Annotated in this window: 48 protein-coding genes (2 of these 48 only partly in view); 15 read left to right on the forward strand and 33 right to left on the reverse strand. The window is 56.0% G+C overall.

Features of this window, described 5'->3' with window-relative positions; genetic code table 11:
* The 5 genes from NFR25_RS00810 to NFR25_RS00830 form a co-directional block, all read right to left on the reverse strand.
* Positions 1-180 carry the 5' portion of an ABC transporter substrate binding protein gene (locus NFR25_RS00810; RefSeq protein WP_251197351.1) on the reverse strand. 3,273 nt of this gene lie to the left of the window's left edge, so only the first 180 of its 3,453 coding nucleotides appear in the window; the start codon lies at positions 178-180; its stop codon lies off the left edge, out of view.
* Positions 181-233: 53 nt separating this feature from the next.
* Positions 234-13,829, reverse strand: coding sequence for an InlB B-repeat-containing protein (locus NFR25_RS00815; protein ID WP_251197352.1), 13,596 nt, complete (start codon positions 13,827-13,829; stop codon positions 234-236).
* Positions 13,830-16,219: 2,390 nt separating this feature from the next.
* Positions 16,220-20,329, reverse strand: coding sequence for a DUF7507 domain-containing protein (locus tag NFR25_RS00820; protein WP_251197353.1), 4,110 nt, complete (start codon positions 20,327-20,329; stop codon positions 16,220-16,222).
* A gap of 220 nt (positions 20,330-20,549) precedes the next feature.
* Entirely contained in the window at positions 20,550-65,642 is a 45,093-nt protein-coding gene (locus NFR25_RS00825; protein WP_251197354.1) for a BspA family leucine-rich repeat surface protein, read from the reverse strand.
* Positions 65,643-67,743: 2,101 nt separating this feature from the next.
* On the reverse strand, positions 67,744-68,997 hold the full coding sequence (locus NFR25_RS00830; protein WP_251197355.1) for a Fic family protein: 1,254 nt from the start codon (positions 68,995-68,997) through the stop codon (positions 67,744-67,746).
* A 650-nt stretch (positions 68,998-69,647) separates the two neighbouring features.
* On the opposite strand from NFR25_RS00830, the gene NFR25_RS00835 reads away from it, so the two are divergent.
* On the forward strand, positions 69,648-70,424 hold the full coding sequence (locus tag NFR25_RS00835) for a transposase (protein ID WP_251197356.1): 777 nt from the start codon (positions 69,648-69,650) through the stop codon (positions 70,422-70,424).
* Between the two features lie 103 nt (positions 70,425-70,527).
* Here the strand turns inward: NFR25_RS00835 and NFR25_RS00840 are convergent, their stop codons facing one another.
* Together NFR25_RS00840 and NFR25_RS00845 are read right to left on the reverse strand one after the other, a co-directional pair.
* The gene (locus NFR25_RS00840) at positions 70,528-72,447 is read right to left on the reverse strand and encodes a fructose-1,6-bisphosphatase (protein WP_251197357.1); all 1,920 of its coding nucleotides are present in this window, start codon (positions 72,445-72,447) and stop codon (positions 70,528-70,530) included.
* A 20-nt stretch (positions 72,448-72,467) separates the two neighbouring features.
* On the reverse strand, positions 72,468-73,583 hold the full coding sequence (locus NFR25_RS00845; RefSeq protein WP_251197358.1) for a sugar ABC transporter substrate-binding protein: 1,116 nt from the start codon (positions 73,581-73,583) through the stop codon (positions 72,468-72,470).
* Between the two features lie 409 nt (positions 73,584-73,992).
* Between NFR25_RS00845 and NFR25_RS00850 the strand changes: the two genes are divergently transcribed.
* Together NFR25_RS00850 and NFR25_RS00855 are read left to right on the forward strand one after the other, a co-directional pair.
* Positions 73,993-76,980, forward strand: coding sequence for a response regulator (locus tag NFR25_RS00850; protein WP_251197359.1), 2,988 nt, complete (start codon positions 73,993-73,995; stop codon positions 76,978-76,980).
* A gap of 107 nt (positions 76,981-77,087) precedes the next feature.
* Positions 77,088-77,627, forward strand: coding sequence for a rubrerythrin family protein (locus NFR25_RS00855; protein ID WP_251197360.1), 540 nt, complete (start codon positions 77,088-77,090; stop codon positions 77,625-77,627).
* 91 nt (positions 77,628-77,718) lie between these two features.
* On the opposite strand, the gene NFR25_RS00860 is transcribed toward NFR25_RS00855, so the two are convergent.
* The 12 genes from NFR25_RS00860 to NFR25_RS00915 form a co-directional block, all read right to left on the reverse strand.
* Positions 77,719-78,300: a C40 family peptidase gene (locus NFR25_RS00860; protein WP_251197361.1), complete on the reverse strand. Its 582-nt coding sequence runs from the start codon at positions 78,298-78,300 to the stop codon at positions 77,719-77,721.
* 672 nt (positions 78,301-78,972) lie between these two features.
* The gene (gene mscL, locus NFR25_RS00865) at positions 78,973-79,446 is read right to left on the reverse strand and encodes a large conductance mechanosensitive channel protein MscL (protein WP_251197362.1); all 474 of its coding nucleotides are present in this window, start codon (positions 79,444-79,446) and stop codon (positions 78,973-78,975) included.
* Between the two features lie 114 nt (positions 79,447-79,560).
* Positions 79,561-80,451, reverse strand: a complete 891-nt coding sequence (locus tag NFR25_RS00870) for a phosphatase PAP2 family protein (RefSeq protein ID WP_251197363.1) — start codon at positions 80,449-80,451, stop codon at positions 79,561-79,563.
* 11 nt (positions 80,452-80,462) lie between these two features.
* Entirely contained in the window at positions 80,463-80,840 is a 378-nt protein-coding gene (locus NFR25_RS00875; protein WP_251197364.1) for a VOC family protein, read from the reverse strand.
* A gap of 18 nt (positions 80,841-80,858) precedes the next feature.
* On the reverse strand, positions 80,859-81,224 hold the full coding sequence (locus NFR25_RS00880; RefSeq protein WP_251197365.1) for a histidine triad nucleotide-binding protein: 366 nt from the start codon (positions 81,222-81,224) through the stop codon (positions 80,859-80,861).
* Between the two features lie 242 nt (positions 81,225-81,466).
* Positions 81,467-83,269 (reverse strand): ABC transporter ATP-binding protein, encoded by a 1,803-nt coding sequence (locus NFR25_RS00885; protein ID WP_251197366.1) that lies wholly within the window; start codon positions 83,267-83,269, stop codon positions 81,467-81,469.
* Between the two features lie 99 nt (positions 83,270-83,368).
* A complete protein-coding gene (locus tag NFR25_RS00890) occupies positions 83,369-83,572 on the reverse strand; it encodes a hypothetical protein (protein ID WP_251197367.1) in 204 nt (67 codons plus the stop codon).
* Between the two features lie 182 nt (positions 83,573-83,754).
* Positions 83,755-85,230, reverse strand: a complete 1,476-nt coding sequence (locus NFR25_RS00895) for a serine/threonine-protein kinase (RefSeq protein WP_251197368.1) — start codon at positions 85,228-85,230, stop codon at positions 83,755-83,757.
* Positions 85,231-85,239: 9 nt separating this feature from the next.
* Entirely contained in the window at positions 85,240-85,659 is a 420-nt protein-coding gene (locus tag NFR25_RS00900) for an XRE family transcriptional regulator (RefSeq protein ID WP_251197369.1), read from the reverse strand.
* Between the two features lie 194 nt (positions 85,660-85,853).
* Positions 85,854-86,522 (reverse strand): FxLYD domain-containing protein, encoded by a 669-nt coding sequence (locus NFR25_RS00905; protein ID WP_251197370.1) that lies wholly within the window; start codon positions 86,520-86,522, stop codon positions 85,854-85,856.
* A 276-nt stretch (positions 86,523-86,798) separates the two neighbouring features.
* Positions 86,799-87,794: a C-terminal binding protein gene (locus NFR25_RS00910; protein WP_251197371.1), complete on the reverse strand. Its 996-nt coding sequence runs from the start codon at positions 87,792-87,794 to the stop codon at positions 86,799-86,801.
* 394 nt (positions 87,795-88,188) lie between these two features.
* On the reverse strand, positions 88,189-88,530 hold the full coding sequence (locus tag NFR25_RS00915; protein ID WP_251197372.1) for a guanylate cyclase: 342 nt from the start codon (positions 88,528-88,530) through the stop codon (positions 88,189-88,191).
* Between the two features lie 90 nt (positions 88,531-88,620).
* Between NFR25_RS00915 and NFR25_RS00920 the strand changes: the two genes are divergently transcribed.
* Both NFR25_RS00920 and NFR25_RS00925 read left to right on the forward strand, forming a co-directional pair.
* Positions 88,621-88,998 (forward strand): Hpt domain-containing protein, encoded by a 378-nt coding sequence (locus NFR25_RS00920; RefSeq protein WP_251197373.1) that lies wholly within the window; start codon positions 88,621-88,623, stop codon positions 88,996-88,998.
* A gap of 186 nt (positions 88,999-89,184) precedes the next feature.
* Positions 89,185-90,006: a nitrilase-related carbon-nitrogen hydrolase gene (locus NFR25_RS00925; RefSeq protein WP_251197374.1), complete on the forward strand. Its 822-nt coding sequence runs from the start codon at positions 89,185-89,187 to the stop codon at positions 90,004-90,006.
* 255 nt (positions 90,007-90,261) lie between these two features.
* Here NFR25_RS00925 and NFR25_RS00930 read toward each other — a convergent pair whose 3' ends face one another.
* The 5 genes from NFR25_RS00930 to NFR25_RS00950 form a co-directional block, all read right to left on the reverse strand.
* On the reverse strand, positions 90,262-90,798 hold the full coding sequence (locus NFR25_RS00930; RefSeq protein WP_251197375.1) for an HdeD family acid-resistance protein: 537 nt from the start codon (positions 90,796-90,798) through the stop codon (positions 90,262-90,264).
* A gap of 156 nt (positions 90,799-90,954) precedes the next feature.
* Positions 90,955-91,818, reverse strand: coding sequence for a glycoside hydrolase family 25 protein (locus tag NFR25_RS00935; RefSeq protein WP_251197376.1), 864 nt, complete (start codon positions 91,816-91,818; stop codon positions 90,955-90,957).
* 99 nt (positions 91,819-91,917) lie between these two features.
* Positions 91,918-93,597 (reverse strand): energy-dependent translational throttle protein EttA, encoded by a 1,680-nt coding sequence (gene ettA, locus NFR25_RS00940; RefSeq protein WP_251197377.1) that lies wholly within the window; start codon positions 93,595-93,597, stop codon positions 91,918-91,920.
* 229 nt (positions 93,598-93,826) lie between these two features.
* Positions 93,827-95,713, reverse strand: a complete 1,887-nt coding sequence (locus tag NFR25_RS00945) for an elongator complex protein 3 (RefSeq protein ID WP_251197378.1) — start codon at positions 95,711-95,713, stop codon at positions 93,827-93,829.
* On the reverse strand, positions 95,713-99,486 hold the full coding sequence (locus tag NFR25_RS00950) for a phosphoribosylformylglycinamidine synthase (protein ID WP_251197379.1): 3,774 nt from the start codon (positions 99,484-99,486) through the stop codon (positions 95,713-95,715). Before NFR25_RS00950 ends, NFR25_RS00945 begins: the two co-directional genes overlap by 1 nt.
* Positions 99,487-99,865: 379 nt before the next feature.
* Here NFR25_RS00950 and thrH point away from each other — a divergent pair, with 379 nt between their 5' ends.
* Positions 99,866-100,549 (forward strand): bifunctional phosphoserine phosphatase/homoserine phosphotransferase ThrH, encoded by a 684-nt coding sequence (gene thrH / locus NFR25_RS00955; protein ID WP_251197380.1) that lies wholly within the window; start codon positions 99,866-99,868, stop codon positions 100,547-100,549.
* Positions 100,550-100,688: 139 nt separating this feature from the next.
* On the opposite strand, the gene NFR25_RS00960 is transcribed toward thrH, so the two are convergent.
* On the reverse strand, positions 100,689-101,981 hold the full coding sequence (locus NFR25_RS00960; RefSeq protein ID WP_251197381.1) for a CaiB/BaiF CoA transferase family protein: 1,293 nt from the start codon (positions 101,979-101,981) through the stop codon (positions 100,689-100,691).
* Positions 101,982-102,349: 368 nt separating this feature from the next.
* Between NFR25_RS00960 and NFR25_RS00965 the strand changes: the two genes are divergently transcribed.
* Together NFR25_RS00965 and NFR25_RS00970 are read left to right on the forward strand one after the other, a co-directional pair.
* Positions 102,350-102,988 carry a DUF4230 domain-containing protein gene (locus tag NFR25_RS00965; protein ID WP_251197382.1) on the forward strand — a complete coding sequence of 213 codons (639 nt, stop codon included), beginning with the start codon at positions 102,350-102,352 and terminating at the stop codon, positions 102,986-102,988.
* A gap of 39 nt (positions 102,989-103,027) precedes the next feature.
* A complete protein-coding gene (locus tag NFR25_RS00970) occupies positions 103,028-103,216 on the forward strand; it encodes a hypothetical protein (RefSeq protein ID WP_251197383.1) in 189 nt (62 codons plus the stop codon).
* Between the two features lie 39 nt (positions 103,217-103,255).
* On the opposite strand, the gene NFR25_RS00975 is transcribed toward NFR25_RS00970, so the two are convergent.
* Positions 103,256-104,203 (reverse strand): class I SAM-dependent methyltransferase, encoded by a 948-nt coding sequence (locus NFR25_RS00975; RefSeq protein ID WP_251197384.1) that lies wholly within the window; start codon positions 104,201-104,203, stop codon positions 103,256-103,258.
* A gap of 166 nt (positions 104,204-104,369) precedes the next feature.
* Here NFR25_RS00975 and NFR25_RS00980 point away from each other — a divergent pair, with 166 nt between their 5' ends.
* The 3 genes from NFR25_RS00980 to NFR25_RS00990 all read left to right on the forward strand — a co-directional run bounded on the left by NFR25_RS00980 (position 104,370) and on the right by NFR25_RS00990 (position 106,171).
* Positions 104,370-104,642 carry a zinc-ribbon domain-containing protein gene (locus NFR25_RS00980; RefSeq protein WP_251197385.1) on the forward strand — a complete coding sequence of 91 codons (273 nt, stop codon included), beginning with the start codon at positions 104,370-104,372 and terminating at the stop codon, positions 104,640-104,642.
* Positions 104,639-105,484 carry a hypothetical protein gene (locus NFR25_RS00985; protein WP_251197386.1) on the forward strand — a complete coding sequence of 282 codons (846 nt, stop codon included), beginning with the start codon at positions 104,639-104,641 and terminating at the stop codon, positions 105,482-105,484. The genes NFR25_RS00980 and NFR25_RS00985 overlap by 4 nt, the downstream gene beginning before the upstream one ends.
* A 261-nt stretch (positions 105,485-105,745) precedes the next feature.
* Positions 105,746-106,171, forward strand: a complete 426-nt coding sequence (locus tag NFR25_RS00990) for a hypothetical protein (protein WP_251197387.1) — start codon at positions 105,746-105,748, stop codon at positions 106,169-106,171.
* A gap of 39 nt (positions 106,172-106,210) precedes the next feature.
* Here NFR25_RS00990 and queF read toward each other — a convergent pair whose 3' ends face one another.
* From queF to NFR25_RS01010, 4 genes are all read right to left on the reverse strand, one after another.
* Positions 106,211-106,702, reverse strand: coding sequence for a preQ(1) synthase (gene queF / locus NFR25_RS00995; RefSeq protein ID WP_251197388.1), 492 nt, complete (start codon positions 106,700-106,702; stop codon positions 106,211-106,213).
* Positions 106,703-106,805: 103 nt separating this feature from the next.
* Positions 106,806-107,579, reverse strand: a complete 774-nt coding sequence (queC, locus tag NFR25_RS01000; RefSeq protein WP_251197389.1) for a 7-cyano-7-deazaguanine synthase QueC — start codon at positions 107,577-107,579, stop codon at positions 106,806-106,808.
* Entirely contained in the window at positions 107,579-108,247 is a 669-nt protein-coding gene (gene queE / locus NFR25_RS01005) for a putative 7-carboxy-7-deazaguanine synthase QueE (protein ID WP_251197390.1), read from the reverse strand. The genes queC and queE overlap by 1 nt, the downstream gene beginning before the upstream one ends.
* A 27-nt stretch (positions 108,248-108,274) precedes the next feature.
* The gene (locus NFR25_RS01010; RefSeq protein ID WP_251197391.1) at positions 108,275-108,694 is read right to left on the reverse strand and encodes a 6-pyruvoyl trahydropterin synthase family protein; all 420 of its coding nucleotides are present in this window, start codon (positions 108,692-108,694) and stop codon (positions 108,275-108,277) included.
* 368 nt (positions 108,695-109,062) lie between these two features.
* Between NFR25_RS01010 and amrA the strand changes: the two genes are divergently transcribed.
* From amrA to NFR25_RS01025, 3 genes are read left to right on the forward strand one after another with little or no spacing between them, the layout of a single operon-like run.
* Positions 109,063-110,577, forward strand: a complete 1,515-nt coding sequence (amrA, locus tag NFR25_RS01015) for an AmmeMemoRadiSam system protein A (RefSeq protein WP_251197392.1) — start codon at positions 109,063-109,065, stop codon at positions 110,575-110,577.
* A gap of 14 nt (positions 110,578-110,591) precedes the next feature.
* Entirely contained in the window at positions 110,592-111,491 is a 900-nt protein-coding gene (amrS, locus tag NFR25_RS01020) for an AmmeMemoRadiSam system radical SAM enzyme (RefSeq protein WP_251197393.1), read from the forward strand.
* A 30-nt stretch (positions 111,492-111,521) separates the two neighbouring features.
* A complete protein-coding gene (locus tag NFR25_RS01025; protein WP_251197394.1) occupies positions 111,522-112,367 on the forward strand; it encodes a gamma-glutamyl-gamma-aminobutyrate hydrolase family protein in 846 nt (281 codons plus the stop codon).
* A gap of 31 nt (positions 112,368-112,398) precedes the next feature.
* On the opposite strand, the gene NFR25_RS01030 is transcribed toward NFR25_RS01025, so the two are convergent.
* From NFR25_RS01030 to NFR25_RS01040, 3 genes are all read right to left on the reverse strand, one after another.
* Positions 112,399-113,547 carry a YeiH family protein gene (locus tag NFR25_RS01030; protein ID WP_251197395.1) on the reverse strand — a complete coding sequence of 383 codons (1,149 nt, stop codon included), beginning with the start codon at positions 113,545-113,547 and terminating at the stop codon, positions 112,399-112,401.
* A gap of 7 nt (positions 113,548-113,554) precedes the next feature.
* Entirely contained in the window at positions 113,555-114,544 is a 990-nt protein-coding gene (locus NFR25_RS01035) for a diaminopimelate dehydrogenase (protein WP_251197396.1), read from the reverse strand.
* A 119-nt stretch (positions 114,545-114,663) separates the two neighbouring features.
* Positions 114,664-114,897, reverse strand: coding sequence for a hypothetical protein (locus tag NFR25_RS01040; protein ID WP_251197397.1), 234 nt, complete (start codon positions 114,895-114,897; stop codon positions 114,664-114,666).
* 70 nt (positions 114,898-114,967) lie between these two features.
* On the opposite strand from NFR25_RS01040, the gene NFR25_RS01045 reads away from it, so the two are divergent.
* Positions 114,968-115,343: the 5' end (the start) of an insulinase family protein gene (locus tag NFR25_RS01045; RefSeq protein WP_251197398.1), read on the forward strand. It continues 2,567 nt past the right edge of the window; only the first 376 of its 2,943 coding nucleotides appear in the window; the start codon lies at positions 114,968-114,970; its stop codon lies off the right edge, out of view.

Consider the following 115,343-nt stretch of genomic DNA (forward strand, 5'->3'; position numbering starts at 1 on the left):
GTCGGCCTGGACCATTTGGGAAGCGACCTGCTGGTTTCGCGTGTTCTGTTCGTTGATGCCGTTGAGCATGAACATAGCGGAAACGATCAGCGCGCAGGCAGCAATGAACAGCGCCACGCGAGTGACGTAGTACTTGCGGCCTTGCAGCCAGCTGCTATTTGGAGGTAGAGAAACCCCCATGCTCGTTCCTTTCTATGTTGGCGGGACAGTTTGGGACCTGTCCCCGGTGTTCGCTAGCGCATGAACTTCCAGCGACGCTTGCGGTTCATGGCGTTCGAGGTCTTCGCGTTGGCAACAGCCGTTGCAGCGGCACCTGCGGCACCAGCAGCGACAGCCACAGCCGCCACAGCGGCCACGGTAGTGCCCACGGCTTCTGCAGCCTGGGCGGGCGCCATTTCGCCCTCTGAGAGGCCTGTGAGGGCCTCAGCGCTCACGGTAGTGATGCCTTCCGTGGTGGCGGGCAGCACTTCGAGCGCAGGCGGAAGCACGACAGCTTCAGCCAGATTCGAAAGCAGCTCGATAGCAGGGTTTTCCTGCAGAGCCGCGAGAGCGTCTTCAACAGAGGGGAGCGCGTCGGGGATAGCCTCGATCACGGGGGCGGCTGCCGCAGCAAACGGAGCGAAAGCCGTGGGCGTGAACGAGGCAGGACGCGCGGAAGTGGTCGAACTTGCCGCGGCGGGCCTGGTGGAGGTGCTAGAAGCAGAGCCGAGCGACGTGGGCGCGCTCGAAGAATTCGCGAAGATGGCCGCGATGGCCGGGTCCTTCATCTGAGCGTGAGCCTTGTCGCGGAATGCGTCCACAGCTGCCTGCGTCATGCTGGCTTCGGAAACTTCACCGTCTGCGGCGGGCGCTGACGTGGGAACCCAACGCGCGTAGAGCGTGGTCTCGGCGCCAGAGGTGTCCTTCAGCGCATCGATCAAGAACATGGTGTGGAGCTTGTCGTCCACGAGCGCGTCGGTGTTATGGATGGCCACGCCTTGCCCGTCGGGGCTGGTGTTCCAGCAGAGGAACTTGTAGCCGTCCTTCTTCAGCGTGTCGCCGCTGGTGGCGGCGGTGCCTTCGCCGAAGGTCGCGGAAGTTGAGGTGAAGGCGGAGGCGTCTTCGGCCTGCGCGCCCTGAAGGTCATATTTGAAGGTGTAGGTGTTCGCCTTGAAGATGGCGGTGAAGACCAGCGCGCTGGCATCTTCGCCAGCCTCAAGAGCGTAATCGCGGATCTGGTTGGCGGTGAGCGTTGCGTTGTTGCTGAAGATCTTGGCCGTGTCGGGGTCGGTGCCGATGCTCACGAGCCACGCCTTGAAGCAGTAGCCGCGATCGGCCTTGGCGGTGACGCCTTGGAGGTCGTTCAGCGGGTCTGAGGTGCGCGTGATGGTGCCACCGTCAGTGGAGAGGTAGCGAATGCTGGGGGTGTCGGCAGGCGCGGGGTCAACGGGGTCCGTGGGTTTGACGGGGTCTGGGTCGACGGGATCCGTAGGATCAGTAGGGTCTGGGTCGATGGGGTCGGTGGTGTCGGTCGTGTCGCCCTTGTCGCCACCGCCTTCGCCTTCGCCGTTGCCGTTGTTGCCATCGGTGTCGCCGTCGCCGTCACCATTGTTATCGTTGCCAGCACCTTCGTCTTCGCCTTCGCCGTTGCCGTTGTTGGTGCCGTCGTTGCCGTCAGAGTCACCATCGGCGTCGCCATTATCGGAGCCTTCGGAGGTGTTGTCGTCACCCTCATCGGGGGTGCTAGCGTCGGTTTGGTCAGTTTCGGGGTCTTCGCTGTCTTCGGCAAGAGCAGGTTCGTTGTTTTCCGCTTCTTCAGTGTTGAAAACTTCTGAATCGGCTTCTACCTGGGGTGCCGCGGTGGTTTCCAGGGTTTCCGCGGTAGGCGCGGAATCAAGCGCGGTACTTGCATCCTGATCGAGCGCGGCATCATTGATGGCGCCGTTCGCGTCATCGGTCACAGCGCCGTTACTCGCAACATCGAGCCCAGCGTTCAATTCGGAATCTTCAGCAACAGCGTCGTTCGTCACGCTGGCTTGTCCCCAAAGTGTCCGGGACAGTTCTGAACCTGTCCCCAAAGTGTCCGGGACAGATTTGAACCCGTCCCCCAAAAGGGTGTCGCCGAAGTGGGAGATGGAGCCAGAGGATTTTGCCTGGTTAGAGGAAGAGGTGGAGAGGAAGTCTTCGTTTGCCAAGGTGGCAGGGATGATGGCTTCGTCTTCACGACCGCGAACTGCGCTCACCTGCAGGCCATCGTCAACGAAAGCATCGTTAGATGCGGGCGCGGTGTTCTTTTCAGATCCAGCGCTACGCACGACCAAGGGCACTTCGCACACATATGTGAACGAGCCCTCCCCTGCTGCTAGCGCGTCATCCTGCGCAGCGGCGGTACCCGACTGGCTTGCCGGAGCAACGCCCGTTACCAGTGTGAGCGCTTCAGCGTCTTCCCGCGCTGGGTCGGAAATTCCCGCGCTTGCGCTGGTCAGTGGTGCATTTTGCGCAGACGCGGAAGCCGCGGCCACTCGATTGAGCGAGCCACTCTTAGCGGCAGCCTTCTTGGCAGCGCTGGAGCTTGCCGTGGTGGCAGCCGAAGAGCCCAATCGCGAAGTAGTGGGTGCTGCGTAGGTGGTGGCGCTCGAGGTTCCGCGCGCAGTGTATGCAGCCGAAGTACTCGGAGCAGCGCCAGAAACACCCGAAACGCTCGAAGACGCATTCGAATAAGTATTCGATGCCGACGGAACGCGGGTCACGGCCACGCCAGCGGAATTCGTCTTGATCGAAGAAGGCGAAACCGAATAGCTGCTGCCCGTTGCATTGCGATTGGCGGCAGCAAGCTTGTTCAGATGAGCCTGACGCTCGGCTTCGTCGGCGCTTGAGGCGGACGAGGCTGACGATGAGCTTGCAGCGCTCGATCGGGCGCCATTAGATGCAGAAGACCCCGTCTTGGATGTGGCGGGGTCGTTTGAGTGCTGCGTTTGGGTATTCGATTGCGTGGCGGTGTTGGCATCCGAGGATCCAGGATCACCCGTGGAGGCCACAGCGATGCCAGGCATGAACGCAACAACGACGGCCAGTACTAGGGCCGTCGCAGTAGAGGCGATGAAGGTGAAGGAAGCCTGTCCCCGAAGTGTCCGGGACAGATTTGAACCTGTCCCCGAAGTGTCCGGGACAGATTTGAACCCGTCCCCAGGCATAAAAAAAGAACCCGGGGATCGAACAATGTCAGTCCCGGCACTGCGACTGACATTGTTCTCCATGGTGTTCCTCATCTTGCGAATGATGTTGTGAGCAATTGCAGCCCACTCAGCCTTGCGGCCGTTGGTGTTGAGCTCAGCTTCGCCTTCGCGAGCCTCGAACCAGTTGCGGTCGGTCTCGGTTGCAGCTTCGCGATCGTTACGCTTACGAGCGGCGATCACGATCACGAAGAGGGCGATCAGAGCGATCAGTGCGAGGACGAAGACGTTAGTGTCGTCAGCGGTCTTCGGGAGGGTGGAACCGCCCTCAACCACGTCCTCTGCGGGGATCTCAGCCTCGGGAGCCAGCGGCTCTTCGTAATCGTAGAGCGCTTCGATCTCGGTAGGACCAAGGATGACCAGTTCGCTCAGGTCGTTGATCACGCCGGTGATGGTCTCACCAGTGTCGGAGTCGATCATGGTGTAGGACCAACCCTTGAAGGTTGCACCGTTCTTAGGAGCCTGAGCAACGGTGGAGATGAACTGACCAGGGATGCCCTTGCCCCACTCGGTGTTGGTGGAACCACCGATGACGTCAGCGATCTTGTCGTCGCGATCCTTAACGGTAACCGGGTAGGAGTTGATCTGCCACTGAGCGAAGAGCTTCATGCCGCCTTCAGGGAAGGTGATGTTCTGACCCAGCTTGTAAGAGGTGCCAGAGCCATCCGCTGCGGTGTTCCAGCCAACCAGGGTGTGGTGACCGCGGTTGATGCCAGAGCCGTTGGAGATCGTACCCGTAGTGGAGTGCGGTGCGCGGGTAGCGGGGATGCTGCCGTTGCCGCCGTTAGGATCGTACTCGATCACTGCATCAGCGTTCTTGGTGAACACTGCGCGGTAGACTGCGGAGTAGAGACGACCGTCCTCGTCGGGCTCAACAACGAACATGTGCTCGTTGAGGTCGCCCAGGGTCTTCCAGTCATTGGTGGTGTTCACCAGACGGGAAACGCCGTTCTCGGAAACCAGCTCCCAGCCCTTGAAGGTGTAACCAGGCTTGCCAGTTGCGATGGAGTGGAGGCGGTTACCAGCGGAGGAGCCTTCGCCTACGTGCTGGCCAGTAACAGCGCTGACGTAGTCAACCACACGGTCGATGGTGCCACCCTCGGTGACGGTGTATTCGATCTTGACGATGATCTCCTTCCACATTGCATACAGCGTGATGCTGGACTGCTCGTGGTTAGGATCGATCGCATTGGACATGTCAAAGTACTTGGTTGCGTCGGTGATGGTGAGACCAGAACCGTCGCGCTTGGTGTTCCAACCCACGAACTCGTAGCCGTGAGGTGCGCCGTCGAAGCCGTTAGCGTCCTTCAGGTTGAAGCCGCTCTGGGTCCACTTGACGCCCGTCATGTCTTCGATGATCTGAGGGGTCTGCCAATCCGGAACCGGCTTGATAACGCCAGGGTTGGTGTTCTTATCGTTGTTGAGGTCAAACTTAACCTCGAGGTTGTCAAGTTCGCTCCACATTGCGTAGACGGTCATACCAGTGGTACGGAGGGTCTCGTCATTGTAGTTGGAGCCGAAGATCGCCTTAACGAGCTCTTCGTAGGTCATGGTTGCGGTGAGCCAGGTGCCCGTGCCGTCAGCCTTGGTGTTCCAACGGTTCGGGGTCTTGCCCAGGGTGTAACCGAACTTGGTAGGCAGCGGATTGCCTGCAGCGGTGACACGGTCAGCCATGGAGAGACCTTCGACCTTCAGAACGGTCTTGTTGTCTGCATACTTACCAGTGTTCGCATCGAAGTTGATGATGTAATCGTTTGCGAGCTGGTAGATGACAGTTACGATATTGCGGCCGTCCGGTGCAGTCTCAAGAACGATAGAAGGCAGGGTTGCCGGGTTCTTGTAACCAGCAGGACGATACTTGTTCACGATATCCAGCGGTGCAGTGTAAACATCGCCGACCAGGCCAGCATTCGGGACGAGCAGTTCGTCGAACTTGGTCTGAACACCGTTGTCGGTAACGAACTCGATGAGAACGTCGACATACTGTGCCCAAACAGCGGTTGCCAGAACATCTGCGTAAGGCATCTGGAATGCAGCGCCTGCGCCGATGGTGGTGCTCTTAGCCTCACCAGTGTTTGCGTCGGTCCAGGTGATGACCCAGCCGGTCAGCTTCTGACCAGTGAGCTGTGCACCCGGGATGGTGACATTGGATTCAGCGATCGCAGTGTCGGGACCGGGGTTCAGGGTCCAGTTACCGCCACCGAGTTCGTACTCGATGTTGAACGGAATGCGGTCGTAGTAGACCTTCAGGACGGTGGAACCGTCGCCCGCGACGATCGCGGAGAGGATCTGAGCGAAGTGGTTATCGTTCAGGCCATAGCCCAGCCACTTACCTGCGGTGGTGTCGATCAGGTGGGTGGATGCCGGGTTGGTCGGATCCATAACGTCGGCCAGAGCCTCAGACATGATGTCATGGTACTTACCAGACTCGAGCTTGGCGTAAGAGCCGTCTGCCTGCTGGAAGTAGAAGTCGATGGTGTACTGAGCAGCAGCCGGGATGAAGTTCGCGTAGTAGATCGCGGGGATCCAACCGTCTGCAGGACGCATCGGCTTCAGAGCCACACCGATGACATTGCCATCAGCGTCGAAGTCGTAGTCAAGCCAGCTGTTCGGCACCTTGGTGGTGTGAGCAGCGTCCATGTACCAGCCGTCGAATGCGTAACCAGGCTTCGGAGTTGCGATGGAACCATCAAGGCGAACCTTGGTGCCGTCGACGATGTTCTCAACCGTGGAGGAGAGAGTACCGCGGCCAGCAGCGCCATCAGCGAACTCGAACTTGACGGAGATGGAAGCGAAGTTCCAAACCGGTACGAAGGTCACGCCGTGTGCAGGCATCTTGAAGGTGCCAGTGTAACGGCCGGAAAGTTCATTAGAGGTGATCACGCCGTCGCCATTCGCGTCGTTCCAGATCGCCCAACCTGCGAATTCATAGCCCTCGCGCTGAACATCAGCAGAGGTGAGCAGGGTGACGGTCTCGTCGGTGCGAGGCTTAGGATCAGCGTGGTATTCGTTACCAGCGCCTGCCAGACCCGGGCGACCAGTTGCGGTCCACTCGGAAGCGGGCTGAGTAATGTCGAGCTTGTAGATCAGGTCCTGAGGCAGTGCCTCCCAGATCGCGTTGAAGATCACATTATTGGTAACGTTGAAGTCCATGGTTGCTGCGGTGCCAGCAAGACCAGCTGCGCTGTAGTCAGAAACTGCCAGCCAGTAGAAGTCGTTGCCGCCCAGGTTCCAGGACCAACCAACGAAGCGGTAGCCATCAGCAGCCGGAGCGTTGGTGGTGCGGTCGGTGCCACCGATCATCAGCGGGAAGGTTGCCACGCTGGGCTGGCCGGAGATGTCGTCGCCAGCGGTGATCTGAGTGGTGAAGCCGTTGCCGCCATGAGCGCCCGGGTTGTATGCCACGAAGAAGGTCTGAGCCCAGATCGCGGTGAAGACGGTGTCTGCGTCGATCACGATGGAATCAGGATTCATGGTAGTGCGCTCAACGCCAGCAGCGTCGGTGTACTTCCAACCAGCGAACGCCCATTCGTTGTCCGCGGTGACCTTAACATTATTAGAGTTACCGGTTGCAGAAGCGTCCATGAGGGTCTTGCCGTGGTCGACGGAGAACGGAAGGGTCTTGCCGTCGGTTGCGGTGACGGTGCCATGAGCGCCAGTACCAGCGATGAAGTTAACGGTGTGTGCCAGACGGGTCCAGGTGCCGATGATGTTCACGGCTGCGTCAGGCATGGTGAACGGAGCACCATTTGCCATCGTAGTGGTGGTAGTGGTGGTCGCGTCAGAATCCTTGTAGGAAACGGTCCAAGCGAATGCCCAACCAGCAGGAGCGGTGATGCTGGGGAGAACCAGATCAGTGCCGAACTTCTGGGTGGTGTGTGCCTGGTTGATGCCAGTTGCAGGGTAGTTGACGGTCGGCACGGTTGCCGGTGCGTCGCCCTGAGCAGCGGTCACCCAAACGTCATAAGCATTGCGCTGGTAGAAGAGCTTCAGAACTTCGCCGTCCACGAGGGATGCGATGGTCTCCTTGGAGCCGGTCAGACCAGCCTTGTAGGTGAAGCCCTTGATGTTCTTGATCATGTCGTTCGAAACGTTGATGGTGGAGAATTCTTCACCAGTGCGAACGTCGTTGAGTGCTGCATTCTGTACGAACACGCCGTCCAGACCCTCGAAGTGATGCTCGATGGTGTAGGAGATCGCACCCAGCGGGGTGAAGCGTGCTTCGTAGGTGGCGGAGGAGAACATGCCGTTTTCCTTAGCCGGGGTCATGGTCGCATCGGTGGTGAGCAGGACGCCGTCCTTGTACCAACCAGCGAACTTATAACCAGCAGAAGCGGTTGCGGTAAGAGTCTGTGCGGTGCCGGTGAGGGCATCGATGTCTTCGTACTTCTGGCTGCCGGAAGCAACGGTGAAGCTGCCGGAAGCGTTCTTTGCAGTACCACCAGTCTGAGCAGCATAGGTGATGCGGACCTTGTCGGTCTCCCACAGTGCGCGCAGAACGATGGGCTGCGTGTTGTCGTCGGTCTTGGCGATGTCGGAAACCTTAGCGCCAGCCGGGACGGTCACCCAAGTGCCAGAGGTGTTCTGGTACTGCCACTTCGGTGCCTTGTGGCCTTCCCACACCAGACCAGTGGTGTCGTTAGGCAGGATGTCGGTGGAGTTCCAACCAGCAGTCTTGTCTGCAGGCTTGGTGATGGTGGACGGAGCGTTGTTACCCTGCGGGTCGCGGCCCAGGTCGTAGGTGATGGTGTACATCTTCTCGACCCAGTAGACTTCGAAGGTAACGGTGCCACCAGCGGTAACCTGAGAAGCGGTTGCCGTGGTCTTGGATGCGTCGATGACCTTGAGCTCATAACCCTTCAGGGCAGGCAGGCGGCCAGCACCATTCTGGGTCTCGAACTCGGTGATGTAGTTATGAGTATTGAAGTTGGTGATGTCGATGGCAACGCCAGGGGTGGTGTAACCATTGATGGAGTTCAGCTTATTGGCGGTGCTCATCACCACGTTGCCATTAGCGTCAACATTGACCTTGTTGAAGTTGATGACGTACTTGGTGTTGTCCTCCAGGTCTGCAGTGAGGATGAAGACAGAGCCGTCTGCAGGAGTGGGGGTACCGTCGAATGCGGAAACTGCCAGCTTACCAGCAGCCTGCAGCCAAGTCTGCTGCGTGCCACCAGCTGGGGTGTACTTCCAGCCCAGCAGACGCTTGGAGCCATCTGCAGGAGCATAGGAGTAGTAGTCGAGCATGGTCTCCCAGGTGACGTTCGGAACGGTCTTGACGTCGCGGCCGTCTGCCTGGAACTTAACGGTGAAGGTCTTCTGATCCCAAACACCGTAGATGGTCAGTTCAGAGTGAGTGTTGTCGGAAGTGCCATAAACTGCACGATAGATGTCGGAAACCTTGGTTGCGTTGGTAACCGTGGTGCCAGAAGCGGTGGTGGAAGTGCTCCACTTGGTGAAGGTGTAACCAGCTGCGGACAGGGTCTCGTTCGCACCCAGGAGGTTCAGATCCTCCCAAGTAACGACCTTGTCAGCGATGGTCTGAGTGGAGCCATTAGGCCACTTCGGCTGGAAGTGCAGGGTGATCTGGCGTGCAGTCCACTTTGCGTAGAGCGGCAGGGTTGCGGTGTCGCCGTCAACCGTGATGCCCGCCAGGGTAAGTGCGTCTGCGAAGGTAAGGGTTGCGGTGACCTTCTTGGATTCATCCCAAGCGCCAGTGGTCTGACCATTGGTGACATACCAACCGTCGAAGTTGTAACCCTGCTTCTTCATATTGTTCTTTGCGTCATTGTTCATGACGTTGTTCAGGACAGCGGTCCAGGAAACCGACTGAGAAGCCGGGCTGGGGGTGCCGCCATTGGGTTCATAGGTAACGGTGAAGCCGGAGCGCTCTTCGTACTGAGCAACGAAGGTTGCGTTGCCGGTGACCTTCAGGGATGCCAGGTTGGATGCACTATAAACAGTGTTGGTGCCTTCGAGCTTCCAACCGGTGAAGCCATAACCAGTGTTCGCCTTGGTGGTGGGAACGTTGGTGCCATAGTTAGTGTTGTACTTGAGGGAGACGGTCTTGTCGTCAGTACCATTGGCAGGAGAGGTCCAGGTGCCATGGTCGCCAACCTTGAAGGTGATGGTGTAAGTCTCTGCCTCGAATGCTGCATAGTAGGTTGCTGCAGCGAAGACGCCGTCGGTGCCCTTCTGCGGCTTCAGGGTGCCATCGGAGGAAACCCAAGAAGCGGGAACAGCCTGAGTATGAGCAGCGTCGGTGAACCAGCCCAGGAACTTGTGGCCAGTGGCAGCGGTGGGCTTGGAGCCCTGCGGGGTGCCGGAGACCATTGCGAAGTTGTTGCCCTCATTGGTGCGGGACAGGGTGCCCATAGCAGAGGAGGAGCCAGTTGCATAGGTATAAGTAATAGTAACGGTGTTCTCCTTGAAGACCGGGTACAGCGTTACGCCGTAGCCGCTCTCGCCCAGGGTGTAGAGCGTGGTGTTGCGCTCGCCTGCGGTCATGGTGAACGTGGTGGTGTACAGCTTGGAAGTTGCGCTGTTGTAGTTATAGTCGGTGGTCCAGCCCAGCAGGGTGTAACCGGTTGCGTTCGCGGAAGCGGTGTAAGCCGGAGCCTTGGGGACGTTAACGTTTTCGCCCGTCTTTGCTGCAACGTCGGTTGCGGGGATGCCCTGAACGCCTGCGATGTTGGAGTGGGTAACATCGTAGTGCAGGTGCTGAGCGGTCTCTGCCCAAATTGCAGTGAAGGTGAGGGACTGGTTGATGGTGGTAGGCATTGCATCGCCACCCGTGCGGTGGAACTGACGGGTCTCGTTAGAGGTGCCAGTGTAGTAGCCTTCAACACGGAAGGTCTGGCCGAGGAGCTCATCATGCCATTCCCAGCCTACGAACTTGTAACCGGGGGTTGCCTTGGGATTGCCAGCATTACGGTCGTTCGCAGGATCGAAGGCGCCGCCATAGATTGGCAGGGTCCAACCGAGCTGCAGACCACTGTAACGGGTACCGTAACGGCTGATGGTATTAGAGCCAAGCTGAGTACCATCAACAGAGGTGAATGCACCAGATGCAGCGCCTGCAGTGTAGTTTACAGTTACTACGCGGCCGAACTGAGCCACGAAAACGGTGTTCGAAGTAATGTGCCATGGAGTTGCAACGTCAACGCCAGTACCCAGAATTGCCTCAGGAGACATGACCGCGCCTTCTTGACCAGTGCCTTCGCTACCTGCAGTGGTGCAGTTCTCATAGATCTTCCAACCCATGAAATAATACTGGCTGGAATCCTTCGGGTTTGCGGTCGGGATTGCCGGCAGAGAATCGCCAAACTCGAGGCTGTAAGTAGAGGTGCCGATCAAAGCAGCACCGTTAGTGGTGTTCGTCTTAAAGGTAACGTTGTACTTGACCTTGGACCATGTGCCTTCAATAACCAGATCGCTGTCAGGCATGGTGAAGGAACCAGAGCGAACCTGAGCTGCGGTCACGCCAGTACCAGAGACCAAAGTCCAGCCGCCCCAGGTATAACCAGTAGGAGCAGTAGGAGTGGTAAGCGTTACAGTCTCGCCATAACGCTTGGTCTGAGTTGCAGGAGTATAGGTCATACCTGCAGGAACATCGCCAGTGTAAGCCACGTCAACATTGTGGACATTGCGGTCAAAGTAGAGCTTCAGCACGTTATTCGCAGCGGTTGCACCCATAACCAGGGAGTTAACACTGCCAGCAGCAGATGCGTTATAGGTTGCACCCGTGATGGAGGAACGTGCGAAGGTGATGGTCTTGGTGTTGTCGTTGGTGTTCGCTGCAGTGCCAGCAGAAACGGTGTAACCGAACGGTGCGGTACCGCTGCCTGCGGGGGTGGTCACCTTGGTGTAACCAGAACCATTAACGTTCTGCAGGTAATACTCAACGGTGTAAGCGATCCACTTAGGAGAAGTGGTCAGGTAATAGTCTGCATTGGTGTAGAGGTTGTTGGTCTTCGGAACAGTGAGCACACCAGCTGCAGAAACATTGGCGTCTGCAACTGCGGTGCCTGCCGCAGAACCGATGGTCCACTTAGAACCATGAGACTTATTGAATTCATAGTTGGTATTGGTGAAGTTAGGCTTCATGTTGGCAGAGATGTTCTTGCCAGTCTTGGAAGAACCTGCAGCGTCAGCATAGATGTCGCCCGTTGCAGCGCCCACATAGAGCACGGTGCCATTTGCATATGCGGTGTTGTCATTCCAGATGGGTTCAGCATACGCATCCTTGAAGAAGCGGATCTGAACGATGTTCTCTTTCCACTGAGCATAAGCAACCAGAGTGCCGCCAGAGGAAACGCCGGTAAGGTTCCAGGTGCTGGAGACCACGGAGCCCGTGGTAACAGCAGTGCCAGAACCATTTGCTGCGGTGTTCCAACCGGTGAAGGTGTAGCCTGCACGAACCGGGTTGGTTGCGGGAGTGGTAAGAGAAGTAGAAGGCGTCACGTTGCCAGTAGTGGTGTTCGCGGTAGAGCCACCGTTGGAATTCCACTGTACGGTATAGGTGAAGTCGCCCCAGTTTGCGGTAAGGGTTGCGGTACCAGCCAGGGTACCTGCCTCAGAAGAGCCAGTCCAGGTGATCTTGAAGTTCGCCACAGCCACAGAAGCGCCTGCTGCAGCAACGGTTGCGGAAGCATTAGAGGAATTGGTGTAACCCCAGCTGCTGAAGTTGTAACCAGTGCGGGTGTAGACCGTGGTACCAGCAGGAACAGACAGGTTAGAACCATAGTTCGCGGTGGTGGTCCAGGGGCTGGTGCCCTTTACATTAGTAACACCAGTGGTTGCGCCAGGCTGGAAGGAGAAGGTAACAACTGCTGCTTCCCACTTAGCGTAAAGAATCTTGGATTCGGTAAGGCCAGTGTAGACCTGCTGGTTTGCCTGGTAAACAGTGCCCGTACCAGCATTGGATTCGGTCCAGCCCTTGAAGTTATAACCCGTACGGGAAGGATTGGTGTAGTTCGGAATGGAGAAGTTGCTGCCCTGGAGCATGCTTTCGGAAGTGTAGTCGCTGGTGCTGCCATTGTAAGTTGCGCCAGTGCCATTGAGCTTCAGAGTAACGGTAACGCGGTCCTTCTCGGTCCACTTTGCATAGAGCTTGATCTGGGTAGTTGCTGCGTTAGAGCCAGCTGCAACCCACAGATCCTTGAATGCGGTTGCAGAAGCCATCACCACAGTACCCGTACCATTGCCATTGGCATCCTTGGACAGGAACCAACCACCGAAGTTGTAACCAGTCTTGGTGGGGGTGGCAGGAACGGTGATGGAGTCGGTCCACTTCTTGCCAGACTGCGTGTTGTGCGCAGTGCCATCGGAAGTGCCCGTTGCAGCAGCGTAGAACACTACACTGTAGTTACTGTTCTCAGTCCACTGAGCATAGAAGGTGGTGGCTGCAGAAAGAACGCCTGCAGAAGCACCTGCGGCAATGTTGTTGCCAGTGTTGTTTGCCTTCCAACCTGCGAAGGTGTAACCCTGCAGAGTAGGAGTGTTGTTCGGAAGGGTGTATGCCTGGCCAGCGGTTGCAGAACCATTAGCAGGCATGTTGGAAACAGTAGAAGCAGCGAGTGCGCCAGAGGGCTTGTTCGCATTGAAGCTTACGGAAGGATTCCACAGTGCATAAAGGGTAATGTTAGAAGTACCCACTGCCAGGAGACCCTGGGTGCCAGCGATACTACCATTATTAGAGTAGATGGTGCCAGCAGCAGAGTTTTGGGTGGTGGTCCAACCAGCAAAGGTGTAACCAGAGCGGGTAGGGACGCCACTTACGATGGAGTGGTTCGTGTTGGGAGCCACATTATAAGTAAGAGGTGAAGGACCACCAGAACCGCTGTTCAGATCATAAGTAACAACAGGGTATGCGGTCCAAAGAGCATACAGCGTAACGTCTGCCGTAATGTTATTGATGGTTGCACCCGGATCATAAGCCTTAGTGCCAGTTGCGCTGGTTGCCCAACCTGCAAAGGAATAGTTGGTGCGGGTAGGAGTAACGTTCGGAATAGTGAAATTCGAACCGTAGTTCACATTATTAATAAGCGGGTTCGGCATGGATCCTGCCGTTCCCGTAAAATTCTGAGCAAAAGTAACAGTGCGCTGCTGAACAGCCCAGACAGCATAGAGGGTGTACTTACCGTCATTTTCAATAGTAAGCGCATCTTTCAGTGCGCCAGCAGAGCCAATGAGCTGCGTAGTCGCGCCATTGGTGAGAGCCCAGCCCTTGAAGTCATAACCAGGACGGGTAAAGTTTGCCTCTGGCTTATTACCAGCTGCAAGACCAGTGCTGGTTGCAAGAGCGTTGCGATCAGTATAAGTGAAGGTCTGAGCCGTACCAGAACCACCACCATTATTGAAGGTAACCTGGTAAGAGAGCTCTTCGACAATCTCCGTCTCACGGATATTAATAGCCATGAAAACACGTGCGTCGAAATCAGCGGTACTTCCGCGGAAATGATAGATCGTGTCAAGAATGTCGCCAAAAGTCGAGCCTGCAGGGAAAGAGCTGGTTGCCTTCAGCTTAGGCGATGCATTTTCTTCTGCAATCCACTCATAACCATCAGTCAGATAGTAAGGCGTTGTTGCCTCGCTCGGATCCTTTGGAACGGTCATGTAGTTAATCGTTCCGCCAGCACCAGTAACCTTAGTATTGTTGGATTTAATATATGCGACACTCTTAGTTTGAATTTTTACAATTGGATAAGCCTCAATAGAAGTATAAGTTCCATTGGTGTACTGTGCGAGATTAGAAAGAGCAACGAAGTCTTTCTGCGAAAGAATGGCTTGTTGTTCAACACCGTTCCTGACTTGAGTTGCAACAAACAGCCACTGCGTAAGAGTATAACCATAACGGAAATTATAAGTTGCACCAGTTGCAGGGGTATCAATACCAAGAGCAATAGCACCAGCGGCATCCGTTGTAAGGGTAGCGCTGCCACCTGTAGACTCAAACCTCAAGAATTGATTGCTACCATTAAAGATTGGATCATTGGAAGCACCGAGATCTAATGCAGTACTTGGAACATTAGCGATAGCTGTGGGTTTTGTAGACCAACCTATATCGAAATGAATCGTAATTGGAGCCCCAGCTGCAGTCGTAATATCTGACGAAGTTGCAGTAGAACTGGATGAATTGCTAGTCAAGAACGGTCCGTACACCTCCTCGGTTTTATCCGAGGTGGTGCCAGCATTCTGATCTGCACTCTCCTCATCACAAGGAGTAGCAATCACGTCGTCAGCCTTGCTATCGCTACCAGTTGGAACCGCACTCTGATTGTTATCAGTAGCGTTCTCGTCGGTAGAACCAGAAATAGCACCGTTGCTATCAAGGGTGCTATCATCGTCAGTATTTGAATCGACGGTATCCTCACCCTTATTCAGGGTGCTATCAACGTCGTATTTGGTATCCTCTGCGCTAGCATCGGAATCGGAATCGCTGTCTTTATCGTTTATAGAGGACTTATTATCACCCGCTGTATAGCTGCTATCAGCCGCCCCAGAAACGACGTCGACCCCGGTATTCGGGGTCGAAGTATACGCATCTTGTTGTTTGTACGCAGGGGGCGTAGTGGGTGTGTCCGGCGCTTTGTTCACCGACTTGCTGCTATCAGGCTTTGATAGCAGGATTTCCTGCGTTGGGGAAGCGGGACCGCTTACCTCTGCTTCTTCTGAAGCGTACGCAAGAGAAGGCATTGCGAACAATAACGCTACCGCCACGATTAAGGCGGCAATAAGGGATGCCACAGGTCCGCGGCGCTTAGCTGCGGGCACAGCAGTAGATGTGCTAGCGCTAGCCAGCTCCATCTGCTCTCTGTTCATGCAGTCTTGCATTCACGTTCCTGTTCTTGCATCACGCCCCGGTCTGAGATCCTTCCCTCAGAGCCGAGACTCCTTTGGACTCTTCGCCTAGGCGTAGACAGCCCACCCCTAGATCGAAGTGTTTGACATTCTACGCCGCGTTTCCGCGCCTGTCCAGCTCATTGCGAATAAACGCGGCCTTGGCGCGGCAAAAAGCGCGGGTGTTTCCCCAGGTGACGGATGACCGTTCTTGAGGTCCCGCGCCAGCGTTGATCGCAAAACACTCCTCCGCGCACCTTGGCGCGGGGTGGCGCGGCAGAGCTTCCGCGCCAGGCGCGGCCCGATGGTTTTAGGCATATTGACCTGGAAAAAGACCTGCGCGGCTCTCAGGCGGCTTCTGAGGGCTTCTGACCCACCCTTCTGATGGGATTGGATCGGGGCAGCGCGGTATATGACGAATCCGCCGAATTTTTGACAACTTGGGGGCAAAAATGGACGTTTCTTCACATTTCCTCCACAACTAAAGCCCCATTTTGGGTCGATCTTGACGGTTTCACAACAGTGCTACCAAGGCCGATCTGGGCGGTTTTGAGGGCCTTCCTGAGGGCTGATTTAGGGCCTGTTTCGGAGATGAAAATGGGCCAAAAACTGACCTGTTTTGGCACCAAATAAGCTCCTTCTCGTCTACTTCTGACCTGGGGTTATAGCATGTATAGCATGCTGCTAGAGTGCTATAACTTGCTAGAATTGATGGGATTTGGGCAAATCTAGGGTATTCTGGGGCAAACTTTGGCCGAAAACAGGCGTGTTACTACGTGTTCTCCCCTACCCTCGCAAAGAAATTTACAAGATTAATCTTGTGCAACGACATAATACGTGGTAAAAGGGCATCTCCTGTGCATGGGTCGGATATTGATCGATTCGGCGGCCTCTGGAGGGTCTGATATACGAAAAAAAGGACCATTTAGGTCCCTTTTTGATGCTCGAGTGTCTGTAAGGCTCTGTAATCGATTCTAAGATGCCCTTATTTACGCAATGATTAAGTTACTCATCCTGGTTTATTATCGCGCCTTATACGGCATTACAGAGGGTCAATTTTGAGATAAAGCCTTAAAAGATGGAAGAAAGATCAATTGGAGTTAATGGGGACAGGATAAATCCTGTCCCCATTAAGTTGGACCAAATCCTGCCTCGTTAATGAGTGACTATATCTGTAGGAGCACCCAAAGGGCGTAGAAGGTTACCGAGAGCACAGCCGAGCCTGCAACATAAGCCATTATGTGCTTGGCCTTGTATTGCTCAATGGCAAGCGTAGTGCCCTTCAATTCGTCGTAACGATCCACCATACGCTTTCGCATGAGCAGCAGCGCAACAGCAGCCGCAGCGAAAAGGCTTGCAATGATCAGCAGCAGGTAGCCAATAGGACCAGAAGAACTGTGCTGAAGGTTGTTCGTAGTAGAGAAGGGAGACGAAGCTAAGGGGTTCACGTCATCCAGAATGGTGGTCTCTTCGGCAACAGGAGCTTCATCTGCAGTGTCTACCGCACTGTCAGGCACGGTATAAGACGGTGCAGGAACCGCCAGAGCAGGGTTCAGAAGCGATGCCAGGCCTTCAAGGACATTTCCAGGAGCTTGCGTGCCTTCTTCAGGTTCCTGAGGCTGATCCGCCACTACATTACCAGGCTGATCAGGCATTTCAGGGGTATTAGGAGTATCTGAAGGTGCAGGATTCACAGGAGCTGCAGGTGCTTCAGCGATATTCACGATGGTTTGAAGCGGATCAGAGGTGATACCGGCACGGGTAACAGTGACCACGACTGGAACATCGCCATTGGTCACTTCGGTGAATTCAGCGCCGATGTTTGCATCCACGCCCACCACACGGGTCTGAACTTCGTTGCCATACTTATAGGTGATGATGTCGCCATCAACCACGCCACGTGGGGCAACATAGTGCTTAGCACCTGTGTAAGTAGCGTTCAGAGGATCAATACCGGCAGCATAGAATGCTTCGAAGTCGGGAGTGAAGACGATATTCACCACGTTTGAAGCAGGATCTGCGGAGATCTCCAAAGAAACAGCCTGGCCAAAGGGCGAATAACCTTCGGGAAGCTGGCTGTTCAGCTCACTGGGAGCAATCTGAAGCATAGTGCCATAAGGACGGGTGCCTTCGGTAGTAGCGATAAGGTTCTCTTCATCAATAGAGCCCTTGTAGTAGTTCACTGTGTAAGCAAAGCGTCCAGGCTGATAGACCACGTTCAGCACGTTAGCAGCTTCGTCGTAGCCGATAGTGGTAGTGCCCGAGAGCACGCCAGGGGCAACATAGCCTTCAGGCAGATACGCGCCATCGGTATAAGGGGTGGCGCTGAGGTAGGTTGCCGTACCAGCATCGGTTCCCAGAAGGTTCTCTTCGCTCACGGAGCCCTTGTAGTAGTTCACCGTGTAACCAAAGGTTCCCTTGGTGTAGACCACGTTCAGTACACTCTCTTCAGGAGTAAGGCCGATGGTAGAAGCACCAGTGACCTGGCCAAACACATAGCCAGCAGGCTGATATGCGCCTTCAGTATACGGAATAGCGTCGCCCAGCGTGCCATAACCCGTAACAGAGTTCAGCAGCGTACCGCCTACTTCATCAGCGTAGTAATTGACCGTGTAGGTGAGCTGAGTCTTAGTGGTGTAGACCACGTTCAGGATGTTCTGAGTTTCGTCAGTGCCCACGAAAGTGGCACCAGAGACATTCACATCAGATGCGTTGTATCCAGCAGGAACGAATGCGCCTTCAACATAAGCAATGGGGCTGCCATACGCTGCCCTACCCTGCGTGGTACCCAGGTAGTTCGCGCCATCGATGGAATCGACATAGTAATTGACGATATAGCCATATTCAGCACGGTTGGTGTAAACCACGTTCAGCACGTTAGCTGCAGGGTCGACCGTAATGGTGCGTGCACCCAAGATCTGAGCTTCTGCAGCATAGCCATTAGGAAGATATTTGCCCAGTTCATAAGGGATTTCCTGGTCAAGTGCTCCCGTGGAGGAATCCGAACCCAGGAAGTTCGCGGGATCAACGGAATCGCGGTAGTAGTTCACCGTATAAGCAATATCAGAGCGCTTGGTGTAGACCACGTTCAGTACATTACGGCTGGGATCAGCGGTGATGTTGGAGATATACAGGCTCTGATCGATAGGCTGATAGCCTTCGGGAAGGAACAGATTCGCATCGATGTTATAGACTGCGTAGCCAAAGCGACCGCTGCCCGTGAAGGAATCGATGAAGTTCTCTTCAGAGACACTGTCCTTATAGTAATTCACAGTGTAGTTGAAATAACCGCGTTCGTAGATGACCTTCATGGTGTTCTGCGAAGGGTCTGCGGTCACTACCATGGTGCGTGCATCTTCATTAGTGAAGCGCACATAGCCTTCGCCAGGGAATGCCCTGTTCAGAAGACCTTCGTCAATAGTGATGGTAGAGCCATAGGTTGCCGTGAAGGTGTAGGTACCCGAAGCGTTGGATGCATACAGGTCATTATCACGCCAGTAGCTGATGCTGCATTCGATCTGTGCACGCTTGAACACGATATCCATGCGGTTCTGTTCAGGATTCGCCTGGATATCCATGGTGATGCCTTCGGTAAGAGCTTCATAGCCCACCTGCGGCAGATAGGAGTTCAGGAATACCGTATCGAAGGAGACCACGCTGCCGTAGGAGGCGGTTTCAGCATAGCTTGCGATGAAGTCCCTACCCTCTTCAGTTTCAGCGTAGAAGGAAAGCTGATAGGAGAGCTGCTGGGGTTCATAGACCACCAACAGGGTGTTCTCTGTAGGATTAGCAGAGATGGTGAGGTACTGTTCAGCCTCAAGAGCCTGATAGCCCTCTTCTGGCAGATACTGGTTCAGGAATTCAGCATCGAACACATACGTGTCGCCTGCGTCGCCAATACCCACTTCAGTGCCGAGCAGATTTTCTGCAGCAACAGAGCCCTTGTAGAAGCGCACCATATATTCAAGATCGGTGAGCTTGACCTGATAGTGCACTTCGAACACGTTTTCGTTCGGATCTTCAGAAAGGACCAGGCCATACAGTGCTTCAGCTGGTGCATAGCCTTCCTCTGGAAGGAATTCGTTGGTGATCTCAGAAGAGATGTTCACCACAGGGCCGTAGATGAAGTGCTCTTCATGCACACCCAGCAGATTGCCTTCAGCATCGAAATAGTTGATCTTGTAGCCGTAGGTGGGCTTTGCGACCTTATAAGGGGAGTCTGAGAAGATCTCTCCCATACCACCTGCGATAACTTCGATAGTGCCTGTTACGGCGCCGTATTCATCGCCTGCAGGATCGTCCGCTTCAGTAACAGTATAGCGAGCCGTATAGGTGGTGGATTCACCTGGCTGCAGTTCACGAGGAGTTTCCCAGTCGCCTTCGATGGTCATGGAGCTGACGGGGTTCGCATGAACATCGGTAAGGGGTTCATAGCCATTGTTGATAACTTCGAACGTGAAGACCACTTCGTAGCCTGGCAGTGCGAAGTCCACATCAGGACGATAGGTGCCTGTTTCATCGAACAACACTGCCTGGATGTTCACATCCACATTCACATCAGCTGCACTGCTATTGGGAGGCGTGATGAGCACGCTACCCGTGCCATAGGCTTCCAGAGAGCCGCAGGAAGCAGTGACGAGATGCGTTACATACGGTTCATCGCCATAAGCGATGTAGGGATCAACTTCGATGGTAGCGGGGATGACCATGGTCTGGCCCGCTTCAAGGCTAAAGCCTTGTGGAAGATCGAGCTGATAGCTGATGCCTTCGATGATGATAGAAGAAGAGAGCGTGATGTTGTCGAAGGTTTCATCAGTGGAATTGACCAGCTTGATGGTGTAGGTGATAACACCTTCAGTATAGTAAGCTGCATTGGCCTCCAGCGTGAAGGGAGCTTCTTCGGTGTCCCCTTCCTGGGTGCCTTCTTCAAGTTCATCTTCACCTTCGGTGCCTTCAGAACCGCTGCCCTCCCCTGCTTCAGGATCGGTGGCATCAGTTTCGCTAGTGACTACTGCATCTTCTTCACTAGAAGCAGCTGCGACGTCTTCAGCAACCGCATTGCCATCCACGGCAGTAGACAGCTGGGATTCCAGACTGTCTACTGCGGTGGAGCTGTTTCCGGCACTAACAGCTTCTTCGGATGGCTGAACGGAGGTTTCATCTGCCATAGTGGCTGCATAAGCAGGGGTACCAAAGAGCGTGAATGCCAAGGTGAACGAAACCAGGCAAGCCAGGGCTCTTTTCATGAGTTCTGATCTGTTCGCAAGTGCTTTCATTTGAGCATTTACTCCTCTTTGTTCCTACCACGCGATGTCAATTATACCGTATATGCTATGACTTCGCTATGACTTTACTGAAACTTTTTTCGTTCAGCCTTAAACTTGTCCATTACCTGGGGAAATATATCTCCTCAAACTTACCAGGATGAACGATCCGATACAGTTAGCATGCTGGATAGCATCTGCTAGCTCTATTAGATCGTGTCGCCTCCTTTGTCTAACTGCGAGGTACAAATAAGGCATACAGTTCCCTACCCATGACCGTAGCATCCCACTCAAAATCAGCGTAAGTCATTCCGTCAACAATCTGTTCACCTTCGCCATCTGGCTCTGTGAACCAACCAACAAATTCATAACCATCTACATCGTCTGGAACAAGCAGCGACAGCTCACCCTGAAATTCAACAATTTGGGTCTCTACAGAATCAGGCAGAACATAGGTGATTTCATACTCTAGCGGAATATAGTACGCATACAGTTCCCTACTCATAACCGAGTCGTCGTACTCAAACTCTGCGTAAGCCATTCCGTCAAAGATCTGTTCACCTTCACCATCTGGCTCTGTGAACCAACCAATAAACTCATAACCTTCCCTCTCATCGGGAACATACAACGACAGTTCATCGTAATAACCCACAACCTGAACATCCTCAAAGTCTGGAAGAATATACGTAATCTCATACGGACGATAGAACCACTCAAGATAAATATTCAGAGTATCTTCTAGCGGAGTCTGGAGCAGATTCATCAGGATATCGCCAACAGTCATATATGGGTCAATATAGTCGCCCCAGTCGTCCATCTCGCCATACAAGTCATAACCCAACCAAACAACGTCAAGATAAGGACTATCGGTCCAAGCGATTTGCTGTACCATCTCAATGTACTCAAACTCTTCATAGCCATTCGGATAGTACGTAACTTCGATATATCGCAACTCAAGATGAGCGTAGAACAGAAGTGGGCTAACTCCATCCCATCCGCAATCATCGGCAATGTACTGAATTGTAGGCTCAAAGCCATTATCATCAACCCACTGCTGATTGTATTCGTTCCAGAAATCTTGATCGTACCAACCGTATGCATACATAGAAATGTAATCATTCGTTGGGTCATCGTCCTTGTTCTGATCATATCTGTAGTCGAACAAGTCCGTAAGCTGAACCGTTTCCGTACGAATCAGCACATAATCATATGGTGAATCTGGAGTATAGGACCAGTACTGAATCTCAACACCAGCCGTATCCCAAACAGCGTAAAGGATGTTCGGATTCATAGGCTTCCAGTAAGGATTGCCGTCATCGTCGGTCATCTCGACCAGAACAGGTGGAAGCATCTCGTACTTGTCTCCAGGCTGATATGCAACGTCACCCGAGTCAGGATCAACGGCCCAACCCTTTAGCACGTAGCCATCCTTGGTAGGTACGAAATCGCTGACGTTGGTAACGCAATCAATAAGACCCATCGTGGGCGGCATCATATCAAGGTCTGGATCCATCAGGTCGTACCAGAGCTCGATCTCATCAGCCTTCCAGACAGCGTAGAGGATGGTCTCCTCAGGAGGCATTGCCCAGCCAGTAGGAGCGTCGATCTCGCCGTCGCCGTCGTAGTCCTTGTACCACAGGTCATCATCAGGGCTAGTAGCGCCCAGCTTGGTGGACCAACCCAGGAAGGTATAGCCCGGACGGACCATCATGTCGAAGGAAGGCATGACGATGATCTCGGAGATGTTGTGGTTGGTGCGGTCTTCGTAACCAGCAGGCGGGTTGCCATCTTCAGTGTTCCAAGCGCCCTTAGCGGGAGCGGTGGTGTTCTCTTCGTCGATGGTGCCATCGGAATTCAGGTAGACATAATAGAGAGAACCAACGGATTCGCCGTATTCAGGATCGTTGATGTCTGCATAACCAGCCGGGATGAAGGTGAGCGGCTGGACGGACATTGCCCACATCGCATAGAGGGTAACGTCTTCGTCCCACATGTTGAAGGTGCGGGAAACATCGTCTGCTTGGATGTAGAGCTGAGAGTCGATGAGCGCCTGGACGTATGCGAAGTTGTCAAGACCGTTCAGGGTCATGGCGCCTTGGATAACGTCGAAGGTGGACATGAATTCAACGCGACCATCTGCGAAGGTAACGAAGATATAGCCGCCGTCGTCCCAAGCGTAGCCCTTCAGGCTGTAGGGGCGGTTCTGAGCATCCACCGGAGCGTATACCAGGCCGTCATAGCGAACGTCGATAGGCAGATCCAGCGTGGTGCCGGTCTTGTAGCCATGAACGCCCGTGTGCTGGCCCGGGAATGCCGGGAATGCGTAGAACGGAGCGTTAGGCTCGACTGCGTCGTCGGTCCAGTAGCCCACACCCAGGTCGATGATGAGCTTGAATTCATCTGCATCGTAGTAGAGCCACAGCTGCAGGAGCTGTTCGCCGTCAGGAACGATGTAGACGCCGTTATTGTCGGTATCGGTACCCACAGACCAGGTGGACCAGTCGCCATGACCAAGGATCACGCCGGTCTCGGTGGAGGTGGTGGTAACAGGCAGGCCGTCCTTATTGTAGGTGACATTGGTGCCTTCCTTGATGTAGTTGTAGCCCTTGATGGGTTCGTTATCGATGTTCCAGTAGTACTGCTTGTTCGCATCGTATTCAACTGCGGAAGCAACTTCGTCGGTAACACCGTAGTGGATGATGGTGTCATAGACCACGCGCTCACCGTTACCGTTGATGATGTAGCGGACAACCTGATACGGGGTGTCTTCGTTGGCCTGCCATACCGCATAGAGCGTTACGTCATGGGTAGGCATGAAGAAGGTCTGACCCAGCGGGGTGAAGTGGACCACGCCGTCGGTAGTGCCGCCATCGGCTGCCGCAGCCAGTGCTGCAGCGATGGATGCGTTGCCCTTCAGGTTGGTAGCAGCGTCGGTGTAGTACCAACCCACCAGGGTGTAGCCAGGACGCTTCAGTTCATCAGCGGTAGGCAGCTGCAGGTTCTGCTCGCTGCGTACACCACCGTTGCCGTCAGCGTCTACCACGTAGCCCTTGTAAGGATCAGGCATGGAGCCATCGGGGGTCTGCCACTCGCCATAGTCGCCACCGACGATGATGAGGTTCAGAGGCTCGGATTCCATGATGACGGAAACAACGGAGGAGCCGTCGCCTGCGATGGTTGCGTAGACATTACCCTTGACCTGATCGGTGAAGGAGCTTGCCATGGTACCCATAGCTGCAGCGGACATGAGCGTGTTCCACGTAAGCGTGGGGTCGCTGGTGTCGAAGCCGTGGCGGTTGCCGTTGAACAGCGTGAAGCCAGTTTCGTTAGCGAAGTAGCCGCGCCAATCGATAGCCTCGAGCTGAGCCTTGTAGGAAGCGTTGGCAACCTCGGTTGCGTTATGGGGGTTAGCGATCTTGTAGGTCTCGCCGGTGATACCCTTAGCGGTAACCTCGAGCCAAACTTCCAGTTCGCCGTTGCCGTCTACCTTGTAGTAGCGAACGGTGTATTCGGTATCGCCGTTTGCGCGCCACACAGCGTAGAGGCGAACGTCGCTTGCCGGCATGGTGTAGATGTGGTTAGCGTCGTTCAGGGTGAACTTGATGCCGCCCGTTGCTGGATCGATGCCTGAGTCGAGCATTGCGATAGCAGCAGCCAGCTGGGAAGCCTTACCTTCAGAGGTACCAACGTTGACCGGATCGTCGTAGCCGTCAACGTCGACGTTCCACTTGTAGTACCAACCGACCAGTTCATAGCCTTCGCGCTGGAGGACCATGGAGCCCGGCAGCTGGTATTCTTCGTCGGTCATCAGGCGGATGGTGCCACGCCATGCAGCTTCATCACGATCGGTGTAGGTGCCCGGATCAAGACGCAGCGTGTAGATGCGCGGTGCCCAGACTGCGTAGAGGGTGGTATCGGTGATGCCCATGGTGAAGATGTCCTGCTCGGCGTAGATCAGACCTGCACGGTCAAGAGCGTCGAACAGGTTGTCTGCGTCGCGACCCTTAGCATTCATGGTGGAGATCATCTTGCCATCGACTTCGTATTCGCTCATGAGGGTCCAACCCATGAGGTCGTAGCCCTTACGGGTGACGTCGAAGTAGTCATAGCCGATGCGGAACTGCTCTTCAGCATGGACTGGGTAGACCTTCTTCTGGCTGCCCTGAACGCTGGAGTCGATGGTGTCCCACGTACCGTAGCCAGCTTCGAAGGTAAGGGTGAGCGGACGTGCGGTGTAGTAGAGCTTCAGCACCAGGGTGGTTGCGCCATCAGGCGTGCCATAGCGGACGTTCTGAGCGGTAACGGTGTTGCCGTTCTTGTCCTTATAGGTGATGGTGTCGCCATCGGCGATGATGTCGTAGCCGATGAACTGATCGTCTTCGATGAACTTCTGGCCGCGGTTGGTGTAGTCGACCTTGGTGTCGTCGTCGCCAACGTGGTCGATAGCGACGACCGGCTCGTCGGTAACAGCGTACAAGGTGTCGACCACAACGTCCTTCACCTTGCCGTTACCGTCAACGCGGTAGTGCTCGACCTGATAGAGAACGTTGCTCTGAGCGTACCAGACGGCGTACAGGGTCACATCTGCGCCCGGCATGATGAAGCCGTAGCCCAGGTTGGTGAAGTGCTTAGAGAGGCCGTCAGTAAGGTCTACGCCTGCCAGAGCGGAGTTCAGATACGCATCAGCGGTGGTGTCCCAACCAGGATAGTTGACAACCGGATCGGTGCCGTCCTTAGCGATATCGCGGCTTTCGTTGCCCTTCACGTTGTCAACGCGCTTGTCGGTGGTCCAACCGAGGAAGTCGTAGCCAGGACGTACGATGTCCTGGAACAGGCTTGCCGTGTTCTGTTCCGCGAAGTAGTAGATAGTGCGGATGTTGTCGGTGTCCTTCTCGGGATCGGCACTCCACTGACCCTGTGCGGTGTGGAAGTCGATCTTGTACATGAGCGGATTGCCATCGTCGTCGAGCTTATACGGTGCGTAGTACAGGTCGAGCACGAGGGAATCGTCAGCAGCCACGATGCCTTCATAGGTAGAGGTGGTGCCTGCGCCCGGAACAGCGACCACGGTGCCATCAGGCAGTGTGATGGTGTCTGGGAACACACGCTCGTAGGTGTAACCGGTCAGCGGAGCGTCATAGCCGAAGTAGAAGTGCTCGTTCGTATCGGTAGGCGTAGTGCCCGTGGTGCGAACGATGTAGTTCTTGTCGGCGGTGATGGTGGAGTCGGTATAGCCGGTGTAGGTGTCGGTGGATACCAGTACCACGTTGCCCTCGCCCGTTACCTTATAACGGTTCACGGTGTATTGCGCATTAGCGTCAGCAGACCAGATAGCCCACAGCTGCAGGTCGGTAGCAGGCATGATCAACGACGTGCCGTCTTCGGTGTAGAGCGGACGGCTGTAGATGCCGTTTGCTGCCGGGTTCGCGATGGATTCTGCCAGGTAGGTGTCTGCGGTAGCAGCGACCAGACGCAGCGGATCGTTGCGATATTCGTCAGCCTTGATCTTGGATGCTTCAGCGATGGTGCCTGCAACATCGGAATTGGTTGCCCAACCGACCAGTTCATAGCCGTTGCGGAACGGATCAGCAGCGGTGTTGTCGTGGCGACCATTGGTGCCGATGAGATCTGCCGGCAGCTGGACGGTGGTCTGGCCCGTGCGATAGGTAGCAGAGATGGAGCGACCATCGCTGGACATGGTCCAACCAGCAGGTGCCGTGAAGGTACCCTTGGTGGTATCTGGGTCGAGGTTCAGGGTGAGCGTGTGCTCGTCTGCCTCGTAGTACAGATTCAGGGTAAGGCGGTTGCTGTAGCCCGATGCCTTCAGCAGACCGTGGTCCGTGGTGTACCACAGTGCGTGGTTAGCAGCATAGTAGCCAGCCTGAGGTGCGCCTTCGTCGAGGTAGGTATAGCCCTCGATAGGAATGTCGTACGCATACCAGTCGTCGTTGCCATACATGCCCGGCGTGATGCCATTGTTGTTAGCGTCAGCCCAGATCATGGAGTCTGCATAGCCCTTATAGGTGTTGGTGGACACCAGGATGCGGTTACCATTGCCGTCGATCTTGTACAGGTTGACGGTGTACTTGATCTTGATCAGGTCGTCCGGATCGATATCAGGATCGATCGGATCAGGGGTAGGATCAGGATCGGGGTCTGGATCGGGATCAGGGAACGGCGGAACCGGATCCGGATAAGGGTTCGGATCAGGATCGGGGTATGGATCGGGATCAGGACCAGGACCTGGCCATGGATCGGGATCAGGCGGGATCGGAGGATCGATGGGGTTCTCATAGTAGCCCGCGTAGTAGAACACGTATACCACGGTGGAACCGTCAGCCAGCACTACCTCGCGCTCGTAACCAGTGGAGTCAGCGGAAGTGGTGTAGGTAACGCCATCGATCTCGACAGAGATGAGCGAGCCATCCTGCTTGAACGGATCGTAGATGATGTGGGTGTAGCCGCGCCAGAAGTACCAATCCTCAAGGGTGGTGACCATGTTGGTGTTCACCTTGCCGAAGCGGTTGGTGTAGGTCTCGGAATCGTGCGGAGTGGTGAAGTCCTTCTCTGCCACGGTCCAGGTAAGGCCTGCGTCCTTAGCGTCCTTGTATACGTCGGTCTTAGCGATGGTGCCAACGCCTTCGTGGTTCACCTTGATGTGTACCACGGTAACGTCTGCAGGCTTCGCCTTCCAGACAGCCTCGAAGACCTTGTCATTGCCCCACGTGAACACGAGTTCATCGAAGGTGCCGTCTTCGTTGATGTCATACACGGTGCCCGTGTCGGTGTCCAGCCAGCCGATCAGTTCGTAACCGACCTTCTTCACCATGCTTTCGGGCAGCGGGGTGAACTTGTGGTTGTAATACACCGTGCGATCGACGTTCTCTGCTGTGGTGCCATCTGCTTCGGTGATGGTGCCACCGAGGCTCTTATAGGTGATGGTGTAAGCGTCTACGGTGTAGTACAGCTTGAGCACCAGTGCGCCGTCGTCGGTCCAGTCGCCCACATGGCCCGTGATACGGCCAGTTGCGATGGTGGCATAGAGCTGAGCCAGGCTGGAGTTCTCAGGCAGCAGCTTGGAGAATGCCGGATCGTAGGTGAAGCCGATGAGGGTCTTCACCAGTTCTTCGTAGCGCCAGCCGTCTTCAGGTGCGGTGCCAACGCCGGTGTAAGGAGCATCGACGCGGATGTACTGACCAGCGGTACCCAGGATGTCCTGACGATCGATCAGGTTCGGGTTCTGGAGGTTGCCAGCGTCGTTCACATCAACGGTGTAGTGCTCGACGTAGAAGTGAGTGCCGTTCTCGATAGCACGCAGGTAGATGTAGAGCACGGTCTGGTCGATGCCAGCTGCGGTAGCGTCGTCGCCAGTAGCGTTCAGGTAACCGAATGCGTCACCCAGCGGGTTGAGCGGATTCGGGTCGATCTCATAGCCAGCAGCGATGAGGATAGCCTGGAGCCATGCATAGATGTTGTCGTGATCATCTGCGTGAGCCTCGAACGGATGTGCAGGATCGGAGTAATCCAGCCAGTTGCCCGTAACGCCAGTGCGCAGATAAGTTGCCAGTTCTTCAGTGGTGCCGTCGCCCTGGAGCGCGTTGACGATGACCTTGTATTCAGAGTTGTTAGCCATCCACACTGCATAGAGGGTGGTCTCTTCGTTCGGCATGGTGAAGGCGTACGGATCGCCTGCCAGGTAGATCTGACCAGCGTGGTCGAGGATCCACTGGTTGGAGACCATACCGTTGAGGTCGGAGCCATCGAGGGTGGTGGTCCAGCCATAGAGGGTGTAACCCGGGCGGATACCCACGGAGGAGTTCGGCAGCGTTACCTTCTCACCGGTCTTGTAGATGTCGGTGGAGGGGTTGGAGCCACGCCAGGTTGCGCCGTTGTTATAGGTGCCATCGTCGGGGTTGATGGAGCCCAGTTCGAAGTTCAGCTGCTGACGGTCTGCCAGGTAGTAAAGATGCAGTTCCATGGAGCCGTCTGCCAGGATGGTGCCAGAGAGCTTCTGGAGCTCATATTCACCGAAGGTGAAGCCCTTGATGAGGAATGCCCAGCTGTTGCCCTCTGCGTCGAGCCAGGAGCCCAGTTCGTAGGTGCGGCCCGTAGCTTCGTCGATGTAGGCGCCGGTCTTGCCCGTGCCGGTGGTGTAGAACTGCTTGCCATCATAGAAGATGTCCACCACGTCGCCGTCGCCCTCTACCAGGTGGTGGTAGATCTTGAACGGCGTGTCGTTGTTCGGGACGAAGACGAGGACGATGTTCGGCAGGCCAAGCGGCATACCAGCAACTTCTTCGATAACGCCAGTGGTGACGATCTTCTGGGAGTAGTCAACGCCGTTGACGGTAGCGTCTGCCGGGGTGTCGCCCTTAGCAGGATCGTACAGGTGGTAACCAGCGATGCCCGGAACTTCCCAAACGTTCTTCACGATGGTCTTGGTATCGGGGATCAGGTTGCCGAAGCCGTCGTCGACCATCTTGATGCCCAGGGTGCCGTCAGCCTTCAGTTCGTAGACCGGGCTAGTAGCGGTAGGTGCTTCAGGATCGACGAAGGAAACGGTGTCGCCTGCATAGCCCTTGAATTCAAGGGTGGTGAGCTTGTCTGCCTGGGTACCGCCGGTGATCTGCCAACGATCGACGGTGAAGGTGATCTCCTTAGCGCGCCACACTGCATAGAGGGTGGTTGCGCCCTGAGGCATCTTGAAGGTGCCACCAGCAGGGATGAACAGCGGGTTGATGCCGTACTTGTCGATGCCAGGGTTAGCTGCCAGCCAATCGGTCCAAGCGATGGATTCGGAGCCGACCAGGTTGGTGAACATCGCGTAGTCATCGCCAGCGTACCAACCGACCAGTTCGTAACCCAGGCGGTTAGCAGCGTCTGCGCTCGGTACCTTCAGGGTCTTGCCAACCTTGTAGACACCAGAGATGTTAGCTGCACCAGAGGTCCAGTTACGGTTCGCCATGTCAGTGGAGGTTGCGTTGTCGCCCAGCAGGAAGGTGAGCGGCAGAGCCTCAGCAACGTAGTACAGGGTGAACTCGGTCTTGCCAGTACCAGAGATGTGAGCAGCAAGGCTGGTCTGCAGGTTGGTGCCCGGAACAGTGCCGTCAGAGTTCGGATGGAACTTGTAGCCCTGGAAGTCGTATTCATAGGTGGTGCCGTCAGCGCCCGTGTAGATGAGGTACAGGGTGCCGTCGCGCATCTCGCCATAGATGTAGTTCACCTTGTCCTGATATGCCAGACCGATGTCGGAAGGCTGGATCTCGGTGTCAGTTTCGCCCTGACGCATTTCGGTGAGCACCTCGAAGGTGTTGCCGTCGCCATCGACGAATACGTGGTGAACCTTGTATTCAGTGTCGTTGTTCGCATCGTAGTACACGCGGAACACGGTAGGATGCAGCGGGTCGCCCGAGATGACCGCAGAGAGCAGCGAATTAGCGTGCAGCAGGTCGAGCGTGTAGCCGCGGAAGTCGTATTCACGAGAGCCGTCCATGAACGTGGTGTCGGTGGGCAGCACGTATTCAGGCTTCAGGTTGCCATCGTTGTCGAGCAGGCTGAAGGTGTCGCCCGTTGCGAACTTGAAGGCATCGTTCTTGTTGGTGTAGTCCAGCGTTGCCACACCGTTGACCACCTTGTAGTACGCAACCTGGTAAGCAGATTCGTCTGCTACCCAAACTGCATACATGTAAACGGTGTCGCCCGCGTTAGCATCCGGAGCAGAGATGAGGGTGCCGGTCGGATAGAAGTGCGGATCGCCAGAAGCCAGGATCTGGTTGTAGCGATCGATGGACATCGCACCGAAGATGTCGATCTGGTTCGCATCGTTGGTGGTGTACCAACCCTTCAGGGTGTAGCCAGGACGCTTGGAAGCGCCGGAACCTGGCAGGTAGACCTTGGAGCCAGAGACCACGTTGACCGAGCCGGTCTGGACGAACGCATTACCAGCGCCGGAATAGCTCTTCACCCAAGAAGCGTCACTGAAGGTGTCGCCATTGATGACCAGGGTGAGGCTGTAGGTGTCAGGCGTGAAGAACAGGCGGATGACGCTGGAGCCATCACCGTTGATCAGCTTGTAAGGATCAGAGGTGAAGGAGATGTCGTTGATCATGAAGGTGCCGGGGCTGTAGTGGTAGCCAGTGACCACTGCGGAGTTGACCCATGCATCGTCGGTAAGCTGCGTGGGCACGACCGTGTTACCGTCGGCATCGACGTAGGTGTAGGTGTTCCACACGCCACCGGTCTTTTCGGCGTCAGCCTTAGCGTAAGCGCCAGCCAGACCAGTGTGCTTGATGGTGATGACGTTGCCATCGGCGTCGGTAGCCTTGGAAGCGATACCTTCACCGGAGACCTTCCAGATCTCGACTTCGTATTCCACATAGAGGGAAACGTAATACAGCTTGAAGGTGGTGGAGCCGTCGCCATTGAGGGATGCGATGGTGACCACTTCTTGGTAGTTGTCGCCGTTCCAAACGGTGTTGAAGCCAGCGAAGAAGCCGTAACCCTTCAGTGCAGGATAGGTTTCGTAGAGCGCATCGAGGATGGCCTTGGAGTAGATGTCAGAAGCGTTAAGAGCCGATTCGGACTTGCCAGTGTGGGTGGTGACGTAGACCGGATAGGTCTCGACCTTCAGTACGTTGGTGAGGGTGCGGGTGCCATCGCCATTGTCGACGTATTCGGAGACCACACGATAGTGTTCCACGGTGTAGGTGGTGTCTGCCGGCATCCAGATAGCCCACAGGGTCTGGTTAAGAGCAGAACCAACTTCGTAGTTCCTGGGATAGAAGCTGTTGGTGAGCGCTTCGGAGAACGTGGAAGCATCGCGGTTCGCATCCAGGTTCCACGCATCGAGCGCATCCTTGTCGGTGGTCCAGCCGAGCAGCTGGTAACCAGGACGTGCTACATGCGTGCCCTGAGGAACATCGATGACCTGACCGGTCATGTACTTCTTCGAAGGCGAAGAAGAGAAGGTGTCAGTGCCGGATGTCCACACGCCGCCCTCGACCTCGAACTTAACGTCGCGAGGGGCCGGCGTGTAGAACAAACGGAGAACCAGCATCTCGTTCGGGTCGCCCATGATAGTGCCGGAATAGGATGAGGCGAACGAGGTGTTCTGGAGGATGGTGATGGTCTTGTAGATGGGGTTACCAAGAGCGTCATAGCCCTCGATGTAGGTGTAGTCGTAGGATGCACCGGTGTAGCGCCAGCTGGATGCTGGTGCTGCGGTGTAACCATCGATGTCCTTCCACATCCAGGACAGCGACGTGTAAGCAGTATGAGATTCAACAGGTGCGCCTGCAACGGTGGTGTCGAAGAGACCCGGTGCTGCATTGGTGCCTGCAGTATTAGCGTTTGCCTGATAGCCAGCGGTACCGTTCAGGACGATGGAAGCAGCCACGCCTTCGGTGTTGCTAGAGCCCGGAGCAGGTTCATCGAACTTCATGGGCTTGCCCGTCACCGGATCCCAGTACCAGTATTCAACGCGGTACTGAGAGCCACCCTGGACTGCCTCGTAGTAGAGGATCAGGGTCATGCGGCCGTCAGCGGTGACGAAGCCGGTGAGCTTGGAGTCGCCATAGACCGACGTGTAGCTTGCATTCAGTTCATAGCCCGGACGATTCGGGATGGGCTTGAAGTTCGGACCCTGGCCCGTTGCGGAGGTGAAGCCAACCTCGGTGCCGGTAGGAGCAGAGAGGAGCGTGTTGTCGTCTGCGTCGATGTAGCCCTGAGCGCGTTCGAAGGCCTTATCGCGGATGACCTTACCAGCTTCAACGCGGTAAACCTGTACGCGATATTCCTTATCCAGGGGTCGCCAAACTGCCCAGAGGGTGACCACGCCGTACCCCTGAGCGTCGACGGTGGTGCCAGCCGGCGGCACGATCCACTGGGAACCAGGTGCCAGCAGGCGGCTGTAATCGCCAGATGCCAGGGCTGCTTCGAGGATGTCCTCGGAGGTTGCCCAGCCAGCCAGCGTATAACCTTCGCGCTCGACATTAGTGCCGACCGGGAGGGTGATCTTGTCGTAAGTGTAGACGCGGTTCATGGAGCCGCCGAAGATACCGTCGTCGCGGTTCAGGTTAGCCAGCGTCCAAGAGCCGTCCTTCAGGTCGTAGACGACGTCCTGCTTCTTAGCGTCGTAGTACAGGTGCAGCACGCTGGAAGAGTCACCTTCAACGTAGAGGCCTGCGTTGATAGGATCGCTACGCAGTGCGGAGTAAGCGAAGCCAGGCAGGTTGTCATAGACGATGAAGTAGTTGATGCCGTTGTAGACCACGTGATCGACGCCGTTGGTGAAGGCGATGCCCATAGCCTGGAGTTCAGCAGCGGTCTTAGCCTGGAGCTGCTGGCCTGCGGTGCCCTTCACGTAGATGAGGTAGTTGCGCAGGTCCTCAGGAGCAACCACGTTGCCATTCTCGCCATCGAGCACGTTGCCGTTAGCGTCGCGATAGAGACGGTTGCCGTTCTTGTCCACTTCGTAGTTGGTCTGGTGGTCGGAGAGGGTCTCATAGCGACGGACCACATATTCGACACCATCAGGGATGGCAGTGTAGAACAGGTAGATGGTGGAGCCGCTGGTCTTATTGAGGAGCACGGAGTTCACGGAGCCGAGCACTGGCAGGCTGAGGTCGAAGCCACGGAGGACTTCGTTGCCCGTACGGGTGAAGGACTGGGAGAACTGATAGCCAGCAGGAGCGGTGATGGCATAGCCTTCGCCCAGTGCTTCTTCGTGGTAGTCAGCGCCCACGCCCCAGCTGCGAACCGGGTTGGTAGGATCGTTGAAGTTGATGGTGTCGCCATAGACGCCCGTGAGCACACCGTTCTCGTCAGCATTCGGGAAGGTGACCGGGATGCGCTGCAGGGTGCCGTCGCCGTTCTGGACCCAAACTTCCACGGTGTAGGTAGCGGGCAGTGCGCGCCACACAGCGTGCAACGTGTAATACCACGTGTCACCGATCTTGGTGAGATACGGGCTTACCTCGCCGTAGTTCGGGTCGGTGTTGAGTTCAGGCATGGTGAACACAGAGCCCGGAGCGTAGAAGCCGGTCGGGGTGAGTTCGCCATTGGAGAGGCGATCTGCCGTGACGATGGAATTGGTGCCTTCGGTGTTGGTGCCTTCATTGGTGATGTACCAACCGATGAATTCGTAGCCTTCGCGCTCAACATCAGGCTTGGTAGGCAGAGTGGTCTGAGAACCGGTCTGCATAGGACGGGTGGTCTGGCCAGTGAACTGATCGGACCAAGAACCAGAGCCCAGGTCGAAGTTGAGGACGCGCGGGTCGCCCACGTAATACAGGCGCAGCACGGTGGAACCGTCGCCTGCTACGTAGAGTTCGTACCAGTTGGAGTTGACGGTAACGAGGACGCCGTCTTCGTTATAGATCTGGCAGGTTTCTGCGAATGTGTAACCGGGGTGCCCATGCATTGCAGGAATGAAGAGTGCCGGATCTGCAAAGACATAGGTACCCGCGGTCACACCGGAGATGGTAGTGGGATCTTCTTCAGCGAGCGTTGCGTGATGGGTGCCATCAACGTAGTAGTGCTCGACCTTGTAGCTTGCTGCGCCTTCAATAGCCTCGAAGTAGATGCGCAGGACGAGCTTGCCATCGGCGGTGACGATGCCGGTGAGCAGTTCGTTCTCGTGGCTGTAGTACTGGTAGCCCTGAGGTGCCAGGACGCCCACGTAGCCAGCAGGAACGGTAGCACCTTCGGAGCCGACCACCATGAGCGTACGCCAGGAGTCGGTAGGAGCACCATTCTTGTTGTATTCGCCGCCGTAATACACGGTGTCATAGAGAGACGTGATGGCGGTGGTGGGATCGTTAGGATCGCCAACGTTGGTGACATAGCGCTCGACGGTGAACAGCGTGTTCTCGTCAGCTTCGTAATACAGGCGGAGCACAAGGGAGCCGTCTGCCTTCACGACGCCAGATTCAACAGCCAGTTCGTAGTCAGGCAGGTAGTAGTAACCCAGCCACTGAGTGAAGTATTCTGCGATGCCGTCGGCAAGCTTGGTACCAGCGATGGTGACGCCAGCAACGTAGTATTCGCCGCGCTCGGAATCGAAGAGCACCTTCACGTTGGAGTTAGCCGGTGCGTAGAGCTTCAGGGTCTCGGTGGGCTTCTTGTTCAGGAAGTCCAGCGTGCCGTCTTCGTTGATGTAGACGACCTTGCCTTCGATGACCTTATAACGCTCGACCGTGAAGACCACTGCGTCGATGACGAAGTGCGCGGTGAACGTGTGACCATCGTAGGACATGTAGGAGTCGTCGATGTGCTGCGGGAAGAAGGTGGAGCCCATGAGGTTCACGCCCTGCGGAGCCTCGGTCCAATACTGGGAACCTTCGATCACGGTGCCATCGTATGCCACCCACAGTCCGTCATCGCGGGTCCAGTGCGTGAAGCGGTAGCCCGGATTCGGGGTGGTGTAGACAGGCTTGGGATGACCGGTGACCGGAGCAAAGGAGTCATGAGACAGCGAAACAGAGCCAGCGTCCGACGGGTCATAAGAGTAGTAGATGTTGATGTCGCCCAGTTCGCGGAAGATCGCGTAGAAGGTGACCACATCGCCATGACCCAGACCAGCGGCCGGCAGTTCCTTGCCCAGCTGCGGAACGAAGTTCAGGTCGGTGGATACCGGCGGGATGTTGCCCTGGACATCGGAGAGGTGTGCGAACCAACCGAGGAACTGGTAGCCATCGGGTGCGGTGACCGTGGAGCCCTTGGGGTTACCAGCCGGGCCAGAAGCGATGAGCTCCAGCGTGGGGTTGGTAGAACCATGGTCGCCAGCGCCATAGGGGTCATAGCCCACGTGAGGCAGGTTCACAACGTCATAGACGATGGTCGCAGAGTCGTGGTCTGCACGCAGGTAGTAGAGCTTCAGGGTGAGCTTCTTAGCGTCGAAGCCGATAACGCCCACAGCAGTAGGAGCAGAGATCACCGGATCGTAGTACCACGTCATGGTGCCGTCGGAGAGGTAAGAATCGGGCGCCAGAATGTCTTCAAGATAGAAGCCATCATCAGTCGACGGGATGATCTTGCCGGATTCATCGATCTGATAGAGATGGTACTTGATCTTCTTGACGCCGTCTTCTTCAACCTCTTCGGGCAGGACCTGGACACGTGCGTTGTACGGACCGGTCTTGGACTCCGTAAGCTTCTTGGTGAAGCTCAGGTGATCTTCGTTCTCGAAGTAGTGCTCAACGGTGAAGGTTGCGGGCAGCGGACGGATGAGGCAGATGTAGGTGCGCTCGTTGTCCTTGGAGAAGATCCAGGAGCCCGGGCCGGAGCGGCCGTCGTCACCGTGGACGTAGTCGTAACGAGGAGGATAGAAGTTGATCTGACCCTGGGTGCCCGGCAGGATGGTGTCGGGATCGAGGGAGTCGACCCAACCGATGACCTCATAGCCCGGCAGCAGGCGAACCTGGGTGCCCAGCGCGGTACCAGTGGAAGGAGCGATGAGCTCCATGTCACGGGAGAGCCATGCATGGTCGGGGTCGTCGACTTCGTAGTAGATGTCTACGTCTTCGTCTTCAGAGAAGATAGCGTAGTAGGTTGCGGTCTCCCAGATACCGGAAGAGCCTGCAGGAGCCACGAAGGTAGCGGTATCGCAGACCACGTTGCCATGGACGTCTACCCAGTGCAGGAAGTGGTAGCCCTGGTTAGCGATAGCGGTGATGCCATACGGGGTGCCAGAGAAGGTGAGGTACTGGTCCTGAGCGAGCCAGCCGCGGCCTTCACCGGTAACAGCGGAAACGCGGAATGCCAGGGTGTCGTAGTTCTTCTGGTACATCTCGCCATTGGGCTTAACAGCCGGGTTGATGACCATTTCCACCTTACCAGTGGTGCGGTTGAACCATTCGTCCTTGAAGCCAGAGACCTTGATGATCTGGTGGCCCTGGAGGTCGTAGTACCAACCCTGGAGACCGTGCCAGTAGCACCAGCCAGCGCCTTCCTTACCGTTAGAACCGCAACCAGGATCGTGGGTGGTCTTGTTGCCAACCTCAGAGACGATGTAGCCAGCGCCCGTGGTGTTGGTGGATTCGGACTTGAAGGTGAGGATGACGGTGCGCTCTTCCCAAACTGCGACCAGGGTGCCGCCGAAGCGCGGAACCGGGAATGCGTCGGAAGTGGTTTCAGTGACCTTGTAGACCTTGCCGTTGTAGCTCCAACCGACCAGGTTGTAGCCACCCTTGGTAACGGTGCCGGTCTTAGGCAGCGTGATGTGCTGATAAGGGATGAGGTTCGGGCGATCTTCCAGTTCAGTGGTGCCCGGAGTGGGGATACCGCCGTTGGGGTCGAACTTCACGGTAACGGGCATGTAGAGCCAGTTTGCGGTAAGAACGAGGTTGCCCCTGGACATGAGGCCATTCATGACCTCTTCAACGGTCTGATAGAAGGAGCCGTCGTTGCCGATCCAGCCGTCGAACATGTAGTTCGCGTTGTTGGACAGCGGCATGGTGCGGACCAGTGCGCCCTTGCCATCGCCGTAGTCGAGCGGCGTTACGAAGTTAGCGTCGATAGGACCGTTGAGTGCGGTGAAGATGTACTTGTTGGTGATGGGGCGACCGCCACGCAGGCCGTCAGCAGTGATGGTGTCTTCTGCCCATGCGCCATACTCACCAGGCTGATAGGTGATGGAGTAGGTCTTCTCCCACATTGCGGTGATCTTGGTGTTGCCGTAGACCGTGATGGAGGGGATGTCGGTCTCTTCGGACAGAACGCCGGTGATGACAGCACCGTTGCGCAGGGAGATCTCGTACTTCCAGCCTGCGAAGACATAACCAGTATGAGCGCGCTGTACGATCTTCTCGTTGCTGGGATGACCCAGGTAGGGCTGCTTCTGCAGGAGGCGGTCGTCGCCTTCGAGGAGCAGTTCGTTGGTGGTGCGATCGTACAGGCCGCCACCAACATTGTCGCCAGTGGTGAGGAATTCAACGTCGTAGATGTGGATCCTCCACACAGCGTAGAGGTCGGCATCGTTGCGCATAGGCAGGAGCGCTTCGTTGGCGGGGAACAGAGCCATGTTGCGATAGAATTCAGCGCCCTGTGCCTTGATGTCGGCCTCGATAGCGAGAGTGTCGTAGTCGGCGTCGTAGACCTTGCCCAGCGCCTTGGTGGACCAGCCAACGAAGTCGTAACCAACGGACTTGTACTGGTTCGGAGCCAGGTTCACCTGAGTGTTGTAAGCCATCAGCTGGGTGGGCATGGTGCCTTCGTCCAGCGTGATGCCATTCAGGCGGTTGAGCTCAGCGTTGGTACGGTTCGGGGTATTCGGATGGAAGTTGATGACGAATTCGCCTTCGCTCCAGACCGCGACCAGGTAAAGGTCGCCCGTTGCGGTAAGACCATTCAGATCAGCGGTGAGGATGATGCCCGACAGGTCCGCGGAGCGGATGATCTCGCCCTGCTCGTTGCGGAAGTACATGGGCAGGCCGTCAGAAGTGGTGCGATAGACCACGTGACCCTGGAGGTCGCGGCGCGGCATGCCAGTGGAGTCGAGTTCAGCCAGTGCCCAGCCCATGAATGCGTAGGTCTGGGTCTTGGTGGAGGTGGTAGTGGTGATGGAGCGCGGCAGGCCGTTCTCTTCGCCATTGTAGGTGGGGATGCCTTCGCCACGAACAGCGTGGGTGAAGCGAGTCTCCCCTTCTGAACCGTTGGAGTGGCCAGCGTCGTGACCATTGTCGGTGTAGAAGTCGCCGTAGATGCCCTCGAAGTACCAGACATCGAATGCGTCTGCCCAGTATGCGGTGAAGGTGGTGGAACCTTCGAGCTTGTAGGTGAGCAGCTCTTCAGGAGTGAGCGTGATGGTCTTGGTGGTGATGGAGCCATCGTCAGCGGTGATGGTGACGCGAGCGGTCCAGTGATGCAGCGCCTTCTTGTAACCCGGGGTGACGATGACGTCTTCAACGCGAGCAACATCGCCGGTGTAGCAGATCTGGTTGGTAGCGCCAGTAACAGAGCCCTGCGTAGGATCGGAGGAGTTGAACACTACGTTGACCTTGCGCGGCGACCACACAGCGGTGAAGGTGACAACAGCGCCTTCGCTATTGGAGAGGTTCTCGTACCAACCAGCCAGGTATTCACCGTCGAGGCTGGTAACGTCGGAGCCAGCAACGCTAGAGGTGCCAGAGACGATCCACTTCAGGAAGTCGTAACCAGAGCGGAAGAAGCGACCATTCGCATCGAAGAGCTCGTCGAAGGAGACTTCCATCTCGAAGTAAGGACGACCAGTGTCGGTGAACATCAGGTGGACGCTGGAAGCATACTGACCAAGAACGTCATAGTTAGGTGCAGAAGCGTAATCGAACTTGGTGAAGGTGTCGTCTGCCCATTCAGTGGGGAATGCTTCGAAGCGAACGGTGTACTTGATGGCTTCCCAAACGGGGACCATGTTCACTTCGTGGTTCGGCATGATGAAGTTCTCACCGAAGCCGACCTTCACCCAGTTGCCCAGAGCGTTCTGGTACTGCCAGCCCACGAAGTTGTAGCCATTACGGTGTGCACCGTGGGTAGCAGCGTAGTCCAGAGCGGTGACGCTGGAGTTGGTGGGATATTGCTTGTCGTTGTCTTCGTAGGCGATCCAGCCCAGGAAGCGATCGTCGAAGACGTCGTTCTGGCCATCGAGGCTGTAGTGGACCTTATAGCCAACATTCAGCCAGACTGCCCACAGGGTGACCTGCAGGTTGTCGCCGTCAGGCAGGTTGACGACGGTTTCCATGTCTTCGTAGAGCTTGATGTTGTTCGCTGCCAGGTAAGCATCGAGTTCAGCCTGGGTCATGAAAGAAGACAGCTGGGTCTTGGTCCAGCCCATGAACTTGAAGCCAGCACGCTGGAGACGATCAGCATTCGGGGTAAGGGTAACGACCTCGTCGAATGCGACGCGCTGATCAGGCAGCTTGCCAGAGTCTGCGCCATTGGAGTCGAAGACGATGGTGTACTGCTTGTACTGGAAGCGTGCGAAGTAGCTGGTACCGTCGAGCCATGCTTCGTCGGAGTTCTTCGTGGGGATGAAGGTTGCTTCGGTGCCCACGAGGTTACCCAGGGAGTCATACCAACCCATGAAGATGTAGCCCGGAGCAGGGATAGCGGTGGAACCCTTAGGTTCACCATCTGCAGCAGGGAGCATGTAGTCGCGCGGGTTGGATACGGTGCCGCCCTGGCCATCTACGAAGTAATGCAGCGTTGCATAACCAGGCACGAACCATGCATAGAGGATGATGTCGGTGATGCCTTCGTTGAGCAGGAAGTCGCAGATGCGGGTGTTGTCGTAGATGCGCTGACCATTGGGGGTGTCGCCCGGTACGGTGCCGGAGTTGTCGGCGGTATACCAGTTATTGAAGGCATAGCCAGGCCATACCGGATCGTTAGCCGGGATCAGATGGTCGTCATACCAGTGGAAGATCTGAACACCGATGTAGGTGCCGCCACCAGTTGCATAGTGGACGCGATATTCACGGATGGTCCAGACCGCATAGAGGGTGAGGTCGTGTTCAGGCATCTCGAAGTCAGTGAAGATGTTGCCACCGTCATCGTAGCTCGGGTAGGACACAATGTGGTTCTTCGCATCTTCAGCGGACTTAGCCCAGCCTTCGAAGACATAGCCCACGCGGTTGGTGATAGCAGATTCAGTAGGAACGGTGAAGGTCTCGCCTGCGCCTACGATGAAGCTGATGTTGGTGCCATCGATCGGATCGTAGCCGAAGTCATAGCCGTCGACCCAAGAGCCCACGCCCATGAGGTCATAGGTAAGGGTGAAGGGACGATACCACTGAGCGGTGAAGATGATGGACCACTCATGATCGTCGATGAAGCCCATGGCCAGATCAGGATCTGCTAGCCAATCCTTGGCAGAGATGATGTACTTGTCGGAGACGATCTCGCCATCGAGGTCGAGCGCGGTACGCAGCCAACCAACGAAGGTCCAGCCGTCTTCACCTGCGGGAACGCCGCTGATCAGGTCGCCGTGGTACGGATACTGATCGCCCGTTGCACCTGCAGGCAGGTCGGTGTACATGGTCTCCTTACCAGCAGTGACAACATAAGGCTTGAAGGTGCCGTGGTTGCCCGGCAGGTAAGATACGACGCGCGGGCCACCCCACTGAGCAGTGAAGATAGTAGCGCCGAGGATCTTCAGGGTTGCAGGATCGTCGATCTCGCCAGTGATGGTCTCGCCGTCGACCTCCATGGAGTAGTGCCAACCGATGAGAGTGTAGTTCTTGCGATCAACGGTCATGCCAGTGGTGTGAGCATATTCGCCCGTCTTGACTTCCTGGGGGTTCGGGATGCCAGAGATGGTGCCACCGTTGCCGTCGAAGTAGACGCGATGCGGCAGTGCGGTCCACACAGCGGTGAGCGTGATGACCTGGCCATCAACAGCGGTGAGGTTCAGTACGCCCTCTTCGTCATCGAAGGTGTAGGTAGTGCCATCGATGGTGGTGATCCAGTGATAGAAGACATAGCCTTCACGGGTGTACTTGTTCTTCGGCAGGTAATAGGTGGTGCCGTAGTTTGCACGAACGTCGACCATCTCTTCAACATGCTCGACATCTGCAGCACCCGGCTGGAAGCGGATGATGTAGCTGTTGGGTACCCAATGAGCATAGAGGGTGACGTCGCCGCCTGGCATGTAGTAGATGGAGCCTGGCATGATGACGTCGTTGCCGTTAGGCTGCGTGACCCAGCCGTCCATGGTGTAACCAGTGCGGACGAAGGTCATGGTGTCAGGCAGGCGCACGGAGGAGCCAGCGATCATTGGGTAGACCACGTTGCCGGACTTGTCGTAGGACACAGGCGGCTTAGCGATGCCTTCCCAAGCGTTGGGCTGGCCGCCGTTCTTGTTCAGGGTAAGGGTGAATTCCTTGCCCTTCCATACTGCATAGAGGTAAACGACCGCACCATCAACAGAGGTGAGGTTGTAGATCTGAGCACCATCGACGTAGCGGGTGCCAGCGTCGGGGGAAGTTGCCCAACCCATGAAGTCGAAGCCGACGCGAGCCATCTGGCCGTTGTTGAGCGGCAGGTAGCGGGTCTCGCCGTAGTCAACGTCGATAGCCTCCATACGGCCGATGCCGCCGTTGACCACGAACTGGACGCGATAGCTATTGGGTGCGAAGACCGCATAGAACTTGGAGTGGTTCGGATCGCCCCAGTATTCGCCTGAAGTGTTGAAATCGCGCTTGGTAGGTGCGAAGTCGACATCTTCGGAGAGCAGCTTGCCGTCGTAGGAATACCAGCCCACGAAGTGGAAGCCGGTGCCTGCGACTGCCGAAGAACCACGTGCGGACCACGGGGATACCACGTTGATGAGCTCTTCCTTGGTGGTGACCGAGCCGCCCTTGGTCTCGATCAGTTCGCCGCGTTCATTGAACACAGCCGGGATGTACTTGATGGTGGTAGCGTTCTCCAGCCACTTCGCATACAGGGTGATGCCATTTTCCCAAGCAGCGATGTCGGGAGCGATGGTGCCGTCTGCGTACTGGTACTTAGCCAGGTCGGAGTAGAGCGAATGGCTAGAGGTCTTATCGATGGAGGGGTCCCACTTGCTTCCATAAGGATCGACAACGTACCAACCGTCGAAGGTGTAGCCGAACTTCTTAGGCTCGACAACGCCAGTGAACAGGTTGCGGTCGGTCCAACCCAGGCCACGCTTGTCGTTTACTGCGGTGCCGCCAGTGGAGTTGAAGTGGATGGTGTAGGTGAGCTTCTCCCAGACCGCGTAGATGTGCAGACCATAGGATGCCAGCACGCTGTCGCCCGGCTGCCAGATGACAGAACCAGAGGGGCTGGAGGTGTAGCCGATGAACTTGAAGCCATCACGATGCATGATGTTGGTAGGTTCAGGCAGCACGACCGCCTTGCCGGTGAGCTGGGTAGCCATAGCGAATGCGTTGCCCGGGGTCATGGTGAACGGAGCAGCGGAATCGGGGTCGACAAAAGTAGCCTGGTCGTTCAAATACCATTCGCCACCATTCGGGCCGAGGTAAACGGTTACCTCGGAAGGTGCCCACATTGCGGTGAAGGTGTAGCTGCGGTCAACGATGATGGTAGGCATGGTCTCTGCAGTGTAGGTGTTACCGAATTCGTCGGTGTAGTTGAAGCTGTAGTGGATGCCAGAGCCATCTGCGTTGGTCCAGCTCCAACCCAGGAACTGGAAGCCCGGAACGCCCTTGGGGTTATTGATGTTGTTCGGGTTCGACAGGTTGGTGTCGAAGAACTTCGGATCGAGGGTGGTGCCTGCTGCCTGACCGCCGAACTGCGGAACATAGGTGGTCTTACCCTGCAGCGAAGGCTCAAGGTCGACGAAGTAGGTCTTGTTGTCTTCCTGCGGGAAGGTACCATATGCGCCTGGTTCGTAGACGACGATGTAGACGCGGCCCGGAGCGAAGTGTGCGCTGAAGTGCATGATGCCAGTAACGGCGACCTTCTTGACGTCCTGAGTGACGCCTTCTTCGATGGTGCCATCTTCATGCTGGATGGTGTAGCGCCAGTAAGCCAGGTAGTAGTCGCGATCGATCTGCTCCTGGGTCTGGGAGAAGGTGGGCTCCTGGCTCGGTGCCACGAAGAAGTCCTGCTTCACCTTGATGCCCATGTCCTTGTCGTAGCCAGCAGGCATGTGGATGGTAGCCATAGCCTGGGAAGCTTCGTCAAGTTCGAAGAAGACCTGGTAGGAATCGACCTTTTCCCAACGTGCGTAGAAGACGATGTTGTCGCCATCCTTGCCCAGGTTGGAAACGATCTCTTCGTCGGTGTAGAGGATCGGAGCATTGGGGTTCAGGCTGGTGGACCAACCGATGAACTTGTAGCCATTGCGCACGAACTTATTCTTGTTCAGCTTAGAAGGAACGTCGTAGGTGAGCGTCTGAACATCCATGGTGCCCGAAGCATTGTCCGCACCACGATAGAAGGTGATGGTGTACTTGGAGGGCTCCCACTTGTCGAACAGGTAGATGGTGTCGCCTTCGACAGAGGTGAGGTCGATGTTCATGATGCCGTTGTCATCGAAGACATACTGGCCATCGGCGGTCTGCCAACCTACGAAGACATAGCCTTCACGATGGAGCAGCACTTCGCCGCGCTCGTTGGTGATAGAGCCGAGCATGAGGTCGACACCAAAGGTCTTGACCTGATCTGCAGGCAGGGTGCCCGTTGCTACGTTCTTGCCACCGGAGACGGTGTAGTCGTAAACGATGTTGTACTTGATGGGCTCGAACACAGCCGTGAAGGACTGCTCGTAGGGCCAGAAGCCGCTCTCCGGCATGGTCAGACGCAGGATGGCTTCAGTGGTGAGGATGTCGTTGGAGCCGGTGAGCGTCCAGCCGAGGAACTTGTAGCCAGTGTCTGCCATAGCGCGGACCGGATCGATAGCCGAAGAGATGGTGGTGTAGCCCTTGGTGATCTTGACGGTAGCAGCACCTTCCTGACCAGGGAATGCGACCTTGCCGCCAAAGCCACCGATCCAGGTGACGGTGATGGCACGGGGTTCCCACTGAGCAGTGAGGGTGATGGTAGCGCCGTGAGCTGCCAGGAAGTCAGCGATGTTGTCGCCAGGCTTCAGGAAGCGCGAACCATTGGGGTTGTCTTCGCTTTCGGGTTCGTTGGTGAGCCAGCCAGTGAACAGGTAGCCATCACGCCAGAAGGTGGTCTCGTCGCCCACGGTAGGAACGATGAAGCCAACGCCATAGACTGCATGATCGTCGGGCATGTTGCCAGCGCCCATTGCGCCCTCGCCCGGTTCATAGTGGATGGTGTATTCGTTAGGAGCGAAGTTCGCGGTGAAGACCGTGGGGAGCCACTTACCATTCATGAAGGAGATGGAGCGGATCTGATCTGCGGTCAGCACGAAGTTGGTGAACACATCGCCGGTACGGTCGTTGGTCCAGCCTTCGAAGTGATAACCCTTCTTGCCCGTTGCCACAACGTTCTTGACGGCAGTGCCATCGGAGAGCGGCAGTTCCTGGGAAGCCATGGAGACCGCACCCTGTTCGCAGTTGGGCTTGAACTCGATGATGATGTCGCCTTCAGCCCATTCCACGTAGAGGTAGATGACGTTTGCAACATCAGCGGAGATCGCAATATCACGAACGCGGATAGAGCCAGCATTCTGCGGAGTGATGAGGGTGGAACCATCCGCGAACGTGATGCGATTGCCGTCCTTGTCGAGTGCATACCAACCTGCGACCTTGTAACCAGTGCGCTGGACCTTGTCGCCGTCTTCAGGCAGCAGGTCTGCGTCGATCCAAGAAAGGTCGGTCTTCATGTTGGGGGTGTATACCGAGCCAGGAGCTACGTATTCGATGGTGTAGCCCTTGGTAGGTGCCCACAGTGCATAGAAGGTATCAACGTAGGTGTTGGGGTCGTTCAGGAGCGTTTCGTCGCCGTAAGGCATGAACAGGCGGACGGTCTGATCCTTCTCATCGAAGTAGATGGAGTAGGTGTTGCCGCCAACGGTGCCGTCTTCCTGGATGTGGCGCATGTAGAAGCTCCAACCGATGAGGTCGTAGCCAGGGCGCTTGAATTCCTGGAAGGAAGCGTTGTTGATGATGTAGCCGTTAGCAGGATCGTAGATGCCCAGGCCGTCGAGAGTACCGTTGAACAGCTGGAAGGTGTCGCCGATCTTCATGCCGGAAACTTCCAGGTAACCCGTGGTGACCGAAGCGTCGGCGCCCACGGTGGATTCAGCGGTGGTGCCCGTGCCGTTGCCATCGGTGTCGATGACGAACTTCACTGCAGCGTTCTCGTCGCGATACCACTGAGCATAGAAGGTGATCATGACCGCGTCATCGTCGCCAGTGTTCGGAGCGGTGTACTTATAGCCCCAGGTGGTCTCCATGCCCTGCAGCGGCTTGCCGTTCTTGTTCGTGGGCGGGTTAGCCACGGTATTCCAGTAGCGCAGATTGTAGCCATCGAGCTTGTAAGCGTCGTACTTGGTGCCATCGGGGAAGAGCACGTAGCGGGTGCCGTCTGCTTCTTCGACGAATTCGATGGACTCGCCACCCTCGAGGAAGATGGAGGGGATGTAGCCTTCAGCGTCGTTAGCGTTCGGATCGAAGTTCACGAAGGTGCCGTAGCGGAACTTCCAGGTAACGATACCGTGGTCGTTGCCACCATTGGTGTAGCGATAGAGGGTCTCGAGAGAACGATAGGTAGAGGTCTCAGGAGCGGTGTTCAGAACGAACATGCCCTCGGTAACGCGGTTCGTGCCGGAGTCGAACTTGGGGTTGTCTTCGTCTTCAGTAACGTTCTCTGCAACCCATGCGCCGTTGTTGTGACCCGGGATCTGAGCGATGAAGGTGGGGTTGGTGGTGAGCGACGTGCCGTTGTCCACGATGAGGGTCTCGAGGTGACGCAGGGTGGACAGAGCGTTATCGGTCTTGACCTTCGAAGGATCGAGGGACCAACCGCGGATGTTGATCTCGCGCAGAGTGTCGGTGTTCTGGAAGATGCCAGCAACGCTGCGGCAGTCGTCCATGTAGATGCCAGAGCCGTCGAAGGTCTCCAGGTTCGCGAAGAAGTCCTGCTTCACTTCGTACTGGGTGTAGTTCGCGGTGCCTTCGGAGGGAACCCAAACATACTCTTCAGTGGTGTAGTAGGTAAGACCAGGATTCTCGTCCATGTAGTTGCGGACATGCTCTTCATCGGTGAAGGTCAGGCCGTCAGAGGTGATGTAGGTGTAGACCAGGGTCTTAGTGTAGTTCTCTACCTTGTAAGCCACCGAGCCGTTGTTCTGCAGGCCTGCGCCCGTAACGGTCGCGGGACGTGCGGTGAGCAGCTGCAGTCCAGAGATGTGCAGTTCAGAGTTCGCATAGGAGTATGCGTTATTGCCCGGCAGACGCAGCCATACGTCGTAGTCGCCGGTGGTGGAAGGCGTGAAGGAATACCACTGACCAAGGCCGCCATCGTCTGGATCGCCCAGGACGTTCGGAGCGAGGTTGGCCGTGAGCACGGTGGTGCCCTTCTTATCGGCCGTACCATTCAGCTCGATGGTGAGCGGAACATTGGTGAGCGAGGTCTTGCCATCAGCATAGTTGCCCTGGTTGTTCTCGGTCGCATCCCACCAGTAGTTGAAGTAGAAGTAGTAGGTGGTGCGTGCAGTGAGGTGCAGCTTCGTGGAGTTCACGAACGAGCCGTTGCCATCTTCATCCTTGAAGGTGAGCACTCCCCCATTGACCTCGACTTCATCAAGGTTTTCGGGGATCCAGGTGCCGTCACCGGTACCCAGGGAGTCGAACTGCTTAGCCGAAGAGCTGAACCACTGGTTCAGGGTCATGGCGCGCCAGTTGCCGATGGTGGCGACATGCTTCACCACGCCAGCAGGAACGACCTTCTCCCACGGCAGCAGCGTGGTTGCACGGTCGATGTCAACGGTAAGATCCTCAGGCGGATAACCCTTGTCAGCACCGATGACGAGCGAGTTCGGCTTGACAACGTAGCCGTCGTCACGGGTGTGGCCTTCCTCGGTGTAGTACCACCACAGGTGGTCGTTGCCACCGAAGCGGCCGCCGAGGAATTCAGGATCGAAGATATAGGTGTACTTGCCCTTGGTGGTGAGGTGATGCTTCACCAGGTCGGTACGGGAACCGAACCAATCGCCCGTGATGCGGGTAAGCTCGTCCTTCGGATAGGGGCCTGGTCGGCCATATTCCAACCACGCACCCTTGCCATCGAGCACCGCTGCGTCATTAGGACCGAAGGCACCGATGTTGTTGTCGGTGTTCTGGTACACAGCACTGCCCGTGACCGCCGTTACCTTACCACCCGTGATATAGGCCTTGAAGCCCGCCTTATGCAGCGATGCATCAGAGGTGAAGGTGATGACGATGGTCTTAGCGTTGAAGGTGTAGGTCTTGCCAGCGAAAGCGGTGCCGCCGAGCTTACCGGTGGTGGAACCAGCAGCGGTGGGGTTAGCGGTGGTGACGCCGCTCCAGATCTGGATGTAGTCGATAGAAGCGCTCTCAGTTGCGGAACGCGGATCGAAGTAGACGGAGATAGGATCTGCGCCTTCAGCAGTGATGGTCCAGGTCTGAGAGGTGTTAGCAGCATAGCCCTGGGTCTGGCCCCACTTGGAGGTCTGGATATTGGAGCTGTAACCGAAGGAGGTGGTAGGACCGAGGTCGATACGGGTGAGCTTCGGAGTGGTGTCCATCATGTAGGTGAAGTTGCCACCAGCACGCATATCCCAGTTGTGGATGTCGAGGGACTCGAGGTTACCGCGCTTGTAGACCATGTAGGAGAAGTCGGTACATTCAGAAGCATCGATACCCGTGCCGTCAACATGCTCGAGCTGGGAATCCTGGAGGATGAGGAATGCGTTCTTCCACCAGAACTGCAGCCACTTGGTGGACAGGGAGTCCAGCTTGAAGTTCATGTAGTAATGAGCCGTGGTGTGGCAGGTGAACGAGAAATGAACGGTCTGCCAGGAGGTCTGCCAAACGGAGAGGTTCTGGTAGTAGTCGTAGTAGTTCAGAGAACGACCGAAACCGAAGGAGAACGCACCATAGTTCTGAGGGCTATAGCCGTTGAGGATTCGGTAGTCGAACATGAATTCGTAGGTCTTGCCCTGATCGAAGTAGAAGCCCGGCTTGTAGATAGAGGAATTATAGCCCTTGTCGTAGTCGCAGAGCTCCATGTAGCCTTCTGCTTCATGGGGACGATAGCCCGTGTCGAAGGATTCGTAGGTACCGAAGCCCGAGACCGAAGCCATGGCTGGGGTGATGATGTTGTTGACGAACCAGTAGGTCATGTTGGTGGGCTTCAGACCACCGAAGGTGCGGACCTGCTTGTAGTCGATATGGCACCAGGGGGTGCGGATGCCCAGGTCACCAACAACCTTGTTGGTCGCCGCAGGACGAGCACCCAGATAGAGGTAGTTGCCATAGAGCGTAGTGGTCTCAGAGAGCTGGAAATCAGCTTCTGGGACGAGCCAGGTGGCTTCGGGGTTATCGGGGAATGCTGCGCCTTCGCCCTTGACGAAGACCCAATCGACCACACCGTAAGCACGACCGGTTGCCATGGTAGCGCTGACGTTAGCCAGGTAACGAGACTGAATGTCGGTGAAGAGGTGTGCGGTGGTATCGAACCACAGGGTGTCGTCAGAGGTGTATTCGTTGTCGTAGGTGAATTCACCCATTGCCCACAGACCGTCGGTGCGGCTCAGGCCAGAACCGACCAAGTAGATCTGGTTGCCGACGATCATGTGCTCGATGTTGGTAACACCAGTGAGCATGTTGGTCATCTCAGGCCAGCCAGTCTTAACAGCCGTGGAGTTCTTGGTAGCCCAGCGAGCAGCGGTGACCATGTTCCAGGTGGAGATGTTCATCTTCTTCAGGCTGACGTCGCCATTGAAGGTGTTGGTGAAGAAGTAGGTCTGGGACACGTCAAGACCGCGGCCATCGAATTCTTCAACAGCCGTGAAGCCCTCGAACCAGGACGTGAAGTCGCGGATCTTCAGGCCGTTGGTGCCCGTGCAGAGCACGCCATCGTCGCCACGGACGTCGAAGTTGGTGATGATCTTCTTCACTTCGGTGATGGGCATGGACTTCGCACCTGCAGCGGTACGCCACGGCAGGGAGGTGCCGTATTCGGTGACCACATGATTCGCGGATGCAGAGTAGTTGTAGAGACCCATGGACATGACCTGGGTTTCCTGGTCGTAGCGCCACCAAGCGTTGTCGTTGGAAGCGAATTCGCCGCCGTAGTACCAACGATAGGTGTGGATGCCCGTGGTGTCGCACATGGCTGCACCGTAGTGGGTATTAGCCAGCGTGGGGGTGTTGCCATAGCGGTGAGCACGGCTGGTGCCGTCCTTGTACCAGTAGCCTGCCATGTCGGGGCCGATAGCCTCGATCTCGGTGATGCCCGTGCCCTGGAGCACGATGTTCTGGCCGAGGTGCAGGGTGGAGATGTGGTTCATGCCTGCCAGCATATTGGTGATATCGGCATTAGCCGGGGTGGAGCCCAGCACTACGTTGCCGCGCATGGACCAGTTGGACATATCCAGTTCACGAACTTCGGTGCAGCCCTGGAACATGGAGACGAACGCCGTTACCTTCTTGGTGTTCCAGTTGCCGGTGCCGGTGACGTAGCGCAGGCCCGTTGCATTGTAGAACGCCTGGGTGAAGGTGGTGGCGTTAGAGGTATCAAGATAGGTGCCATCGAAGTTGGTGAAGCATGCCGGAGCGTTGGCGAACCACTGATAGAGGGTGGTAGGTGCAACGTTGCCGTTCGCACCATCGGTAGCAAAGCCGGTGGTAGAGAGCCACAGAGGAGTAGTGCCGAGCTTCCACGGAAGGTTAGCGCCCGCAACAGCAGTCGAATGAGAGCCGGAATTCGAGATGAGGCCAATGCGGATGAGACCCTTAGGATCTGCCGTGGAAGCGTCGGCGACGGAGTTAACATCGTCCTTAGCGTAAGTCCACCAAATGTTGTTGTTGTCAGAGAAGGTACCACCGATGTGGGTGTTGTCCCAGGTGTAGGTGGTAGTCTCCAGCGGTGCATAGGATGCATCGTAGCGCTTCATGAGGTCTTCGGAGTTACCGACGGAGGTAGAGAAGCCAAGCGCGTTGGTGTTCTTGATCCAGACACCGTCAGTGGTGCCCAGAAGCGGCGTGATCTGGATGCCGGCATTGTTGCCGGCATTGGTCCAGAGCACGTTATTGGGGCCGAAGATGAAGCTGATGAAGTTTGTATTGCCGGATCCTTCAACTGCCAAGCTCAGCATATTGGTGAGCGTCAGACGGCCCTGACGGTAGGTATCGGTGCGCATATCCCACTGGGACAGGTCGATGGTGGTGATGGTCATCTCTTCGGACTTCTGAGCGATCTGATAGAACAGATAGCTGAAGTCGATGACCTTGACCACATTCCAGTGACCAACAGCGGTGTTGGTGCTGGAACCAGTGATGGGCTCGACGGAGGTGAGCTTCTTGTTATCCGCGAGCATGTAGGAAAGGGTGAGCTGGGTGACGGAAGCGTCGCTTGCCGGATTCCAGTTGCGCAGACCCTCGATGTTCTCGAGTGCGTCCATGGACTGGAATGCGTGGTTCAGGTTCTGAACCTTCGCGGGGCGCCAGTTCGCCAGGTAATCGAAGTTAGCGATCTTGTCTGCGTCGTAGAACAGGTAGGACATGTCGGTGACGTTGGACACGTTCCAGTTACGCAGGCCAGCAAGGTCGTCGGCGTCAAGAGCATCGTTGTTGTAGAACATGTAAGACATGTCAGTAACGTTGCCGGTTTTCGAAGCCCAGCCATCGAGGCCTTCGATGTAGTTGAGCTTCTCGTTATTGAAGAACATCTCTTTGAGGCTCTTGACGCCCGAGACATCCCAGTTATTCAGGTTGTAGACCTTCACCAGCTTGGTAGCGCCTGCGAAGAAGCCCTTGAGCGAAGTAACGCCATTGGTGATCTTCAGGCCAACGCCATCGAAGGTGAGCATCTTGTCATAGCCCTTGAACCACTCTTCAGGGTTGGTGGGCGTGATGTCGTACTTGGTCTTCACATAGAGGATCTGATCCTTGGTGACCATAGGATCAACCTCTGGAGTGGAAGCGTCGTCGAGCCAAGGCAGCAGCGCTGCGGTCTCGGTGACGACCTTGTTGGAAGCAGAAGGATCAGCGCCGATGAGCAGGGTGCCTGCCAGGTGCTTGTCGCCATCATAGGTGGAGTCCTTCAAGAAGTAGATCCACCATGCTTCGGGGTTGGAGGGGAAGCGACCTGCGACGCGGGTGGAATCCCAGCTGTAGTCCAGGTAACCCGGAACCAGGATGTTGTTGCCAACACCAGTGGTGCCGTCCATGTAGAGCTCGATCAGAGCGTTGGAGGAACCGAACCAAGAAGAGGGGTTCACACCGTCGCGCCACCAAGAACCAAGCTTGGAGGTGCGGGTGGAGATAGCGGAGAGTGCGGTGCCCGTGAGCTTGGACTTAGCGCCCAGACGCAGGTAGCCGCCCTTGGAGATGTCGCCTAGGGAGGTGTTGTTGTAGAACATGTCGGTAACGGTAGCGTCGCGCATATCCCAACGGGAGATGTCCACGGTGAGCAGTGCGGTGTCGTCGCGGAAGAGCGAGGTGAGGATGCCACCAGTGACCACCCAATCCTGCAGCGGCACAGCACTTTCAAGAGCGGTGCAGCCAGAGAGCATGCCGGTCATGTTCAGTGGAGCGGAAGCCGAGGAGGAGGTCTTCCACTTAGCCAGACCAGCGATGGAGGTGAGCTTGGTCATGTTAGCGAAGGCGTAGGAGAAGTCCTTCACTGCAGAGACGTTCCAGCCATTAGCGCCGGTAGGATCGAGCATGTCAAGATTCTCGAGCGCGGTGCCATAGAGGAAGTAGGACATATTGGTGATGGAAGCAGTGTTCCAGCGATATGCAGAGGTGATGAAGGTAGCGAGCTTAGCGTCGTTGCGGAAGAAGTTCGCCAGCGAAGTTGCAGAAGCAACGTCCATGCCCGAGCCATCGAAGTATTCCAGGTTCGTGTAGTTCATGAACCAGTTGGCCGGGAAGCGCAGATTGATGCCGCCCTTGGTGGTTACCTTGGTGACGGCAGCGCGCGTGGTTGGGTTGTAGGTGACGTTGGTGGTGCCCGCAGAGTTAGATTCTGCGAAGACCTTGATGAGCCAAGGCAGGTCGGCGAGGTTAGCCAGGTCAAGCGTGTCGTCCTGGATCTCGGTGACGGTGGTGGTGCCGAGGTTAGCATAGACCTTGCCCGGGATGATGCAGTAGTTGGATGCATCGGCGCCCGTGTCGACGCCCAGGATGAGGTGGCCGTTCTTGTCGTAGGTCCACCATGCATGCGGGTTGGAGTCGAAGCGTTCACCGATCATGTCGTTGCGCCAGATGTAGGTGAGCACATCGGAGGATACCGCGCGGATTGCGGTGTAACGATCTGCGAGGCTACCCGTAGAGCCGAACCACAGAGCGTTACCGTGGGTGGTACGCGGCAGGTCGGTGCCGTTAGCGGAAACGAGCTCCCACATACCACCCGTGGCGTTATCTGTTGGGCCATGGTTCGCCAGCGAGTTATTGAATGCCGTGCCCTGCAGGATGGATGCTTCGCCCACCGTGAGCTGGCCGAGTGCAGAGCAGCCTGCGAACATGTTGTCGAGTGCAAGAGTGCCATAGTGGGTGAAGCTACCGATGGTGCGCATCGCCCAGCGAGACAGATCGACCGTTACCAGAGCGGTCGCATTCTGGAACATGGAGACCATGGAGAGAACGCGGGAAACATCCCAGTTCTTGATGGCTTCCTGAGTAGTGAGCTTCTTGGTGTTGGAGAACATGCCTTCCATGTTGGTGACACGGCCGGTGTTCCAGTAGTTGTTGGTAGTGTCGGGAGTGAGCGCCTCCAGGGAGATGACGCCAGAGCCAGCGAACATGTAAGCCATGTTGATGTTGGCGGAGTTGCCCAGCACCCAGGTGTGGATGGTGTCGATGTTGGAGAGGGACTCGCAGTTGTAGAACATGTAGCTGAAGTCGGTGACCTGGTCGACATCCCAGTTGTCCATGCCAGAGATGGAGTTGAGCTTCTCGCAGGATGCCAGCAGATAGGTGAACGACGTTGCCAGGCTGGTGTTCCAGCCGCGGCCATCGAAGGATTCCAGGTTGTTGTGGTCATAGAACCAACCAGCAGGGGTGACCGGGGTGAGCATACCGAGCAGGCTGTCGTAGGTAAGGGAGCCATTTGCGTGCATGACCGCACCAGTCTTGATGTACTTCACGTTGTTGACGATATTAGCGCCTGCATAGTTAGCCCACGGCAGATCGTTGTTGCCGTTGTTGCAGGAGTTGTTGATCTCGGTGACGCGACCAGTGGTGGTGTCGTTACCAGCGCCTGCGATGGTGCCCATGACCAGGGTGTTGGCCATGTCGCCCTGCTTGTAGTAGCGCCACCAGGAATTGTAGTGGTACAGGCCAGTAGCTGCGTCGAAGACAACGGAGCTGTCGAAGATGCCGCCGTAGAATTCCTGATCCCACTTATAGGTGGTGATCGCGGCAGGTGCGAAGTGACCAGCTTCGGTGTAGAGCGCAGCCAGGTTCGGGGTGGAACCAGACCAGATGTTCATGCCAGTGTAGGTGTCGCCAGTCGGGCGGTTAGCGTCCTGAGCCACCCAGGTGCCGCCCCAGTGGCCATACTGCCAGGTGTGACCGTTCAGGGTGGTGGAAGCGTTGCCCGAATCAAGGCGATCGCGCCAGTAGACTGCCTGAGAGTTAGAAGCAGTGCCCGTAGCGTTGGTAGGACGGGTCTCGGTGAAGAACATGTCGGTGCCGAAGCTGGTGCCTTCGAGCACGGAGTTCAGACCGAGGGTGATCTCTGAAAGGCTTGCGCAGTTCATGAACATGTCGGTAAGGGTCTTGTTGTGCATGTTCCAGCTGGAGACGTTGATCTTCTCCAGGCGGATAGCGTTAGCGAACATGCCCTCGAAGGTGGTTGCAGCCGAGGTGTCCCAGTTGTTGATAGCGTTAGCGTCCTTGAGCAAGGAACCCTTGGTGCCTACGGTCTGGTTGAGCTGACCAGAAGCGTATTCGTAGACGATGCCCTTGTCGTTCTTGGAGCTTGCGAACATACCAGAGAAGTCGGTGACCTTGGAAGTGTTCCAGTTAGCCAGGCCAGCAAGTGCCGTGATAGGACGCAGGTCCTTGAACATGTTGGCCATGGTGATGCCCGTACCAGCCGGCACGTTAGCGCCGATGTTCCACTGGCCGATCTGGGAGAGCAGGGTGTTATCGAGCTTGCCGCCTGCTTCGCCGAGCACGGACATGTCGAACATACCGGAGAAGTCGGTGACGTGGGTAACATCCCAGCGATCGATGCCCGTGATGCCTTCGAGGCTGGAGCAGCCAGCGAACATATTCTTCAGGCTGGTGCAGTTAGGCATGTTGTTCCAGCCGTTCACGCCTGTGGATACGGTCTGGAGCTTGTTAGCATTCTGGAACATGGATTCCAGGGACAGTGCCTGGCTCATATCAGCGAAAGCACCGTCGAAGGATACCAGGTTGGTGTAGGGCTGATCGGTGGTGTTCGCGAACCAACCGTTGGGGTTCACGGGAGCGATGCCGCCCTGCATGAAGACGTTGACGATGTCGGTAGCCTTCAGGACCTTGAGCCACGGAATGTCGAAGCGCAGGTCGCCAGCAGCACGATCGCCGGTGGTAGGATCGGTGTCTTCCCAGACACGAACTTCGTTCTGAGCAACGCCACCGGTGATGACAGTGTCAACGGAAATGACCAGGTTGCCGTTCTTGTCGTACTTCCACCATGCATAGGGGTTGGACTCGAAGCGGCCACCTACATAGCCTTCCTTGAAGGTGTAGGTGAGGAATTCAGCCTGACCCCAGACTGCCTGATATTCAGGCCAGATCCAGGTCTTGGAACCGTGCGGATAACGCTCGACCAGCTGGCCAGCGTTGCCCCACCATGCTACGTAGAGAGCGGTGGTGCCTGGCATGGTGAAGCCTTCCTGCTCCCAAGTGCCATCAGTGGGCTTGTGGGTAGCGGAAGTATCGAGGCCCGTACCAGTGAGGACGAAGCTCATCGGCAGGGTGATGGTCTTCAGCGCGTCGAGGTTCGCCAGCATGTTCTCAGTGTTGTAGGTGCCGGTAGCAGCATCATATGCGCCGGTGAGCACCCAGTTGGGGCTGGAGAAGTCGATATCGATAACGGACTTAGCGCCGTTGAACATGTCGCGGAAGTTCTTGACGTTGGAGGTGTTCCAGCCCATGACACCGTCGACGACCTTCAGGCTGGAGACGTTGCGGAACATCGCTTCCATGGTCTCGACGAACTGGGTGTTCCAAGTTGCGAGCTGAGAAACGTCGGTAAGGCTCGAGCAGCCATCGAACATGAAGGAGAGGTCGTCGATGGTGGTGATGTCCCAACCCATGATGTATTCGAGGTTCTTCAGGGAAGCAGCGCCCTGGAACATACCCTTCAGGGACTTGATGGAGCGGTAAGGCTGGCCGTCGAGGTTGCCAGTGTTGCCGTCCATGTTGAATTCGCTGTTCCAGGTTTCCATACCAGTGACGGTGACGAGCTTCTTGTCGGACTTGCCAGCATCAGCGCAGGGAACGGTAGCGGTAGGATCGTTGCGATCGGGCTCAACGTCGGGCAGGGTGCCGAAGAGGCCCTCGAGGCTTGCAGCCAGGTCGACATGCATGTGAGCGATGTCAGCGGAGATGAGGTTCTCAAGGCCTGCGAACCAGAATTCGGGGTTCACCACGTGAACGTCGCCAACGAATTCGATGTACTTGATGTCGGAGCGCTTGTAGAGCGCGTCGTTGTTGCCGGTGATGTCAACGAACCACGGCAGCTCATACCACTTCTCGGTGACCCAGAGCTTGTAGTCAGGAGCGTTATTGATGTTGTCGTTGACACCGATGATCAGCGTGCCAGAGTCGGGCATGAACTTCCACCAAGCGAAACGGTTGGACGGGAATTCGTTACCACCGGTCTGCTCTACGCGCCATACGTAGGTGTAGATCAGGTTGTCGGGGATCTGGAAGATGGAGCCCGGGGTGTATGCAGAAACGAGGTCGCCCGTGGTACCGAACCATTCGACGTTGGAGCCATAACGGTTCCAACCACCAGAAGTTGCCTTCAGGGACTCGAGTGCGGTGCCACCTACTTCGCTGTAGCCCAGGCCAGAACCTTCGAGGTTGCCACGCAGGCCCATGACGATCTGAGCGAGGGAGCCATCGCCAGCGAGGATGTTGGTGATGATGGCGTAGTAGGTGTTGGTGTCGCGGTCATAGAGGTTCCAATCGGTGAAGTCGACGGAAGCCAGCTTGATGGCACCGAAGAACATCTTGGTCAGATCGACTGGAGCAGCTGCGGTAGCGTACTGGCCAACCTTCCAAGAACCGATAGCGTCTGCACTGGTGATGCCGGTGCAGCCAGCGAACATGTAGGAGAAGTCGGTGACCTTGGAAACATCCCAGCGACCCATGTAGTTGGTGTTGGGAACCATCACGCAGCCTTCGAACATGTGAGCCATGTTGGTAGCGGAGTTGGTGTACCAAGCCATACCTGCGGAGGGGTCGACCTTGCCTACATACTGGAACATGTAGGAGAAGTCGGTAACGTGGGAAACATCCCAGTTAGCGACCGAAGTGAGTGTATCGAGAGAAGAGCAGCCCTGGAACATGCCCGAAAGGTCGGTGACGCTCTGGGTGTTCCATGCGCTCATGCCGATGACGCGGTTGAGCGAGTTCTGGCTCTTGAACATATTCTTCATGGACGTGACGTTCGCAGTGTCGATGTTGGTGCCATCGAAGGTGTCGAAGTGGCTTGCCTTGGACAGTGCGATGTTCTTCACGCCGAAGCTGAAGGAATAACCATCGGGGAGACCTGCGCCATTGAAGCCCAGGTAGTAGGTGCCCGCGGTGGAAACGGTGAAGTTGACCGTGCCGTGGGTCCATGCGGTGGAGGTGCGATTGAAGTTGATGCGCGTCACACAGTCGGTACCGTTGTGAGAATAGCCAGCGTAGGCGATCTCAAGACCGAAGGTGCCTGCTGCAGCTGCTGCCCAGGAGATGGTCTTCCAGTCCACCTCGAGGACGTAGTTGACGCCCGGGGAGAGGTAGATGGGAGTGTAGTACTGTTCCTGGTTCGGGCGGGTGTTCATGTCCAGGATGTAGCCGTCGCCATTCTCTTCAGCGGATGCGCTGACGTAGGGAGAGCCATACCACTGACCTGCGTTGGTCAGGTCGAGCTTCTCTGCGGAGATGTTGTTGTCTACAGCGTAGGACTCGAACCAAGATTCCAGGGTAGCAGGTGCCACCTTGCCCTGAACCGCATCAGCGCGGAAGGACGAGATGAGGAACTTGAGCTTCTGCCATGGGGTCTGCGGGCCAGTTTCGGTGACCTTGTGAGCCCAGCCGATGCCCAGACCTGCATGGTAGGTGGTGGTGATCCAGTCGTCTGCGTATTCGATGGTAGCGTTCTTGTCGAACACACCGATGACCACTTCAGCGGTGGAGGTGTTGTAGGTCCACCAGACGTTGCGGTTGGAGTCGAAGTGACCGCCGACCTGCTCATCATCCCAAGTGTAGGTGTGGATGTAAGCCAGCGGGGTCTTGTTCTGCTGACGAGAACCGGTGCCCAGGTAGTAACGCTCGATCATGCCATCGTTGTCGTCGAACCAAGCAACGTCGGTGTTAGCAACGGTGGGGTCGAGGTTCAGCGGATCACCCATGACCCAACGACCAGAAGAAGTGCTCTTGATGAGCGTGCCGTCGGTCTTGTAGCCCAGACCAGTGTTGGTAAGAGCAGCTTGGGGGCCGAGGGTGATGGACTGCAGATGGTTGGGGCTGAAGGTGCCCATGCCCTTGAACATGTCTGCCAGGTTATCTGCGTTACCGACCTGAGTCATGACCCAGGTGCGGATATCGAGGTTCGCGATCTGGGTGGTGCCATAGAATGCGCGAGAGAAGTTCGCCACGGTGTGGGTATCCCAGGTGTTGAGGCCCTTCACGGTGGAGAGGTTCTCGGCGCCTTCGAAGAGGCCCTTCACCGAGGTGCAGCCACTCGGCAGGCCAGCGCTGTAGAGCACCAGGCCAGAGCCGTCGAATGCGACCAGACCGGTGTGGTACTGATCGACGCCATTCAGGGTGTTATGACCGAACCAACCTTCGAGAGAGGAAACGGCGATCTTGCCAGAGTAGTCGGCGCCAGTGAGGACCTCAGTGATGACGCTGATGTCGTCGAGGAGCGCACGCCACGGCAGGTTGTTGCCGAATTCGGTGACGAAGGACTGGTTGATGTCGGTGGAGTCAGAACCGATACGGAGCAGACCCACGTGCAGGTAAGGATCGTCTTCAGGAGCAACGCCCGTGTAGCGCCACCATACATTGTTGTTGGATGCGAAGCGACCGCAGAGGTTGCCCTTGTCCCAGATGAAGGTGACGTATTCGATGCCCGGTGCGAATTCCTTCAGGCCGTCTGCATTAGCGCCACCGGGATAGCCAGTAACGAACAGAGATGCGAATTCGTCGCCAGAACCGAACCAAGAATCATGGATCCAGGAGCCGTCCTTCTGGGTGTGAGCCGGCATGAGGGAGTTGATGCCGGTGCCTTCGATGACCGCACGCTTACCGATGGTGAGCTCGGTGAGTTCGAGGCAGTTCTTGAACATGTCCTGAACTTCCTGGGTGGTGCCGCAGTTGCCGCCCATGTCCCAGTTGCGGATATCGACGGTGTAGAGCTTGGAGTCTTCAGCGAAGAGACCCTGGTAGGAGTCGTCGCCGATGATCGCGGTCATGTCGATGCCCATGCCGTAGAAGGTGACGAGGTTCGGCATGTTGGCGAACCAAGCCTTCATGTTGGTAGGACGGATCTGGTGGTCTTCAGTGGTGAGGACCAGCAGCACGCGGCCCAGATCGCCGATGGCGTTGTACCACGGCATTGCGGAGCCATCATAGGTGACAGTGGGATTGCCATCAGCATCGGTGCCCGTGACGCGATCGCCATGGACGTGAACGACCAGACCGTAACCTGCGTTAGGGGTCTGGTTGTCGGAGCCGATGGTGAGAGTGCCTGCCGCGACATTCTCGGTCTCTACGACCGTGAAGGTCCACCAGGTGTTGGGGTTCTCTTCGAAGCGGCCGCCCAGGACGTTGGGATCCCAGGTGTAGGTGTGAAGGCCCTTGAGGGTGTCACGGACCTGCCAAGCCTGGCCAGGCTCGCGAGTGATGACCACACCAGCGGTGCCGCCCGGGTAGCGCATGACGAGCTTGCCAGTGGAATCGAACCAAGCGATGTCAGCAGCGCCAGGACCTTCGGTGACGTTGTCCATGACCCAGCGGCCGTCGCCTTCACCACGAGAGGTGATGGAATCGAGGCCCGTGCCATTGAGAGCAGCGTCGGCTTCGAGGGTGATGGAAGTGAGCTTCTCAAGACCAGCGAGCATATCGGTGCGGGAAACACCGGTGGTTGCCCAGTGCCAGTTCGTGAGGTTCAGGTTATCGAGATTGATGCAGCCCTTGAACATGTTGTCCATGGATGCGCCTGCAGAGGTGAGACGGCCAGCGTCGTAGTTGGTGCCGTCAAAGCTCACCAGTGCGGTGTAGCCTTCCCACCAGCCTTCCATGGAAGTGGGGCGCAGCTTGTAGGAACCAGTGAGCACCGCGTAGATGGTGACCACGTGTTCTTTGATGTTCGGGAAGGAGAGCTCCCAAGGCAGCTGGCCAGCCAGTGCGGTGACCTCGCGGTCAGCGTCGGAGTAGACTTCGCCGTCTTCAGGAGCGTCGATGCCCATGGTGAGGATCTTGCGGTTCTGATCGTAGTACCACCATGCATTGTCGTTGCCGTCGAAGCGACCGCGGATGACGGTGGTCCAGATGTAGATGGCGCCTTCGCCATTGCCCCAGCCGTGGGAGTTGGTGTTGTTGTCATAGCGCTTGACGAGGTTGTAGGACGTGCCGTACCACGGGTCGGTGGGATACGGGGTGTCCTCGGTGCCGTCTTCGATGCGCAGCCAAGAACCCTGAGAGCCGTTGCGGTCTGCGGTGTCGGTGGCGCTATCAAGGCCAGAGTCACGCAGGGAAACGGTGCCATTCAGGATGATGGAAGTGAGGGAGTTGCAGCCCAGCAGCATGTTCTTGTGGGTGGTGTTGGCGTTGGAGCCCATGATCCACTGATGCACGTCGAACACGTAGAGGGAAGAGCAGCCCTCGAACATGGAGTCGAAGTTGCGAACCTGGTCGACATCCCAATAGTAGATGTTGCCAGCGATCTGGAGCTTCGAGCAGCCCTTGAAGAGGCCTTCGAGCGTGGTACATTGTGACACATTCACGCCCAGTGGGTCGCCGTCCCTGCGAGCATCGAAGTCGGTGAGGTTAGCGTAGTTCGCGAACCAGTATGCGAAGTTGATCGGCGTAACACCACGCTCCATGGTGATGAAGGTGATCAGATCATTACCATCACGGGTGCCCGGCGTGGAGAGGACAGAGGTCCAAGGGGTGTTCTGCCAGTCTTCGGTGACCACGCAGTTGCCGGTGGTGTCATAGATGCCGATGTAGAGGTTCGCGGAAGTGTGTGCGGTGTTGTTCCACGTGATCTGCCAGTAGGCGTTGTCGTTCTGGAAACGACCACGGATGGAGTCGCCCGCCCAGTCATAGTAGACCGGAGTATCGAGTGCTTGACCGTCCATGTGGATGGTGTTGGTGCGACCATTGGCGTCCTTGGTGGCCGGGTAGAGGACCGTAAGGTCACCGATGTTACCGAACCAGTTACGGTCGGAACGGTCGAAGGAGCCCGTGGAAGGCTGACGGGTGCTGATGGAATCGAAGCCCGTGCCAGCCAGCACGATGCGGGTGCCCACACCAAGGTGGTACAGACCGGTCATGCCCGAGAACATATTGGTGCGGGAACTTGCAGATGCGGTGTCCCAACCAGAGATGTCCAGATCGGAAACGCCCGATGCGTTGTTGAACATATAAGCAAGGTTGACCGCGCCCTGGACCTTCCAGTTCTTGAATGCGGTGAGGTCGGTAAGAGCCGCGCAGCCCTCGAACATGTGGCTGAAGTCGCGCACGTTAGAGACATTCCAAACGCCCGTGGAAGGATCGGCCGCGAGGGTGCCGATGCCCTGGAGCTTGGTGTTGCCTGCGAACATGTAAGCCATGGAGGTGACGTTGCCCGTCTTCCATGCCTCGACGCCGCTGACCTGAGTGAGGGTAGCCACGCCGTCGAACATGTGCGCGAAGGAGTTCACATTAGATACGTTGAAGCCTGCGCCGTTGAACTTCGAAAGACCGGTGTAGCCTTCGCTCGCTGCGAAGAGGCCTTCAAGGCTGTTAGCGGACAGGATGATGTTCTGAGCGATGGTCTTACCAGGCTGAACGATCACGCTGGTAACGTGGGACAGGCCAGCGACCGGCGTTGCATCGCCGAAGATGCGATAGATGAGCTGAAGCCACGGAATGGTGGTTGGCGTGAGCGAGTAGACGGTGCCAGTGGGGCTGTCGGAACCGATGGTGAGCGTACCAGTGTTGCCACCAGTTGCGTCATCGGTACCACGAACGAACTTCCACCACAGGTCGTCGTAGATGTCGCCTGCGATCTGAATGCGGCCGCCGTAGGTGCCCTGGCGCCAGGTGTAGACGATGTCGTCGCCCAGGGTGAGGCCAGAGGAGTAGCGGCGGATCAGGTCCTCAGAGGTGCCGAACCATGCGTTGTCAGCCAGACCAGTGCTGGTCGCGGTCGGACGAGATGCTTGCCAGGTACCCTGTGTGTCACCGCGTGGCACACCAGCGGTGTTGCTGAGGCCCAGACCCGTGTCAGCCAGGTTCACGCCGTTACCCAGGGTGAGGCTGGTGAGCTTGTCCAGGCCGAAGAGCATGTTCTGGCGGTTGGCTGCGGTGGTCGCACCTGCCATGTTCCAGCTGGAGATATCGAGGGTGGCCAGCTTCACGCAGTTCTCGAACATGTGCGAGAAGTTGGTAGCGCTGGTAAGGATCCAGCCGTTGACACCTTCCAGGTTGGTGATGTTGGGGTTGTTGGCGAACATGTAGGACAGGTCGACCACATTGCCGACCTTGTTGTTCCAGTTGTTCAGACCACTTGCAAGGGTGAAGATCGCGCCATCGAATGCGTGAGAGAAGCTGGTGACGTTCGAGGTGTCCCAGTTCTCCAGACCGTTGATGGTGTTGAGCTTCACGCAGCCTTCGAAGACCGAAGCGAGCGAAGTGGCCTGTGCCACATTCATGTTACCAATGTATGCTTCAGCGAGATTCGTGTAGTTCTGGAACCAGCGTGCAGGATTCAGGACGGTTACCGCATTACGGAAGTCGACCTTGCCGATAAGGGCGCGTGCTGCGTCCTTCTGTGCTGCACTTGTGCCACCGCCGAGAACGGAGAGCCATGGCAGATTGTCATAGGTTTCCGTAACGGTAACGGACTGGCCTGCCTGGTTCACACCGATGAGCAGGATGCTGTCGGTCTTGTTGAACTGCCACCACACGTTGCCGTTGGATGCGAACGTGTTACGCAGCAGGCTGGTATCGAAGAGATAGGTTGCGGGGCCAGAACCAAGGATGGTGGAGCCATCGGAGGTGGGGCCGTTGTAGCGATCCATGAGGTTCGCGGAAGAGCCCATCCAGGAGTCGGTGGTGGAGTTCTGGCGGACCCAAGTACCATCGTCGGTGGAGTGGCCAGCGAGCGCAGTGAGGTTGGTGCCCGTCAGATCGACGCCCGGACCCAGGGTAAGGGTGGTGAGCGCGGTACAACCAGCGAACATCTGAGCGCGGGAGGCTGCAGTGGAGGAAGCCATGGACCAGCTGGAGATGTTGATGGATGCGAGGTTGGTGTCACCAGAGAAGACACTGTCGAAGCTGGTGGAGAACTGAGTGTTCAGACCCGAGCCGTTGAAGTTACGCAGGTTGGTATAGCCTGCGAACCAGCTTGCCATGTTCAGCGGTGCTGCCATGCCGACGGTCTCGATGTCGGTGACCTCGGTCTTGTTCACGATGGCGACACCGTTGACCAGCTTGGTCCAAGGCAGATCGCCGCGAGAGATGACCGACCAGTTGATCTGTAGGTCGCCAGTTTCGCCAGCTTCCAGAGCATCAGCGCCGATGGTGAGCGTCTTCTTGTTCGCATTGACCACGTACTTCCACCACGTATTGTCATTGTCGAAACGACCGCCGCGATAGGAGGTCGTGAAGACATAGGTGGCATTGCCGTGGCCGCGGAAGGTTGCGGTGTTGGAATAGCGGGTTGCCAGGTTGGCCGAGGTGCCGAACCACGGATCGGTGGTTGCAGCGCCCGTGCGTTCCCACACGCCAGCGTTGTCGTCGCGGCCATAGATGTTGCCAAGGCCCGCATTGTTAGCGGCGGACATGTACAGGATGACACCGTCGCCAAGCTTCAGGGTGCCCAGCGAGGTGCAGCCCTGGAACATATTACGGATGTCGAGGGTGTTGGCCTGCGCCTGGCTGACCATTTCCCAACCAGTGAGGTCTACGGTATTCAGGGCAGTGTTGCCATTGAAGAGACCGGAGAAGTCGGTGGTGTTGCTGGTGATCAGGCCACGACCATCGAAGTTGGTCATGTTCACATAGCCTGCGAAGACATCGCGCAGGTTATTGAAGGTCACCTTGCTGGTGATGTTATTAGAGAGGTCGGTAGTAGCGAATACGACCGACTTGACTTCAGATTTGTCTACGTTGGCAAGCCACGGCATGGTCGCGTCGGTAACGCGAGTGTCGTTCACGCCAACGCCTGGCTTGGCATAGATGGTGAGCGTACCCGTGGAGGAATTGAAGTTCCAATTCACATTCGCATTGGAAACGAAGACGCCACAGGGATGGAAGATGTAGGTGATGGCGTTGCCGATATTGTTGCCGGTTTCGCCAACCACGCCACCAACAGAAGTGTAGCGACCGATGAAGGCTGAACCGTTACCAGACCAGTTAGAAGCTTCGCCAGCTTCCTTGCTCTGTGCTTCCCAAATGCCCAGGGAGTCCAGACGCGTGGAGATACCGTTGATGCCGGTATTCACGAGCGAGACGTCGGGGCCGAGGCGCAGGGACTTCAGCGAAGTCATGCCTGCGAACATATTGGTGCGGTTCTTGGTTACAGCCGTGCCGCCACCTGCTGCAGTCTTGTCTGCGGTATGGAAGACGGAAAGGTCGAGCGCCTGGAGAGACGAACAACCTGAGAACATTTCACTGTAGTTAACGCCTGCTTCGGTCTCCCACTTATTAAGACCGATGATCTCAGTGAGATTCGAGCAGTTCTTGAACATGCCAGCGAAGGAAGTGGTCTTCACAACGTTGAAGCCAGAACCGTCGAAAGAAACGAGCGCGGTGTAGTTCGCGAACCAGTTTTCGAAAGATGGGGTTGCAACGCGTCCACCGTAACCATTGATGACGGTGACGATGTGCTTGATGGCTGCAGGGGAAACGCCGTCGGTGGTGGCGGTGAGCCACGGAAGCGTGGCTGCGGTGTAGTTGCCAAGATTGATGTCAGCGGCGTTGGTTGCCTTGTTGCCGATGGTGAGCGTACCGGTGATGGAGTCCCAAGACCACCATACATCGGGGAGGCTCGTGGACCAGGCGTGCTGGGTAAGAGATGCAGCGATGGTGATCTGCTGATTGCCGTTGCTGCTCGTGGAGATGGTTGGAGTGGTGTTGCTGGCCGTGGAGTTGGCCGCAGAGTTGCCTTCTGCAGCGGTGGCTGCAGGGGTTGCCGGGCCGTAGACTTCGGCGCTGGCAGGGGTTGCCGCATTGGCGGCAGAGTCATTGTTTCCTGGGGCGTTGACCGGAGGAGCGTTTGCTTGTGCGGTCGAATCAACAGGGTTCGAAGTGTTCTGATTAGGAGCCGTGACCGCATCTGCGTCCGAGTCATCGGTGGTTTGGCCGTTCTGACCTGGGGTTGTTGCAGTCGAGTCGGTGGGATTGGTTGGAGTGGTGGCATTAGTGACCTGGTTGTTCACCGTGGTCTGCCCTTGATTCACCTGGTTGTTCGAATTGCCCGTATTGGGCTCTACGAACTCGAGGTTGTTGTTCTGACCAGGGAGTTTCTCATCTACTTCATCCTTCTTCTTGTCGTTCTGGTCGGAGCTGTTGTTGTCGATCGCACTGTTATTAGTGTTGTTCGACGTGGTGGTGCCGCTGGTGATCGCGTCGTTCTCAACGCGCTCGATCTTCCATTCTGCCGTGAGGGTGACGTCTTCGGTAACGTCAAGATCGGTGTTGCCCTCGAGCAGCTTGCCGTCTTCGGTCTTCCAACCCAGGAAGGTGAATGAGAAGCCGTCGACAACTTTGGACTCGAGCATCGGCAGCTTGATCGTTCCAGCCACGCCGTCAGTGGTCTCCGACTTGTTGTCGACGACCAGCGTTACGGAGTAGGTGTTCTGATTGGCTGCCGCGTTATTGGAAGCGGCGGATGCCTGCGAACCATTATTACTAGTGTTGGAAGCGGTGCCATTCTGGCTGCCCGCATTGGATGCATTGTTAGCGACTGCGCCGTTATTGGCTGCCGCGTTTTCCGCGTTATTCGAGGTCGCAGCGGAATTCTGGGAAAGCGCGGAAGACGTGTTGCTGGGCGCTTTCGAGCTGTTCGTCGCTGCGGACGAATTGGTTTGACCTGCGGTTTCTTTCTGAGCGATCTGCTCGGTCGTTTGTGAGCTGGAGTTTTCCGCGCTTGCGGAGTTTGAGGGGCTGACCTCTGCAAACGCGGTATTAGCGCATAAGACAGAGGAAAGCATCATTGTTACTGCAAAAGAGATGGTTGCCGTAAGGATAGTTGCGAAAAAGGCAAAGAGGTTAGAGACCCCTGCGCGTACGTAATTTGCGCAGTGGCTGTGACCAAACATCTGTTGGCACAGTTGTCTCATCTAGGTGTTCCTCATCACTTTTAAATCCGGCACCCGGAATTTTAGCACCTCGCCGCGTGACACGCACGTGTATAGGGATTTCAGAACACGGTCTGAACTGGGGGTTTTCTGGTGTTGTGTTCGCTGCTAGCACCCCTTGATTTTTGATCGGATTTTGTGTCACATTGTGTTCGAAAACGCAAGATTAACCCGTAAAGCCCCATTTTGCGTTTCCTGATAGCAATTTAAGTTTCCACACTGTTTGAAATGTCGCGATCCTGTCACTTTTGGGGCGTTTTCGTCACGTTTTTTTACACATTTCCTTCACATTCTGAGGGTCGATTTTGGGTCGTTGTTTGTGTGCTATTTTCCGCGTTCATGCTGGTAAATCATCGTTTTTGATCCGTTGAACATCCATGGACGAGTTTTGTGCGAGTTGTGAAGATGTGGAAAACTGGGTGTTTAGTAGGGTTTTCAACACAGTTTTCCACCTATATTTGCTATCTGTTTAGCTATACATTTTCGAGTTTTGTGGCAATTCGCCATTCTTGGATATAAGTTTTGTATAATGAGCAGGAATTATTTATGTATTATTGTGCTGGATTCAGACATGAAATTTCGCCGATTTTGTCAATTTGCTAGCACGTTTGCTATACGCTTTCTAGCATGGTTGCTATCACCCTTTTTGAGAGGTGTTTTCAACAGGTTTTTCCACAATTTTCAGTCTTTTATAAAACCCCGCCTTAGAACGGATCTGGTGGCTTCTGGTGGCATTTTTGAGGGCTTTATCCCGACTCTTCGATGCCAAAAATGGGGTCAAAATTCGGATTTCAGGGTCGATCGAATCCTTAGGTTTGGATAAAAAATGCGCTCTCTGGATCTCTGTCGCTCAATCTGGATTCCGAGCGGACGATGATGCAAAATGAGCGATTTTTGAAAAAGGCCGCGTATATCCGACCTTCTGAGAGCTCGTCTAAGGCCCGAAAACAAGTCCCCCCTACCCCAAGTACCCCCTTTTTCCGCTTCGTTTCGGTTTTACGGGAAAGGGATCGCGGTTTTTTAGGCGTTTCGCAAGAACAACTCAATGCGGGGATCAGCACTATACATCAGCAGGGAGCGTCACCAGGGGGACGGGTCCCGATTTGTCCCGAACACTTTGGGGACGGGTTCAATTCTGTCCGGAACATTTTGGGGACAGGTTCCTTTCTGTCCGGGACGCTTTCGCGGGATAGATCCCGATTTGTCCCGAACACTTTCGCGGGACACTTTTGCCTCCGTCCCCATTTGGTCCCGAGCAGTTTGGGGACAAGCCGCGCATCAGGACACAACAGCCACTGAAGGTATTTGCTTGAAAGTAGCGAGCCAGGAGATGTTTCGACTCTGAGGAATTACAAAAAAGGTAGAACTACTAGACGTAGGTCTACCTAAATCTTGAGATATGAAATTCGACAGGAAGGCTCTGAAAAGTAAGCACAAGCCAACCTTCACCTCCAGGAGTTTGCCTCTGGCTTGGACTTGCCTGATATGATCTTCGAATCAGTTTGCGGTCAAAATATCTCGGCCGTAACTTACCAACTTGGTTTTGATCATCTTGTCGATAGCTCTTCAGAATTCGTCAAAAGTTACTTCAATGCAACCTGACGCTCCAGGAGTTTGGGTTTAGTTCCAATAAGTTTTAGATGATGTTCGATCGGGAATGTTCGATTGGGAATGTTCGATCGGGGGTGTCCGATCTAGGCACGCTCATTTGTCTTGATCTCAATGACTACTTACCCTGAACTATCTTTGTCCGATCTTTAAGGAATCACCCATAAGTCACTCCGACAAAAGATGAACTGATTCTGCTCTTCTTCGGTCTGAAAAAACGGATGATCCTCTTCTTCTAATAAATGAATGTCCGGCCTGTCCCCATTCTGTCCCGGACACTTTTAGACCTGTCCCCCGATGAATGTCCCCGTAAAAAATGGACAGCTGGGTGCTGTCCATTGGGGTTGCGGTTTGGGAAGGATGGCGGGTCTTGAGTTGCGCGGCTGGAGTGTGTTCCTAAAAGAAACGCGTTTAGTGACAACACAAGACCAAGGCCGATCCTTCCAAAAACCGGCACTCTGGAGGAATGTCAAAATTAGGCGGGACGGATAGTTCGGAAGGTGCTGGCCTCACTGATGTTGTCGAGGACATTCAGGATGGCATCGGCTTGATAGAAATCGCCACGCTCACGCTTCCCCATGTGTCGAAGCATCCCATATTCACATGCTCGCAAAATGAGCGTTGTGGCGGTTCGCTGAGTGACGCCCAGACTATTCGCCAAATACTTCGAATTCACTACCGGCTGTTTCACTAACGTTTTCGGAAGCTGCCTGATCTTCGATCCCTTGCGGTCACCCACCAGACCATTCCAATCTTCAAGAACTGACTCGATCGAAACTTCGGTGACCTTACTGACGTAGAGCGAAAGCTCCAGGGCGTCCGTAAGCGATTCGATGATGGCGAGCGGATCGCCTTCGCGATAGAGATGCAGAGCATCGAGATAAGAATCGATGTTGTGAAGGAGACCGACAGAGACCGGGATAACGGTCGATGAGAGAACACCGTCATCACGAAACACATGGTGAATCAGGGCTCTGCCGGTCGGGCCATTCGCGATGAGGAACGGGTGCACGGTTTGGAACTGTGCGTAAAGAATGGCCGCCTTCACTACTGGGTTCAGATCTGATCGAGTGCCGAATTCGATCAAATCCTCCATGTATTCAGGTACTCGTTGAAAAGCTGGGGGCACAAATAGTGCGGTATGAGGAGTGAGTGATGTACCCCCGAACCAGACCGGATTCTGGCGAAGCTTTTCAAGTGCCGAATAGTCTTGATTTTCAAATTTCTTATCGCTGATCAGCGCCGAGTGAACTTCAAAGATACCGTCGAGGCTAAGACCTGTAGGTAGCTCGAGCGCGATTTTCGTAGCTGCCATATTCGCCAAGATGGGCGCGGCATCGCTCGGTGCCTTAGAGTAAACCTCCGCAAGCGCCACATTTCGAGGACTTGAGACCAGTCGATCGATCTGGGAGCTTGCTGAGCTTTCACTCCGCAGAAGCATTGACGGGACGTTGTCTGCGCGTTGGGCCAGCTCGACGTCGAATCGGGCCATCTCGACGAGGAGCGAGCTGATACGCGTTGACAGATCGTCGGGGATCGTCACGCTTCGCTCGGCGATCAACAGCGGAAGTGCAGCCTGGTAGTACGTTTCAGAGCTGCGATTCGGGCCGAGTGGATTGATCCCGAGTTCGCCAAAGTCTTCCTGTGGTTCTTGCCATGCGAGGTTCTCGTACGAGATCGCTGGCCACTGAAAATCCTTTGTCGACATCTGTTTCGAGATCTTCTCCATACACTTTCCGCTGTTTTCTCTTCCGTAATTATAGCATATTCAGAATATTTACAAGATTATTTTCTGAATATTTTTTATTTTTAGAAAAAATTTTTTGTAGATTCTGAAATTTCATATTTTTAAGTTGGTTTATTAAAATACCTTCCGATTATTGTTCGTATTCAGACGTTAATTAGGGATTTATAGATTCCGGACAGGAACGAGCGATGGATTGAATTCTCGAAGTCGTTTTGAAGCAAAACTGAAGTCAGGAGCAAAACAGCAGGTCAAACTAACTTCTGCCCCTTCGTTTGAAAGCTCAGGCGATAAAAAGGGAATCTTTTAAAACAAATCGGGGACAGAGGCAAAAGTGTCCCAGGGGGCCTTTGCCTCCGTCCACAAGTGAGAGCTGGGGTTGAGAGGAAGTTCAGATTAAGTTCAAATTTCTTTAAGGTTCGAGCAGGAAAATGGAAGCGTATGCAAACTGCGAGATAGGAACCTTAGGCTTGATTCGCCATATGAGCAAGCGCATGCTGTAGACAAATTGGGGGCGTAGCCCTTTTTGTCTACAGTAGTAAAACGTGAGTTCGAGTTCAGAGAAAGTTCGAATTATATTGAGATGCATTGTCCAGAATGGAGACATATGTCCAAGTCAAAAGAATGGAATGCAGATGAGCAAACCTATTCGCAGTGCACGCATTGCGGAATCAGATATCTATCACGTTATATCCCGAGGTGTTGGCAAGCAGATCATCTTCGAAGATGATGCTGATAGGAAGCGCTATCTTAGCTACCTCTATAAATATGTAAGCGAATTTGAGACTGTTGAGCTGATTGCGTGGTGTCTTATGAGCAATCACGTGCATCTTCTTATAAAAGCGCCCATCATCGATCTTTCCCGATTCATGCAGCAACTAAGCTCAAATTATGCCCGGTTTTTCAATTCGCGCTATGAGCGTGTTGGCATCCTATTCCAGGGGCGTTTCAAAAGCGAACCTGTTGATAGCGATGAGTACCTGCGCACCGTACTGCGCTACATACATCAAAACCCTGTTAAAGCAGGCATTACAAGCAGTTGCTCTTATCGATGGTCAAGCTACAATGCCTATTTATCGCATTCTGATTCGCTACGAGCTATGCAGTCATGGGTCATTGATCTGTTTGGAGATATACGTGCTTTCGTGCAGTTCCATAACAAATTCGATCATCATGACCTCCATGAGATCGAAAAGCGTCAAAGGAAATCCAGCGTCTTTGATTCTGTAACCAAGTCAGCCAATCTGCTTTTGGCGCCGGCATCCATCACTGATGTGCGGGGGATGAAAAAGCATGACAGAGACGCCGCGCTCTTGTCTCTTGTAAGAGCAGGAATGACCATGCGACAGGTTGAGAAGCTCACGGGTATCTCAAGAAGTTTGATCTCGAGAATCGTGAAGCAGTACAAGTAGTGAGTAGACAAATTGGGGGCGTAGCCCTTTTTGTCTACAAAAGAAAACCCCCGATCATGACGAACGAGGGTTGTGGACAAAAAGGGCTACGCCCCCAATTTGTCTACTCGCATAAAGCTTTTAGGGAGAAGATCTGGTCGCGGAGCAGGGCGCCGCGGTCGGTATCGGCTACGGGGATCTGCTCAGGCGCTTCTTTGATAACGCGGCGATCAGAGAAGATGTCCAGGCGCTGTTCGATAGCGTCCTTCGTTGAAGAAATGGGCTGGTGAGCGTCGAGGAAATAACCATAGGAGTTATAGATGAGCGTGAAGCCAGCGATACCAGTAGTGCCCTGATAGGCGCTGGAATAGCCTCCGTCGATGGTAAACACCTTGCCATCGCATTTCACCGGGTCTTCCCCATCCTTCACCTTCACGGGAACGTGGCCGCAGACGATGTGAGCGGTCTGGGGGTCGAGGCCGAAATCCCTGAACATCTCATCGAAGACTTCGCGCTGGTCGAAGAGCGAATAGAAGGAATTCTTCACCTCTTTGCGTGCAGCTTTGTCGGCGATCATGTAGATTTCGAACGTAGCCATCTTCGACTTCGCGAACAGCGGAGACCCTTCGCCAAGCCACATGTACCAGATAAGGTCCTTGCCGCGCTTGCGCATGACAGGATCAGTGCTGGTGAAAGCTTCGCGCACGTAGTGGTCGAAGACGTCGAAGAGCGCACGACCTTTGTAGGTCTCACCGAAGACCTCGACTTCCTTAAGCGTGCCATCGGGATTCAGCGGCACGCAGGCGTGGAAGAGCAAATTACCATTATAAATAGTGTAGAGACTGCCCACTTCGAGCAGGAATGCCATATGACGCTGGAGCTTCTCGCACCCCACGAATGCCGCCTCGAGCGCATGCATGACCTGGTCTTCTTCAGGGGTGAGCCTATAGGGGTCGGCAGGATCGACCGTGGGCATGACCATGTCGACGATAGGATATTCCGTGCCATCGAGCACGATGGTTCCCGTATTGAAATCGATGGTATGCAGCAAGTTGCGCGACTCAAGACCAAAAGAAGGATTTTCGGCAATGAGCTGGGCTTCTACCTTGAATTGCAGAATAGCCATGGCTTTTTGGATCTTCACGTTGAGCGCATGTTCGGCTTCGGAAAGACCCGGATCGCCCTTCAAGGCATAACCGACGCAAGGGTCTTCGCCATACGTGCGCTGAGCGAATTCAGCAAGCGGGCGCAAGTTGATACCATAGGAATCTTCGAGGATAGAAAGGTTGCCGTAGCGCGCGCAATTGCGTACCACATGAGCGATGCAGCCCCATTGGCCCAGCGCCGCACCCATCCAAACCACATCGTGGTTGCCCCACTGGATGTCGATGGAAGGGAAGTTCATGAGCTCTTCCATGATGCGATCGGGGTATGTGCCGCGGTCGTAGACATCGCCGAGCATGTGCAAGTGATCAACGGCCAAATGCTGGATGAGCTCAGCCAACACCACGATGAAATCGGGTGCCTGACCAGCTTCGATGATGGCTGCGACCAGCGTGTTGAAGTACGTGTCACCTTCGGGATGCGCTGCGTCGTGGAACAAGAGCGCTTGAACAAGGCTGGCATAGCGCGCTGGAGTAGCATCGATGACGCGCTGCTGCGTGTGGCGTAGCGCCAGCGGACCAGCCAAACGGATGAGCATATCGAGCGCTGAAGCGCACCAAAGACGCTGATCGGCCGTTGCTTTCAGCTCGATCGCGGTTCTTTGGGCTGGATAATAGACCAGCGATGCCAAAGAGGCCTTCTCTTCTGCGGAAAGTTCGTCGCCGAAGACCGCATCGATGAGCGTGCGGATGTTTCCCGAAGCATTGCGCAAGATGTGAGAGAACGCGGCATGTTCACCGTGGATGTCGGACACGAAGAATTCCGTTTCCTTGGGCATGCTGAGCTCGGCCGTAAGAGAGGCCATCTCGAGCGCTGCATCGGTAGGAGTTGGATAGCGCATCGAAAGCGCTTCGAGGTATTTGCGTTCTGCTTCTTGCATGTATTCTCCCTGTTCGGGGCTTACTGATTTCGATAAGAATCAACGTTGTCTGGCGTGATCTTCACCACGCCCGTGCTGACCGTCTCTTTCACGCTGCCTTCATCATCGGTATAGGACTTGAGCAGCTTCACCGCCTGATACCCCATCTGATAAGGATTTTGGGCGAAGAGAACGTTGATGCTATTCGCGCGCAGGAGCGCGAGGTTCATGTCGCTATCTTCCAATCCGATGGCCACAACATCGGTGCGATCGAGTTCTTCACAAGCGATGCCGATGCCAGTGATATTCTCGCCACCAGTAGCAAAGATGCCTGCTAGATCAGGGTATTGCAGCAGGATGTGCTTGGCTGCCTCGGTGGCTTTTTCGGCAGAATTGCCACCTTCAGCTTCGGCAACGATGGGCATCGAGTAATCATGGATGGCATCCTTGAATGCGGAGTAGACGTACTGTTCGTTCTCCATATTCGAGGACGTATCGATGTAGGCGATCTTGCCCTGGCCGCCCGTAAGCTCGACCATGGTCTCGCCGCAGGTGAAGCCCATTTCGTAGAGATCGGTGCCGATGTAGGAGATGCGGCTGGTGTTGGGCGCGTCCGCGTCGACGGTCATGACGGGGATATCCTGCTCCATGGCCACATCGATAAGGTCTGCAACCTCAGGAATGCCCGCATAGACCAGAATCCCATCAGGCTTTTCGTCGATCGCTTGCTGCATGTAACCTGGCAGCTCTTCGATGAAATTATCAGCGGTTTCGGGACCGATGACCGTAGTGTTCACGTCGAAGGCCTGGTCAGCATCATTGATGCCACGGATGCAATCTTGCCAATAGACGTTTTCGGTGATGGGGCAAACGAAGATGTATTCGCTCTTGGTCTTCTCTTCGCTGCCACTCGAACAGCCCGTTGCAAAGCAGGCGAAAACGAGCAGTATCGCAGCGATGATGACCGCGAGGACGCGCGCGCCGTGAGAGCGTGCGTTGTTGGCACGTACGCTGCAAGCATGTGAACTAGGGATGCAAGCGCCGCCGACATGTGCACTGTTAGCGTGTACGTTACAGGCTGCACTGAGAGGGGTGGAAATGGGCGCAGGAACAGACGCATTCGCGGTGATGTTTTCGAAAGCGTTTTCCGTGTTCACCTTGGATACTCCTGCTCTCTTCGACAAACTTTTTGCCAATTCGAGATGATACCTTACTTTTTATATATCAGATAGCTATTCTTGAAGGTACACGTATTTTTCGTTTATTCCCGTTCTGAAGGATGTTTTGATGAGCAGATCGCCTCTTCGTCGCGGTATCAAGAACACGTCATCTCGCAGTGGCTCGCATGCGCAAGCTACCGGGCAACAAACTACTGGGCAAAAAGGGTCGCGCGCCCAATTCGCGCGCTCTCGAACCGCCCACTCTCAATCTGCCCGAGCCCAATTCGCGCGCTCTCGTACCGCCCGCACTCAATCTGTCCGAGCCCAGTTCGTTCATTCCCCCGCTGCCCGTTTCCCATTCGTTCACGGGAAGTTCGCCATTGTTGCTCTTATATTAGTAGCGGTCTTGGCGTTAGGGTTTGCAGGCAATTGGACCTCACAGGCAACTGCGGAACCAGGCGGGACGCAGGAAGTAGAGCGTATCGAGCTTTCCGATGAAGGCCGCGAGACCATCACCGTGGGCTTTTATCGAGGTGATTCGTCGTTCCAGAACGGCTTTTCCGATTCGGCGCGTAAGACTGGCTATGCCTACGACTACCTGCAAGAACTTGCTCCCTATGCGAACTGGAATTACGAATACGAATACATGACGCGCTCCGAAGCCATCGACGCGCTGGAGCGTGGCGAAATAGACCTGGTGGCAGGCGTTTATAAGACCGAGCGCCTGGAGGGCGAACTGTTGTTCTCTGATTTCTCCATGGGGCTTGAAGGTGAGCCGCGTTATTTTGCGGTGAACAAGAATCGCCCTGACCTGCTGGCAACGCTCAACCAGGCGAACGCAGCGATGATAGCCAACAATCCTAAATTCCAGCTTGAGAATTGGCAGAAATATTATGGTCAGAACAATGTTGTGACCTCCCTGACCAATGAAGAATACGCATGGCTGACCGAAAAAGGTTCGCTGAAGTTGGGTTATCTGACCAGCAATCCGCCCATTTCTTCGCAGGATGACGAGGGCAACCCTGAAGGTGTGATCGGTGCGGTGATCCCCGTGCTGGAGGAGCATTTGCGCATCCCCATCGAGCCGGTGGGCTTCAACGGTCGCGTGGAGATGGCGAATGCGCTGATCACTGGTGAAGTTGACGTGATATTCCCCGTATATTCCGACCTGTCGACCAGCGAGAGTTCGGATATGTATCAGACCGACCCGCTGCTAGAGGATCGCATCATGATCGCGTACACGGGCGAATACAGCGACAGCATCTTCAGCCGCGTGGCGCTGAGCAAGGCAGCCATCGCGCAGCAGACCTACATGGAGGAATACTATCCGAACTCGGAGCTTCTGGCGTATAGCACGCGCGGGGGCGCGTTCGAGGCGGTGCTGCAGGGCGAGGCAACTTCGACCATCGGCAGCGCCAGCGTGATGCAGCTGTTCATGGCGGAGAATTCCGATTACAGCAACTTCAACACCGCCTATTTGGATACGAGCGAAGGCTTTTCGTTCGCCGTGGCGCGCAACAACGCGATGCTGGCCGTGATCATGCAGGACACCGTGGCACAGATCGATGACTCGCTGGTGACCAACGCGATGATCCGCAGCTCTTATGCCCGCACGCCGTTTTCGCTGCTCGACGTGCTGAGGGAGTTCTCGCTGGAGCTGTTCGTGACAGGCGTACTGATCATCGCGACCATCATAATAGTCTTCATCCAATACCGCCGCCGCGTGAAGGAGTTCAACAAGGAGCAGGCTGACACGCGTGCTGCCCTGGAGGAGGCGCTGCGTGTGGCGGACAATGCGAGCGCGGCGAAGACCGACTTCCTTTCGAGCATGAGCCACGATATCCGTACGCCGCTTAACGCGGTCATCGGCATGACCGCTATTGCGGCGGCCAACATCGATGACAAGAATCGTGTGATGGATTGCTTGTCGAAGATCTCTTCTTCGGGCCAACACCTGCTTGCGCTGATCAACGAGATCTTGGATGTTTCGAAGATCGAGTCGGGGCGCATCGAGCTTTCTGAGGAAGAATTCAACCTTTCGGACATGCTCTACGACCTGATCAATATCAATAAGCCACAGGCCGATGCGAAGCGCCAGCACCTGTATGCGCGCGCCATCGATGTGGTGCACGAAGATGTGATCGGCGACCGTACGCGCCTGCAGCAAGTGTTCACGAACTTGGTGAGCAATGCTATCAAGTATACGCAGGTAGGCGGCCAGATCGACATCACGCTGGTGGAGAAGTCGAAGAAGGGCGGCACGTTCGCGCACTTCGAATTCATCGTGAAGGACAACGGCAAGGGCATGAGCCCGGAATACTTGCCGCATCTGTTCGAGGCGTTTTCGCGTGAGGACGACAAGAAAGTTGCCAAGGAACAGGGCACGGGCCTTGGTATGGCCATTGCGCTTTCCATCGCGCGCATGATGAATGGCGATATCACCGTGGAAAGCGAAGTTGGCAAGGGTTCGATGTTCACCGTTACCGTGTTCTTGCGTGTGGCTGAAGGCAAGCGCGATGAGCGTGAGTTCGAAGACCTGCGCGTGCTGATGGTCGATGACGACGAGGACGTGTGCGAATCGACCGCGCTGATCTTGGCGGATATGGGCATGCAGTGCCATTATCTGACCAGCGGACGCGAGGCGGTGGAGCACTTAGCGCAGGTGAATGGCACAGAAGACGATTATTTCGTTGCCATCATCGACTGGATCATGCCCGAGATGGATGGTATCGAGACCATCCGCGCTATTCGCGAGCGCGTGGGTGAAGAGATCCCGATCATCGTGATATCGGCTTACGACTGGAGCGAGATCGAGGATGAAGCACGTGAAGCAGGTGCGAGCTACTTCGTCTCGAAGCCGCTGTTCAAGTCGCATTTGAGCCAACTTTTCTCGCAGATCGTAGGCGGGGATGCTGATGGCGCGGCGGCGTGCGAACTGGGTTCGTGCGGTGCGAGCGGCGCGGGTTCGCGTGGGCTGATCCATTCGGCAGATCAAGTGGACTTCTCTGGCAAGCGCGCGCTGCTGGCTGAAGACAACGAGCTGAATGCCGAAGTGGTTACCGCGTTCATGGCTATGACTGGGCTAGAGATCGAGCATGCGTCGAATGGCCAGGAGGCGCTTGATATGGTGAAGAGCCATGAGCCAGGATATTACGATTGCGTGTTCATGGACATGCAGATGCCCGAGATGGATGGCCTTGAGGCGACGCGCGCCATCCGTGCGCTGGAGCGCGAGGACACCGACTTCGAACAACTGCCGATCTTCGCGATGACGGCGAATGCGTTCGTGGATGATGTGCGCAAGACGAGTGCGGCGGGCATGAACGATCACTTCGCGAAGCCGCTGGACTTCAAGGTGGTGCTCGCGACCGTGGATAAGTACTTGAACAAGTAGCGGCTGAGGACCGGTTTACGGATTGATGACAAGGGGCAGAGCGTTTTCGTTCGCGAGAATTTCACCGTATAATCAAGAGCAACGGAAATTTTAGGAAGGGGCACCCCATGGAACTTAAAGATTCTCAGTCTTGGAAGAACATCGAGACCGCGCTGAATGCTGAGGCGCTCGCTTATGTTCAGTACACGTTCTACGGCCAGCAGGCGCGCAAGGACGGCTATGTGCAGATCTCGGATATCTTCGCAGAAACCGCAGGTAACGAGCTGCATCACGCAAAGCTTCTGTTCAAGAAGTTGCACGGTGACGAGGTGCCTCATGTGGTAGAGGGCCTGAAGGCTGCTGCTGGTTCGGAGCATTTCGAGGCTGACGACCAGTATCCGAAGTTCGCAGAGGTTGCTCGTGCGGAGGGCTTCAGTGAGCTGGGCGATTTCTTCGAAGGCTTGGCGAAGATCGAGGCTTCTCATGAAGAGCGCTTCGAGGTGCTCTCTGAGCGCATCAAGAATGACGAAGTGTTCAAGCGCGAAGAGGCACAGGTTTGGTACTGCACCGTTTGCGGTCATCTGCATGTGGGCAAGGAAGCTCCGCTGAAGTGCCCGGTCTGCGCCCATCCGCAGAGCCACTTCGAGATTCGCGCGACCAACTACTAATCCAAGTCTTCAAAGACAAATGAAAGGACCCTCGCGATGGCAAGGGTCCTTTTTTATTGTTGCTATTCAGCTGGGAATTCGGTGGCTGCTCTTAGCAGACTCGCTTGGCGAAGGTAGGGTGGAAATAGTCCATGGTCTGGACGCGCACTCCCTTGCCAGATCCCGCTGCGTGAATGTAGGTTCCGTCTTCAACGTAGATGCCTACATGGTAAACGCCCGAACCTGATCCCCAGAAGAGCAGGTCGCCTGGCTGCAGTTCGTCCATCGATACCGATTCACCAAGAGCTGCTTGTGCAGCTGCGGTGCGCGGAAGCTCGATGCCGAGCGCGTTTCGGAAGCAATACTGGGTGAAACCAGAGCAATCGAATCCGCGAGGGGTGGTGCCGCCGTAGGCGTAGGGCGATCCTTTGAGTGACAGAGCCTGTTCGACCAGGAGCATGGAATTTGCCTGCTGAGCGAAGGTTTCGCAATGGTCAAGAACCGCGGCAGTGGGCAGATCGGGCTGAGCTTGTGCCTGTGCTTGTGCCTGGAGGTCGACCAACATCGATTCGAAGGCTTCGGAAGGTTGAGGCTCTTCGTCAGCGAATGCGATGGCGGGCATCATCACTGAAAGGGCGACTGCGAGGCCGATGAGGGCCGGCAGCGCTTTTTGGCGCAACGTTTCTACTATCAAACAATGTCCTTATAACAGGTCCGCGGGCGCATTTCGCGTGGTCTTGCGAACAACAAGCATGCCGCGCGAGCGAACTCGCGCTTGACGGGCACTGCGTCCAAGAAGACCGCTCGGACGATACATGCGGTCGACTTCGATGAAAGCGGCGGGGTCGGTTACGCTGCGTTTGCCTGCTTTCGCGAAATGAAAGCGCAGCGGCGAAGAGCCACTGCGCTCATTCTCGAACGGTCGATCCGCTATCAGGGCGGTGCCTGTCGGACTTATTAGGCTACGAGTGTGCGGGGTTTCATGCAAGGAATCGAACTTTTCTCCATCGTTTCTTTGCGCGAAATCCTTCCGAATATCACGGCGAATTCACAGGAACTTCACGTTTGGTCCGAGATTTTGGGGGTGGTGGAGAAAAAGCGCAACATGTTGGGGGTGCGGTGCGCAAGGAGGCACAAATGTGCTGGTCAGAGTGGAGTGGTGGGTTTTGCGCTGTGAACGGTCAGGAGTTCACAGGTTCGCCACATTTGGTTTTGAGGGATCTTGCAGCCGCACGCGGCGTGTGCGGGGTATGCGAAAGCCCGCTTGGGCGGGCTTTCGGGTGAGGTTGGTTGGGAGTTGGGGCTGGGTTGAGGCTTGTTGAACCTGTCCCCTTTTTGTCCGGGACAGAATTGAATCCGTCCCCGGCTAGTCGGTGATGACCTCTTCGGTGAAGGCTGCGGGCTCGGGGAGCTCGGCTGCGCAATGGGGGCAGCGGGTAGCGCCTTCGTTCACTGTCTCCAGGCAGAAGGGGCATGTGGGTTCCTTTTCGATAACTTCCACACCGTCCTTGCCCATCTTCTTCTTGAGCACTCCGCCTGCATCGTGGAGCTTATTGATGCCCTTGATGAGCATGAATACCACGAAAGCGATGATGAGGAAGTTGATGATGGCACTGATGAATGCGCCGAAATCGATACCATTTTCGGTGCCTTCAACAGGAATGACCAGGCCTGAAACGCCTGTGCCGCCACCCGATACCAGCACGATGAACGGCTGGACGATATCGGAAACGAACGAGGTGACGATGGCTGTGAACGCAGCGCCGATGATGATGCCGACGGCCATATCCATAACGCTTCCGCGGCTGATGAACTCTTTGAATTCGCTGATGAACTTCATGTTTACTGCCCTCACAGTCAATAGGATGCTCTTCTTACTCTTCGAGCATAGCAATTGTGAGGCAGTATCACGCTTGGGTGTGCGAGCTGTTGCCGATCGGAAATAATTCGGTTGCTATTTCTTGGGTTCGTAAACATAGAGCGCGGAGGCGAAAGAGAGCCATGCGCCAGCAAGCAACCAGCCAGCAAGGACATCGCTGGGCCAATGAACGCCCACGTAGATGCGAGAAACGCCGATGAAGAGCGCCAAGATGACCAGCAGGATACCAGGAATGGCGGCGTGGTCTGCTTGGGCACCTTTTCGATAGAGCGCGCGGAAGATGAGCAAGCCAACGAGCCCGAGCACCACCATCGAAGTGAGGCTATGCGCGGAAGGGAACGAATAGCTCGATGGGAGCGCAACGAGCGTTTCGGCGCTGGGGCGCGGGATGGCGAAGATGAACTTCAGCGCGTGAGCGAATCCTACTGCGAGCAGGACATTCACGATGAAGAATACCAGGCTGCTCCAACGGCGGAATATGAGCAGGATAAGGCCCACGACCAGGCATATCGCCGCCATGTAGGGGACGTCGCCCAGCGTGGTGAGCGCGACGATGAGCGGGTCGAGATTTCCGCGCAGCCCTTGGACGGCGCCAGTGATGGCGGTGTTGAAGATGTCGACGACGGGGAGGTTGTCGGCCACCGCAAGAGCAACGAGGGCGAATTGCAGCAAGAAGAGGATCACGGGCCAGCGGCTCTTGTACCAGGCCATGCGCACGTCGTAGCGCGGAAGGCGGGATGTTGCGCGCTTGATGCGAGCGCGGCGCGATGCGGAACGCGCGAGGGAGGCAGCCTGCTGTTGAGCTGGAGTGGGTGCCTGAGATGCAGGGCGCGGTCGGCGGCCTGCTGGGCGGGATCGCGGATGCGCGTGCATAGCCGTGGGTGCAGCCGCAGTAGTGTGCGTGCTGGCTTCCTCAAACGCTTCCGCGGTGACGAGGGGTTCTTCGCTATTTTTGGTTTCGGGCACTTCGGATTTCGTCAATCTTCGAGCGGGAGGATCTCGAGCCAGCAGCCGTCGGGATCGGCGATGAAGTAAAGGCCCATAGTGGGATTATCGTGGACGACGCAGCCCATTTCGTCGTGGAGCTTGCGCGCGGCCTGCATGTCAGGCACGCGAAAAGCCAGGTGGGTGTCGCGGCCGCCGTTGTCATAGGGCTCGGTACGGCCTTCGTTCCAGGTCAGCTCGATCTCGAAAGGCGTAGTATCGTTCGAGATGAAGACGATGATCCACGAACCGTCATCGGGGCCCATGCGACGTGTTTCGGTAAGGCCGAGGGCGCGTTCGTAGAAATCGAGCGTTTTATCGAGGTCGAGCACGTGGGTGCAGCGATGAACGCATTTGCCTTTGATGGTCATGGGGTTCCTTTCGCGAAACTAGTCTTCGAGGCGGAAGGATTCTTCGAAGGTCGCGCGGCCCATCTTGATGCCGCCCATGATGTGAAGGTGCAGGTGAGGCACCGTAGAGGCGGAATCGGGGCCGGTGTTGATGTTGACGCGGTAGCCAGATTCGTAGACGCCCTTGATCTTTGCAATCTCAGGGATAACGCTGAGCATGTGGCCAAGCGTTTCAGCATCGACGCCATCGTTGAGATTCTCGAAGTGCTGCTTGGGCACGACCAAGGTATGCACAGGAGCTTCGGGTTCGATGTCATCGAAGGCGTAGCAGATATCGTCTTCGTAGACCTTCTTGGAAGGGATATCCCCCGCTACGATCTTGCAAAACAGGCAATCATCAGCCATTTTTTCCTCTTTCTTTTTTGGTTGGCGCGGGTGCGCTCCTTCATTATATCGTGAAACGCCGGCGCTCTGCGGCTGCGCAGCTCGAGGGGTAAATTTGGGCGCTCCCCTGCTTGGGGTTGGCGGTATGGACAGATGGAGGGCGTAGCTTTTTGTCCGCGCTTGGTTTGCGCAGGACACTTCGGGGACGGAGGAGCCTTGAACCTGTCCCCTTTTTGTCCCGGACAGAATTGAACCCGCCCCCATTAGGAGTCGAGGAAGGCGCCGGTCTGGCGGTTCCAGAGGTTGGCGTATTCGCCGCCTGCATCGATAAGGGCTTCGTGGGTGCCGTCTTCAACGATCTGTCCATCGTCGAGCACCACGATGCGATCGAGCGACGCCACCGTTGAGAGGCGATGGGCCACTACAATAGCCGTTCGACCTTGCATCAGGTTCGCAAGTGCTTCCTGAACTGCAGCTTCACTTTCGGAATCGAGCGCGCTCGTGGCTTCGTCAAGCACCAGGATAGGCGCATCGGCCAGGATGGCGCGTGCGATGGCGATGCGCTGACGCTGTCCGCCCGAAAGCTTGATGCCACGCTCCCCCACCATGGTGTCGAAGCCATTGGGCAGCGCCTGGATGAAGTCGTACGCGTTGGCGCGCTTGGCGGCCTCTATCACTTCTTCGCGTGAGGCATCAGGCTTGCCGTACGCGATGTTCTCGAAGATGCTGCGATGGAAGAGCAGCGCTTCCTGAGGCACATAAGCGATCTGCCTGCGCAAACTCTGCTGCGAATGCTTCGAGATATCTTGCCCGTCCACGAGCACTTCACCTTGCTGAACATCAGAGAGACGCAGCAACAGCTTCGTGAGCGTAGTCTTTCCTGAGCCAGAAAGCCCCACTAAGCCAACACGCTGACCTCCCGGAATGTGGAGGTTCAGATCCGTGAAGACGGGTGTGGTGTTCGCGGAATCTTCGTAGGTGAATCCGATGTGTTCGAAGTCGATGTTGCCTTCGGTGACCTTCAGGGGCTGGGCGTTGTCGACGTCGGCGACCAGGCGCGGTTCGTCGAGGATGCGGGTCATCTCCGAAGCATCGCCGAAGACCTTGTTCAGGCGCGAGAGCATGGAGTTGATCATGTTGAAGCGCTGGGTGAGGTTGTAGGTGTAGGTGAACATCATCACCAGCGTGCCAGCGCTGATGCCGAACCACGCGTTACCGCCGGCGGTGAAGACCGAGACGATGGACATGATGATGACGATGAGCGAGCTGGTCATGATGCCGCGCTTCAGGGTGGCGCGCATGTTGCGGGAGTCGGCGCGGACCGATTCGAGGGTGGCATCGGTGAAGAGCTGGCTTTCATAGTCTTCGCGGCCGTACGTCTTCACCGCCAGGATGTTGGTGACGGCATCGGAAAGGACGCCCGAGACCTTGTTCTGCGCCGATGCCGCGGCGGCGGAAAGGGGCGTGATCTTGCGGAACATGATGTAGGCCACTGCAATGTAGAGCACGAGCATGACCGTGAGCACCGCCACGTAGCTGGGCACGATGGGCGCGAGGATGGAAATGGTGCAAACGATTGCGATGACCGTGGGCAGCAGCGAGAGCAGCGTGGTCTCGACCAGGAGCGAATAGGAGGTCATGAACTTCGAGGTCTGACTAACGAGCGAGCCGCCGAAGCGGTTGGTGTGGAAGGTCATGGACTGGTTCGAGAGCGTGTTGAAGCACAAGCGCGCCAGGTTGTAGTTGCCGTTGATCTCGGTCTTGAAGATGGCGTAGTCCTGAAGCTTCGAGCAGAGCTGCCCGACGATGTTGACGATGATCAGCGCGATGATGTAGGGGCCGAAGACATCCCACACCTGGTCAGCGGCCACCGAGCCGATCTGGAGTCGGTCGACGATGAGCGACATGACGTACGTGTTCGCGTAGGTGAGCAGGCCGACGAAGCCGATGGTAGCGATGATGCCCAGGATGAAGGGCCACGGGCGCATCTTCGTGACCTTCCAGAAGAAGTAGAGGGTGCGCTTGATGGTGGTGAGATCTTGGAGGTTGGTGCTGGGTTGAGGCATGAGGTGCTTTCGGGGTTGAGAGGGTTCGTAGAGGGGTTCGCGGCGGGGACGGAAGCAAGGTGTCCTGGACAGTCTGGGGTCCTTGTTTTGCCCGAGCGACTAGTCTTCGAGGGCTTCGAGGATGGACTCGCAAAGGCGGCCGTGAGCGTTGGGGCCTTCGCCAGATTTGTCGATGCCGTTTTCGAGTAGTTCATCGCTGATCGCTGCGTCGATCTCGAGGCGATCGTCGGTCGAGAGGCTCTTGAAATTCGTTGGCAAACCGAGCTTCTTCAGCAGGTCTTTCTGTTCGGTGGTGAGTGCCATCGCTCCCCTTTCGTTGCTTGTTTGCAAGTGTAGCACCTTGGGCGGCGCTAGGATAGGCGGAGGCGAGCGCACCGCCGAAGAGCATTTGAGGGCAGAACGCTGGCTGCGAAGAGGCTGCCGGCAAGGACGAGACGCGCCGGCCTGTCCCCAATCTGTCCCGGACAGTTTTGGACCTGTCCCCTTTAGTTCGTGGGCTGGGCGAAACCGCAAGCAGCGGCAATGATATAAACCGCGAGCCAGATGGTGATCACGATAGCAGGAAGAAGGTACCAGGTCTTTCTGCGAGAAGGCAGGCTTAGTCTTGGGAATTCTTCTCGAATAAGACGCAGGTCAAGCACATAATAGGACACTATCGTATACGGGATGAACGCAATACCGAACACTTCGACCGCACGGAACCAAAGCGGCACAGCCGCAAGTTCACCTTCTGCGTTGAATATGAGCATGAACGATGCAGCAAGGATGAGAAGCCATGCAAGACCAACGATCACATCCCAGACAATACCGAGTGCTTTTGGAATATGCGCGATTGCTTCGCGAAAGAACGTGATGGCCACTGCCAGCGCATACATCTTCTTCGAAGGCTTCGCTTGAACATGTGAAGTATTCGCACCAGGAACTTCATCGGACGAAACCTTCGGCAGCTCTTCAGACGGAACTGAAGGTATAGGCTGCACCACATCAACAAGGTCTTCGGTGTTGGGCTCAGGTAAATTCGGTTGCGGTGTTCTCGATCGTGCATCTTCATCTTCGAAGTGCACACCCGTAGTAGCATTTGCCTTCACCTGTGCTTCAAGTGCTGCATCTTGCTGATCCATTGCGTGCAGAAAGGCTTCCTTCATCTGAGCTACAGAGCCATAGCGCATTTCGGGATCGAGGTTGGTTGCTTGAGCGATCACATGCGCGATGAACGGATCGACCTTGGGCTGCTCTGTGCCATCAGGATAGGTGATGCCTTCTATCGAATGACCACTCGCATGCTCTTCGACCTTAGATACTTCTTCGTTGTTCGACCCTTCTAGGCAATAAAGGAGAATTTTTCCGAGCGCATAAACATCAGTTCGTATATCAGTCTGCGCAAAACCGAATTGCTCGGGCGGAGCAAAATCACGCGTTCCGAGATAGACCGTATCGCGTATCGCGCCTGGTCTGAACAAACGAGCTATACCTAGGTCGATGACCGTGATTCCACCTGCGGAAACAATGATATTTGCAGGAGTAAGATCACGATGGATGATGGGCGGGTCAAAGGCTTCGTGCAATTCGATGACCGCATCGCAAAGCGCAGGGAAAACATTGCTTGCAAGCTCTACGGAAGGCCCGTTTTCTTCAACATATTCTTGAAGAGTCTGCCCTTCAACATAATCCACCACGACTTCAACAGTAGAATCGGTCGAATAGCATTCATGGATATGCTGGATATGCGCAAGTCGCTTACCTGCTTGCTGAGCGCGGAATATCTTGGCATAGACGCCGCCTTGCCCTGACTCGATGGGAAAGACCTTGCGAACGAACGGGCCTAGTTCTGAGCCATTGTTTCCTTGAAAGAAAACACGCTCGGTTCGTTCTACGGGCGAGTCCTTCAGGACGGCATCCACCCGATAACAATCACGACGATCAAGCGCGCCGAGGTATTCTTCTAGCTCATCTTTGCTCATGCCAAGATGTTAGCAGATTGTGTCTTCGCCGAAGCGGTAGAGCTCCTCGTTGACCTTGTGCAACGGATAATGCTTCTCGATGCAGAACAGGATGATGGCATCGCGGCGATCCTTGCAGTAGAGAGTGTTCGCCTCGCCCGCTTGGAGCAAGCGATTGGTCTCGGTGAGCGTGAGACCCATCGCGAGCGCGATCTGAAGAATCTTGTTGCGGGAAGGTTTGCGCTGGCCCATGAATATCTGGTAGCCGAAGGTCTCATTGAGATCGGCATCATGGATCACATCGATGCGACGCAGGCCCTTTTCCTCAAGGAGCGCCTGAAGATATTCGGAGAGACTGCGTGTGCCGATACCATACTTCTCCAGGAAGTCCTGGGGATCAGTGGAAAGCAGGAGTTCGGAAAGGAGTTCTTCTGTGAGTATCTCTTGCATGTGGAGCCCTTCTTCGGCAGCGAATATCTGGTAAAGGTGGTGGATGCGTTAAGCGAGATTCGGTGCTAAACGCATCCATAAGGCATCTGCGATATAAGCCACCAATTCATTATAGAGATAGTGGTCGCGAGTTAACGAGCGAGCCAATGCGTGGAAAATCTGCTTGACCCACCCTTGTAGCGCTGATCTACAAGTTAGTACGCTGATACGCTTACGATTGTGAATTGTGCGGTCTTCATAGCGTCATAATGATCAGAAGTTACCAGCGAGAAAGCCTTCATCGTCTGGCTCTGACCTGGACCAAGATCGTTCACGATGACCGTGTCATCCTCAATACGATTGCCAGCTTCATCGGTAGCTTCGATCTTGATCCAATAGGACTCACGTTCATCAGTGAGGTTCGTCACTTTCACTGGCAGTTCACTTTCAATGACACCGTAGCTTCCCTTTTTCAGTTTGTAGGTGCCGAAAGCAACTTCAACATCATTTCCAAGAATCTCTTCAGTGGCATCGCCAGTCATTCGATCGAGACTATTCGAGGCGCTATCAAGCGCTGCACCGTACATAGCTTGAGAACCCAGGACTGCAACAAGGGCAATTGCAGCGATAACAACCGAAGCAACAGCCATGCCCATGCCAGATTTCTTTCCGCCCTTGATACCAACAATTCCGACGATACCGAACACTAGACCCACAATAGCCAAGAGGAAAGCGAAATTATTGATGATCGGGAGCAACGACAACGCAATCGCAACAATGCTCAAAACAAGAGCGGTGATAGCTGCTGCAGATTTAGGTGGTTTTTGGTCTGGTGTTGCAGGGGTGGTAGCATTATTGGCTTTGTTTTTCGCGTCGTTGGACATAGGTTCCTCTTTCTTGATCGACAGGGTAACGAACTGACTGACACAACGAAGCGCGAGCAGGTGCAAGTGGGCTGCCCGCTGGTGTTGCGTGTAGTCAGCAGGCAAAAGCCTATCGGTTTCGAAAGGAGAAAACATTAGCTCGCAGCTAATGAAGGGCGGGTGAAAGCTGTGGTGGGATGGTAGCGCTGAATAGCCAGCTGCCGGCGAGGTCCACGCCTGCTGGCCTGTCCCCAAAGTGTCCGGGACAAAAACGGACCTGTCCCCGAAGTATTTGGGTTATTTTGCGAGCTTCTTGAGTTTGCCTTCGGCGTTGAAGACTTGCTTGTTGAGGCAGTCATGGGGCTCAATGCCAGTGACCACATCGATGGCGTTTTGCGCAGTGCGGGTGCGCAGTTCGAGACCAGCCTCTTCGGACCAGTAGGCAGCATGCGGAGTGAGCAGCGCATGGGGCGCCTTCAGGATGGGGTCATCAGCCGTAAGCGGTTCTTCCTCGAATACGTCGAGGCCAGCGCCCCAGATCGCATCGGCTTCAAGCGCAGCGGCCACCGCTTTTGTATCGATCACGGCACCACGCGAGGTATTGATGACGATGCAGTCGGGCTTCAGCAGCTTGATGTTGTCGGCGTTCAGCAGGTGATGCGTGGCAGGTACCAGAGCGGTGTGATAGCTGACCACGTCGGAGCGTTTCAGCAGGTCTTCGTAGGAAACGATCTCGTAGCCTTCGGGCGTACGACGGCCCGGCACGAGCGAGTGAGACCAGCAGATGACCTTGAAACCAAGACCGTAGGCCTTACGCGCAACTGCGCGACCGATGTCGCCCATTCCGACTACCCCGAACGTGCGGCCGTAGACCTGTCCCATCGGACGATGGCGGGTGAAGTCCCAGATACCGGCGTGCACATCGGCGTTGAGTTCGGGAAGGCGGCGCAGGATGGCCATAGCCATGGCGATGGCGTGGTCGGACACCACTTCGGTGGCGTAGCCGGGCACGTTGCAGACCGCAACACCATATTCAGTGGCAGCGTCGAGGTCGACCGTGTCGTAGCCAACACCCGCGCGCGAGACAACCTGGAGCTGCGGGAGCGACTCGAATACTTTGCGGGTGAACTGGCCGTATGCGGTGATGATCCCATCGGCATCGGCGCAATCGCGGATGATCGCGTCGGGTTCGCGTTCTTGCAAGCGGCCGAATTCAAGGCCGGCAGCCTCGACCATGTTCTTCTCGAGGGTGAGATCTTCTTGGTCGCTATCGAGGACGACTATCTTTGCCATGAGGGGCTCCTTTTTCGCACGAGGGTGATCGATCCCTGGTTGTATCTTTGTTGTTTCTTGGTTGCTATCGTACGCGCTTGGAGCGAGAGCGGCGTGCTAGCGAGCGAAGTGTAGCGGATTCGTAATACGGGAAGCGGCGCTATTGGAAATCTGCCGGGGTGCAGTGGCTGCAAGGTAATCGTGCATAACTTACCCGTTCCGCTGTTCGCCCTTCGGGCTCATGCGCTGCACTGCCTCATGCATTTTTACGCGAATTCAGCTTTGCTGAATTCTGGTTTGAAAATTGGTGTTCAGAGTAAGTTCTGCACGCTCACCTTACACCCGCAGCACCGTGCACGGTTGAACCTGTCCCCTTTTTGTCCCGGACAGAAATGAACCCGTCCCCAAAGGGCAATTAAAGGTATTTGGTGGGAAGGGCTTTGTTCTTGTATTGAGGGTGATTGCGCACGAAGCGCCAGCGGCAGAAGCGCGTGATGCCAAGCGCCACGAGGGCGACCACTAGAAACGACCCCGTTATCTCAAGCACCTTCATATTGTGTTCGGCGAACGCATAAAGAGAAGCCAGGCCGAACGCGACCGATAGCACGATGGTGAGCACCGTGAATAATTTGATGAGGATCTCTTTCGCGCGCAGCGGCGAGCGCAGCCATGCCACGAAGAAATAGACCACTACGGCAAGCACGACCAGCGCGATAACGAGTGGTGTCGATTGCAGCAAGCGAGCGATGATCGCCATGGGTTTCTCCTTTTCAGCACGTTGTGCGGCGCGTTCATATTATAATTTATGTTCGATAACTTGAAATGCTCGCTAACAACGGAGACAACTATGACCGATCAAGGATCTGCTGAACTGACTGCGGCGCTCGCTGAATATGGCATCGATTATGCCAATGCGATGGAGCGCATGATGGACAATGCTGCGCTCTACAAGCAACTTTCCGCGCACTATGTTGTGGACGAGAATTACAAGGGCTTCGTTGAAGCGATGGCGCTGGACGATTTCGACACCGCCTATACGCGCGTGCACACGCTGAAAGGTGTGGCGGGCAATCTTTCGTTCTCAACGCTGTATGCGCTTGCGGCTCAAGCGTGCGATGAGCTGACCGGTGGAAACCCCGAGGGCGCTCGTGCACTGATCGATGCGATCGGAGCAGCAGACAAGAGCGTGCGTGCTGGCCTCGATTATTGGCAGGGGCTTGCTTAACGCGCGATCGGTCAGGGGCATCGGCAGTGATGTCGGTGGACGAATCGATCATTGCAGAGGCTGATGCGGATGCAGCTGCGGAGAAGGACGCAGGCGCACGCTGCCTGGCCTGCAGGTTTAGACGTTGAATGTGGACAGGATGGGGCTGCCCCCGTTTTGTCCACTTCTCTTTGAGGGGAGTTCATCATGAAGATGGTCTTGGGACTGGCACAGACGGTACATCCAGAAGATGGCGATGCTGTTGCCGTGGTGGATCGGTTCGCTGCCGAAGCCGCCGAACGAGGCGTCGACCTGTTGGTGTTCCCTGAATCGTTGATGAGCCGCTACGAACAGGATGCAGGCGCCTTCATTCGCGAAGCTGAGCCGCTCGATGGAGCATTTTCGCAGGCAGTCGATGCGATCGCTGCACGCTATGGGCTCTGGATGATCTACACGCTGAACGAGATGAATCCCGCGGGCAAACCGTTCAACACCGCGGTGGTGGTGGATAGCACTGGTGAAAAGCGTGGGGTCTATCGCAAGGTCCACCTGTTCGATACCGATTTCACTCATGAGTCCGATCGCATGGCGGCAGGCGATGAATTCTTCGAGCCCATCGAAACGCCTTTCGGAAAGCTAGGGCTTGCTATCTGTTATGACCTGCGTTTTCCCGAACAGGCGCGCGCGGCGGCGTTACGCGGGTGCGATGTACTGGTGTATCCCGCGGCGTGGGTCGATGGTAAGACGAAGGCCGAGCAGTGGCATACACTGCTGGCGGCGCGAGCTATCGAGAACGAGTTGTTCTGCGTGGGCGTGAGTCGCGCGGATGCAGGCTATATCGGACAGAGCGCGGTGGCGAATCCGTATGGGATCTTGGTTGCGTGCGGTGGCCCTGGGGAAGAGCTGGTCACGTGCGAGATCGATATTGACCTGCGCAAAGAAGTCTACGAGCGAATGCCGGTATTCGAGCATCGGCGGGTGGATGTTTATACTGCAGCGAACGGTCTCGGGGCTGAGGCTGCAAGCTGAGGGCAGAGAGAAGGGTCTCGGATTCATCCGTTCCGCTGTTCGCCCTTCGGGCTCATGCGCTGCACTGCCTCATGCACTGTTTACACGAAAGCAACCCGTTGGGTCGCTTTCTGCTTTTCAAGTTAGCATTCAGAATGAATCTACGACCCTTCCCTCTGCCCTCACCTTGCAGCCTCTGCAGGTTGGGAGGGGCTGGCCGTGGCTGAATTGAACCTGTCCCCTTTTTGTCCGGGACAGAATTGAACCCGTCCCCAGTTAGGCTTGGGCCTTTTTCGTTAGATGCTCGATGGCAAGATCGATGATGCCGTTTGCGAAGATGATCGCGCCAAGAGCGAAGACGAACAGCGAGGTGGTCTCGAATGGATTCGCGATGATGACGATGCCACCGATCGCGATAATGGCACTGATCACGAGCGTGACGATCCACGAGGTGTGGCCCGCGGCGCGCAGTTCGAGCGAGCGAACCGCATTCACCACGCCGCACAACACCAGCAGGATGCCAAGCACCAGCGAGAAGAATCCAGCGATAACCTGCGGGAACAAGAACACGATCAGCGCGATGATGAGGAAGAACACGCCCGTGGCGAGCACGCCAGTTTCGCGGCTGTTCACCGGTTCGCGGAAGTAGCTGATGAGCGACGATGCACCCATGACCACGAAGATCGCGCCGACCAGATAGAGCACCGTGACGATGGTGAGGCCAGGCCAGAACATCAGCAGCAGGCCGACGATGATCGAGACGATCGCTTGGGCGACGATGTTGGATCTTACTATGTTCATGAAGGAGCTCATGGGGCCTCCTTGGGTTGGGGTCGTTGATTCGAGCATAACGCGCACACGAGAGCTTTCGCGGGCTGAGCGCGAATCTGCTAACCAGTTGTTACCGAGGTATCGCAGCCTGTCCCCAAAGTGTCCCGGACAGAAATGAACCCGTCCCCATTCTGCGCTTTAGTCTTCGGAGCCGAGGAATTGGATGTTCAGGTCTACGTTGCCGTCGATACCGGCAACGGAGCCTTTGTTGGTGTATTGCCAGATGCTGAAGTACTGGTTGAAGGTCGGGGAATTCACGTCGTATTGCGCGAGCCAGATGTTGAATTTAGCCAGGTCAGTAAGGTTGTATCGTAGCAAGTCCTTCATGCTACCGTAGATCATGGGCGTGTAGCCAGCTTCCTGGATGCGCGTGCAGAAGGCTTCGGCGTTCTTCGTCATCTGCTCGGGCGAAAGGTCGTCGGCGCGGCCGGTCATGCCGCTGATGCGCTCGTGATCGTAGGCCACTGGGTATGAGATATCGCATCCGCGCAAGCGTTCGATGACGAAATCGGCTTCTTCGCGCGCTTCTTCTTCGGTGGTTGCCTGGGAGTAGAAGTAAGCGCCCACCTTCACGCCCGCCAGCGCGGCGGCTTCCACGTTGTACTCGAAATAGTTATCTTGCGAAAGCTTCCCACTGGTCAAGCCGCGCGTGCCCACCCGCACGAAGGCGAAGGTGATGCCATCGTTGCGCACCGCGTTCCAATTGATGTAACCCTGATGTTCCGACACGTCCACGCCTGTGCGCGACTGCGGCTTACCCTCAACGGTGTAGACGAAGCGGCCATCCTCTTTGTGCAAGTAGTCCCAGTTGTAGGCCGAAGCCGTGGAGTTCGCGCTCTCTGTTTCGCGGGGGAACAGCGCCGAATTTATGGCCACTGCCACGAGCGCGACCACTAACACCACCAGCGCGATGATGGCGAAAGGCTCGCTTTGCGTTGCGCGGTCGAGCACCGAGCCGCGGGGGCTTCTATGCGAAATATTCTGTCGTGAACGACCAAACAAAGATTGATCCTTATCGAGCTAAAACCTTACTACCCGGACACTTCGGGACCTGTCCCCTTTCTGTCCCGGACAGTTTGGGACCTGTCCCCGAAATGATACTTAGTCGCGGGTGAGCTTGCGGTGGATGCGATGCGGCTTAGAAGCCTCAGGGCCAAGACGCGCTTCGCGATCTTTTTGGTAAGCCTCGAAGTTACCCTCGAACCAGTGCCAGTTGCCAGGGTTTTCGTCAGTGCCTTCCCATGCCAGGATGTGCGTGGCGATGCGGTCGAGGAACCAGCGGTCGTGGCTGACCACCACCGAGCAGCCCGGGAAGTTCAGCAACGCTTCTTCCAAACTGGAGAGCGTTTCGACATCGAGGTCGTTGGTAGGCTCGTCAAGCAGTAGCAGATTGCCGCCCTGCTTCAGCGTGAGTGCCAGGTTCAGGCGATTGCGTTCGCCACCCGAGAGCACACCCGCGGGTTTCTGCTGGTCGGAGCCTTTGAATCCGAAGCTCGCCACATAGGCGCGGCTGGGGATCTCGGTTTCGCCCACGCGCATATAATCGGTACCGCCAGAGACCACTTCCCACAATTTCTTGTCAGGGTCGATACCTTCGCGGTTCTGGTCAACGTAGGAGATCTGCACGGATTCGCCAACTTCGAGGTTGCCACTTGTAAGGTCCTCCAAGCCGACGATGGTCTTGAACAGGGTGGTCTTGCCCACGCCGTTCGGGCCGATGACGCCGACGATGCCGTTGCGAGGCAGGTCGAACGAAAGGTCGTCGATGAGCACGCGGCCGTCGAATTCCTTGTGCAAGTGTTCGGCCTTCAGCACCTTCGAACCCAGACGCGGGCCGACGGGAATTTGGATGTCGGTGAAGTCGAGCTTCTTCTGGCTGCGCGCTTCGGCTTCCATCTGCTCGTAGCGCTCGAGACGCGCTTTGTTCTTCGCCTGGCGAGCTTTCGGAGACGAGCGCACCCACTCGAGTTCGCGCTCCATGCGCTTGGCCAGTTTCGCCTGCTGCTGACCTTGTGCTTCCAGGCGCTTCGCCTTGGTCTCGAGATACGTCGAGTAATTGCCCTTGTACGGGAAGAGCGAGCCGCGGTCGACTTCGCAGATCCACTCGGCCACATTGTCGAGGAAGTAGCGGTCGTGCGTGACAGCCAGCACCGCACCAGGGTAGCGCGAGAGGAACTGTTCGAGCCAGAGGACGGATTCTGCATCGAGGTGGTTGGTGGGCTCGTCCAGAAGCAGCAGGTCAGGAGCTTCTAGGAGCAGCTTGCAAAGCGCCACGCGACGGCGTTCACCACCAGAGAGCACCGAGACAGGCATGTCAGGGTCGGGGCACTGGAGCGCATCCATGGCTTGGGAGAGCTGGCTGCCCAGGTCCCAACCATTGGCGGCATCGATGGCGGTCTGCAGTTCACCCATTTCAGCCATGAGTGCGTCGAAATCCGCGTCGGGATCGGCCATTTCAGCACCGATCTCGTTGAAGCGGTCGATCTTGGCCAGCACGTCGCCGAAGGCCTGCTGGATGTTCTCAAGGACGGTCTTGTCTTCATCGAGCGGCGGCTCCTGCTGCAGGATGCCAACGGTGTAGCCCGGGGTGAGGCGCGCTTCGCCGTTGGAGACATCCTCGAGGCCAGCCATGATCTTCAGCAGCGTGGACTTGCCCATACCGTTGGGACCGACCACACCGATCTTCGCGCCGGGATAGAAGGAGAGCGTGACATCATCGAGGATGACCTTGTCGCCGTGCGCTTTGCGCGCTTGATGCATCTGGTAGACGAATTCCGCCATGAATTGCTCTCTTCCACTTGGTAATAAGTTCGTGAATGAAATTGTACCTGCCGAGGCGAGGATTCGTGTGTGCAGCGGGCGGTCATTCGGTGTAGGACAAGCGGCAGTTCGAGGCCGGATGCTTTACTGTCTGGGACACTTTGGGGACGGGTCCGTTTTTGTCCCGGACACTTTGGGACCTGTCCCCCTTCTGTCCGGGACAGTTTAGGACCTGTCCCCGAAGTTTTGGTTAGAGGGTGCGCTGCTGGTAGAGGGCGCCGTCGGTGAAGCCTTGAGCACGGTAATAAGCGCGGGTGCCCACGGAGCTTATCACGTTGAGCTTCTTATAGCCGTGGGAGCGGGCTATCTCGCAAGCACGCTCGATGAGAGACTTGCCAAGACCGCGATGCTGGGCGCTGGAACCAGACTGGTGGAGACTGGAGACGCGACCATAGACGTGTACCTCACGGATCATGGCTTCATCAGCGGAAACGGGCAAATTGTCGTAGGCTTCAAAGGCTTCGGGCTTGGGTAGCGAAAGGCGCAAGAAACCAGCGATCTTGTTCTCGGGCGTTACCCATTGAAGGAAGAATTCGTGGGTCGAAATGGTCTCGTAGGGAATCGTTTCGAGGCGCAACTCCCCCACCTCGACATCTTGAGTGCTTATCTCGCGATGGCGGATCTCTTGGATGCCTCCGGTGATCGATTCCTCTATTTCGCAAGCTTTCGAGCTCGCATCTTGCACGCGCTCTTCCGCTCTTGCTTCTACCAGCTGACGAAGATTCACCTTCTTGTTGCCCGCCATGATGTCATGGGCGGAGAAGTCGCGGATCATGCGCGAGATGCGCGTGAATCCAGGGGTGGCCAGCACATCATCTACCAACACGTTCACCAGGGTCTCTTCATCGTAAGGCTGCCAGGTTCCGTCTTCGTAGTGCGCGCACAATTCCGTGCCCTTCACCAGCGCACAAGGATAGAGCTTGATCTCGTCGGGCTGGAAGGCAGTCTCGCTCACGAACGCGCGGAAGTCTTCACGATCAGTATCGGGCGTAGCGCCAAGCAGGTTCACCATGAAATGCGTGTGCGTCTTGAAGCCGAACAAGCGCGTGAGATCGAGCGCTCGAGCCAGATCCTCGCGGGTGGAGGGTCGCTTGTTTAGTTCGTGGATGCGCGGATCGAGACTCTGGATGCCCATCTGCAATTTGGTCGCGCCGAGGCGGCGCAGGTGCGTGAGACCCTCTGTGTTGATAGTAGTAGGGCGCGTTTCGACCACCAGGCCGACCACACGGTGTTTCGCCTGCTCGTTAGCGGCTTGTTCGCGTTCGAGGTCCTCCATAGTGGCGCGCTGAGCGGCGGTGATGGTGCACCATGCGTCGTTTCCCTCATAGAGCTCAGCGATGGCATCGTTGTAAGTCAGCTCGCCATCGTCCACGCGGCGTTGCACGTCTTCCGTCGCAGCAATGAGCCCATCGCGATCATAGGTAAGGCCACACTTCTTATACCAATGCCGGCGCTCACGGGCATTCACATCGGCCAGTGACTGAGGCTGGCCATCTGCGGAAGGCGCTCCGCTATCCGCATCGTTCAAGGCGCGGAAGAGTTCGGTGATGAACCAAACTTGGTATTCACGCGGATAGTCGCTCCAGGTGCCGCCCAACACGATCAGCTCGATCTTGTCGGTGACGTGGCCCATTTGGTTGAGCGCGCGCAGGCGCGAAGTGACCTGCAGATACGGATCGAAGTAGTTGCGCTCGGCGCGCTGGCATGCGGGCTCATCGGCCAGGTAGCTCTTGGGCATGCGTACATCATTCGGGCAATAGATGCACGCGCCCGAACACTTCCAAGGCTTGGTGATGACCGTGATGGTAGCCACGCCTGACGCGCTGCGGCGCGGCTTCACTTGGAGCAGCGCGATAAGCTGTTGTTCGAGCTCAGGCGTGATATTCCACGCAGCCCAGATCTCAGGGGCGCGTTCTTTGGTACGCAGGTAGAACGGCAGCAGCTTCTTCTTGGAATAGTGGCGTGCATTCGACTGAAGTTCGCGATTGTGGTCATTCAGGATGCGCAGCAGATCCTTTGCGCTAAGCTCTTCCCCACTGCGCAGCCGCTCGACTATTTCAGCAATGATGGTTTCCACTAGGCGAAGTAGTGAACGCCGCCTTCGAAGATAGGCTGGTAGAGATTACCCGGAACGTTCTTGTAGAGACCTTCGCCACTGCGCTCACTGTGACCCATCTTGCCGAACACGCGGCCGTCGGGGCTGGTGATGCCTTCGATGGCCCAGACAGAACCATTCGGGTTGAACGCCAGGTCCATGGACGGATCGCCCGCGCCATCAACATACTGCGTAGCGATCTGGCCATTCGCTTTCAGTTGCTCGAGCATCTCGGGGCTCGCCACGAAGCGGCCTTCGCCGTGGCTGATTGCAACCGTGTGGATCTCGCCCACTTCGCACAGCGAAAGCCAAGGCGAAAGCGTTGATGCCACGCGCGTGTCGACCAGCATGCTCTGATGGCGGCCAATGGAATTGAACGTGAGCGTGGGGCATGTATCATCCATTTCGCGAATATCGCCGTAAGGCACCAGGCCCAATTTCACGAGCGCCTGGAAACCGTTGCAGATACCCAGCATCAAGCCATCGCGATTCTGCAGCAGATCACGTACCGCTTCGGTAACTTCAGGCGCGCGGAAGAACGAAGTGATGAACTTTGCGGAACCATCGGGTTCATCGCCGCCGGAAAAACCACCGGGAATCATGACGATCTGGCTTTCGCGGATGGCCGCAGCCAGGGCCTTCGTGCTCTCGATGACCGCCTGCGGGTTCAGATTGTTCACGATGAGCGTGGTGGGTGCGGCACCGGCGCGTTCGAAAGCGCGGGCCGAGTCATATTCGCAGTTATTGCCTGGGAAGACAGGGATGACAACACGCGGTTTCGCGACCGAACCGCAGTAGACCAGCGGAGCCTCCGCGGTGAAGCTGAGTGCCTCGATGGAGCTGGCTTCAGCATCTTCTACGGCCGCCGCGGCGGCATCCTGAGCAGTTGCTTCCTCGTTTTCGAGCGTGCGATACGGGAATACCGATTCGAGCTTGGCTTCCCACGCTTCCTGCAGGTCGGCCAGGGCGACCGATTCATCGCCAACAGCGAATTCGTATTCTGCGGTGGTGATACCTGCTTCGATCACCTCAACAACATCGGAGGATTCAGGGATCTGCGCATCCGCATCCAGCTCCACGATGAAACTGCCGTATGCGGGTACGAAGAGCGCCGCGCTGTTCACGGTGCCATCGATCTGAACGCCGATGCGGTTACCAACGCACATCTTGAAGAGCGCTTCGGCGTAGCTGCCATATCCAGGCGTGGAGACCGCCAGTGCCTTGCCGCTGCCGATCAGGTCCTCGACCAGGCTGCATGCATCGCGGAAGCCCTGCGCATCGGGAAGCAGGCCATCTTCTGTATAAGCCGGCGAGATGAACACAACGCGGTTGCCCGCGCCCTTGAATTCAGGAGACGTGATACGGTCGATCGGGCCGCATGCGGTTGCGAAGGAAACGAGTGTGGGCGGCACATCGAGCTGCTCGAAAGAGCCTGACATGGAGTCCTTGCCGCCAATGGAGCCAACTTCAGTGTCGACCTGCGCCATCAGCGCGCCCAGCACCGACGCGACCGGCTTGCCCCAGCGGGTAGGTTCATCGCGCAGGCGTTCGAAGTACTCCTGGAATGAATAGTAGGCGTTAGCGCGCTCGAAGCCTGCAGCAACGAGCTTCGCGAGCGATTCGATGACCGCCAGATAAGCGCCTTCGTATTGGTTCGCTTCAGAAAGATAGGGGTTGAAGCCCCAGGCCATACCCGAGCATGTAGTGGTCTCGCCGTCGACAGGCAGCTTCGCAGCCATAGCCATGGAAGGCGTGAGCTGGTGTTCGCCGCCAAAGGGCATGAGCACCGTGCCAGCGCCGATGGTGGAGTCGAAGCGCTCGGAAAGTCCCTTGTTCGAAGCCACGTTCAGGTCGGTGACCACCGCCATCATACGCTCAGCCAGCGTATTGCCAGGCCATTCGGGAAGATACTCGCCACCTTCTTCAACGTGCACTTCGACGTGCTTGGGCGCACCGTTGGAGGCCAAGAATTCACGGCTCACGTCCACGATGGTGTCGCCGTTCCAGGTCATGCGCACGCGCTGTTCAGCGGTGACCGTAGCCACGGGAGTAGCCTCCAGGTTCTCGCTGTGGGCCAGTTCGATGAAGCGGTCCACATCTTCAGGGGCCAGCGCAACGGCCATGCGTTCCTGGCTTTCAGAAATAGCCAGTTCGGTGCCGTCGAGACCTTCATATTTCTTGGGAACGCGGTCAAGGTCGATCTGCAAGCCGTCGGCCAATTCGCCGATAGCCACCGACACGCCGCCTGCGCCGAAGTCGTTGCAGCGCTTGATCATGCGGCTGGCTTCTGAGTTACGGAACAGGCGCTGGATCTTGCGCTCAACAGGGGCGTTGCCCTTCTGGACCTCCGCGCCGCAGGTTTCGATGGACTCAAGGTTGTGCGCCTTGGACGAACCAGTTGCGCCGCCGATACCGTCGCGGCCCGTACGGCCGCCAAGCAGCACGATAACATCGCCCGGAGCGGGAGTTTCACGACGAACATCAGCCGCAGGGGTTGCGCCCACCACTGCGCCGATCTCCATGCGCTTTGCTGCGTAACCAGGGTGATAGAGTTCGTTGACCTGGCCTGTTGCCAGACCGATCTGGTTGCCGTAGGACGAAAAGCCCGACGCCGCTGTGGTCACCAACTTACGTTGCGGCAGCTTGCCAGGCAGCGTTTGGTCCACGGGAACCAGCGGGTCGGCCGCGCCCGTGACGCGCATGGACTGATACACATAGCTGCGGCCTGAAAGCGGGTCACGGATAGCACCGCCCACACAGGTTGCCGCGCCACCAAAAGGCTCGATCTCGGTGGGGTGGTTGTGGGTCTCGTTCTTAAAGAGGTAGAGCCAGTCTTGCTCTTCGCCATCAACATCGACCTTCACCTTCACGGTGCAAGCGTTGATCTCTTCGGATTCGTCGAGGTTCTTCAGAATTCCCTTGTCTTTGAGCCATTTCGCGCCGATGGTACCCATGTCCATGAGCGTGACGGGCTTAGAATCGCGGTCGAGGTCGCTGCGCATGCGCAGGTAGTTATCGAAGGCTTCGCGAACCTGGGCGTCGTCGATGCGTAGATTCTCAAGTTCGGTGCCGAAGGTGGTGTGGCGGCAGTGATCGGACCAGTAGGTGTCGATCATCTTGATCTCGGTGATGGTGGGATTGCGCTTCTCGCTGGCGAAATAGCGCTGGCAGAATTCGATGTCGGCCAGGTCCATGGCTAGGCCGCGATCAGCGATGAATTGCTGAAGGCCAGCAGCGTCTAAGTCGATGAAGCCATCGATCACCTCAACAGGTTCGGGTGTGGGAAATTCCATCTTCAGCGTGCTGGGCTTTTCGAGCGCAGCTTCACGCGCTTCAACTGGGTTGATGACGTAATTCTTGATGGCGCTGATATCTTCATCAGTGAGCGCGCCTTCGAGCAGGAAGATGCGCGCGCTGCGAACCTCGGGGCGTTCGCCCTGGCTGATGAGCTGAATGCACTCGCTTGCCGAGTCGGCACGCTGGTCGAACTGGCCAGGCAGGAATTCCACGCCGAAGACGGTGGCACCGGGGGCTTCGGGGAGCTGGTCATAGACCGTGTCGGACTGCGGTTCGCTGAATACCGTGGGGGTGCAGGTGGCGAAGAGATCGTCGGTGATGCCTTCGACATCGTAGCGGTTGAGCAGGCGCAAGTTGTCAAGATCATTGATGCCAAGGATGGTGCGCAGCTCATGCAACAGCTGCTGAGCTTCGACGTCGAATCCAGGCTTCTTTTCAACATAGACGCGTGAGACCATGGGCTCCTACTTTCTTGGGCGAGGCGTTTTGTTGCTGGTTCCTATGATAAAGCCTTGGGCGGGTGAATCGCATGAGAACCAGGCGCGCTTGCTTGAATTCTTGGTGTCCGCTGCGGCTGCAGGGCAAGGGTGCATAATTTACCCGCTACCCTGCTCATGATTGGGGACGCTCTCCAGTATTATTATGCGAACCAGCTTTGCTGGTTCTGTCTTTTCAAGTTTGCTATTCGAAGTAAATTCTGCACCTACCCCTTGCAGCCGCAGCTACTCTGCCGAAGTCATTGAGCTTTCCCGCATCGATCGTAGCGCCCTTGCCCCAATGCTCCCCAGTTGCCTAAGTCTTGGGAGTAGCGCGCATGATTTATGGTTTCATGGTCTCATGCCAATTGGCGGCATCGTCAAGGGCCAGCAAGGTGCTGGCGGTTTGGGTGTAGCTCGACTTACGAAAGGACTTACCATGTACGTGACCTGCCTGGATATGGAAGGTGTATTGGTTCCTGAGATCTGGATCGCGTTCGCAGAGGCAAGCGGCATCCCCGAGCTGAAGCGCACGACGCGCGATGAACCCGACTACAACAAGCTGATGAACTGGCGTTTGGGCATCCTGAAGGAACACGGCCTCGGGCTCAAGGAGATCCAGGAGACCATCGCCACCATCGATCCGCTGCCAGGCGCGAAGGAATTCTTGGATGAGCTGCGCGATAATGGCCAGGTGATCGTGATCAGCGACACCTTCACGCAGTTCGCAAAGCCGCTGATGGAGAAGTTGGGCATGCCTACGCTGTTCTGCAACGAACTGATCGTTGCTCCTGATGGCGAGATCACGGGCTTCCGCATGCGTTGCGACCAGTCGAAGCTCACCACCGTGAAAGCACTGCAGAGCTGCGGCTTCGACACCATCGCGGTGGGCGACAGCCACAACGACCTGGGCATGATCCGCGCGAGCAAGGACGGCTTCCTGTTCCGCAGCACTGATGCCATCATCGCGGAGAATCCCGACCTGCAGGCCTTCGAGGAGTTCGACGACCTGCTGGCGGCTATAAAGGGTGCGCTGGCAGAGTAGCTCGAACGGACATGAGCCTACAAAGGCCGTCCCGCTCTTGAAGTCTAGTTCAAGGTGCGAGACGGCCTTTTTGATGCAAGCCAGTTTTTAGAATACTGACGATCCAGCGCGATCGGAGCCAAACCCAGGAGCGAGCGCCCTAGCGCTTCGAATGCGGGCCGTAGCTGGGTTCGAAGACTGAATCAGGCATCTCAGGGCCGTTGTAACAGAGCACCGCTTCGCCATCCATCTGAGCTATCTGATCGTCGCTGTAACCGTATTCGCCCATGATGCGCGCAGTATCGTAGCCGATCGGGCGGCTCTTGTAGAGCACCGGATCGCCCACGCTCCCGAAACGGATAGGCGAAGTGGGTAGGACCTTCTCGCCGAATGCGTCGTAGTGGACACGGCGCAGAGCGTCGTTGGCGTAAGCCTCTTCGTCGGAGAGGATATCCTCGCTCTTGTACAGGCGCTGGTACGGAAAATCATTCTCCTTGAAGATCTTCTCCCAGTAATCCCAATCTTGTGTGGCGAACTGGTCTTCCAGGATCTTCACCACTTCGGTATTGCGACCTGAGCCATCGTTGATAACGCTCGCCTTGTTCAGGCGCTCGTCGCCAATATACTGGTCGAGCCCGATCGAGCGCATGACGTGGTCGAAGAAGAGGTCATAGCTTCCGTAGCAGATCATGAACCAGACGTCGTCCTTGGTGCGATAGGAATTGTTGGTCGGGCACGTGACGTTGTAGCGCGACTTCGGCCAAACATCGCCGAATTGCGACGATGCCAGCATGATCTGCATGGCCCAAAGCGCGCAGTGGTAAAGATTGACCGTGACCTTGTCGCCCACGCCCGTGCGCAGCTTACGAACGAGCGCGCCCAGCACGCCTGCCGTAAGACCCATGGAGGCGTTCCAATCGCCGATAGCGGCTGGCCAGTTGATGGGTTGGAAGTTTTCGGATTGTGGTAACGACGCGAAGAAGCCGCCACGCGCACCATAAGCCGTGGTGTCGAAGCCCTTGCTCTCGGCCTCGGGGCCGTATTCGCCATAGCCGCGCATCTGCGCCCAGACCAAGTGAGGATGGCGCGCGTGCACCGATTCATAGTCGAGACCCAGCTTCACCAGCGCTTTATCGCGAAAGCTCGTGATCATTATGTCGGCATCGGCAAGAAGCTTCTCGAGAAATTCCTTGCCCGCTTCGCTCTTCAGGTTAACGCTAAGGAAGTTCTTATTCATCGAGGCTAGGTCAAAAGCGGGATCATCGATGTCGGTCTTCTCCATGCCAAAGCCTGGGCCGTTCGTGCGGTATTCGTCGCCCGAGAACGGTTCGATCTTGTAGATGGTCGCACCCATTTCGCCCAAGATGCGCGGGCAGGCAGGCGCTGCAACGTAACCGGTCAGCTCAACTACCTTGATGCCTTCAAGGCCTTTTGTCTCTTCGATCCCTGTCATTCTTGTCTCCCCTTCTCGCTGGATGCCCTGCTGCTTGCCGCTCCAAGCTGGTGCGGTTCTCGCTACATACGGTCAACGCCTCCTGCGCGCCCTCTGTTTTGTGTCGTTCAAGATGGTTCGTGCGTCTTCCTATAGAGCCTAACAAATATGGTTCAGGTTTTGAAACACTGTTCGTGGTAGTTTGGGGCGCGTTTCAAAATGAAATGCATAGGGACTTGGTGGGTGGTTTTGGGGAAGCTTGATTTAGTGGCCGCACGAATTGTGTTAGTAATCGGGGTTCTTTCTCTTGTTCTTGTAGGACTCTTGCCTGCACGGGCTTCAGCGCTTTACAATTCAAACCCCTGCTTCAACTAAAGGAAGGTAAGTTGATGGCTGGAAAAGGAACCATCGGGAAAATCAAGTTTGCGTTCATTGGTCTGATAGTCGGTATCGTGATCGGCGTTGGCGGAACATTCTTCTTGCTGCAATCTGGCAATTCGAATAACGATGCAGACCATGTTGCACCTTCGGTCGTCTTCGATCGCATGACCGCGCAGGACGAGTTGGTTTGCGCGTCGCAGCAATACAACATCACAGACAAGGCAACCAATAGCGCAACCTTCTTCGATATTTGCGATATCCCATTCACTGAAAACAGCTTTTGGTATCGCTTTGTCGGCACGATCAAAGTTGGCGTGGATCTGGAAAACGCCGAATTTTCTGCAACTGGCAGCACCATCAAAGTTGAGCTGGACCAGCCCTACATCATCTCGAACACCCCCGACATGGATAAGTCTGGTGTGTTGGAAGAGAACAACAATTTCTTGAATCCGATCAAAGTGGAGAATATCGACGAATTTCAGCGCCAATGCATCGAACAAAGCGAGAACGAAATTTCAGCCGGCGGCATTTATGATGAGGCTCGCGCGAACGCAGAGCGGAACATCCGCGACATGTTCGAGGCTGCGCTTGGCGATGGCTACAACGTTGAATTCACCTGGCGCGAAACCGAGCCGACTAGCGAATAGCGACTGATTTGGCTCATGTTCGATAAGCTGCAAAACAAAATGGCTGCTTTTGCTAAGCAAGCTGGTGAAACGGTTTCCATGCTCGGTACCGTACTGATCACCGTGCCTCTTGCGGCTATTATCGCGCTCGTGTTTGGGCTGCTGTTGTCCAGCGCAAGCGTTGGATTCGCTGTTTTCTTCATTTCGCTTGCAGCCTTGATCGTTTGGTTCAGAAGCGATGGCAAGTAGCTCAGCGTTGCTTCAATTGAGCAGCTGCGGGCGGTTTAGCTAGTCCAGAGCTTGAACAGGCTCGGGTGGAAGGTCAGCTGGACGGCTGATATCGAGCGGTTCTATCGATTCAAAGTATCCCGAAGGCCATTCAGTGCGGCGAAGGACAACGTAACGATTTTGGTCGCCCGTTTTTCCGTCAGCTGTGAAGGAATCGACAAGGGTCGCGTAACCAGAGATTTGGCCGATAAGGAGATCGATCTCCTTATCGGTGAAATGGTGACAATAGCGGTATTGACCTGGCAGGTTCTTCCATCCTAGGAAATAGTCGCCGGGGTCGAGCGCGTCGGGCATCACAACAGGACGCGGCTCTGCTGTATCATGCAGGCCTTCAGCCTTGTGCTCAAGATCGTTTTCAGTCACTTCGAGCGAATAGAACTCAAGGGCTTCGGTATGCGTTTGCTCAACCTTCTCGCGCTTGCTTTCGTCGTTCATGAACTGCCAAAACGACACGATCAGGTGACCGTTGGGTTTCACATAGTTGAGCGCATGTTTAAGGAATTCAACGCGCAACTCGAAACTGGGAATGTGATGCATGAAACCAAAGGATGCCACGATGTCGAAAGGGCCGTTTTGCGCAAGCTCGGGAGTATTCGCGGACTCGAACGGCGGAAGACCCTCGAGCATGTTAGCGATGATATCTTCGCAGGTGAAGTTAACATTGCTGGCGATTGCTGGGTTCGCATGGGTAAGTGATTCGCAATTGTCTACAGCAAAGAACTGCCAGTCGATTGCTGGGTATTCTTCAACCAGAAATGCTGCGAAACGAAGATTCCCACACGCAACGTCGAGCACCGATACCTCGGTATCGGGCTCAAGTTTGCAAGCATCCACACAACGACGCCAGCCCTCCCATGGAGTGCTTCGCGTTTGCGAGAACGATGCTGCATTTTCCTCATAAAAACGAGCATTGATCCGGTTCAATATGTTCGCAGTTTCTTGGTTCATGATTTTCTATGCTAGCAGAACTAGGCCGATCTTTCGTTGTGCATATCCATGCTTCATCTGCCACGTAGAGACTTACGTTGCTTGCAACTAAAAACATCACGAAAGTAAAACAATATTCAGTTCTAATCCTGCGCGTATAATGTGCTTTGTTAAGAAAGGTTGCCACATGCCAAAATGTCCCGAATGTCATTCAAAGATTTCTGATAGCGCTCTTGTCTGTCCTCATTGTGGTTTTCAAGCATCAGGTAAGTTGGTTCCAATCAATAATTTGACAATCGCACAAACCCCTTTCGTCTTAGCTGTACCAGAAACAGACGTTATGCAAAATGGATTGATGCTACTCTCCAAGGACACCAACGAGAAACTCGTTGATTTCATCACTAATGCCGATAATGCCTCCCGACTTTTTCCCGCAATTTACGAAACAATAAAAAAATGATGACACGCGGAGAAGTGAAATACACTGCCGACTTCAGTAAAGCCGCTGAAGAACTATTGAGGAAGGGAGCGCTTGCATTAAAGCCCGACAAGCACGGCCGCATCATGCCACAGTTGCGCGATCCCAACACCAATAGAGTTTATGGAATGGTGCGACTGAAAATTGAAGATCTCCCAGTAGACATTGCCCCGTCACTAGTTAGCTTACAAATGCAACTAACTATGATGCAGGTTCTTACTAAAATTGAACAAGTAGCTGCGGATGTAGAAGCATTGCGCTTGGAGAACCACGCTGATCGTATCGCAGAAGCAGAGAGCGTTTGGTTCAAGTTACAGCAAGCCGTTCTCATAAAAGATGCTCGGCTTCGCGAAATACAATTGCTCAGCATAGCAAGCTCAGCAACAGAATCACGCTGCGGCCTGCAAGCAAATCTGATACTTCGCATCTCACAACTTGGTGAAGGCTCAACCAAAGCAAAAGCCAATAACGCCAATGCTGCCTTGTCTGAACTAGCCAGCATTACACTGATGGCTCGAAGCGAGTACGCGGCATATGCGTTATTGGATGAGCCAGAAGCTGCTCGAGAATGCCTTGAACAACTCTCTTCGTTTATGAATGATAATGATTTATGTAGTCGCGATCTGCTACTAGAAATCAATTCTCAATCTGACGTAAAACGGCAGGACATCGTTGATGGCTTCCATCGGATTGCAGTAGATATGTCAAGTGCTTTTAAGCGGCTTGATCTTTCTGGCACGCAGATGATCAACCTAGTTAATAGCGGTTTACAAAATGACATGGATGAAATGGACAATGCGAATGAATCAAAAACAGAAGAGTAAACATTGTTTGGTTTGTAAGTGCGAACTACCTTCAAGTTACAAGCTTCCAGTTTGCCAACATCACCGTGACATGGTCCTGGATGGTGCAAAATGGACCAGTCGCGTTGCGGCTACAGTAGGCGGTATTGCAGTTATCATAAAGACTGGAAACTTTTCTAAAGCTGCGGATTTCTTTATGAATAAGCTTCAACGTTAAGGTTCACTTTAATGCGGAACGCATTAAAGTGACGAAAAATTGAGTTAAAAAGTAGGTATGATGCGATGCTGAAGAATATCGGAAAAATGGTTTTAGATATCATATCTAGTCCTTTTATTGCCCTCGGTGAATATTTTGAGGAACAAAAAAGGTTGTTCGAGGAAGAAAAACGCAGAAAAGAATCACCCTGCGTTTTCTCAGACGGCATATCGAAAGAACGATTCGCGGAGTTGACGCGCGAAGCTGCTAGGGAGACAATCCGCATTGAATCGTTTGACATTAACGAAATGACCGTAATCATACACGTCAAATCACAAAGTGGTCTAACTTCATGGAATGCATCCATTGATTACAGTGATTACGGACATCTTACTGGGAGATATTGGCTAACCACTGAAAACAATGAATCCCTGATACCTGAACATTTCGCAAAAATCTTAAGAGGCAAAATTGAAAGTAATCTTGTTGAACTCTCGAAAAGCGCTGACTAGATCGAGAGATAATTTAAATTGTGCCTCACAGTATCCCGACTAGCGGTTGTCGACGGGTTCAGGGTTTTGGTCGTGAGTTGTGAGGCGGGTCCAGGCTACCTCTTCCCAGGGAGTACCGGGTTTGCCGTAGTTGCAGTAGGGGTCGATGGAGATGCCGCCACGCGGAGTGAATTTGCCCCAGACCTCGATGTATTTTGGGTCCATCAGCGCAATGAGGTCCTTCATGATGGTATTCACGCAGTCCTCGTGAAAGTCGCCGTGGTTGCGGAAACTGAACAGGTAGAGCTTCAGGCTCTTGCTCTCGACCATGCGCGCGCCAGGCACGTACGAGATGTAGATGGTGGCGAAGTCGGGCTGGCCCGTGATCGGGCAAAGGCTGGTGAATTCGGGGCAGTTGAATTTCACGAAGTAGTCGTTTTCGGGATGCTTGTTCTCGAAGGTTTCAAGCAGGTCGGGCGCGTAGTCGGTCGGGTAGGAAACCTGCTGGTTGCCCAGAAGTTCGAGGCCTTCAGATTCGCGGGTGGTGGTCATGGGGTTCCTTTCGTTGGACGCGAAGCGGGATCTTCGCGGAGTTGGTTGGTGACTAGTGGTTAGCGGTTGCAGTAGATAGTTCGCATTTGCTTTTAGCCGCGCCTCACTTTAGCAGCGGATCGGTGGTGCCGTTTTGCTCGAAGGCGCGCTGACGGTCGAGGCAGGTGGCGCAGGTTCCGCAGGGGCGGTCGGCCCCCTCGTAGCAGGACCAGGTCAGCTCGTAGGGCACATCGCGCTTCAGGCCTTCGGCGACGATCTGCGCCTTCGACCACTGCACGAACGGTGCCGCAAGCTGCAGCTGGCCTCCCGTTCCCTGGTCGATAGCGGCAGCCATCGCGTCAACGAATTCTTGCGAGCAGTCGGGGTATGCCGCGCCCACCCAGTCGTCGCGGTGTGCGCCGTAGCAGACGACCGAGCAGTCGAGCGAGAGCGCGATGGACGCGGCGCTCGACAAGAACAGGCCGTTGCGGAAGGGCACGTAGGTGCTGACGAGCTGGTCGCTTTCGAGCTGCTGGGCGTAGGTCTCGTGCGGGATTGATTCGCTCGAGTTCGCCAACAGCGAGCTGTTGCTTTCTGCGAAGAGCGGTGCCAGGTCGAGAAATCGCTGTTCAACACCATAGTAAGCCGCAACTTGCTTGGCGGCTTCGATCTCGCGGTCGTGCTTTTGGCCATAGAAGATGCTCAGGGCGTAGACATTCTCTGCACCATAGCGTTCGACCGCCATGGCCAGCAGCGTGGTGGAATCAACGCCACCGCTGCAGAGCACCAGCGCTTTGGCGGAAGATCGGCAGGTCGCGCCTGAGGCATTCTGGGATGCTGGCCTGTCCCCAAAGTGTCCCGGACAGTTTTGGACCTGTCCCCCTTGTGTTGCGGGCATTAGACTCCCCTTTCAGTGTGGGGCCAGATTATCTTGTGGAGTTGGAGTTGAAGGGTGGCGCGGGTGAGCGCGCGGTCCTTCATGAAGTCAACGATGGCGGCAGGCTCGAGAGCGCCGAAGACGGGGCTGATGTAGACATGGCAGCGCTCATCAAGAGCATAGGTGCGCACGATGCGCGCCATGGCTTCGAGGTCTTCGGGGGTGCCGGCGACGAATTTCACCACGTCGCGTTCGCCAAACAGCGCGAAGTTCTCGGGCAGCATACGCTCTTCCATTCCCGAAGATGGGAGCTTGTAGTCCATCGTGAACTGGAGCTTCTCAGGGCGCGCATTCGCAAGCAACGCAAGGTCGACCGAGCCATTGGTCTCGACCTCGACCACCTCGATGCCATCGAGCGCGGCGAGCGCAGCAACAAGTGCACCAAGACCGGGCTGCAGCGTGGGCTCTCCCCCAGTCAGCGTTACGCACGAAACGGGCTGCTGTGCGACCCATTCCACCAGCTCTTCGAGTGAACGCTGCTCGGTCGCACTATCAACGGACTGCGCCCATTCGGTGTCGCAGTACGTGCAGCGCAGGTTGCATCCGGCGAAGCGGACGAACGCCGCGAGACGACCCGCGTGCAGGCCTTCACCGTTCACGCTCACGAAGCGCTCAGCGATGGGAAACATTGGCTGAGAGTTCACCATTGACCTGGACTATCCGCGGTAGATAGCGCAGTTATTCGGGGTCTCGTAGACATCGATCTGCGCAATGGGCAGGCCCTGGGCGCGCAGCTTGTCGAAGAAATAACGCGCAAGGTTTTCCGCCGTGGTGCGAAACGGCATGGGCGAGAGCACGAAGCCCTCTTCTTCGAGACAGGCGATGGTCTTGGGTTGCAGCGAGCCTTCTTCGATGATGAAAGAGTGGTCGAGCTCTTCGGTCATCGCGCGGACGGCTTGCTTGAATTCGCCGAAGTCGATGACCATGTCCTTCATGGTGCCTTCGGTCTGCAGCTCGTCTTGTTCAAGATAAGCCACTACACGCCAACGATGGCCGTGGAGGTTTTCGCATTTGCCGTGGTAGTCGGTAAGAAAGTGGGCAGCGTCGAAGCTGCTTTCGGTTTTGAGGCCGTACATAATCGCTCCTAGTTTTGTTTAACGACAGGATGGGTTTCGAACTGTCCGTGCCATTATAGCAATTTTTGTGAGAGCGGAGTTGAATATACACGGAAGCGCTTCGCTTCGAGAAGCCGCGCGCCTGCGAGGTTCATATTCTCACGCTACCCTGCTCGCCCTTCGGGCTCGTGCGGTCGCTCGATGTCCTATTAATGAATATTTGTACATCGAGAGAATCTGATACCTCACTGGCGCCTAAGTTCTCGAGAAAGCCCTTCAGCATACATAACCCCAATCACAGCTTATAAACAGCTAAATGGTACGAACAATTTTTGCATGGATAGGGATTACAATGGTCGGGAACTATTCACCTCGGAAAGGGGTTTCTTATGAGCATCGTTGCAGCTTATGCGGTTCCGCATCCGCCGCTCATCGTGCCTGCGGTTGGCAAGGGTCAGGAAGCGGCCATTCAGGATACTATCGACGCGTACACCGAGGTGGCTCGTCGGATCGAGCGCCATCGTCCAGATACCATCATCGTCACGTCGCCGCATGCGCCACTGTTTTCGGATGGGTTCTTCATCTCGAATGCTGAAACGCTCGAAGGCGATCTGGAGATGTTCGGCGCAGCTGATTCAACGCTGAGCGTGGATGGCGACCGCGATCTGGCGGAACTGATCGCAAGCCTTGCGAACCAGGCGAACATCCCCATTGGCATGGGTGATGAATACGAGGGGCCGATGGATCACGCCACCTACGTTCCGCTGTATTTCCTGCGTGATTTCCTACCGCGCACCACCGTTATCCGCGTGGGGCTCTCTGGGCTGACCGAGCGCGAACATCGCCTGATGGGACGCTGTTTCGAGCTGGCTGCGAATATGCTCGACCGTCGCGTGGTGCTGATAGCTAGCGGAGATCTTTCTCACAAGCTCACCGCCGATGGACCGTATGGCTTCAACGAAGCGGGTCCGCAATTCGATCAGGCCATCGCATCGATCTTCAAGACTGGTGCGCTTGACGATCTATTCGCGTTCGACGACCTCTTCTGCGAAGAAGCTGCCGAATGCGGGCTTCGCTCATTCCAGATGATGGCTGGTGCGCTAGCAGGATGCGACCACACCAGCGAACTGCTCAGCTACGAAGGACCGTTCGGTGTTGGATACGCGGTAGCATGCTTCGAAGTTGTTGGCGCGGAAGAGCCGCCAGCTGAAGCCGCTGAAGATACCGCGATGGTAGAGGCAGCGGAGTTGAAGGCAGCGCGCGATGCCGCGTTGGTCGAAGGTGAGACCGAGGCGAATCTGGTGGATGAGGATCCTTCCTCCCCTGTTCAACAACCTGATGCTTCGCCCGATACGGGCGGCAGCGGGGTCGACCCGTTCGTGGCACTGGCTCGTGCGTCGGTCGAATACTTCGTCACCACGCAGCGCCCCTTGCTGATGCCTGACGGCTTGGCTCCTGAACTAGCTGATGCGCGTGCGGGCGTGTTCGTTTCGATCCATGAACATGGTGATCTGCGTGGCTGCATCGGCACCATCGCGCCCACGCGCGACTGCGTAGCCCAAGAGATCATCCATAATGCTATCTCGGCATGCAGCAGCGACCCGCGCTTCTATCCCATTCAAGCCAACGAGCTGGACTATCTTTCCTATTCGGTCGATGTGCTCTTCCCGCCCGAGCCGGTGGATTCACCCGACGATCTTGACCCTCACGAATACGGCGTCATCGTGAGCAAGGGCAACCGTCGCGGACTGCTGCTTCCGAATCTGGAAGACATCAATACCGTTGCTGAACAGGTTGCCATCGCACAAGCGAAGGCGGGTATTCCGCCGACCGAGACCGACGTTTCGCTCGAACGATTCCGCGTGGTACGTCACACCACGGGTGGCGAAGCACGCATTCCGTGATGATGGTGGGCAACATGGTTGGCAGTGAACCGAACGCCGAGGTCGGGGGCAAGGTTGAATCCGCAATGGCCAGCCCTGATAAGCGCGCTTTCTGCACTCTCTGCCCTCATCGGTGTTCGCTCGCTGAAGGACAGCGAGGCATCTGTCAGGCGCGCATCGCCCGCGACGGCGTGGTGATCGACGAGAATTATGGCCGTATAACTTCTCTGGCGCTCGATCCCATCGAGAAAAAACCGCTCGCGCGCTTCATGCCTGGATCGAGCATACTCTCCATCGGGTCGTATGGTTGCAACATGCACTGCGGCTACTGTCAGAACGCTTCGATCGCTCAGGTTGGCCCCGCGCACGTGGAATGGCGGCAGATGGAGCCAGCCGACATCGCAGAGATGGCCAGCATGTTCGCGCTCCAGGGCAATATCGGCGTGGCCTTCACCTATAACGAACCACTGGTCGGCTTCGAATTCGTGCGCAATTGCGCACGAGAGGTTCACCAGCGCGGGATGAAGAACGTGCTGGTATCGAACGGGCAGATCAACCCTGAACCACTTGCGGAACTGTTGCCTTTGATCGATGCGGCGAACATCGACCTGAAGGGCTTCACGCCTGCCATCTATAGACGGCTCGGTGGCGATCTTGAAACGACCCTGGCGACCATCGAGGCTATGGCAAATGAACCGAACCTTCATCTGGAAGTGACCACCCTTGTGGTACCTGGCTTGAACGATTCTCCTGATCAGATGGCGAAAGAAGCGGCATGGATAGCGTCGCTCGATCCGCAGATCCCGCTTCATGTAACGCGTTTCTTCCCCTGCTATAAGATGTTGCAGTTAGAGCCGACCCCGCTCGATACGCTGCACGCGCTGGCGGATGTGGCGCGCGAATCGCTGGATTTTGTGTACCTCGGTAATTGCTAGTAGAATAGCGCGGGAGGAGGTTCGCGACCCATGGCGAAAGAGCATCAGAATTCGCATCATAAACCCGTGATCGGCATCGTGCCGACCAAGCTGCCCGCGCCGTATGACGACGGGATAGATCGCTACGAACTGGCTGTTCGAGCTGCGGGTGCGAAGCCGTATCTGCTGCCCGTGACCGACGACGTGGGTGCGTACGAGACCATCTTCCCGCACATGGATGGCTTCTTGCTGACTGGCGGCAAGGATATCGATCCGGTGCGCTATGGCGACACCGAGGACGACCCCAGCGTGACCGATCATCTGCCCGGCCGCGAAGAGCTCGAGCATCTGATCTTATGTTACAGCGATGAATTCGACGTGCCTTTGATGGGCATCTGTCGTGGCATGCAGATGCTCAACATCTTCTACGGGGGAAGCCTTCATCTGGATCTGACCACGCAGCAGAACCTGAATACGCAGTTCGCGGACCATTTTCAGAAGACGCCGTTCGACCAGCCGTCGCATCATGTCTCACTCGAACCTTCAGGGCGCATCGCGCGCATCCTGCAGACGGATTCGACTCAGGTGAATTCCATGCATCATCAGGGCATCTTGGAGCTTGCGCCCGAATTGCGCGCGGCAGCCTACGATGACCAGGGGCTGATCGAGGCGGTGGAGCATCCAGACAAACCTTTCACCATCGGCGTGCAATGGCATCCAGAGTTCTTGGGTACGCGCAGTTCGATGAATCTACTGTTCGAGCGCTTTGTAGATGCCTGCCAAGAGGAAGCTGATCGCAAGCACGAAAAGCGTGCCAACATTGCCATCGATCGCATTCACACAGGCTTCGTTTGGCCTCAAGTTTCCTTCATCGATCGTCAGCCGAAGATTCAGTAGTTTTTGGGGACGGGTTCAAATCTGTCCCCAGTTACCAAATGCCGAGAGCAGCTTGCATCCCTAAGCTTACGGCCGCAATGGCCAGACAGCAGCAAAAGCCCAAAAGAATAGGTTTGCCGCCAGATTTCACCAGACGCACCAGGTCGGTATTCAGGCCGATAGCAACCATGGCCATGGTGATGAAGAATTTCGAAAGGGTCTTCAGAGGGCTGAAGATATCCGCAGACACGCCGCATCCCACTGCGATGGTGGTGATCAGGGATGCTACCAAGAACCAGAGGATGAACAGCGGGAAGGATCGCTTCAAGCTGAAGCCATCCTTGCGTGCGGTCTTCAGCGGCTCTTCCACTTCAGCTTGCGCATCGTGCAACGCCTTCGCTCCTTCGCCTTCATTCCCCGTTACTTCTCCGCTCACTGCACGCTGCTCAAGCGCTGCAGATTCGGCAAGCTGGCGTTCCTTGCGTGCGACCCAAAGCGCGAGCACGAACGTGATAGGAATGATAGCTAACGTCCTGGTCAGCTTCACGATGGTTGCCTGATCGAGCGTGTTCGCACCAGGGTGCATACCATCCCACGCTGCTGCGGCTGCGGTCACCGACGAGGTGTCATTGATGGCAGTACCAGCGAACAGCGCGAAACCTTCGTTGGACAGACCCAACATGGTGCCAAGCGTGGGAAACACGAGCGCAGCTATAACATTGAATAGGAAGATGACCGAGATGGCCTGGGCAACCTCTTCATCGCGCGCTTTGATAACAGGTGCCGTTGCCGCAATAGCCGAACCACCGCAGATCGATGAGCCCACACCCACCAGGGTAGCGATACGCTCAGGGATCTTCAGCGCCTTGCACAGCACGAAGGCGACCAGCAATGCCGTGACGATGGTAGAGATGATAACGGGCAGCGACTGAGCACCTACGCGCACCACTTCAGCAAGATTCAACCCGAAACCAAGCAGGATGACCGCATACTGAAGCACCTTCTTCGAGGTGAAGGAGATACCCTGACTGGTGCGTCTGCGGCGCTTCCACACCAGCGCGATGGCGATGCCCGCCAAGATGCCGAAGACCGGGCCGCCGACCAGCGGGAATAGCTGGCCTAAAAAAGTGCAGCCCAGCGCGATGGCTGCACACACCATCACGCCAGGCGCATAGAGTTTCAGTTTCTCAAGAAGAATCACGAGAGGCTTAGAGCATATGGGCGCGCAGGTCTTCGTCGGACTGAGCGGAAAGGTATGCTGGCGGGATATCGAAGATGGTCTTGCAGCCGGTCATGCCTTCGGTACTCATACGATGTGCCGCGCGTGCGCAAGCCACCAGTACACTGCCGGTGAATTCAGGGTTTGAGTCAAGCTTGAGCGAGAACTCGATAACGTGCTTGTTCTCCTTGTCTGCGCCGGTCACACCCGTGCGGATGACAGAACCGCCATGAGGAATGCCCTTGTGGTTGCGGTCGAGCTCTTCCTGGGAGATGAAGGTGACCGTGGTGTCGTAGTCGGAGAAGTAGTTCGGCATCTCGACGATGGTCTTTTCGATAGCGGCCAGATCGGCGCCTTCTTCTGCCACAACGAAGCACTCGCGGGTGTGCTTTTCGCGGGTGGTCAGCTCGGGGTTAGCACCGCTGCGAACCGCTTCGAGCGCTGCTGGCACAGGCACGGTGTACTGACGCGCATCGAGTACGCCAGGTACGCGACGGATCGCGTCGGAATGGCCCTGGGAAACGCCACGACCCCAGAAGGTATAATCGGCGCCTTCGGGCAGGATGCAATTCGCGTAGAGACGCGCCACGGAGAACATGCCCGGATCCCAGCCTACCGAGATGATGGCTACCGTGTCGTTTTCCTTCGCCGCCTTGTCGACCGCTGCGAAATGCTGCGGGATGTTGGCGTGGGTGTCGAAGGAGTCGACCACGTTGAAGAGCTTCGCATAGCCAGGGGTCTGTTCGGGCAGGTCGGTAGCACTGCCGCCACCAAGAACGAGCACGTCAACTTCGTCGGTGAATTCGCCGATGTTGGCCACAGAATAGACCGGGACGTTCGGCGTGAGGGGCTTGATGCTCGCTGGGTCGCGGCGTGAGAAGATAGCCACCAGTTCCACGTCGTCGTTCTGGCGACAAGCCAGTTCAACGCCCTTACCCAAGTTTCCATAACCAAGAATTGCAATGCGCGTGTTCGCCATGTGAGCCTCCTGTGCGATGCGTGAAAATGTACAGGATTCAGGATAGCAGTTTTGCAGGCGCGGACGCGGGGGCGTGGGCGCGCGGTTGAGTTTGCGCGGTGTGGGTTGTGGGTTGTGGGTTATGGGTTGTGGGTTGTGGGTTGCGCGGTGTGGGTTGTAGGTTGCGGGTTGTGGCTGCGGTTGAGAATCGCGGCTTGCGCGATCTGCGGATCGAATGCCGATTGGATGGCGATCGAACTGTGGGCGCGCAGGGTTGCGGCAGGTCTTCTATAATCGAGGAGAACGAACACGCGCGGCGGCTTGCCGCTTGCCAGCGACGACCAACCAAGCGGGAGGCGAATCAACGCGACCACCTATCGCAACCACCTAATGCAAACATCTGACGCGAACATCTAACGCGAACATGAACGTGAGGAATCCAACATGAATCTTCAACCTGGAAGCACCACATACGGTTTCACCGTTGAAATCCATGAAGATCTGCCCGAGATCGACGGCACCGCTACGGTGATGCGCCACGCAAGCGGCGCACGCCTGCTGTATCTGGCGAACGACGACAACGACAAGGCGTTCTCCATCAGCTTCAAGACGCCGCCAGCCAACGACACGGGCGTGTTCCACATCTTGGAGCACTCGGTGCTGTGTGGGTCGGACAAATTCCCCGTGAAGGAGCCCTTCGTGAATCTGCTGAAGAGCTCGATGCAAACATTCTTGAACGCGATGACGTTCGCAGATAAGACGGTCTACCCCGTTTCGAGCACGAACGAGAAGGACTTGATGAACCTGATGGATGTGTATC

It is taken from the genome of Anaerotardibacter muris, assembly GCF_943192915.1.
Classification (GTDB): Bacteria; Actinomycetota; Coriobacteriia; order Coriobacteriales; family Eggerthellaceae; genus Anaerotardibacter; species Anaerotardibacter muris.

Coding starts and splice junctions, on each gene's coding strand:
- NFR25_RS00815 (WP_251197352.1), bottom strand. CDS start 13,829: ATGACCGTTCCAAAGGATCCGAGCGAGGCAACAACGCCTTACTATCTG.
- NFR25_RS00820 (WP_251197353.1), bottom strand. CDS start 20,329: ATGAAAGCACTTGCGAACAGATCAGAACTCATGAAAAGAGCCCTGGCT.
- NFR25_RS00825 (WP_251197354.1), bottom strand. CDS start 65,642: ATGAGACAACTGTGCCAACAGATGTTTGGTCACAGCCACTGCGCAAAT.
- NFR25_RS00830 (WP_251197355.1), bottom strand. CDS start 68,997: ATGGAGAAGATCTCGAAACAGATGTCGACAAAGGATTTTCAGTGGCCA.
- NFR25_RS00835 (WP_251197356.1), top strand. CDS start 69,648: ATGAGCAAACCTATTCGCAGTGCACGCATTGCGGAATCAGATATCTAT.
- NFR25_RS00840 (WP_251197357.1), bottom strand. CDS start 72,447: ATGCAAGAAGCAGAACGCAAATACCTCGAAGCGCTTTCGATGCGCTAT.
- NFR25_RS00855 (WP_251197360.1), top strand. CDS start 77,088: ATGGAACTTAAAGATTCTCAGTCTTGGAAGAACATCGAGACCGCGCTG.
- mscL (WP_251197362.1), bottom strand. CDS start 79,446: ATGAAGTTCATCAGCGAATTCAAAGAGTTCATCAGCCGCGGAAGCGTT.
- NFR25_RS00875 (WP_251197364.1), bottom strand. CDS start 80,840: ATGACCATCAAAGGCAAATGCGTTCATCGCTGCACCCACGTGCTCGAC.
- NFR25_RS00880 (WP_251197365.1), bottom strand. CDS start 81,224: ATGGCTGATGATTGCCTGTTTTGCAAGATCGTAGCGGGGGATATCCCT.
- NFR25_RS00885 (WP_251197366.1), bottom strand. CDS start 83,269: ATGCCTCAACCCAGCACCAACCTCCAAGATCTCACCACCATCAAGCGC.
- NFR25_RS00890 (WP_251197367.1), bottom strand. CDS start 83,572: ATGGCACTCACCACCGAACAGAAAGACCTGCTGAAGAAGCTCGGTTTG.
- NFR25_RS00895 (WP_251197368.1), bottom strand. CDS start 85,230: ATGAGCAAAGATGAGCTAGAAGAATACCTCGGCGCGCTTGATCGTCGT.
- NFR25_RS00900 (WP_251197369.1), bottom strand. CDS start 85,659: ATGCAAGAGATACTCACAGAAGAACTCCTTTCCGAACTCCTGCTTTCC.
- NFR25_RS00905 (WP_251197370.1), bottom strand. CDS start 86,522: ATGTCCAACGACGCGAAAAACAAAGCCAATAATGCTACCACCCCTGCA.
- NFR25_RS00910 (WP_251197371.1), bottom strand. CDS start 87,794: ATGGCAAAGATAGTCGTCCTCGATAGCGACCAAGAAGATCTCACCCTC.
- NFR25_RS00915 (WP_251197372.1), bottom strand. CDS start 88,530: ATGGCGATCATCGCTCGCTTGCTGCAATCGACACCACTCGTTATCGCG.
- NFR25_RS00920 (WP_251197373.1), top strand. CDS start 88,621: ATGACCGATCAAGGATCTGCTGAACTGACTGCGGCGCTCGCTGAATAT.
- NFR25_RS00925 (WP_251197374.1), top strand. CDS start 89,185: ATGAAGATGGTCTTGGGACTGGCACAGACGGTACATCCAGAAGATGGC.
- NFR25_RS00930 (WP_251197375.1), bottom strand. CDS start 90,798: ATGAGCTCCTTCATGAACATAGTAAGATCCAACATCGTCGCCCAAGCG.
- ettA (WP_251197377.1), bottom strand. CDS start 93,597: ATGGCGGAATTCGTCTACCAGATGCATCAAGCGCGCAAAGCGCACGGC.
- NFR25_RS00950 (WP_251197379.1), bottom strand. CDS start 99,486: ATGGTCTCACGCGTCTATGTTGAAAAGAAGCCTGGATTCGACGTCGAA.
- thrH (WP_251197380.1), top strand. CDS start 99,866: ATGCCAATTGGCGGCATCGTCAAGGGCCAGCAAGGTGCTGGCGGTTTG.
- NFR25_RS00960 (WP_251197381.1), bottom strand. CDS start 101,981: ATGACAGGGATCGAAGAGACAAAAGGCCTTGAAGGCATCAAGGTAGTT.
- NFR25_RS00965 (WP_251197382.1), top strand. CDS start 102,350: ATGGCTGGAAAAGGAACCATCGGGAAAATCAAGTTTGCGTTCATTGGT.
- NFR25_RS00970 (WP_251197383.1), top strand. CDS start 103,028: ATGGCTGCTTTTGCTAAGCAAGCTGGTGAAACGGTTTCCATGCTCGGT.
- NFR25_RS00975 (WP_251197384.1), bottom strand. CDS start 104,203: ATGAACCAAGAAACTGCGAACATATTGAACCGGATCAATGCTCGTTTT.
- NFR25_RS00980 (WP_251197385.1), top strand. CDS start 104,370: ATGCCAAAATGTCCCGAATGTCATTCAAAGATTTCTGATAGCGCTCTT.
- NFR25_RS00985 (WP_251197386.1), top strand. CDS start 104,639: ATGATGACACGCGGAGAAGTGAAATACACTGCCGACTTCAGTAAAGCC.
- NFR25_RS00990 (WP_251197387.1), top strand. CDS start 105,746: ATGCTGAAGAATATCGGAAAAATGGTTTTAGATATCATATCTAGTCCT.
- queF (WP_251197388.1), bottom strand. CDS start 106,702: ATGACCACCACCCGCGAATCTGAAGGCCTCGAACTTCTGGGCAACCAG.
- queC (WP_251197389.1), bottom strand. CDS start 107,579: ATGCCCGCAACACAAGGGGGACAGGTCCAAAACTGTCCGGGACACTTT.
- queE (WP_251197390.1), bottom strand. CDS start 108,247: ATGTTTCCCATCGCTGAGCGCTTCGTGAGCGTGAACGGTGAAGGCCTG.
- NFR25_RS01010 (WP_251197391.1), bottom strand. CDS start 108,694: ATGTACGGCCTCAAAACCGAAAGCAGCTTCGACGCTGCCCACTTTCTT.
- amrA (WP_251197392.1), top strand. CDS start 109,063: ATGAGCATCGTTGCAGCTTATGCGGTTCCGCATCCGCCGCTCATCGTG.
- amrS (WP_251197393.1), top strand. CDS start 110,592: ATGGTTGGCAGTGAACCGAACGCCGAGGTCGGGGGCAAGGTTGAATCC.
- NFR25_RS01025 (WP_251197394.1), top strand. CDS start 111,522: ATGGCGAAAGAGCATCAGAATTCGCATCATAAACCCGTGATCGGCATC.
- NFR25_RS01035 (WP_251197396.1), bottom strand. CDS start 114,544: ATGGCGAACACGCGCATTGCAATTCTTGGTTATGGAAACTTGGGTAAG.